Annotated in this window: 97 protein-coding genes and 1 pseudogene (1 of these 98 only partly in view); 52 read left to right on the top strand and 46 right to left on the bottom strand. The window is 65.6% G+C overall.

Features of this window, described 5'->3' with window-relative positions; genetic code table 11:
* Positions 1 to 566: the 3' portion of a glycosyltransferase family 4 protein gene (locus P2869_RS08345; protein ID WP_176048979.1), read on the top strand. The gene continues 613 nt to the left of window position 1, outside the view; 566 of the gene's 1,179 nt are visible here — the last part of the coding sequence; the start codon falls outside the window, past its left edge; its stop codon occupies positions 564 to 566.
* An 87-nt stretch (positions 567 to 653) separates the two neighbouring features.
* Positions 654 to 1,817, top strand: a complete 1,164-nt coding sequence (locus P2869_RS08340) for a glycosyltransferase family 4 protein (protein ID WP_126877287.1) — start codon at positions 654 to 656, stop codon at positions 1,815 to 1,817.
* A 191-nt stretch (positions 1,818 to 2,008) separates the two neighbouring features.
* Here P2869_RS08340 and gmd read toward each other — a convergent pair whose 3' ends face one another.
* From gmd to P2869_RS08325, 3 genes are all read right to left on the bottom strand, one after another.
* Positions 2,009 to 3,052, bottom strand: coding sequence for a GDP-mannose 4,6-dehydratase (gene gmd / locus P2869_RS08335; RefSeq protein WP_277597996.1), 1,044 nt, complete (start codon positions 3,050 to 3,052; stop codon positions 2,009 to 2,011).
* Positions 3,053 to 3,126: 74 nt separating this feature from the next.
* Complete coding sequence (locus tag P2869_RS08330; protein ID WP_277598077.1) at positions 3,127 to 3,924, bottom strand: SGNH/GDSL hydrolase family protein; 798 nt, start codon at positions 3,922 to 3,924, stop codon at positions 3,127 to 3,129.
* Between the two features lie 101 nt (positions 3,925 to 4,025).
* On the bottom strand, positions 4,026 to 5,138 hold the full coding sequence (locus P2869_RS08325) for an acyltransferase (RefSeq protein WP_277597995.1): 1,113 nt from the start codon (positions 5,136 to 5,138) through the stop codon (positions 4,026 to 4,028).
* A 574-nt stretch (positions 5,139 to 5,712) separates the two neighbouring features.
* On the opposite strand from P2869_RS08325, the gene P2869_RS08320 reads away from it, so the two are divergent.
* The 4 genes from P2869_RS08320 to P2869_RS08305 all read left to right on the top strand — a co-directional run bounded on the left by P2869_RS08320 (position 5,713) and on the right by P2869_RS08305 (position 14,218).
* Positions 5,713 to 7,974, top strand: a complete 2,262-nt coding sequence (locus P2869_RS08320; RefSeq protein WP_277598076.1) for a hypothetical protein — start codon at positions 5,713 to 5,715, stop codon at positions 7,972 to 7,974.
* A 226-nt stretch (positions 7,975 to 8,200) separates the two neighbouring features.
* On the top strand, positions 8,201 to 9,667 hold the full coding sequence (locus P2869_RS08315) for a flippase (RefSeq protein WP_277597994.1): 1,467 nt from the start codon (positions 8,201 to 8,203) through the stop codon (positions 9,665 to 9,667).
* Positions 9,664 to 12,153, top strand: a complete 2,490-nt coding sequence (locus P2869_RS08310; protein WP_277597993.1) for a glycosyltransferase family 4 protein — start codon at positions 9,664 to 9,666, stop codon at positions 12,151 to 12,153. Before P2869_RS08315 ends, P2869_RS08310 begins: the two co-directional genes overlap by 4 nt.
* Positions 12,154 to 12,343: 190 nt before the next feature.
* The gene (locus P2869_RS08305; RefSeq protein WP_277597992.1) at positions 12,344 to 14,218 is read left to right on the top strand and encodes an SMP-30/gluconolactonase/LRE family protein; all 1,875 of its coding nucleotides are present in this window, start codon (positions 12,344 to 12,346) and stop codon (positions 14,216 to 14,218) included.
* Here P2869_RS08305 and P2869_RS08300 read toward each other — a convergent pair.
* Entirely contained in the window at positions 14,200 to 15,507 is a 1,308-nt protein-coding gene (locus tag P2869_RS08300; protein ID WP_277597991.1) for an acyltransferase, read from the bottom strand. The genes P2869_RS08305 and P2869_RS08300 overlap by 19 nt on opposite strands.
* A gap of 262 nt (positions 15,508 to 15,769) precedes the next feature.
* On the opposite strand from P2869_RS08300, the gene P2869_RS08295 reads away from it, so the two are divergent.
* Positions 15,770 to 15,913 (top strand): hypothetical protein, encoded by a 144-nt coding sequence (locus P2869_RS08295; protein ID WP_017773931.1) that lies wholly within the window; start codon positions 15,770 to 15,772, stop codon positions 15,911 to 15,913.
* Between the two features lie 58 nt (positions 15,914 to 15,971).
* Here the strand turns inward: P2869_RS08295 and P2869_RS08290 are convergent, their stop codons facing one another.
* Positions 15,972 to 16,130, bottom strand: coding sequence for a hypothetical protein (locus P2869_RS08290; protein WP_277597990.1), 159 nt, complete (start codon positions 16,128 to 16,130; stop codon positions 15,972 to 15,974).
* Between the two features lie 75 nt (positions 16,131 to 16,205).
* Between P2869_RS08290 and galU the strand changes: the two genes are divergently transcribed.
* From galU to P2869_RS08230, 12 genes are all read left to right on the top strand, one after another.
* On the top strand, positions 16,206 to 17,099 hold the full coding sequence (gene galU, locus P2869_RS08285) for a UTP--glucose-1-phosphate uridylyltransferase GalU (RefSeq protein ID WP_026121272.1): 894 nt from the start codon (positions 16,206 to 16,208) through the stop codon (positions 17,097 to 17,099).
* Between the two features lie 631 nt (positions 17,100 to 17,730).
* Positions 17,731 to 17,910: a Flp family type IVb pilin gene (locus P2869_RS08280; RefSeq protein WP_199540037.1), complete on the top strand. Its 180-nt coding sequence runs from the start codon at positions 17,731 to 17,733 to the stop codon at positions 17,908 to 17,910.
* 49 nt (positions 17,911 to 17,959) lie between these two features.
* Complete coding sequence (locus tag P2869_RS08275) at positions 17,960 to 18,469, top strand: prepilin peptidase (RefSeq protein WP_277597989.1); 510 nt, start codon at positions 17,960 to 17,962, stop codon at positions 18,467 to 18,469.
* Positions 18,470 to 18,481: 12 nt separating this feature from the next.
* Positions 18,482 to 19,510, top strand: coding sequence for a Flp pilus assembly protein CpaB (cpaB, locus tag P2869_RS08270; protein WP_277597988.1), 1,029 nt, complete (start codon positions 18,482 to 18,484; stop codon positions 19,508 to 19,510).
* A gap of 32 nt (positions 19,511 to 19,542) precedes the next feature.
* The gene (locus P2869_RS08265; RefSeq protein WP_277597987.1) at positions 19,543 to 21,132 is read left to right on the top strand and encodes a type II and III secretion system protein family protein; all 1,590 of its coding nucleotides are present in this window, start codon (positions 19,543 to 19,545) and stop codon (positions 21,130 to 21,132) included.
* Positions 21,133 to 21,142: 10 nt separating this feature from the next.
* Positions 21,143 to 21,529: a CpaD family pilus assembly lipoprotein gene (locus P2869_RS08260; protein ID WP_277597986.1), complete on the top strand. Its 387-nt coding sequence runs from the start codon at positions 21,143 to 21,145 to the stop codon at positions 21,527 to 21,529.
* Between the two features lie 23 nt (positions 21,530 to 21,552).
* Positions 21,553 to 22,776, top strand: a complete 1,224-nt coding sequence (locus P2869_RS08255) for an AAA family ATPase (protein WP_126877279.1) — start codon at positions 21,553 to 21,555, stop codon at positions 22,774 to 22,776.
* On the top strand, positions 22,776 to 24,182 hold the full coding sequence (locus tag P2869_RS08250; protein WP_277597985.1) for a CpaF family protein: 1,407 nt from the start codon (positions 22,776 to 22,778) through the stop codon (positions 24,180 to 24,182). The genes P2869_RS08255 and P2869_RS08250 overlap by 1 nt, the downstream gene beginning before the upstream one ends.
* Positions 24,179 to 25,162: a type II secretion system F family protein gene (locus P2869_RS08245; protein ID WP_199540043.1), complete on the top strand. Its 984-nt coding sequence runs from the start codon at positions 24,179 to 24,181 to the stop codon at positions 25,160 to 25,162. The genes P2869_RS08250 and P2869_RS08245 overlap by 4 nt, the downstream gene beginning before the upstream one ends.
* Positions 25,159 to 26,121, top strand: a complete 963-nt coding sequence (locus P2869_RS08240; RefSeq protein WP_017773940.1) for a type II secretion system F family protein — start codon at positions 25,159 to 25,161, stop codon at positions 26,119 to 26,121. The genes P2869_RS08245 and P2869_RS08240 overlap by 4 nt, the downstream gene beginning before the upstream one ends.
* Positions 26,118 to 27,035 carry a tetratricopeptide repeat protein gene (locus tag P2869_RS08235; RefSeq protein ID WP_277597984.1) on the top strand — a complete coding sequence of 306 codons (918 nt, stop codon included), beginning with the start codon at positions 26,118 to 26,120 and terminating at the stop codon, positions 27,033 to 27,035. Before P2869_RS08240 ends, P2869_RS08235 begins: the two co-directional genes overlap by 4 nt.
* Before the next feature lie 39 nt (positions 27,036 to 27,074).
* On the top strand, positions 27,075 to 27,842 hold the full coding sequence (locus P2869_RS08230) for an isoprenylcysteine carboxylmethyltransferase family protein (protein WP_277597983.1): 768 nt from the start codon (positions 27,075 to 27,077) through the stop codon (positions 27,840 to 27,842).
* Positions 27,843 to 27,865: 23 nt separating this feature from the next.
* Here P2869_RS08230 and P2869_RS08225 read toward each other — a convergent pair whose 3' ends face one another.
* From P2869_RS08225 to P2869_RS08210, 4 genes are all read right to left on the bottom strand, one after another.
* Positions 27,866 to 29,371 carry a TadE/TadG family type IV pilus assembly protein gene (locus tag P2869_RS08225; RefSeq protein ID WP_277597982.1) on the bottom strand — a complete coding sequence of 502 codons (1,506 nt, stop codon included), beginning with the start codon at positions 29,369 to 29,371 and terminating at the stop codon, positions 27,866 to 27,868.
* Between the two features lie 91 nt (positions 29,372 to 29,462).
* Positions 29,463 to 30,083, bottom strand: a complete 621-nt coding sequence (locus tag P2869_RS08220) for a TadE/TadG family type IV pilus assembly protein (protein ID WP_017773943.1) — start codon at positions 30,081 to 30,083, stop codon at positions 29,463 to 29,465.
* Positions 30,083 to 30,697, bottom strand: coding sequence for a TadE/TadG family type IV pilus assembly protein (locus P2869_RS08215; RefSeq protein ID WP_017773944.1), 615 nt, complete (start codon positions 30,695 to 30,697; stop codon positions 30,083 to 30,085). Before P2869_RS08215 ends, P2869_RS08220 begins: the two co-directional genes overlap by 1 nt.
* Before the next feature lie 336 nt (positions 30,698 to 31,033).
* Entirely contained in the window at positions 31,034 to 32,026 is a 993-nt protein-coding gene (locus tag P2869_RS08210) for a LysR family transcriptional regulator (protein ID WP_277597981.1), read from the bottom strand.
* 111 nt (positions 32,027 to 32,137) lie between these two features.
* On the opposite strand from P2869_RS08210, the gene P2869_RS08205 reads away from it, so the two are divergent.
* From P2869_RS08205 to P2869_RS08180, 6 genes are all read left to right on the top strand, one after another.
* The gene (locus P2869_RS08205) at positions 32,138 to 33,649 is read left to right on the top strand and encodes a CoA-acylating methylmalonate-semialdehyde dehydrogenase (protein ID WP_017773946.1); all 1,512 of its coding nucleotides are present in this window, start codon (positions 32,138 to 32,140) and stop codon (positions 33,647 to 33,649) included.
* Between the two features lie 174 nt (positions 33,650 to 33,823).
* The gene (locus P2869_RS08200) at positions 33,824 to 34,921 is read left to right on the top strand and encodes a nitronate monooxygenase (RefSeq protein WP_277597980.1); all 1,098 of its coding nucleotides are present in this window, start codon (positions 33,824 to 33,826) and stop codon (positions 34,919 to 34,921) included.
* Positions 34,922 to 35,093: 172 nt separating this feature from the next.
* Positions 35,094 to 35,366: a hypothetical protein gene (locus P2869_RS08195; protein ID WP_277597979.1), complete on the top strand. Its 273-nt coding sequence runs from the start codon at positions 35,094 to 35,096 to the stop codon at positions 35,364 to 35,366.
* A 4-nt stretch (positions 35,367 to 35,370) separates the two neighbouring features.
* Positions 35,371 to 35,511 carry a hypothetical protein gene (locus P2869_RS08190; RefSeq protein WP_017773949.1) on the top strand — a complete coding sequence of 47 codons (141 nt, stop codon included), beginning with the start codon at positions 35,371 to 35,373 and terminating at the stop codon, positions 35,509 to 35,511.
* A gap of 92 nt (positions 35,512 to 35,603) precedes the next feature.
* Positions 35,604 to 36,143, top strand: coding sequence for a hypothetical protein (locus P2869_RS08185; RefSeq protein WP_277597978.1), 540 nt, complete (start codon positions 35,604 to 35,606; stop codon positions 36,141 to 36,143).
* 227 nt (positions 36,144 to 36,370) lie between these two features.
* Positions 36,371 to 37,936: a methyl-accepting chemotaxis protein gene (locus P2869_RS08180; protein ID WP_017773951.1), complete on the top strand. Its 1,566-nt coding sequence runs from the start codon at positions 36,371 to 36,373 to the stop codon at positions 37,934 to 37,936.
* 143 nt (positions 37,937 to 38,079) lie between these two features.
* On the opposite strand, the gene P2869_RS08175 is transcribed toward P2869_RS08180, so the two are convergent.
* From P2869_RS08175 to P2869_RS08165, 3 genes are all read right to left on the bottom strand, one after another.
* Positions 38,080 to 38,727: an HD-GYP domain-containing protein gene (locus P2869_RS08175; protein WP_277597977.1), complete on the bottom strand. Its 648-nt coding sequence runs from the start codon at positions 38,725 to 38,727 to the stop codon at positions 38,080 to 38,082.
* Between the two features lie 401 nt (positions 38,728 to 39,128).
* A complete protein-coding gene (locus P2869_RS08170; RefSeq protein ID WP_277597976.1) occupies positions 39,129 to 40,556 on the bottom strand; it encodes an ISNCY family transposase in 1,428 nt (475 codons plus the stop codon).
* Positions 40,557 to 40,947: 391 nt separating this feature from the next.
* Entirely contained in the window at positions 40,948 to 41,589 is a 642-nt protein-coding gene (locus P2869_RS08165; protein ID WP_126879402.1) for a LysE family transporter, read from the bottom strand.
* Between the two features lie 115 nt (positions 41,590 to 41,704).
* Between P2869_RS08165 and P2869_RS08160 the strand changes: the two genes are divergently transcribed.
* The 6 genes and pseudogenes from P2869_RS08160 to P2869_RS08135 all read left to right on the top strand — a co-directional run bounded on the left by P2869_RS08160 (position 41,705) and on the right by P2869_RS08135 (position 47,218).
* Positions 41,705 to 42,172, top strand: coding sequence for an Lrp/AsnC family transcriptional regulator (locus P2869_RS08160; protein WP_126879401.1), 468 nt, complete (start codon positions 41,705 to 41,707; stop codon positions 42,170 to 42,172).
* A gap of 14 nt (positions 42,173 to 42,186) precedes the next feature.
* A pseudogene (locus P2869_RS08155) lies at positions 42,187 to 42,352 on the top strand (arylsulfatase); the annotation flags it as partial.
* Between the two features lie 424 nt (positions 42,353 to 42,776).
* The gene (locus tag P2869_RS08150) at positions 42,777 to 43,970 is read left to right on the top strand and encodes a GGDEF domain-containing protein (RefSeq protein WP_277597975.1); all 1,194 of its coding nucleotides are present in this window, start codon (positions 42,777 to 42,779) and stop codon (positions 43,968 to 43,970) included.
* Between the two features lie 377 nt (positions 43,971 to 44,347).
* The gene (locus P2869_RS08145) at positions 44,348 to 45,049 is read left to right on the top strand and encodes a hypothetical protein (protein WP_017775897.1); all 702 of its coding nucleotides are present in this window, start codon (positions 44,348 to 44,350) and stop codon (positions 45,047 to 45,049) included.
* 239 nt (positions 45,050 to 45,288) lie between these two features.
* Positions 45,289 to 46,308 (top strand): transporter, encoded by a 1,020-nt coding sequence (locus tag P2869_RS08140; protein WP_026121681.1) that lies wholly within the window; start codon positions 45,289 to 45,291, stop codon positions 46,306 to 46,308.
* Between the two features lie 148 nt (positions 46,309 to 46,456).
* The gene (locus P2869_RS08135) at positions 46,457 to 47,218 is read left to right on the top strand and encodes a YoaK family protein (protein WP_277597974.1); all 762 of its coding nucleotides are present in this window, start codon (positions 46,457 to 46,459) and stop codon (positions 47,216 to 47,218) included.
* A 26-nt stretch (positions 47,219 to 47,244) separates the two neighbouring features.
* Here the strand turns inward: P2869_RS08135 and P2869_RS08130 are convergent, their stop codons facing one another.
* Positions 47,245 to 48,105 carry a fused MFS/spermidine synthase gene (locus P2869_RS08130; RefSeq protein ID WP_277597973.1) on the bottom strand — a complete coding sequence of 287 codons (861 nt, stop codon included), beginning with the start codon at positions 48,103 to 48,105 and terminating at the stop codon, positions 47,245 to 47,247.
* 283 nt (positions 48,106 to 48,388) lie between these two features.
* On the opposite strand from P2869_RS08130, the gene P2869_RS08125 reads away from it, so the two are divergent.
* Positions 48,389 to 49,924, top strand: a complete 1,536-nt coding sequence (locus P2869_RS08125) for a methyl-accepting chemotaxis protein (protein ID WP_277597972.1) — start codon at positions 48,389 to 48,391, stop codon at positions 49,922 to 49,924.
* A 121-nt stretch (positions 49,925 to 50,045) separates the two neighbouring features.
* On the opposite strand, the gene P2869_RS08120 is transcribed toward P2869_RS08125, so the two are convergent.
* A complete protein-coding gene (locus P2869_RS08120; RefSeq protein ID WP_277597971.1) occupies positions 50,046 to 50,531 on the bottom strand; it encodes a YbaK/EbsC family protein in 486 nt (161 codons plus the stop codon).
* A gap of 367 nt (positions 50,532 to 50,898) precedes the next feature.
* On the opposite strand from P2869_RS08120, the gene P2869_RS08115 reads away from it, so the two are divergent.
* Positions 50,899 to 51,900: a glycosyltransferase family A protein gene (locus tag P2869_RS08115; protein WP_277597970.1), complete on the top strand. Its 1,002-nt coding sequence runs from the start codon at positions 50,899 to 50,901 to the stop codon at positions 51,898 to 51,900.
* Positions 51,901 to 51,961: 61 nt separating this feature from the next.
* Here P2869_RS08115 and P2869_RS08110 read toward each other — a convergent pair whose 3' ends face one another.
* The 12 genes from P2869_RS08110 to P2869_RS08055 form a co-directional block, all read right to left on the bottom strand.
* Positions 51,962 to 53,266 (bottom strand): MFS family transporter, encoded by a 1,305-nt coding sequence (locus P2869_RS08110; protein ID WP_017775904.1) that lies wholly within the window; start codon positions 53,264 to 53,266, stop codon positions 51,962 to 51,964.
* 373 nt (positions 53,267 to 53,639) lie between these two features.
* The gene (locus P2869_RS08105) at positions 53,640 to 55,343 is read right to left on the bottom strand and encodes a SpoVR family protein (protein WP_126879393.1); all 1,704 of its coding nucleotides are present in this window, start codon (positions 55,341 to 55,343) and stop codon (positions 53,640 to 53,642) included.
* On the bottom strand, positions 55,340 to 56,611 hold the full coding sequence (locus P2869_RS08100) for a YeaH/YhbH family protein (protein ID WP_017775906.1): 1,272 nt from the start codon (positions 56,609 to 56,611) through the stop codon (positions 55,340 to 55,342). The genes P2869_RS08105 and P2869_RS08100 overlap by 4 nt, the downstream gene beginning before the upstream one ends.
* 160 nt (positions 56,612 to 56,771) lie before the next feature.
* Positions 56,772 to 58,694 carry a PrkA family serine protein kinase gene (locus P2869_RS08095; RefSeq protein WP_017775907.1) on the bottom strand — a complete coding sequence of 641 codons (1,923 nt, stop codon included), beginning with the start codon at positions 58,692 to 58,694 and terminating at the stop codon, positions 56,772 to 56,774.
* 824 nt (positions 58,695 to 59,518) lie between these two features.
* Positions 59,519 to 60,280: a hydratase gene (locus tag P2869_RS08090; RefSeq protein ID WP_277597969.1), complete on the bottom strand. Its 762-nt coding sequence runs from the start codon at positions 60,278 to 60,280 to the stop codon at positions 59,519 to 59,521.
* A 382-nt stretch (positions 60,281 to 60,662) separates the two neighbouring features.
* Positions 60,663 to 62,471 carry a methyl-accepting chemotaxis protein gene (locus P2869_RS08085; protein ID WP_277597968.1) on the bottom strand — a complete coding sequence of 603 codons (1,809 nt, stop codon included), beginning with the start codon at positions 62,469 to 62,471 and terminating at the stop codon, positions 60,663 to 60,665.
* A gap of 458 nt (positions 62,472 to 62,929) precedes the next feature.
* On the bottom strand, positions 62,930 to 63,832 hold the full coding sequence (gene rbsK / locus P2869_RS08080) for a ribokinase (RefSeq protein WP_277598075.1): 903 nt from the start codon (positions 63,830 to 63,832) through the stop codon (positions 62,930 to 62,932).
* Positions 63,833 to 64,076: 244 nt separating this feature from the next.
* Entirely contained in the window at positions 64,077 to 65,114 is a 1,038-nt protein-coding gene (locus P2869_RS08075; RefSeq protein ID WP_017775912.1) for a LacI family DNA-binding transcriptional regulator, read from the bottom strand.
* Between the two features lie 59 nt (positions 65,115 to 65,173).
* Positions 65,174 to 66,217 (bottom strand): ABC transporter permease, encoded by a 1,044-nt coding sequence (locus tag P2869_RS08070; protein WP_277597967.1) that lies wholly within the window; start codon positions 66,215 to 66,217, stop codon positions 65,174 to 65,176.
* Positions 66,214 to 67,881: a sugar ABC transporter ATP-binding protein gene (locus P2869_RS08065; protein ID WP_277597966.1), complete on the bottom strand. Its 1,668-nt coding sequence runs from the start codon at positions 67,879 to 67,881 to the stop codon at positions 66,214 to 66,216. The genes P2869_RS08070 and P2869_RS08065 overlap by 4 nt, the downstream gene beginning before the upstream one ends.
* A gap of 417 nt (positions 67,882 to 68,298) precedes the next feature.
* On the bottom strand, positions 68,299 to 69,255 hold the full coding sequence (locus tag P2869_RS08060) for a sugar ABC transporter substrate-binding protein (protein ID WP_017775915.1): 957 nt from the start codon (positions 69,253 to 69,255) through the stop codon (positions 68,299 to 68,301).
* Positions 69,256 to 69,515: 260 nt separating this feature from the next.
* Positions 69,516 to 70,058 (bottom strand): hypothetical protein, encoded by a 543-nt coding sequence (locus P2869_RS08055; RefSeq protein ID WP_277597965.1) that lies wholly within the window; start codon positions 70,056 to 70,058, stop codon positions 69,516 to 69,518.
* A gap of 366 nt (positions 70,059 to 70,424) precedes the next feature.
* Here P2869_RS08055 and P2869_RS08050 point away from each other — a divergent pair, with 366 nt between their 5' ends.
* Positions 70,425 to 71,006: an AAA family ATPase gene (locus tag P2869_RS08050; protein WP_017775917.1), complete on the top strand. Its 582-nt coding sequence runs from the start codon at positions 70,425 to 70,427 to the stop codon at positions 71,004 to 71,006.
* A 94-nt stretch (positions 71,007 to 71,100) separates the two neighbouring features.
* On the opposite strand, the gene P2869_RS08045 is transcribed toward P2869_RS08050, so the two are convergent.
* On the bottom strand, positions 71,101 to 72,198 hold the full coding sequence (locus tag P2869_RS08045; protein WP_277597964.1) for a saccharopine dehydrogenase NADP-binding domain-containing protein: 1,098 nt from the start codon (positions 72,196 to 72,198) through the stop codon (positions 71,101 to 71,103).
* A gap of 245 nt (positions 72,199 to 72,443) precedes the next feature.
* Positions 72,444 to 72,908: an Lrp/AsnC family transcriptional regulator gene (locus P2869_RS08040; RefSeq protein WP_042298754.1), complete on the bottom strand. Its 465-nt coding sequence runs from the start codon at positions 72,906 to 72,908 to the stop codon at positions 72,444 to 72,446.
* 271 nt (positions 72,909 to 73,179) lie between these two features.
* Here P2869_RS08040 and P2869_RS08035 point away from each other — a divergent pair, with 271 nt between their 5' ends.
* Positions 73,180 to 73,665 carry a Spy/CpxP family protein refolding chaperone gene (locus P2869_RS08035; RefSeq protein ID WP_042298753.1) on the top strand — a complete coding sequence of 162 codons (486 nt, stop codon included), beginning with the start codon at positions 73,180 to 73,182 and terminating at the stop codon, positions 73,663 to 73,665.
* Between the two features lie 5 nt (positions 73,666 to 73,670).
* Positions 73,671 to 74,108, top strand: a complete 438-nt coding sequence (locus P2869_RS08030; protein WP_017775921.1) for a PGDYG domain-containing protein — start codon at positions 73,671 to 73,673, stop codon at positions 74,106 to 74,108.
* Positions 74,109 to 74,215: 107 nt separating this feature from the next.
* On the opposite strand, the gene P2869_RS08025 is transcribed toward P2869_RS08030, so the two are convergent.
* From P2869_RS08025 to P2869_RS07990, 8 genes are all read right to left on the bottom strand, one after another.
* Positions 74,216 to 74,581: a DUF3022 domain-containing protein gene (locus P2869_RS08025; protein ID WP_026121683.1), complete on the bottom strand. Its 366-nt coding sequence runs from the start codon at positions 74,579 to 74,581 to the stop codon at positions 74,216 to 74,218.
* 130 nt (positions 74,582 to 74,711) lie between these two features.
* Complete coding sequence (locus tag P2869_RS08020; protein WP_017775923.1) at positions 74,712 to 75,539, bottom strand: YhfC family intramembrane metalloprotease; 828 nt, start codon at positions 75,537 to 75,539, stop codon at positions 74,712 to 74,714.
* Positions 75,540 to 75,683: 144 nt separating this feature from the next.
* A complete protein-coding gene (locus tag P2869_RS08015; RefSeq protein ID WP_277597963.1) occupies positions 75,684 to 76,769 on the bottom strand; it encodes a LacI family DNA-binding transcriptional regulator in 1,086 nt (361 codons plus the stop codon).
* Entirely contained in the window at positions 76,766 to 77,734 is a 969-nt protein-coding gene (locus P2869_RS08010) for a D-glycerate dehydrogenase (RefSeq protein WP_126879383.1), read from the bottom strand. The genes P2869_RS08015 and P2869_RS08010 overlap by 4 nt, the downstream gene beginning before the upstream one ends.
* Positions 77,735 to 77,738: 4 nt before the next feature.
* Positions 77,739 to 79,064, bottom strand: coding sequence for an MFS transporter (locus tag P2869_RS08005; RefSeq protein WP_033351294.1), 1,326 nt, complete (start codon positions 79,062 to 79,064; stop codon positions 77,739 to 77,741).
* Positions 79,065 to 79,141: 77 nt separating this feature from the next.
* Positions 79,142 to 80,185, bottom strand: coding sequence for a sugar kinase (locus tag P2869_RS08000; protein ID WP_277597962.1), 1,044 nt, complete (start codon positions 80,183 to 80,185; stop codon positions 79,142 to 79,144).
* Between the two features lie 64 nt (positions 80,186 to 80,249).
* Positions 80,250 to 81,086, bottom strand: a complete 837-nt coding sequence (locus tag P2869_RS07995) for a sugar phosphate isomerase/epimerase (RefSeq protein WP_277597961.1) — start codon at positions 81,084 to 81,086, stop codon at positions 80,250 to 80,252.
* A gap of 200 nt (positions 81,087 to 81,286) precedes the next feature.
* Positions 81,287 to 82,204 (bottom strand): LysR substrate-binding domain-containing protein, encoded by a 918-nt coding sequence (locus P2869_RS07990; protein ID WP_277597960.1) that lies wholly within the window; start codon positions 82,202 to 82,204, stop codon positions 81,287 to 81,289.
* A 154-nt stretch (positions 82,205 to 82,358) separates the two neighbouring features.
* Between P2869_RS07990 and P2869_RS07985 the strand changes: the two genes are divergently transcribed.
* The 6 genes from P2869_RS07985 to P2869_RS07960 all read left to right on the top strand — a co-directional run bounded on the left by P2869_RS07985 (position 82,359) and on the right by P2869_RS07960 (position 89,093).
* The gene (locus P2869_RS07985; protein WP_017775930.1) at positions 82,359 to 83,507 is read left to right on the top strand and encodes a YeiH family protein; all 1,149 of its coding nucleotides are present in this window, start codon (positions 82,359 to 82,361) and stop codon (positions 83,505 to 83,507) included.
* A 253-nt stretch (positions 83,508 to 83,760) separates the two neighbouring features.
* On the top strand, positions 83,761 to 84,498 hold the full coding sequence (locus tag P2869_RS07980) for a glutathione S-transferase (RefSeq protein ID WP_017775931.1): 738 nt from the start codon (positions 83,761 to 83,763) through the stop codon (positions 84,496 to 84,498).
* A gap of 238 nt (positions 84,499 to 84,736) precedes the next feature.
* Positions 84,737 to 86,470, top strand: a complete 1,734-nt coding sequence (locus tag P2869_RS07975) for a ClcB-like voltage-gated chloride channel protein (protein ID WP_277597959.1) — start codon at positions 84,737 to 84,739, stop codon at positions 86,468 to 86,470.
* Between the two features lie 269 nt (positions 86,471 to 86,739).
* Positions 86,740 to 88,077, top strand: a complete 1,338-nt coding sequence (locus P2869_RS07970) for a C45 family peptidase (RefSeq protein ID WP_126879376.1) — start codon at positions 86,740 to 86,742, stop codon at positions 88,075 to 88,077.
* 402 nt (positions 88,078 to 88,479) lie between these two features.
* Entirely contained in the window at positions 88,480 to 88,755 is a 276-nt protein-coding gene (locus tag P2869_RS07965) for a hypothetical protein (protein ID WP_277597958.1), read from the top strand.
* A gap of 107 nt (positions 88,756 to 88,862) precedes the next feature.
* On the top strand, positions 88,863 to 89,093 hold the full coding sequence (locus P2869_RS07960; RefSeq protein ID WP_042298739.1) for a DUF2795 domain-containing protein: 231 nt from the start codon (positions 88,863 to 88,865) through the stop codon (positions 89,091 to 89,093).
* Between the two features lie 34 nt (positions 89,094 to 89,127).
* On the opposite strand, the gene P2869_RS07955 is transcribed toward P2869_RS07960, so the two are convergent.
* The gene (locus P2869_RS07955) at positions 89,128 to 89,769 is read right to left on the bottom strand and encodes a TetR/AcrR family transcriptional regulator (RefSeq protein ID WP_017775936.1); all 642 of its coding nucleotides are present in this window, start codon (positions 89,767 to 89,769) and stop codon (positions 89,128 to 89,130) included.
* 345 nt (positions 89,770 to 90,114) lie between these two features.
* On the opposite strand from P2869_RS07955, the gene P2869_RS07950 reads away from it, so the two are divergent.
* From P2869_RS07950 to P2869_RS07935, 4 genes are all read left to right on the top strand, one after another.
* Entirely contained in the window at positions 90,115 to 91,365 is a 1,251-nt protein-coding gene (locus tag P2869_RS07950; RefSeq protein WP_277598074.1) for an efflux RND transporter periplasmic adaptor subunit, read from the top strand.
* Complete coding sequence (locus tag P2869_RS07945; RefSeq protein ID WP_277597957.1) at positions 91,362 to 94,583, top strand: efflux RND transporter permease subunit; 3,222 nt, start codon at positions 91,362 to 91,364, stop codon at positions 94,581 to 94,583. The genes P2869_RS07950 and P2869_RS07945 overlap by 4 nt, the downstream gene beginning before the upstream one ends.
* A gap of 2 nt (positions 94,584 to 94,585) precedes the next feature.
* Positions 94,586 to 96,097: an efflux transporter outer membrane subunit gene (locus tag P2869_RS07940; RefSeq protein ID WP_277597956.1), complete on the top strand. Its 1,512-nt coding sequence runs from the start codon at positions 94,586 to 94,588 to the stop codon at positions 96,095 to 96,097.
* Positions 96,098 to 96,159: 62 nt separating this feature from the next.
* Positions 96,160 to 96,804, top strand: coding sequence for a 2-hydroxychromene-2-carboxylate isomerase (locus tag P2869_RS07935; RefSeq protein WP_277597955.1), 645 nt, complete (start codon positions 96,160 to 96,162; stop codon positions 96,802 to 96,804).
* Between the two features lie 214 nt (positions 96,805 to 97,018).
* On the opposite strand, the gene P2869_RS07930 is transcribed toward P2869_RS07935, so the two are convergent.
* Positions 97,019 to 99,526 (bottom strand): penicillin-binding protein 1A, encoded by a 2,508-nt coding sequence (locus P2869_RS07930; RefSeq protein WP_277597954.1) that lies wholly within the window; start codon positions 99,524 to 99,526, stop codon positions 97,019 to 97,021.
* A gap of 651 nt (positions 99,527 to 100,177) precedes the next feature.
* On the opposite strand from P2869_RS07930, the gene P2869_RS07925 reads away from it, so the two are divergent.
* The 3 genes from P2869_RS07925 (at position 100,178) to P2869_RS07915 (ending at position 103,320) form a co-directional block, all read left to right on the top strand.
* The gene (locus P2869_RS07925) at positions 100,178 to 100,906 is read left to right on the top strand and encodes a hypothetical protein (RefSeq protein ID WP_277597953.1); all 729 of its coding nucleotides are present in this window, start codon (positions 100,178 to 100,180) and stop codon (positions 100,904 to 100,906) included.
* Between the two features lie 382 nt (positions 100,907 to 101,288).
* The gene (locus P2869_RS07920; protein ID WP_277597952.1) at positions 101,289 to 101,969 is read left to right on the top strand and encodes a PspA/IM30 family protein; all 681 of its coding nucleotides are present in this window, start codon (positions 101,289 to 101,291) and stop codon (positions 101,967 to 101,969) included.
* Positions 101,970 to 102,105: 136 nt separating this feature from the next.
* Positions 102,106 to 103,320: a tetratricopeptide repeat protein gene (locus tag P2869_RS07915; RefSeq protein WP_277597951.1), complete on the top strand. Its 1,215-nt coding sequence runs from the start codon at positions 102,106 to 102,108 to the stop codon at positions 103,318 to 103,320.
* Positions 103,321 to 103,425: 105 nt separating this feature from the next.
* On the opposite strand, the gene P2869_RS07910 is transcribed toward P2869_RS07915, so the two are convergent.
* Entirely contained in the window at positions 103,426 to 104,055 is a 630-nt protein-coding gene (locus tag P2869_RS07910) for a TetR family transcriptional regulator (protein WP_277597950.1), read from the bottom strand.
* A 290-nt stretch (positions 104,056 to 104,345) separates the two neighbouring features.
* Between P2869_RS07910 and P2869_RS07905 the strand changes: the two genes are divergently transcribed.
* Both P2869_RS07905 and P2869_RS07900 read left to right on the top strand, forming a co-directional pair.
* Positions 104,346 to 105,890 carry an NAD(P)/FAD-dependent oxidoreductase gene (locus P2869_RS07905; RefSeq protein WP_277597949.1) on the top strand — a complete coding sequence of 515 codons (1,545 nt, stop codon included), beginning with the start codon at positions 104,346 to 104,348 and terminating at the stop codon, positions 105,888 to 105,890.
* A gap of 134 nt (positions 105,891 to 106,024) precedes the next feature.
* Complete coding sequence (locus P2869_RS07900; protein WP_277597948.1) at positions 106,025 to 107,008, top strand: alpha/beta hydrolase; 984 nt, start codon at positions 106,025 to 106,027, stop codon at positions 107,006 to 107,008.
* A gap of 39 nt (positions 107,009 to 107,047) precedes the next feature.
* Here P2869_RS07900 and P2869_RS07895 read toward each other — a convergent pair whose 3' ends face one another.
* The 3 genes from P2869_RS07895 to P2869_RS07885 form a co-directional block, all read right to left on the bottom strand.
* Entirely contained in the window at positions 107,048 to 107,827 is a 780-nt protein-coding gene (locus P2869_RS07895; RefSeq protein WP_126879368.1) for a class I SAM-dependent methyltransferase, read from the bottom strand.
* A 72-nt stretch (positions 107,828 to 107,899) separates the two neighbouring features.
* Entirely contained in the window at positions 107,900 to 108,055 is a 156-nt protein-coding gene (locus P2869_RS07890; protein WP_017775951.1) for a hypothetical protein, read from the bottom strand.
* A 415-nt stretch (positions 108,056 to 108,470) separates the two neighbouring features.
* Positions 108,471 to 108,839: an RcnB family protein gene (locus tag P2869_RS07885; RefSeq protein ID WP_277597947.1), complete on the bottom strand. Its 369-nt coding sequence runs from the start codon at positions 108,837 to 108,839 to the stop codon at positions 108,471 to 108,473.
* Positions 108,840 to 109,122: 283 nt separating this feature from the next.
* On the opposite strand from P2869_RS07885, the gene P2869_RS07880 reads away from it, so the two are divergent.
* Positions 109,123 to 110,526, top strand: a complete 1,404-nt coding sequence (locus P2869_RS07880; protein WP_017775953.1) for a methyl-accepting chemotaxis protein — start codon at positions 109,123 to 109,125, stop codon at positions 110,524 to 110,526.
* Positions 110,527 to 110,686: 160 nt separating this feature from the next.
* On the opposite strand, the gene P2869_RS07875 is transcribed toward P2869_RS07880, so the two are convergent.
* The 4 genes from P2869_RS07875 to P2869_RS07860 form a co-directional block, all read right to left on the bottom strand.
* Positions 110,687 to 111,505 carry an ABC transporter permease subunit gene (locus tag P2869_RS07875; protein WP_017775954.1) on the bottom strand — a complete coding sequence of 273 codons (819 nt, stop codon included), beginning with the start codon at positions 111,503 to 111,505 and terminating at the stop codon, positions 110,687 to 110,689.
* On the bottom strand, positions 111,502 to 112,434 hold the full coding sequence (locus P2869_RS07870) for an ABC transporter permease subunit (protein WP_277597946.1): 933 nt from the start codon (positions 112,432 to 112,434) through the stop codon (positions 111,502 to 111,504). The genes P2869_RS07875 and P2869_RS07870 overlap by 4 nt, the downstream gene beginning before the upstream one ends.
* On the bottom strand, positions 112,431 to 113,594 hold the full coding sequence (potA, locus tag P2869_RS07865; RefSeq protein ID WP_017775956.1) for a polyamine ABC transporter ATP-binding protein: 1,164 nt from the start codon (positions 113,592 to 113,594) through the stop codon (positions 112,431 to 112,433). The genes P2869_RS07870 and potA overlap by 4 nt, the downstream gene beginning before the upstream one ends.
* Before the next feature lie 129 nt (positions 113,595 to 113,723).
* Complete coding sequence (locus P2869_RS07860) at positions 113,724 to 114,824, bottom strand: polyamine ABC transporter substrate-binding protein (protein WP_277597945.1); 1,101 nt, start codon at positions 114,822 to 114,824, stop codon at positions 113,724 to 113,726.
* Positions 114,825 to 115,343 lie beyond the last annotated feature (519 nt).

Raw genomic sequence — 115,343 nt, 5'->3', positions numbered from 1 at the left:
TGCTGCTTTTCGTGGGCGACCTGCGCACGCCGCGCAAGAACCTCGGCACCGTGCTCGAGGCACTGCGTGTGTTACCGCCGCGCGTACAGATTGCCGTGGCCGGCTACCTGCCGGGCAGCCCGTACCCCGAGATGGCCCGCAAGCTCGGCATTGCGGACCGCGTGCATTTTCTCGGTCTCGTGAAAGACATGCCGGCGCTCATGCATTCCGTGAACGCCTTCGTGTTTCCTTCGCGCTACGAGGCGATGAGCCTTTCGCTGCTCGAAGCGATGGCGGCGGGCTTGCCTGTCGTGACCGCGCGCACCGCGGGCGGCGCCGAGATCATCACGCCCGAATGCGGAATCGTGCTGGAAGACCCCGACGATCCGCACGCGCTGGCCGAAGCCGTGGCGCGCCTTGCCGATTCATCGGACCGCTGCGAGGCCATGGGGCGTGCCGCGAGCGAACTGGCCACGCAGTTCGGCTGGACCCGCATGGCGCAGCAGTATCTCGCGCTCTACCGGCAACTCGCGGACGGCGAAGCGGGCCGCCGCGCCGAAGCGCCCGATGCAGCCTACGCGCAATAGCGTGAAGCACTTAAGACGTGGCGAACGGGCGCCTGCGCCCAGGTACACGTCAGCAAGCAACCCATGCAAAACGACAAAGGAACTGCCATGACCACCCGTTCAATCAAGTCGCTACAGATCGGCATGCACTGGTTTCCCGAGCGTGCCGGCGGGCTCGACCGCATGTACTACTCGCTCGTCGGCGCGCTGCCCGGCGCGGGCGTGGAAGTGCGCGGCGTCGTGGCGGGCTCGCCGCGCGTGGCGGCCGATACGGGCGGCGCCATCAACGGCTTCGGCTCCGCGTCGCAGTCGCTGCCGCTGCGCCTCATGGCCGCGCGCCGCGCGCTGCGCCGCGAAATTCGCCGGCATCGGCCCGACGTGATCTCGTCGCACTTCGCGCTCTATACATTTCCCGGCCTCGACGTCACGCGCGGCATTCCGCAGGTCTCGCACTTTCAGGGACCGTGGGCCGACGAGAGCCAGGTGGAAGGCGCCGACTCGCTCGGCCAGCGCATGAAGCGCTACCTCGAGCAGTCGGTCTACGAACGTTCGTCGCGGCTCATCGTGCTTTCCAATGCGTTCGGCCAGATCCTCACGTCGCGCTACGGCATTCCGCCGGAACGCGTGCGTGTGGTGCCGGGCTGCGTCAACGTCGAGCAGTTCAATCTGCCGATGTCGCCGGCCGATGCACGGCTCAAGCTGCAACTGCCGCAAGGCCGGCCCATCGTGCTCGCGGTGCGGCGGCTGGTGCGCCGCATGGGGCTCGAAGATCTGATCGACGCCGTCGCTCTGCTCAAGAAGCGCGTGCCCGATGTGTTGCTGCTGATCGCAGGCAAGGGGCGTCTCGAAGGCGAGCTGCAACGGCGCATCGACGAAGCGGGGCTCAGCGACAACGTGAAGCTGCTCGGCTTCGTGCCCGATGCGCATCTCGCCGCGCTTTATCGCGCCGCTACGATCAGCGTGGTGCCCACGGTGGCGCTGGAGGGCTTCGGGCTCATCACGGTGGAGTCGCTCGCGTCGGGCACGCCGGTGCTCGTTACGCCGGTGGGCGGGCTGCCTGAAGCCGTGGCGGGCCTGTCACAGGATCTGGTGTTGCCGTCGACGGGGGCATCCGCGATTGCCGATGGCCTTGCTGCCGCGCTGCGTGGCGCGCTCCGTTTGCCGGACGCCGAGGCCTGCTACGCCTATGCGCGCGACAACTTCGATAACGCGGTGATCGCGAGGCGTGTGGCGCAGGTGTACGAGGAGGCGATCGCCGAACGCGTGCATTGAGGTGGAGCGGGACGCGGGCCGTGCGGCATGGCCTGCGGTCTGCAATGCGACGTGGCGACGTGGCGACGTGGAGCGACGTGGTTTTTTTCGCTGCGCTATCGGGCGAAGACATCGAGATAGCAGGCAAGGGTGGGTGAGGGCGCCGCTACCCAGCACCTCTACCCGGCACCCTTGCCCACCGCCTCTTCCGATCAGAACGTTTCGTGGATTTGATTACGCGCGAGATCGGCCTGAACCATCATCTGACACAACTGCTCCAGCGAGGTCTTCGGTTCCCAGCCGAGCACGGCCTTGGCCTTGTCCGCGCAGCCGATCAGCAGGTCCACCTCCGCAGGCCGATAAAAGCGCGGGTTCACGCGCACGAGCACCTTGCCCGTGGCCACGTCGATACCCGTTTCGCGTTCGTCCTTGCCCGACCATTCGAGCTGATAGCCGGCCGCGGCGAACGCCATGCGCACGAAGTCGCGCACGGTTTCCGTGCGGTTCGTGGCCAGCACGAAGGTGTCCGGCTCCACGGCCTGCAACATGCGCCACATGCCTTCGACGTATTCGAGCGCGAAGCCCCAGTCGCGCTTGGCGTCGAGGTTGCCCAGTTCGAGCACGTCGCGCTGGCCGAGCTTGATCTTCGCGACGGTATCCGTGATCTTGCGCGTGACGAACTCGCGGCCGCGCAGCGGCGACTCGTGATTGAACAGAATGCCGCTCGACGCGAAGATGCCGTACGACTCGCGGTAATTGATCGTGCTCCAGTGCGCGAACAGCTTCGCGACGCCATAAGGGCTGCGCGGGTAAAACGACGTGTCCTCGCGCTGCGGCACGGCCTGCACCTTGCCGAACATTTCGGAGGTCGAAGCCTGGTAGTAGCGCGTGGCGGGATTCACGATGCGAATGCCTTCCAGCAGATTCAGCGCACCCACGCCCGTGACTTCCGCCGTCGTGACGGGCTGGTCGAACGACACGCCCACGAAGCTCTGCGCCGCGAGGTTGTAGAGTTCATGCGCCTCGGCGCGTTCAAGCAGCCGCAGCGTGGAGCCGAGATCCGTAAGGTCGTGCTCCACGAGTTCCAGATGCGGATGATCGAGCACGCCCAATTCTTCCATGCGCCAGAAGTTCACGGAACTCGTGCGCCGGTAGGTGCCGGTCACGTGATAGCCCTTGCTGAGCAGCAGCTTCGTGAGATACGCGCCGTCCTGCCCGGACACGCCGGTGATGATCGCTTTGCGTTGATTGCTCATGGAATGTGCCTTCCCTATGTCGGAGAAAAAGTGTGCGCCCGAATGCCCGGGCCGTGCGTGTCAGGACTCAGGACTCAGGACTGGCCGCCGGGAACGTGCCCATGCGAGGCCGCGCGTTCGCCGCTGGTTTCGACAACGTCTCGCGCGTGGCGTGCCGCGCTGTTCGCCGTCCGTCCGTCACCCAGAAGTTTCTGCACGAGCGGATCGATCACTTCGAAGTCGTGTCCGGCCTTCAGCCGGTACAGCTCGGGCTTCGGATGCGCGCCGTCGGACATCATGAGTTTCCAGTCGGCAAGCGTCTGGATCGACGCGTAGTGATCGACGAGCGGCACGTGCTGCTCCTGGGCGACGCGCCGTGTCATCGCGACCATGGCGCCCAGCTTCGCGTTGAGGCGGCCATCGGGCATCGGGTTCGACGTTTGCAGCACGGGCAGCTTGCCTGCGGCGAGCGCGTCTTTCACGAGTGCGGTTTCGGCGGCATAGAACTGCTCGGGCGTCTGGTTGCGCATCACTTCGTTGATGCCGTAGTTGAGGGTCACGATCTGAGCCGGGGAGGACGCAAGGCGTTCCTTCCAGGGCGGATTGCGGCTGCTGCCGTCCAGCAGCTGGCTCGCCATCGTGCCGCCAATGCCGTAGTTCGCGACGCTCACGCGCTCGCCGTGTGCGGCGCGCAGGTCGTCCTGCAGGTAGGTCACGGCGTTTTGAGGACGCGGGCCGCAGCGGCCGTCCGCGCACGAAATGCCGAGCGTGGTGGAGTCGCCGTAGGCTTCTATCACGACGGTGCCGTTGCTCTTCGTGACGTCGTTCGCTGTAGCGGCGAGCACAGGCGAAGGGGCAGCGCCTGTGCTCAATGCCGAGACGCATGCGGCCATGGCTATCGCGGTGCGGCGAAGATCGCGCGTTGCCGCTTCACGCCGCACGCACGAGCCGGCACGCTTCATCAGGCGCTGGGTCAGACGCTTCATCGGACGCTTCATGCGCGCGTCCTCGCGGCGGCTTGTGCAGTTGATGAGGCTTGCACTGCCGACGTAGACCGCTCATGCGCTGACGTTGCCACTGGCGTACGCCCTGTGCCGAAGATGAGACGACGCTCGAACGCGAACCAGCTCAGGCTCGCATAGACGAGCGTGATGGCAAGCGCAATGCCCGCGCTCGCCAGGCGGCTGTGACCGAGCGGCCACACCGCGTAGAGCACGGTGAGGTGGATCAGGTAAATCGTGTAGCTCACCGTACCGATGTAGACCAGTACCGGATGGCACAGCACGCGCTTCACGATGCCTTTCGATTCCAGCGCGATCACAACGATCGACGTGCAGAGCACGAGCGAAATGCTGTAGAGCGCCGCGTTGGAAAGCGGCGTATTGGCCGCCCGAAAGCGCGGAAAGTGCAGATGCAGCCATGCGAGCACCGCGAGCGCCGCAACGAAGCCGAAGACCGCGAGCGGCTTGAAGCGGCCAATCGCCTGCGAATCGCGTCGCGACACCACCGCGAGCAGCGCGCCCGCGGCAAGCAGATCCATGCGGAACGGCGTGAGGTAATAGATGGGCCAGAACGTATCGAACCATGGGGTGGCCAGCGCACGCAGCAACGGCACCACGACGATCAGCGCCGCCGCAACGAAACCTAGCGCACGTTCGGAAACGAGCAGGACCACGAACGGCCAGACGATGTAGAACTGCTCCTCCACAGCGAGCGACCACAGCACGTTGAGACTGTCGTGCCCGCTCTGGCCCAGTGCGTCGCCGATATTGGTCGCAAAGAACGTGTACCACGGCCAGTACCTGGCCCAGCCGAGCCCGAACAGCAGCGACGACACCACCATGAGCAGCACGTACGGCGGCAGGATGCGCCGCGCGCGGCGCGCATAGAAGTAGCCGAAATAGGACACCTGGCGCGCCTTGCGGTCGAGCAGGATGCCGGTGATCAGAAAGCCGCTCAGCACGAAGAAGAGATCCACGCCCATCCAGAGCGGCGCCTTCAGCGCATGCTGCGCAAACACGGCGAGCACGGCGATGGCGCGCAGCCCGTCGAGCTGCACGATGCGCCGGCTGTGGGAGGGCGGGGCAGGCAAGGTACTCGCTGTCATGAACCGTCCACGAAAGTCGAAAGAAGCACGCGCAGAAGCAGCGGAAGGCCTCAAGGGCGCAACCGTCTTTGCGTGCAATTCGATTCTAGGGAAAAGAAAATGACGAAAAAACGGAAATGAAACAGCGTGAAACAACGATTGAATCCGATGAATGGCGAAAACCTTTCCGGTAATTCATTACCCATTTAGCCGAAAAGATGTAAAACCGCCCGGGATAGCGCTGGCGCGGGAATGGAATATGTCATACCCACGTCATTTCACCGTGCGTCGATGATCTTCGGGTTTTAACGAAATGACCTTTCAATCCTCTTCGCTGAAACGAATATTTTTGAATTATTTTCGATTTTCGTCGCGGAGATTTTTCCGCTTACTGTGATGCCTGTCCACGCGGACCGCCAGCCGGCCCGACGACCTCGGCGGTCCTCGTCGCCTCATCGCACGCTTTACTGACTGGAGGATGTGCTTGCCGCCGTTCGTCTTGCCATTGCGTTCGCCGCTTCGTTTGCAGTTGCGTTCGCGTTCGCGTCCCGACGCGTCGATCAGGCCGCTCGCGGCCACGCTCGTCTGCGCATTCATGGCGGCATGCGCCGCCATCGCGCCGCACTCTGCACACGCACAAGCAGCCCACGCACAAGCCGAAGCGAAAGCGCTCGACGTGAAGACCTCGTGGATCGGCAACACATTCGGTTACGGCGATGGCACGTGGGTTCAGATCAACATTACGGCGATCGCTGTTGCGCCGGACGGCAAGGTGTACACCAATGCGCCGTGGGACGAGAGCGGCGCCGAAATCAGCGTGTATCAGAACGGCAGGGCGCTCGGCTTCGCGGGCGGCACGCACGGCTGGGGCAACAGCGGCGGCAACGCAATTGCGGTGAACCGGCGCTATGTCTTTGCGGCCGTGGCGGTGGGCAACGAACGTGGGCGCCTGAAGGGCGCCGGCATCTGGCCGGACAAAGGACACCAGTGGTACGGCATCACGCGCCGCGAGATTGCAGACCCGAAGCAGGCGGCGCCTTTTCAGCCGCAGGCACAGCAGCAGGCAAAAGCCGCTGATCCGCATGCAAGGCTCGCCGCGAGCTTCCTGATGGTGAACGACGTGCCCACGCCGGGCACGAGCCCGGCAAACGCAGCGAGCGACGACAGCGCGAACCGCACCGGCACGACCAGCGAAATAGGCGGGCTTGCTGCCAACGACACGACGCTTTACGCGGCCAACACGGCGCGCAATCGCATCGAGGTCTACGACGCCGAGTCGATGATGCTGAAGACGAAGTGGGACGTGCCCGAACCGGGCCGCATGGCGCTCGCGGCCGACGGCACGCTCTGGGTGCTGACCGGTACACACAGCGGGCGCGCGCCGCACGTGGCGCACTACGCGGCCTCGGGCCGGGCCATCGACGACACGTTCGCCCTGCCCGCCGACACCGTGCCCGTCGATATCGCCGCGGATTCGCAAGGCCGCGTGCTGATTGCCGACAACGGTCCGCGCCAGCAGGTATTGATCTACAGCCGCAGCGCCGGACGTTATACGCAAACGGCGACGCTCGGCGAGCGCGGCGGCATCTTCGCGGGCATAGCAGGCCGCCCGGGGCCGCAGCGCTTCAACGGGCTCACCGGCGTGGGCGTGGATGCGCGCGGCAACATCTACGTGTCCACCAACGGCATCGGGCCGCCCGATAGCGCGAGCGGTCACAACGGTCCAATCGGCGCGGGTCTGGGCGCCACGCTCGAAAGCTATGCGCCCGACGGTCAGCGGTTGTGGCAATTGCAGGGGCTGCTGTTCGTGGATGGCGCGTGGGTGGATCCGTCGCGGCCGGACAGCGTCTACACGGGCAACAAGCGCTTCGTGCTCGACTTCTCGAAACCGGTGGGCGAGGAGTGGAGCTACGCGGGCTTCCTCTCGAACCGCTTCCGCTATCCCGAAGACCCGGTCTTCAACACGGACCAATGGCCAGGGCTGCCCACGGTGCGCAGGCTCAACGGCCACACGTTCCTCTACCTCACCGACATGTATGCGGACCACCTGAAGATCTATCGCTTCGACCCGCAACGTGAAGGCGAGACCGCGATTCCCTCGGGTTTCATCGCGGGCCGCGCGAAGGCCGTGGCGCGCGTGCCGAATGCGCCGCCCGGCGGCGACTGGATCTGGCGTGACGGGAACGGCAACGGCCGCTTCGACGCCGACGAATTCGACCTCAACACGAGCGGCACGAAGCTCGCGGGCGGCTGGGGCTGGTGGATCGACACGGCCGGCGACATCTGGCGCACGCGCGACGCGAAGGGCATTTTTCGCTTCCGCTTCGGCGGGCTCGATGCGAAGGGGAATCCTAAGTATTCGTACACGGACCTCACCGCGTATGCGGTGCCCGCGCCGTTCACCGAATTGCGCCGCGCGATCTACGAGCCCGAGACCGACACGCTCTATGCCACCGGCTACACGCAGGAGGCGCCGCCGGACCGTGCGTTCTGGAAGGAAGCGGGCCGCGTGCTGGTGCGCTACGACCACTGGTCGAGCGGCAAGCCCGAGGCGCGCTACACGGTCACGCTGCCGTGGAACACGCAGTCGAAGCCCATTGCCACGGCCATCGGCGTGACAGTGGAAGGGCAGTACCTGTTCGTGGTCGAGCCCGTGGGCGTGGTGCACGTCTACGACAAGGCGAGCGGCAAGGAAGTGGGCATGATCCGGCCGGGCCCCGAGGTGGGGCACGCATCGGGCTGGGTCGACGTGCCGTTCGGCGTGAGCGCCTACCGGCGCAGCAACGGCGAGTACCTCGTGTTCGTGGAGGAAGACGCGCGAGGCAAGGTGATGATGTATCGCTGGAAACCGGCTTGATGGGTCGTTGAAGCCGATGCGGGCACGCAGGCCCGCACGTTCGCAAGCAATGGTCACGACTCGCCGCGACCCACCGCGACCCAGCGCGAATATTTTTCTGTACGGGAAAACCCGGCTGCGCCGATTTTTTACGTGCTTTACTGCAGCGCGGCCTGCACGGCAGGCCGCCCGTTTCGGGCGAAGCCCGCCCTGGGCGCATGCACTTTCCACGCAAAGGCTTCATCTGATGGACAAAGGCATCCTCAAAAACGTCGCAATCAATTTCTTCGGGCTCGTGCTGCCGACCTTCGTGTCGCTCGTCACGGTGCCGTCGTACATCCATCTGCTCGGCGTGGAACGCTATGGCGTGATCGCGCTCGTGTGGACGCTGATCGGTTACTTCAGCGTGCTCGACCTCGGCATGAGCATGGCGGCGCAAAACCATATTTCGAAGGCGCGTGCCTCCAACGATGAAGGCGAATGCGCCGACGTGTTCTGGAGCGCCTTCTGGCTCAATCTGGGCACCGGCGTGATTGGCGGGCTTCTCATCTACTTCGGCGCGTTCATCTATACGGCGTACTTCACGAAGGTGCCGCCCGCGCTTCAACACGAGGTCTACATGGCGCTGCCGTGGCTCGCCGTGGCCATTCCGGTGGCGAACGTTTCGTGGGTGTTCGCGGGCGCGATCAACGGCGCGGAACGCTTCGGCATCTACAACGCGAACCAGACCATCGGCACCTTTCTGTTCCAGCTGCTGCCGCTCGGCGCCGCCTGGCTCATCGCGCCGAACCTGCAAAACGTGATTGCGGCGGCCGTCGTGGCGCGCCTCATTGCGGCCTGGCTGCTCGGACGTTCGGCGCTGCGCGTGCTGGGTCTCACGCGCATACGCGGGCCACGGCTCGGTACGTCGAAGGCGCTTTTCAGCTTCGGCGGATGGATGCTCGTGGCGAGCGTGACCAACATGGTGGCCGAATCGCTGGACCGCGTGCTGCTGGGCACCGGTCTGGGCGCGCGCTTCGTTACGTATTACACGGTGCCGCAGAACCTCGTGACGCGCCTCAACATCGTGCCCAACGCGCTCGTGCGCACCCTGTTTCCGCGCTTGTCCGCCGTGCGCCGCGACCATGCCGACGAGATCGCGCGCCAGTCCCTGGAATTCCTGAATGGTGTGTTCACGCCGGTCGCGCTCGTAGCCACCATTGTGCTGGAGCCGTTTCTGCGGCTGTGGGTGGGCAACGTCATCGCAAACGAAGCGGCACCCGTGGGCCGCATTCTCATCATCGGCGTGTGGCTCGTGGGGCAGGCCAGCGTTACGCGCATTCTCATCCAGTCGCAGAACAACCCCGCTGCGGCCGCGCGCGTGGGGCTCATCGAACTGCCCATCTTCGCGGGGCTGCTGTGGTTCGGCATCTCGCATTTCGGGCTCGCGGGCGCGGCGGTCGCGGTCGTGACGCGTGCGCTGTTCGACTACGTGGTGCTGCTGTACCTGAGCCGCATTCACATGCGGCCCATTCTGCTCGACATGCTGCCGCATCTCGCGTTTCTCGCGGGCAGCCTGTATCTCGCGAGCCTCGTGCCTACGCTCGCCATGGCCATTGCCGCCTGCGCGGCGGTGGTGGCCGCCAACGTCGTGTGGTCGGTCACGACGACACCCGCACTGCGCGAACTGGCCCGTTCGCTGCTGGTGCGGCTGAATCCGAGGAAAAGCGCATGAATCCCGAACTGCTCGAACCCGCCGCTCTGCAACCGGTGCCGCTCGCGCGCACCGAGGTTTCCGATGCCGCCGTGACACCGGCCGTGGCGCGCCGGTCCATACCGGCACGCCGCACGCCCGCGGGCAATCGGCCCGTGCGCATCGCGATCGTGCATGACTGGCTCGTCACCTATGCGGGCGCCGAGCGCGTGCTCGAGCAGATCGTGGCGTGCTTTCCCGAGGCGGACCTCTTCGCGCTGGTCGATTTTCTCGACGACCGCACGTTCCTGCGCGGCAAGCCCGTGACGACCTCGTTCATCCAGAACCTGCCGTTCGCGCGCGCGAAGTACCGCTCGTACCTGCCGCTCATGCCGCTTGCCATCGAGCAACTCGACGTTTCAGGCTACGACGTCGTCATCTCGAGCAGCCACGCGGTCGCCAAGGGGGTGCTGACGGGACCGGACCAGATCCACATTAGCTACGTGCATTCGCCGATCCGCTATGCGTGGGACCTGCAGCATCAATACCTGCAGGAATCGAAGCTCACGAACGGGCCCAAGTCCGCCGCCGCGCGTTTGATCCTGCATTACATCCGCACGTGGGACATCCGCACGGCGAACGCCGTGGACCACTTCGTCGCCAACTCGGAGTTCATTGCGCGGCGCATTCACAAGGTCTACCAGCGCGACGCGCAGGTCGTGTTTCCGCCCGTGGACATCGAGGCATTCACGCTCAACACGCAGAAGGACGACTTCTATCTCACCGCCTCGCGCATGGTGCCGTACAAGAAGATCGACCTCATCGTGGAGGCCTTCGCGCAGATGCCCGAGCGCAAGCTCGTGGTGATCGGCGACGGCCCCGACATGCAGAAGATTCGCGCGAAGGCGGCACCCAACGTCGAGATTATGGGCTATCAGCCGTTCGCTGTTCTGCAGGATCGCATGCGTCGCGCGAAGGCATTCGTGTTCGCGGCCGAAGAGGACTTCGGCATTTCGGTGGTCGAAGCGCAGGCTAGCGGCACGCCCGTGATCGCGTTCGGCAAGGGCGGGGCGCTGGAGACCGTGCGCGATCTTTCGGAGCCGAAACCCACGGGCCTCTTCTTCGACGAGCAACGCGCCGATTCCATCGTGGCCGCCGTCGAGGCATTCGAGTCCAACGCGCGCGCGTTCTCGCCGATGGACTGCCGGGCGAATGCCGAGCGCTTTTCCATCACGCATTTTCGCGAACGCTTCTTCTCGCTCGTGCGCTCCGCCGTGCCTGCACTCGAAGGCGCGACGCTGCCCGCGCTGGGGCAGCCGCCCGGCCTCGATGAATCGAAGCCTTCGGCCGCGGCTCGCGCGCTGCGTGTTCTCGCGGTGGACCAGAGCGGCGTGCTGGGCGGCGCCGAACTTTCGCTGCTCGAAATCGTGAAGGCACTGCGCGAGCGTATCGAAGTGGTGCTGTTCGAAGACGGACCGTTTCGCACGGCGCTCGATGCCGCGGGCGTTACGGTCAACGTGCTGGAGGCGGGCGCATTGCGTGCCGTGCGAAAGCAGGGCCGTGCGTTGCCCAAGGGCAAGGTGCTGGCGAGCGTCGTAGGCCTTGTGCGCAAGACTGCGCGACGCGCGCAGAGCGCCGATGTGATCTATGCCAACACGCAGCGCGCCATGGTGATCGGCGCGCTGGCGGGCCGGCTCGCGAAGCGGCCCGTGGTCTGGCATCTGCGCGACATCGTGAGCCCCGCGCATTTCGGCGCGGCGCAGCGCACCATCATCAAGTGGTGCGCGAAGCTCGGCATTGCGCACGTCATCGCGAATTCGCATGCCTCGGCGAAGGCGTTCGCCGCGCTCACGCAGTTCGACGAATCGCGCATCGACGTGGTGTTCAACGGCATCGACGAAGCGCCGTTCGAGGCCCTGCGCGAGGTGCCGCCGGCGCGCTTGCGGGCACGCCTGGGGTTGCCGCAGGACGCGTATCTGGTCGGCTCGTTCAGCCGCCTTGCGCGCTGGAAAGGGCAGCATGTGCTGCTCGAAGCGATGGTGCTCAACCCGCAGATGCATGCGGTGCTGGTGGGCGCGCCGCTGTTCGGCGAAGACGCTTACGAAGCAGAACTACGTGCCTATGTGCTCGCGAAGGGCCTCGGCGAGCGTGTGCATTTTCTCGGCTTTCAACGCGACGTCGCGGCCTGCATGTGCGCCGTGGATGTCGTCGTGCATACCTCGATCACGCCCGAGCCCTTCGGGCGTGTGGTGGTGGAAGGCATGCTCGCCGCGCGCCCGGTCGTAGCCGCGCGCGACGGCGGCGTGCTGGAGATCGTGGAAGACGGCGTGAACGGCCTCTTGTGTGCGCCCGGCGATGCGCACGCGCTGGCCGATACGCTCGCCGAACTGCGCGCGGACACCGGGTTGCGCGAGAGGCTGGTCGCCAACGGCTTGCAAACCGCGCGGCGGCGCTTCGGCACGAAGACTTATGTGGACGGCGTGGAACGCATTTTGCGAAAGGTCGCTGCCCCGCAGGCGATGGGGTAGCTTCAATCACGGAGCATCGGTCATGGTGGCGGAACAGAAGAAACAGAACAAAACAGGGACGCGCCAGCGCGCCGGCGAATCTGCCGAACAGCGGGTCGCGAAAGACGTTCATGAACGGGTTCGTACAGCGGGTCTCACGCGTATTGCTCGCGCTGTGATGGTTGTGGCGATGGCGGCCACGGTCGGCACCATGGCAACCATGGCACCCGATGCTCACGCGCAATACACCACCGACTGGCTCGCGAACACCTACGGCACAATCGCCGCGCACGTGGGCAACGGCGCGCGTTCCATGTGGGTCTCGCCCGAAGGCGTGATCTACACCTCGTCGTTGTGGGACGAGAACGAAGGCGGCGTCGCGATCTACCAGAACGGTCAGAGCGCAGGCTCGATCGGCATTCACAGCGAGTTTCAGGGCAGCGCGATCACGGGCAACGTCACGTCGATCTTCGCGGCGCTCCAGTACAGCACGACCTACGGCAGCGGCGCAGTGGGCCGCTATAACCGCACCACAGGCACGCGCGATCTGCTGATCCAGGTGAGCGCGTGGAACGCGGTGACGCGCGGCGACGTCATCACGGGGCTCGCCACGGCGGGCTCGCTGCTGTACGCCAGCGATTTCCCAGGCAACCGCGTGCGCGTGTACACCACCGACGGTACCTGGCAGCGCGACATCAATATCACGGGCCCCGGCGCACTCGCCGTGGACAGCACCGGCAACCTCTGGGTCGCGCAGCAGAGCGCGGGCACCGTGACCGAATTCAGCCCGACCGGCCAGTTGCTCAACACGATCCAGATGGCGACGAACGCACGCCCGTCTGCGCTGTACTTCGACGCATCGTCAGGTCAACTGATGGTGGGCGACGAAGGGCCGGACATGAACATCAAGCTTTACAACGTCGCCGCTACGCCGACGCTCGTGGGCACCTTCGGCGTGACGGGCGGCTACCTGGACAGCACGACCGGCGTGAAAGGGCAGGTGGGCCCTAAACGCTTCACGCGCGTGGTGGGCATCAGCAAGGACGGCGCGGGCAATCTCTACGTGCTCAACAATCCCTGGGGCGGCGGCTGGGACCTGGGCCGCAACGGCGCCACCGACATTCACTCGTACGATCCGGCCGGCAATCTGCGCTGGAAGCTGCAGGCGCTCAATTTCGAGGCCGCCGCTGCGCCCGATCCGGTCACTGACGGCGCGTTCTTCTACAGCGGCAACGAGGTCTACACGGGAACGGCGGGCGGCACCTATGTGGCGAACACCATCGATCCGTTCACCTATCCCACGGATCCGCGGCTCGACATGAACGACACGCAGCGCGGCCAGCACTTCGGCCAGCTCGTCGCCGTGAACGGCAACCGCATTCTGGTCGCGTCGGGCCAGAATCCGGGTGCCTTCAACTTCTATCACTTCAACCCGGCAAGCGGTTACGTCGCGATACCGGACGGGTCGCTGCCGGGCACCGCGTTCAATACGACGCGACAGGTCACAGGCGGCTTCTGTATCGACAGCCGTGGCGATATCTGGGCGGGACTCGACCGCACGAACCACATCTATCACTATCCGCTTACCGGTTTCGATGCGAGCGGCAGGCCCACATGGGGCACGCCCGTTACGATCCGTATTCCGACGAGCGTCCGCCCGCTCACGCGCATCATCTACCTGCCCGAGAGCGACACGATGATCCTCGCGCAGGGCATTGCGGGCAGTTGGGACTGGACGGCGATGAGCACGCGCATCGAGGTGTATCACGGGTGGAATGCAGGCAACACGACCACGCCGAATCCCGTCATCACGCTTACGAGCGCCAATGCGAAGTCGATGGCCGCGGCGGGCCATTATCTCTTCCTCGGCTACGTTCATACCGTGCCGAACATCGACGTGTTCGACCTCAACACCGGCGCGCTCACCACTACGCTCGTGAATAACAACACGAGCGCGATGGATGTGGGCAACGACGTGGACTCGATGTATGGCGTGCGCGCCTACCTGAGCTCGACCGGTCAATACGTGATTACGAAGGACAACTACAACGGGTCGAGCCTCGTGGTTTATCGCTGGACGCCTTGAGGCGTTGCCAGCGGTTTGGCCGCGCGCGGCTTGAGGCTCGCGGACCAGCGCATGGCAGGCAGTTCGACGATGCGATAGAAGAGCCAGGCCACGGGCAGCACGGCGAGCATGAAAGCGAACGACGGCCAGATCGCAAGCTGCAGTTCGGAGCGGAAGAACAGCGAGCCGAGCAGCACGAAGATGGGCAGATGGATCAGATAGAGCGAGTAGCTGAAGTCGCCGAAGCGTGACAGCACGCTGAGCGCGACCCCCGGTGCACCGTCGCCTGTGCGTGCCGCCGCGCCGCGCGAGGCCGCTTGTGCCGCTTGTGCCGCTTGCCGGCCAAGCGCCGCGTAGAGCCAGCACGCGAAGCCCGTGGCCCAAAGCTGGAATGCACCGTACTGGCCGAAGTGGAATGCGCCGCAGCCCAGCACGATGAGCGCGGCCGCAGCGGCATACCAGAGGCGCGACGGCTGCCGACGCGGCGTAGCGGCGCCCGATGCGACCGGTACAAAGGCCGCTGCAGGCCGCATGGCACCCGCGTCGGCAATCCACGCGCCCAGCATCCACGAGAGCCAGTACGACGTGAAGAACTGCAGATCGTGCCGCTCGAGCAGCCAGGCCGAGGCCGCGTTGACGAGTGCGACGAGCGCCACGAGCGCAGGCATGCCAATCCGCTTTCTGAGCGCGAACACGAGCGGATAGACCGCGTAGAACTGGATTTCGAGCGAGAGCGTCCAGAGCGCGCCGTTCGAACCATAGGTCTTGCCGGCTACGCCTTGCAGCGAGAACAGATTGACGAGGAACGCCTGCAGCCCGATGTCGCGAATCTTGTGGCTCACGGGCGGCAGGTGCAGGCTGATGGAGTCGAGTACGAACGTGAGAATCAGGGCGGCCAGCAGCACCGGATAGATGCGCGCGAAGCGGCGCGCCCAGAAATTGAGGGTAGGGAGCCGGTAGCCTGGTTGTGCCGCGAGCCGCTGGGCGCCGCCGCGGTGAATGCAATAACCGCTGATCACGAAGAAGATCGGCACGCCGGCAGAACCCCAGGCAACCGGCAGCGTAAGCCACGCGGCAATTGCGTCCGGCGTGAGCGCGTGTCCCATTGTCTGATGGAAGCTCTGCATGCCGACCCACACCACCTGGCGGCAGTGGAAATAGGCGACGAGCAGCGCGGCGAAGCCGCGCATGGCGTCGATGAGGTGTTCCTTGCCGGCTGCCGCGTCGACATGGAGCGTGTCGCGAAGCGTTTCGCGGACGGCGGCGACGCGCAGGGACGAACCGGCGGCATCGAGTGCGGGATCGCTCATTCGGGTCCTCGTGACGGATAACGGGTGATGACAGGCGCGTCGATGCGCCTGCCCCAATCGTAGTGCAGCGGGATGGCCAAAAATGCAGCGAAAAAATGGATAAAAAATCGCGTTGTAACCTGACGCAAAGATGTTGCCCGGAAATAAAGCCATTCACAGGAAGCGGGCTTTCGGCGGGATTTCGTCCTGAATTATTTGCCGTTTTTTTCGTGATAACTTGAATCTTGGTGAATCTCGCATTCTTCTGTTCAAGGGTAGAGCCATGAATCTGCATCTACTGGCGGGCATTGCCGTCATCCTGATTCTCGTGGCCGCTTCGGCCTACCGGGAAGCCTTGCGCAACGAGCCGATCCGGCGCTTTACGACGTCTTCCGGCAAGTTGCCGGACGCCGACGAAACCGAGTAGACTGGCGTTCTGCTCGGGTATGCGTGGCATGTCGTGTGCGCTATGTCGGCGAGGCCATTCAGGCCGGAAAATCATGCTGCACCGCAATTTTGCTGGCTGCAAATCTTTCCGGCGGCGGTATCCACATGAGTTCGGTTCCGCGCATACCACCTGTTTTTTTCCTGCTAGCGTATTCAAAGAGGCAATGAATACGCCATGTCACAAAAATAATTTCCACCAGACTTTTCGGGGATGCCGGCTCGCCGCTGCACGGGCGTGCCATATATCGGCAATCGATGGGGGAATACCTGCAATGCTAAAAGTTACCAAAGCTGTCTTTCCTGTGGCTGGTCTCGGGACACGCTTTTTGCCCGCTACCAAGGCAAGCCCGAAGGAAATGCTGCCCATCGTGGACAAACCGCTGATCCAGTACGCGGTAGAAGAGGCGATCGCGGCGGGCATCACGGAGATGATCTTCGTAACGGGCCGCAGCAAACGCGCCATTGAAGACCATTTCGACAAGTCGTACGAGATCGAGGCGGAACTCGAAGCACGCCGCAAGGACAAGCTGCTCGAACTCGTGCGCAGCATCAAGCCGAGTCACGTGGATTGTTTCTACGTGCGCCAGCCCGAAGCGCTGGGCCTGGGGCACGCGGTGCTGTGCGCCGAAAAGCTCGTGGGTGACAGCCCGTTCGCCGTGATTCTCGCAGACGACCTGCTGCACAGCACGACGCCGGTCATGAAGCAGCTCGTCAACGTCTTCAACCACTATCACAGCTCCGTGGTGGGCGTGGAGACGATCGCGCGCGAGCACAGCCGCTCGTACGGCGTGGTGGACGGCCGTGAATGGGAAGAGGATGTCATCAAGCTTTCGGGCATCGTCGAAAAGCCGGCTCCGGAAGTGGCGCCGTCGAACCTCGGCGTGGTGGGGCGCTACGTGTTGATGCCGACCATCTTCAAGCACATTCGCGCACTGAATCCAGGCACCGGCGGTGAGCTTCAGCTGACCGACGCGCTGCAATCGCTGCTCGCCGAGGAACAGGTACTGGCGTACCGCTATCACGGCACGCGCTTCGACTGCGGCAGCAAGATCGGCTACCTCAAGGCGACGGTGGAGTTCGCGCTGCGCCACCCCGAAGTCAAGGACGAGTTCGAGGAATATCTGCAGGCGTATCTGCCTACCCTGATCACGGCGGCGGCCGCCTGATTCCGGGGCCGGCTCCGGCTACCGGGGCCGCCACAGCACAAGTCATTCTCGAGTTCAAACGGGCGACCGGTCAGCAACCGGTCGCCCGTTGTCATTTCGTCTTCCCGATCAACACGAACACGTGCCCGGACGGTGCGGCGCTTCGTAGCACGGCAGTTTTTCCGCGTCATGAAGGTGTGGCCAGGGAAAGCACCAGGCATCGCGCGAAATTCGTGTTTCATGCACGGTTCGCATCTTTCGAAGTCCAGAACAATGGGTCGTAAAATCGTGCCGTCCAGCGCGCGCGCATTCATCAGACCATAGCGCTTCGCGCTTGAACTAAAAGAACAATCTAAAGAGGTTCAGAACGTCTGACGCTCACCGTACCTAACGCCTGACGGCACGGGCGCGCACGCACGACCTTGCACACAACGACAATTGCGCGAGGCGAACATTGAGCTAAATCAAATGAACGACCCCGCGTTTCGTCTCGCATCGGCACCAGGGAAAGCGCGCAGGAATCTCGTATTCCTAAAGATAAAAAACGGCTCGCCGTTAACTTGCCTAGCCATCCTGGGTCCGTATATCGCCATCGTTTTACGGATGTCCGGAAGGCCGCCCTTGTTCAACTCCTTGGGAAAAGGAATCTCAAATGCGCAAACTTCTGAAGGCATTTGTCCGCGACGAACGTGGCGTGAGCGCCATGGAGTACGCCATCATGGCCGGCATCGTTGCTGTTGCACTGACCGCTGTGGGAACGGCATTCAACAACAACATCACGGCGCTCTTCGCGAACCTCTACACGAAGATCACCAACGCTTCGGCGAGCTGATTCGTCTGGCGAGGGGAGTCTGCCGCGTGCCGGTTCCCCTGCTTGCATCATGCCGTTACTTTCTCTCGCCCTTCGGGCCGTGGCGCTGGCCGTGCTGTTCTCGCTCGCCGTCATCGACGTGCGTGCGCGACGCTTGCCTACGCGATCCGTGCTCGCACTCGGGCTGCTTTTCTTCGCGGATGCGCTCGTGGTTCACCGCAGCGCGTCCGATGTGCTCTCTCACGTGGTGCTGGCCGGCGTGGTCTTCGCGGTCTGTGCCGTGCTGTTCGCGCTCGGCTGGATGGGCGGCGGCGACGCCAAGCTGGCCGCGGCGATCTTTCTGTGGGCGGGCCTGCCGCTCTCGTGGCCCGCACTCGTGCTGATATCGGTGAGCGGCACGGTAGTCGCGCTCGTCAGCCTCGCGACGCAGCGTCTTGACCCGCAGCATCGGGCGCGAGCGGTGCGGGCGCTGGCGATGTTTTCGGGCACGCGCGGCGTGCCCTATGGCGTTGCGCTCGCTGCGGGCGGCACGGCCGTGATCGGTCTGCCCGCGTGGTTCTCGCTGGTGGCTGTGCGATAGAAGGGGCCCGCCATGTCGAACATCATCAAGATTCTGCTGCTGCTCGTGGGCGCCGTGCTGATCGCGTTGATCGTGCGAACGGTCGTGGCGAGCATTTCGCATCCCGCGGCTCAGGCCGTGTCCACCGTGAAGATCCGCGTGAGCGCGGCAGATTTGCCGCAAGGTCTGCTGCTGCGCGACGACGACCTCGCCTGGAAAGACGTGCCCGCAGGCAACGTGCCGGCCGCCGCCATCGTCGCCAACGCGCCGAACGCCATCGAATTGAAGGGCGCGCTGCTGCGTCACGCAGCAGCGGCGGGCACCGTGCTCGGCCCCGACGACGTGATTCTGCCGAGCGCGCCGGGTTTCCTCGCCGCGACACTCAAGCCCGACATGCGCGCCGTCTCGGTCGCGATCGACGATGTTTCCGGCAACGCCGGTCTGATCCAGCCGGGTGATTACGTGGACTTGCTGCTCACCCAGCAGATGGACCACCGCACAGATTCCCCGGACCTCGCCGTATCGAGCGAAACCGTCGTGGAGCGCGTGCGCGTGCTGGCGGTGGGTTCGGAACTGAGCCGCCCGAAAACGAGCGACGCCCCCGACGCCAACAACCGCGCGCGCACCGTGACGCTGGAAGTCACACCGCACATGGCCGAAGTGGTGTCGGTCGCAGCGCGCCTCGGCAGCCTGTCGTTCGCGCTGCGCAGCTTCGCGAAGGCGAGCCGCGAGGCCGACGCTGCCGCCGCTGTACCTGCCTCGGGACCGCTGCAGGCGCACCCCGTCTGGGCGGGCGACATATCGAGCGCAGTACGCGAATTGCCGGCCCCGCACGTGGCGCGCGCCGCGCAAGGCGCACCTGTTGCCGTCGCGCCCACGCCGAAGTCCGTTGTCATCTATCGCGGTTCGGAACGCTCGGACAACCTGGGTGGCGGCAGTGCCGGCACGCCGCCGCTGCCCTCGACCATGGCGGCTGCTGCGGCGGCCCTGTCGGGCAACGCCGGCATGCCGGCGGGCGGCCCGCCGCCGGCGCCGGGCGCACCCGAGCAACCCACGCGTTGACGCGCATGGTGCCTTTTTCAGGAACCCGAAGCATGAGCCAGCCCTATAGTCCGATTCGCAGCGCCGCGCCGTACGCCGGAACTCGACGCGCGGCGTGCCGGGCGCGCGTCTGGGCACGCGTCTGGGCGTTCATCCGGGCGGCCGGGCTCGCGTCGGCCGCGCTCACGTGGATCGTGCCCGCGCAAGCGGCTGCGCCGCAGGGCGAAGCAACGGTGGCCGGTCGTCAGGCGATCGGCGCAAACAGGAAGGAAGCCGCCGCATCGCGCAGTTCACACGACGCGCGCGAAACCAACGCGGCGCGCGCCGAACTCCCCGCATACGGAAACGGACCACTCGCCGTCACCGCGGGCAAGGGCACCTTGCTGCGGCTCAACGAGGACGCCACCTCGGTTTTCGTGGCCGACCCCAATGTGGCCGACGTCCATGTGCCGTCGCCGCGCGCGGTGTTCGTGCTCGGCAAGAAGAGCGGCACCACGACGCTCTATGTGCTCGGCCCCAACAACCGCACGCTGCTGCAACGCGCGATCACGGTTTCGCGCGACACCGACGCGCTGCGTGCCGCACTCGCCGCGCGCTTTCCGAACCTGAAGCTCTCCGTGACGGAAGGGGTGGGCTCGTTGCAGATTGCGGGGGACGTCGCCAACGCCGCCGATGCCGACGCCGTCGTCCAGGCCGTCACGCCCTGGCTCGACGACAAGGAGGTGCTGATCAACCGCATGACGGTGGCCCGGCCGCTCCAGGTGCAGTTGCTCGTGCGCATCACGGAAGTGGACCGCAACGTCACGCAGCAACTGGGCATCAACTGGCAGTCTATCGGCAATGCTACGGGCAACTGGTTCGGCGGCGTTTTCAGCGGCCGCCCGATCTTCACGACGACCAATGGCGTGACCGCGGCCAACCTGCCGACGAACAACGCATTCTCGCTGTTCGGCGCGTTTTCGACCGCCCACAGCAACCTCCAGGTGCTGATCGACGCGCTCAACGAGGAAGGGCTCCTCACCGTGCTCGCCGAACCGAACCTGGTCGCGCTCTCGGGGCAGACGGCGAGTTTCATTGCGGGGGGCGAATTTCCGATTCCGGTCTCGCAGGTGAACGGCGCCATCACCGTGGATTTCAAGCAGTTCGGCGTGAAGCTCGACTTCACGCCCACCGTGCTCGCCGACAACCGCATCAGCCTCAAGGTGCGCCCGGAGGTGAGCCAGATCGACACCTCGGTCAGCGTGACCACGGGCGGCATCACGGTGCCGGGTCTCTCGGTGCGCCGCGCGGATACCACGGTGGAACTGGGCAGCGGCCAGAGCTTCGCGATTGCGGGCCTGCTGCAAAGCGTGACGAAAGACACGGTGTCGCAGTTGCCTGGCCTCGGCTCGATTCCGATTCTCGGCAAGCTGTTCTCCTCCACGAACTACCTGAACAACAAGACCGAACTCGTCATCATGGTGACGCCGTACATCGTGCAGCCCACCCAGGCCGCGCGCCTGCGCTCGCCGCTCGAATCGCTGCAGTCGCCGGCCAACGACATCGAATACAGCTTCGGCCGGCGCTTCGGGCATGCCCCGGGCGACGGCACGGCGAGCAGCGCCGAACCCCGCCTCGTGGGCGCGGCCGGCTACGTCTACTGAGAGGCCCGCCATGACACGCGCATCGTTTCCGTTCGAACCCGTTCGCTGGCTCGTCATGTGCGCCTGCGCCGCGAGCCTCACGGGGTGCTTTCATCCGCCGCGCGACATGCCCGACACCTCGGTGCTCACGCTGCGCGGCGACACCGTGATGCCGCCCGACTGCGAGCGCCTCTCGCGCGCCTCGGTGGCGATCGATGCGGGGCACGTGCGGCCGCGCATGGAATGGGGCTGCGCCACGTACACGAATCTCGCCGCGCAGATCGCCAATCCGCGCGACCTCGTGGCGCCGCAGCCGCTCGGCCCCGCGGATGCGGCGATGGCGGCCTCCGCTGTGCGCCGCTACGAAACCGGCAAGCTGACGCCGCTCGACCCGACCACGTCGCGCGACGCGAAATAACGCACGCCAAACCAGAGCCGACCATGAGCACGATGCCGTCCATTCTCCCGAAGCCCCGCAGCGCCGCGCGCGCGGCCGACTTCGTGGCGTTCGTCGCAGACAAGGCCACGGAGCAGGTGCTGAAGAACTACGTGCTCGAACAGGCGATGCCGCACACGTACATCGCGGTAGGCACGATCGACGACGCGATCGCCCATCTGGCGAAGCTCGACCGCTCGCCGCAGTTCCTGCTGGTCGATCTGCAAGGCTGCGTGATGCCGCTCTCGGATCTGGGGCGGCTTGCCGAAGTGTGCGAGCCCTCGGTGCAGGTGATAACGCTCGGCGAGCGCAACGACGTAGGCCTTTTCCGCAGCCTGCTCAAGATCGGCGTGCGGGACTATCTGGTCAAGCCGCTCACGGTGGAGCTCATCAAGCGCACGGTGAACGTGACCGACGGCGTGGTGAATCAGGTCATGCTGGCGCGTGCCGGCAAGGCCATCGCGTTCGCGGGCACCCGCGGCGGCGTCGGCGTCACCACCGTTGCGCTCAACGTGGCGCGGCATCTTGCCGAAGAGACGCACCGGCGCATTGCCTATGTCGATCTCGACCTCTACAGCGGCGCGGCGAACTGCATGCTGGGCGCGCAGAGCAACAACGGTCTCTTCGACGTACTCCAGAACGTGCACCGCATCGATCCGCAATACGTGGAACGCACGCTGGTCCCGCACGGCACACGGCTCTTCATGCTGTCGGCGGAACTGGACTACGGCGCGCCGCATCCTTACGAGCCCGGCGCGCTCGCGCGTCTGCTCGCATTGCTGTGCGACAGCTTCCACTACGTGATTCTCGACGTGGCGGCCCCGGCGGATGCGCTCGGCAACGAGGCCTTCGATCACGCCTCGCGCGTGTATCTGGTCGCCGACCGCTCGGTGCACTCCACGCGCGAGGCCGTGCGCCTGCTGCGCTTCGTGGAAGACCGCGACAACAATCCCATCACATCGCTGCTCGTCAACAACGTTTCGCCGGCGGGCGCCGGCAAGGTGGAACTCGCTGACTTCACGGCCGCCGTGGGCCGTTCGGTGCTGCACGAGATTCCGTATGAGGCGAAGGCGGTGGCCGTGGCCGAAAACCTGGGCGAGTCGCCGCGCGAGCGCGCGCCCAACGGCTTCAACCAGACGGTGCGGCGCATCGCAAGCGACCTCACGGGCCAGCGTCCCGCCGAAGCACCGAAGCGCGTGCCGCGCTTCCGCCTCTTGAGGAAACGCTGATGTTCGGCCAGAAGAAGCGCGTACCGGAGTTCGAAGAGAGCGGGGCGGGCGGAGCGAGCGCCGCGTCGGCGCCGCCGCTCGCGGAACTGCTCGCCGTTCGCGAGATGCAGCCGGTGCGTTCGGCGCAGGCCGAAAACGCCGAATCGCTGGTGCGTTCCGATCTCTTTCGCGTGATCCGCAACGGCGTGTTCTCGTCGATGAACGCATCGGCCGCCGTCGGCAAGACGCGCGAGCAGATGAAGCCCGGCGTCGAGCAACTGGTGCTCGAAATTGCGGAGCGCGAGCATCTGAACATGACGATGGCCGAGCAGACGCAGATTGTCGACGAACTGCTCAACGACATGTTCGGCCTTGGCCCCATCGAGCCGCTGCTTGCCGACGAAAGCGTGACCGACATACTCGTGAACGGCCCCGACCAGGTCTACGTGGAGCGGCATGGGCGGCTCGAACTCACGACATGCAAGTTCCGCGACAACGCGCACGTGATCAACGTGGCACAGCGCATTGCCGCGGGCGTGGGCCGCCGTGTGGACGAGAGCAGCCCGATGGTGGATGCGCGCCTCGCCGACGGCAGCCGCGTGAACGTGGTGCTCCCGCCGCTGGCCATTCGTGGCGCCTCCATCTCCATCCGCAAATTTTCGAAGCGCAACATCACGCTGCACCGCATGACGCAGCAGGGCAATCTTTCCGCCGCCATGGCGACGGTGCTCAAGATCGCGAGCACGTGCCGCCTCAACGTGCTCGTGTCGGGCGGCACGGGCTCGGGCAAGACGACGCTGCTCAATGCGCTCTCGCACTTCATCGATGCGGGCGAGCGCGTGGTCACCATCGAAGACGCCGCCGAACTCCAGCTCGTGCAGCCGCACGTGGTGAGTCTCGAAACGCGGCCCGAAAATACCGAGGGTCTCGGCGCCGTGGCGCAGCGCGATCTCGTGCGCAACGCGCTGCGGATGCGCCCGGACCGCATCATCCTTGGCGAAACGCGCGGCCCCGAAGCGTTCGACGTGCTGCAGGCCATGAACACGGGCCACGACGGCTCCATGACGACGATCCACGCGAACTCGCCGCGCGATGGCATAACGCGTCTGGAAAGCATGGTGATGATGGCCAACGGCAACCTGCCGCTCTTCTCCATTCGCCGCCAGATTGCGAGCGCGGTGCACATGATCGTGCAGATCGAGCGCATGCGCGACGGCATGCGGCGCGTCACGCGCATCACGGAACTGGTCGGCATGGAGGGCGACGTCATCATCACGCAGGACCTGTTCACGTTCCGCTACGACGCGAGCGCCTACAGCGAGGAAGTGAAGGGCGAGTTCGAGTGCGCGCCGGTACGCCCGGCCTTTGCGCCGCGCGCCGCGTACTACGGGCTCGAAGAGCAGTTGCTGGAAGCCATGAAGCCATGAATACCATCGACCTCGTCACCGTTGCGACGTTCGGCATCGCCATCGTGAGCGGGGTGATGTGGCTGATCGTGCAGGACATGCGTCGCAAGCTGCCCGCCGCGCGCATTCACGCCCGCATGGAAACGGCCTTCGACCTCGCGCAGCGCGCGAAGAAGGCCGACGGCAAGGCGCGCCGGCAGCATGCGGATCTCTTCAAGGTGGAACGCTACGAGAGCGCATGGGCGCGCTGGACGGCGCCGAAGCTGGCGCGTCTGCGCACCGTGGCGGGCAAGCGCGGTCTCAAGATCGTGGTGGGTGTGGCGTTCGCGGCCGAGATGGTGGCCGTGGTGATGCTCGCATTCATGCCGCTGCCGGGCTTCGTCGCGACAATCCTGCCTGTCGCGCTGCCCGTGTTCGCCGCAATGAAGACCTACAGCTGGCTCGTGAACCGTTTCCGCCAGCGCTTTCTGGACGGCTTTCCCGACGTGATCGACCTGCTCGTGCGGGCGGTGCGCGCGGGCGTGCCCGTCACGCACGTAATCAGCACGGCGGCCGACGAAGTGGAAGAGCCGCTGCGCCAGGAGTTCAGGCTGATGGGCGACGCGCTGCAGGTGGGCCTCGACCTCGACGAAGTGCTGACCACGGCGGCGAGGCGTATCGCTGTCGCGGATTTCTCGTTCTTCTGCGTGTGCCTGAAGCTGCAACGCGAAACGGGCGGGCAACTGGGCGAAACGCTGGAGAACCTCGCGGGCATCGTGCGCAGCCGTCGCGAGATTCGCCAGAAGACGCGTGCGCTCACGGGCGAGGCGCGTATCACGACGCGCATTCTCACGGTGATTCCGCCGCTCATCCTGCTCTCGATGTTCCTCATCAACCGCAGCTACGTGATGGTGCTGTTCGAAACGCCGACCGGGACGAACATCCTCACCTATGCCGTGGTGTCGGTGGTGGTGGGCGTCGCGCTGATCACGAAGATGTCGAAGCTGAACACGATGCGATGAGCCCGAACCACACCGAAACGCTCGTCAACCTGCTCATGCTGCTGGCGCTCTTCGGCGCGCTCGCGCTGTGGTGGGTGCGCAAGCATGGCGGACTGCGCGGGCGTATCGCGGAGCGCGTACGTCAGGCCGCGCTCTCGCAGCGCGCGCAGCGCGTGCACACCGACGAGACCGACGACGAAGCCAGCTGGCGCACGCGGCTCGCGCACCGGCTGGCCCGCATCGGCGACCGCCTGCCGTTCTTCGACGTGGCGTACCGCGCGAAACTGCAGAAGGAAATGCTGCGCGGCGGGTATCGCAGCCGTCACGCGGTGTCCGTGCTGCTTGCACTGAAGTTCGTCATGGCGCTTTCGTGCGCGACGCTTGCCGTGATGCTCGGCTCGCATGTGCCGAACGTGGGCCACTATCCCGCGGTGCGTGGGTCGATGATGCTGATCGCGTTCGTGGTCGGACAGGTGTTGCCCGAATACGTGCTCGCGTTCACCACCTCGCGGCGCCGCCGGCTCATGGCGACCTACCTGCCCGACGCGCTCGATCTGCTCGTGATCTGCACGAACGCGGGCAACAGTCTGGCCGTGAGCATCCGGCGCGTGGCGGACGAACTCGCTGACATCTGCGCGCCGCTTTCCGACGAGTTCTCGCTCACGGCGGACGAACTGCAACTCTCCGGCGACAACACCCGCGCATTGCAGGGGCTTGCCGACCGCATCGATCTGCCCTCCATTCGCGCGCTGATCTCCACGCTGATCCAGGCCATGCGCTACGGCACGCCCATTACGCACGCGCTGCGCACGCTGTCGCGCGCCGAGCGGCTCACGCATCTCGTCACGCTCGAAGAAAAGGCCGCCAAACTCGCGCCGAAGATGGTGGTGCCGATGATGATCTTCATTCTGCCGGCCGTCGTGGTCATTGCGGCGGGGCCGTCCGTCATTCAACTCATCGCGCTCATGGCATCGCAATGAAAACTGATCTCTTTTTCCGCGTAACGGTGCTCGTCTGCGTGCTGACCACCGCAGCCTGCACGACCACCGTGACGCAGCACGCCACCGACATCCGTCCGCTCGAACCGCGCGGCACGCCTTCCACGGCGAGCGAGTTGCGCATTGCCGAGACGGCGCTCGAATCGGGCAACCTCGATATGGCCACGACGATCTACAGCCGCATCGTGAAGGCCGACGAGAATTCGGTGTCGGGCCTCACGGGCCTCGGCAACACGCTCTATGCCGTGGGCGACTTCACGCGCGCGGGCGTGTATTTTCAGAAGGCGAGCCAGATCGAGCCGGACAATACGGCGCCGCTCATCGGCATGGCGCGCGTGGCGATGCATCAGCGGCGTCTTGCCGATGCCGCGGCGACATACCATCGCGTGCTCGCGCTCAAGCCGAACGATGCGCTCGCGAGTGCGGGACTCGGGGCCGCGCTCGACCTGGCCGGCGATCACGCGGGCGCGCAAGACGTGCTGCGCGCCGCGCTCAAGGCGAACCCGGGCGACCCGATGCTGGCCGTGAATCTGGGGCTCTCGCTCGTGCTGAGCGGGCACCCGCGCGAAGGTGCCAACGTGCTGCTCGACGTGACGCGGTTTCCTTCGGCGCCGCCGCAGGCCCGCGAAGACCTCGCGCTGGCCTACGGCCTGCTCGGCAACACCGAGGCCGCCGCCGAACTGCTCGGCCAGGACCTGCCCAAGGCCTCCGTGGACGATAATCTGCGCTATTACGCGCTGCAGCGGGCGCGGCTCATGGGGGCTTCGGCGCCATCGTCCATGTCTGCACCCATGTCTGCGCCAACGGCCACGAAGGTAGGAATGGCAAAGGAATCGGCGGTGAGTGCGCTTCCGGCGGCCGTGACGCAGGCGGCCAACGGCCCGCTTGCGCAATGACGCCACACGCGACGAGTCACAGGGCAGGGTGAAGCGATCATGAAAACGACGACGTCAATGCCGCTGCCGACGGTAGCCGAGGCCGGGCAGGGTGGCGCGCCAGAGGCGCCGGCAACGGGCCTGGACCTCCTGAACCCGGAGCACGCGGGCGAGGCCATTGCAGCGACGGCGGCGGATCTCAAGCCGTCCCTCACACCGGGCCGGTTCGCTACCGAAATCGCGGTGCGGCTCGGCGCCGTGCTGATGTTCTCGATGTTCGTTTCCTCGGCGCTGCATCAGTTCTATCGCGACCCCACGCGGCTCACGCTGATGCTGCTCGTCGTGTCTGAGGCGATCACGCTCGCGCTCGCCGTCTGCACGCGCGTGCCGCGCGAGCGCGACTGGCATCCGCTCACCGTGGTGATCTCGACCTGCGCGAGCTTCTACTTCGTGGCGTTCCAGTTGGCACCGGGCTCGCGCGTGCTGCCTGAAACCGTCGCGGCGGGCCTGCAGATCGCCGGCATGGCCCTGCAGATCAGTGCGAAGCTCACGCTGCGCCGCTCGTACGGCATCCTGCCCGCCAACCGCGGCGTCGTGGTGCGCGGGCCGTACCGCGTGCTGCGTCACCCCATTTATGTGGGGTACTTCATCACCAACGTGGGTTTTCTTGCGGCGAACTTCGGCGTGCGCAACCTGCTCATCCTCGTTTCGCTGTGGGCGTTGCAGGGGTATCGCGTACTGCGCGAGGAAAAGATGCTGCTCAAGGACCCGGCCTATCGCGACTACGCGCGGCGCGTGCGGTATCGCGTGATGCCGGGCCTGTTCTGAGACGCAGCGGTCTACCCGAACGTCTACTGACTCAGCACCACCTCGGTAAAACCGCTTCCGCTGCCGCCGGTCGTCTGGCACTGCATGGCGAAGAAGTTGTTCTTGTACTGGCAGTCTTCGCCATAACCCGGCCCGTTCGAACTGGTCGCGGAGCAGTGGCTGGAGGGGCCGTAATACTGTTCGCCCGGGCCCACGCCGCCTGCATCGTCCCACCAGTACACCGCCGCAGGCGCGATGTTCGAGCCGCCGCTCTGAAGGGCCGAGAGTTGCGCGCAGGTGGGCGCCGAGTAGCTGCCGCCGCCCGTGGTCGGCGCGAAGCATTTAGTGAGCGCCGCGGCGGGCGCTGAACTCGAATTCGAGAGCCCGCCGAGGTAGCTCGGCGTGACACCCGTCTGCACGTAGAGCACGCAGTTGGGGGTGGACGATGAACTCGACGTGAAATATTGGGTGCGGCAGTTGTAGGCCGTCGTGGTCGTGGCGCTCCAGCCGGAGCCCGACGTCGTGGACGACGACGTGCAGTTCGACTTGCCGGTGCTGGGCGCATTGATGCCGAGATAGGTGGAGAGGTTGTTGTACGACGACGAGGCGACCGGCACCGACCACGTCTGGCTGCCCACCGTCGCCGTGACGCCCGTGATGGTTCCGCCCGAGTTCTGCGTGACCGTGACGGTGTAGTTGTAGTTGGAGTTCTGCGTGGGCGGCTGCCCGTTCAGCAGCAGCGACGAATAGAACGTCTGCGTGCTCTTGTGCGGCGCGCCGTAGGAATTCGCACCCGTCACCGTCACGCCGCAGCCCGAGTTGCCCGTGTTGCCGTTGGTCTGGTTCACCATCGCCACGCCGAGCGGCTGGTTCGCGCTGATGGTGGGCAGTGCCTGACCCGAGGGCAGGGAGCCGCCGGTGCTGTTGCCGATCTCGTAGTAATTGCCGCTGGAACCCGTGGACCACGTGGGCACGGAGCCGAAGTCATAGCCGGAGCCGCTCGCGTTCTTCGGCACCTGGTACAGGTAGACGGCGTTGCCGTCGCAGGCCACGGAATTGACGTTGGTGAAACCGAGCTTCGCGGACACCACCGGATCGCTCGCGGTGCCGGTGGCCGTCATCGAGACCGAGGGCAGCAGCATCGAAAGCAGCGTGGTGGAGACGGTCGCGTTGGCCGAAACCGTGACGGTGTAGGCGACGGCCGTGCCGAGCGCCGGGTTGATGGTGCCGTTTGCGTTGGTGGTGACGGTGGGCGCGCCGGCCTTCATGGTGGCGGGCAGAATCGCGCGATTGAAGTAGTTGGTCGCGACGGTGGCGGCATTCGCGCCCTGGTCCGAGGTCGTGAAGACGCTCGCGCCCGCGAGCGCGGCTTCGTCCACGGCGTTCTGCAGGATCGCGCGGCACTGCACCATGCGCGCGTAATCCACCACGAGGCCGAAGATCAGCATCATGGGGATCAGCAGCAGCGCGAACGTGACGGCGATGGAGCCCGAGTCGTCCGCGGCGGCGCCGAAGGGGTTGCGCGCCGTGCGCGGCAAGCGAGTGCGCACGGGGTTTCTGGCGGCCCACAGTCTGCCCGAAGGGGCTGACGTGACTAATGCGGCTAACGTGGTCAACGTGGCGGACGGCATGCGGGAGTCCTCAGGAGCAGGGCGCCGCGCACGCGATCGTGCCCGTGATGCGCGGCCGGGCGAAGGCGGTTTGCGTGAGCGTGAACGCAGACGGAATCAGGTATTGGATCGGCGAGCTGTACTGATACGTCACCTGCACGACGATCACGCTGTCGCCGGGCGTACCCGCGTTAGGCACCAGATTCGTGGGCGATGCGACCAGCGTTTTCGCCGTGGCACCGAGCGCCGTGGCCGTCACGGTGCAGGCGTGGTCGCTTTCCCAGTCCACCGTGACACCCGTGGCGGTATAGTTCGTCACGCTCGCAATGGCCGCTGAAAACGAGCCTGCGCCCGATGTCGCACTGGCGGGGAACGGGTTCATCATCAGGCGCCCCGCTGCGCAGAAGTTGCCGAGGCTGCCCGTGGTGCCGCCTGAAACACCTGCGGCCTGCTGTGAGACGAGATCGGCCATCGACGTCGCCGCATTCGCAAGCTGCATGTTCACGCGCGCGTATTGCCCGATTTCGTAGATGCCGAACAGCACGCCTGTCATGAGCGGCAGGATGAAGACGAACTCGAGCGCCGCCACCCCGCGCGTGTTGTGGAGCAGACCCTGCACGAAGCCGCCTGCGCGGCGCAGAACCGTGCGCATCAGTAGGGCTCCGTCTGGAAGGCGAGGGTGGAGGTGAGCATCGCGTTGCCCGAAAAGAACGCAGCGACCCACGGCATCTGATAACCGACTTCGAGAATCACGTCGTACTTCGGCGAGAGCGCCGCCTTGGTCTGCGTCATCACGCCGTTGGTGATGGTGGCGGGCACGAGTGTCTTGAAGCCGCTGCCCGCCGGTGTGCTCGAGGCGGCGGAGGCCACATAGATCTGGATATTCGACGAGCACGACGGTACAAGATTGAAGCCGCTCACGGTGAGGTCATTGCAGACGGCGGTGGTCAGCGCGCTCGAATAACCGCCGGAACTGCCGGTGAACGTGCCGATGCGGATCAGCCGGGCGGCGTCGCGCGCGGCGTTGTCCATTAGCGACTGCGTCGTGAAGATCACACCGAACTGGAACATGCCGATCACGACCGCGAGAAAGAGCGGGAGCACGATGGCGTACTCGATGGCGAAGTTGCCGCGGTCCTCCGAAGGCGCGGCGGCACGCGCGACGCTTGCGAGCAGCCGCACCGGCCGGGCATCGATGCGCGGCGAGCCAACAGCCGGCGCGGCAGCACGTCTGCGCGCGAGCGGTTGGGGATCGGGTCTCCTCATGAGCGACAAGCCTCGTGTCGGTGAGTCGGTGAATCGGTGAATCGGTAAGTCTCTGCCGGGAAGCACCGCGGGCGCCACGGATGCTTCGCGCGGAGGCGATGCGGGCTTTTCCGGGTTTTATTTAGAAAAGCTAAAAGTCGGACGAATGCCGCACGCCGTATTTGCCACTTCGCTGCTTTGACGGTTTGCCGCTTCGGCGAATACGGCGGCTACGTTACGAATATCGGCACGCAAGAGCAGAGACTTGAGAGTGACTTGAGCCTGGCCACACCGTGAATTTGATCGGCGTCGAATTGCACTACGGCCTGTTTCCAATGTGAACAGGCGCAAGGCCGGCTACGCGAGCGGGAAGCCTTCGGCAAAACTCTCGCGCAGATAGTTCACGAAAAGGCTCACCGCGCGCGGCACGTGCGAGGTGTAGGGTCGCAGCACATAAAGCTGGTCGGCGAACGTGCCCGTAATACGCCACTCGGGCAGCACTTCCACGAGTTTGCCCGCTCGCACGGCCGCCTGGGCGGTGAAGTCGGGCAGAAGCGCGATACCCAGGTTGTCCAGCGCGGCATCGCGCAGCGTCTCGCTGTTGTTCGCGCAAAACGGGCCGCTCACGGGCAACGCGATCGTTTCGGCAACCTGCGGCACAGCGGGTCTGGACGTCCCTTTCGCCGGCGTCTTCGCGGCGGCCCGACGCGTTGCCTTGTGCTCGAACGACCACATCGCCGGACCGGTGGAGCGAGGGTAGAACAGGCAATCGTGGCCGACGAGGTCGGCCGGCACCGTCGGCGTGCCGCGGCGGCGCAGATACGCGCGGGTCGCCACGATCACCGAACGCGTATCGCACAGCTTCCACGCGACGCAGGTGTCGGGCGCGTCGGTGCTGTGACGGATGGCGAGATCGAACCCTTCGGCGGCGAGCGAAACGAGCCGGTCCGACACTTCGAGTTGAACCCGCACCTCAGGGTTTGCCCTTAGAAATGTGGGCAAACGCGGCACGAGTTGCTGCCGCGCAAACGCCACGGGTGCCGTCACGCGCAACAATCCGCGCGCGACGCCAGCCAGTTCGCGCACGCTCGCAAAGCTGGCCGCGATCTGCTCGTAGTGATGCCGCGTGTTCTCGACGAGCCGCTGCCCGGCCTCGGTGAGCCGCACGCTGCGCGTGGTGCGCTGCACGAGCGAAATGCCCGCGGCTCGCTCCAGTTCGGAAATGCGCTGGCTCATGGCCGCCTTGCTGACGCCGAGGCGCGCCGCGGCCGCCGTATAGCTGCCCTGTTCGGCCAGCATGGCGAGCCAGTGCAGATGGGTCCACAGACCTTCGATTTTTTCGATATCCATACGCTCATTGTTCACAATGGCAAACAACGCGTTCAACGATAGCACCTTTGCAGACGGCCCGGCTCTTCCTACACTGACAGGCATCCCATTCCGTATGCACAGGAGCTCCTCATGCAGGCCTACAACGACAGCGCAGACGTCGGTCACTTCATTCATGGCGAGCGTGTTGCCGGCACCGGCAGCCGCACGCAGCCCGTCTTCAACCCGGCCACGGGCGCGCGGGCCCGCAAGCTGCTGCTGGGCGAAGCCGCGGACGTGGAAGCCGCCGTCGCGAGCGCCAGGGCGGCCTTTCCGAAGTGGAGCGATACGCCGCCCATTCGCCGCGCGCGCGTCATGCTGCGCTTTCTCGAACTCATGAACCAGCATCGCGACGAACTGGCCGCCATCATCACGGCCGAGCACGGCAAGGTGTTCTCGGATGCGCAGGGCGAAGTGTCGCGCGGCATCGACGTCATCGAATTCGCATGCGGCATTCCGCAACTGCTCAAGGGCGACTACACGGAGCAGGTTTCCACCGGCATCGACAACTGGACCGTGCGCCAGCCGCTCGGCGTGGTGGCCGGCATCACGCCGTTCAACTTCCCGTGCATGGTGCCGTGCTGGATGTTCCCGGTCGCAATCGCGTCGGGCAACACGTTCGTGCTGAAGCCGAGCGAGCGCGACCCTTCGGCGTCGCTCTTCATGGCCGGCCTGCTGAAGGAGGCCGGCCTGCCCGACGGCGTGTTCAACGTCGTGCAGGGCGACAAGGTGGTGGTGGACGCGCTGCTCACGCACCGCGACGTGAAGGCGGTGAGCTTTGTCGGTTCGACGCCGATTGCGAGCTACATCTACGAAACCGGCGCACGGCTCGGCAAGCGTGTGCAGGCGCTCGGCGGGGCGAAGAACCATCTCGTGGTGATGCCGGACGCCGACATCGACCAGGCGGTGGATGCGCTGATCGGCGCCGCCTACGGTTCTGCGGGCGAACGCTGCATGGCGATCTCGGTGGCGGTGCTGGTGGGCGACGTGGCTGACAAGATCGTGCCGGCACTCGCCGAACGCGCGCGCACGCTGCGCATCGGCAACGGCATGGAGGCCGATGCGGAGATGGGCCCTGTCGTCACGCGTGAGGCGCTGCAGCGCATCGAAGGCTACATCGGGCTCGGCGTGGAAGAGGGCGCAAAACTCGTGGTGGACGGCCGCGGCCTCAAGGTACCGGGTCACGAAGACGGCTTCTTCACGGGCGGCACGCTGTTCGATCACGTCACGCCGCAGATGCGCATCTACAAGGAAGAAATCTTCGGGCCGGTGCTCGCATGCGTGCGCGTGAAGGACTTCGGTGAAGCGGTCGATCTCATCAATGCGCACGAGTTCGGCAACGGCGTGGCGTGCTTCACGCGCGACGGCAACGTGGCCCGCGAGTTCGGCCGCCGTATCGAAGTGGGCATGGTGGGCATCAACGTGCCGATTCCGGTGCCCATGGCATGGCACGGCTTCGGCGGCTGGAAGCGCAGCCTGTTCGGCGACATGCACGCATACGGCGAAGAGGGCGTGCGCTTCTACACGAAGCAGAAGTCGATCATGCAGCGCTGGCCCGAGAGCATCGCAAAGGGCGCGGAATTCGCCATGCCCACGGCGAAGTAAGGCCGCTTTCGCGGCGTCCTTCCCGACATTGCCGACAGGAACCCGCGTCTTGCCGGCGGGTGCCGTCGCCGTCGATGCCTTGCCCGCCGCGATGGCGACGGGCAAGGCATGCATGCGCTTGCCGCAGTATGCTTGCCCGCTGTACCCATCACGTTTGGTCAAAAGGAGGGCGACATGACCCAGCAAGGAGAGGCGCGCGCATTGCTGCGTCGGCTCGGCATCGACAAACCCATCGTGCTCGCGCCCATGGCCGGCGTTGGTACGCCGGCGCTTGCGGCGGCGGTATCGAACGCGGGCGGCCTCGGCTCCATCGGCGTAGGCGCGATGAACGCGCAGGCCGCACGCAAGGCGATTCGCGACACACGCGAACTCACCGCGAGGCCGTTCAACGTCAACGTGTTCTGCCATCGGCCGGCCATTGCCAACGCCGCCGTGGAGCGGCAATGGCTCGAGTGGCTCGCGCCCGTGTTCCAGCGCTACGGCGCAGAGCCGCCAGCGAACCTCAGTGAGATCTATACGAGCTTCGTCGCGGACCCCGCGATGCTTGCCGTGTTCCTCGACGAAAAGCCCGCTGTGGTGAGCTTCCACTTTGGCCTGCCGCCCGCCGACGTCATCGCGAAGCTGCGCGCGGCCGGCATCCGGCTGCTCGCGAGCGCGACCAATCTCGATGAAGCTGCCCAGGTCGCGAATGCCGGCGTGGACGCAATCGTGGCACAGGGCATCGAGGCCGGCGGCCATCGCGGTGTGTTCGATCCGGCCACACGCGACGACCAGTTCGGCACGTTCGCGCTGACCCGGTTGCTTACGTGCGAATTCGATCTGCCTGTGATCGCGGCGGGCGGCATCATGGATGGCGCCGGCATCGCCGCGGCCTTGGCGCTCGGCGCGCAGGCGGCACAACTGGGCACGGCGTTCGTTGCGTGTCCCGAAACGTCGATCGACGAAGGCTACCGTCGCGCGATTCTGGGCGACGCCGCGCGCCACACCACGCTCACGCAGGCTATCTCGGGCCGCGCGGCGCGCGCCATGCTGAACCGCTTCACGGAACTCGGCAGTGCTCCTGCGGCACCCGCCACGCCCGATTACCCGATCGCCTACGACGCCGGCAAAGCGCTGCACGCGGCGGCGAAAACAAAGGGCGAATTCGGTTATGGCGCGCAATGGGCGGGCCAGGCCGCGGCGCTCGCGCGCGAGATGCCGGCCGCCGAACTCATGGCGCAGCTCGAAGCGGAACTCAAGGAGACGATCGGGCGCTTGCAGGGACTAGCGTAGGACGAGTGGCAAGGGCGGTCCGCCGCGTGGCAGCGCACGCAATCGTCAAAGATGGTCAAGTCAGGCGAGTCACGGGCGGGCAGCGTCAACCCGAAGGATTGCAGAACGTTTTCAGTCGGCAGGCGGCGAGGGGATTCGCCTCCGTGAAAACATCTCGTCTCAGGGAAACATCATGAAGAAATCGCACCTGCTGATGCTCGCCAGCGTCGCCGCAGCCGGTTTTTCGCTCGCGGCTCATGCCGTGGAGATCGGCGTCAACGTCGGCTTGCCCGGCGCGGTGGTGACGGCGCCCGCGCCAGTCGCGGTCGTGTCGCCGGGCTGGTACGGCGATCGCTATTACGACGGCAACCGCTACTGGAGCCGCGACGACTGGAACGCGCATCAGCGCCATGGCAAGGACCATCGCCATTGCCCGCCCGGCCACGCGAAGAAGGGCGAGTGCTGAGCCCATGCCGGTGCGCAAGGCCATCGCCGCCGTGCTGCTTGCAGCCGCCTTGCTTGCGCAGGGCGGCTGCGGCATTTTCGGCTGCGGCGGCGCAGCGACCAACGGCGCCGCGTTTGGCGGCTGCCACGCCGGCACGCGCTTCTAGCGGCCGGTCTCCTCCATGTCTGGAGCGGCGCATCGATTTGCATCGATTGGCATCCATTTCGCGCCGATTCGGGCACGCCTGACAGGACCTCCATGCCTAAACGCTTCATTTGCCTGCTCGCGGCCTTTGCCGCCATGAGTCTCGTCGCCGGCTGCGACGAGCAGAAGGTGGCCGACGTGGTCAACGCCATCAAGCCCGACCCGATGGCATTCGGCCATCTCCAGCCCGGCGTGTCCACCGTCGACGACGTGCGCCGCGACGCCGGCAAACCCGAAATCGTCTGGCAAAACGACGACGGTTCGATGCGGCTCGAATATCCGCGCGGACCCAACGGCACGCACACGTACATGCTCGACTTCGATGCCAACGGCCGGCTCGTCACGATCACCCAGGCGCTGAGCGCCGCCAACATCGCGCGCGTGGTGCCGGGTATGACGAAGGACGACGTGCGGCGCCTGCTCGGCAAGCCCGCCCAGGTGGCGCAGTACGCGCTGAGCCAGGAAGAGGTGTGGAGCTGGCATTGGGACGAGGGCGGCGTGTCGCCGGATGCCATGTTCAACGCGCATTTCTCGCCCGACGGCGTAATCGTGAAGACCTCGCGCTCCGAGGCGCCGGGGCATGAAAAACCGTAAGGCATCGAGATAGCCAGTAAGGCAACGTCGAAGTTATCCCCATATAAACCCTCAATTGCAGGGAAAACCCCAGTCGTAAAGGGCACGATCCAGCCAGGATTTCTCTTCAGTCCGCGCAGCGAAAGACCGTAATACAGTGCAGCGTCTGTCGATGGTCGTTTTCTGACGCAGAAGCAGGCGCAAGTGACGGTCCATCCGTCGGTGATGCAACCTCACGTGAAACCACCATGCGCACACTCGGCTTCAAGCAGAAACTCTGGCTGCCCCTCATCGCAAGTCTCGCGGCACTGCTCGTCATTTCAGTGTCCGCTGCCTATCTCTCGTACGAGACGCGCCTTGGAGAGCGCAAGGTCGATCTCGTCAACAGCGCGCAAATCGGCCTCTCCATCGTGAAGGAGTACGCCGCGCTCGCGCACGACGGCAAGTTGAGCGAAGACGATGCGCGCAAACAGGCGCTCGAGCGACTGCGCGGCGTCCGCTACGGCAGCGACGGCTACTTCCTCGTGCTCGATGGGAACGCGCGGATGGTCATGCACCCCATGAAGCCGAAAACCGAAGGCTCCGATCTTTCCAAAGTGACAGACGCCGACGGCCGGCATCACTACGTCACGTTCGTGCAGGTCGCAACGGGGCCGCAAGGCGCGGGCTTCGTCGATTACGTGTTTCCCCGCCCGGGCGTGAAGCCGGCGAAGGCCGTGCCGAAGCTCGGCTACGTGCTGCGCTACGAACCCTGGAACTGGATTCTCTCCACGGGCGCGTACCTGGACGACATCAAGGACAGTTTCTACACCTCGCTCTATGTGACGGTCGGCCTGTTCCTCGCCGTATCCGCAGTGCTCGGACTGCTGGTTGCGCTCATCAATCGCAGCATCGAACGCACGATAGGCGGTGACCCGGTTCACGCGATGCAGGTCACGCACGAGATTGCGTCCGGCAACCTGACGGTGGCCGTCGAAACACGCAGCGGCGATACGTCGAGCCTCATGCAGGGCATTCGCGCCATGCGCGAGGCGCTGGGCGGCACGGTAAAGCACATCCGGCGCGCGGCGGAAACGATCACCGTGGCCACCGGCGAAATTGCGAGCGGCAACCTGGACCTCTCGGCGCGCACCGAAGAACAGGCGGCATCGCTCCAGGAGACCGCCGCGAGCCTCACGCAACTGACGCAGACCGTGAAGCACAACGCCGACAACGCGCGCGAGGCGAACGCGTTGGCCGCGCGCGCCACGGACATCACGGGCGCCGGCAACACCGCGGTGCACCACATGGTGGACACGATCGAGCGGATCAACAGCAGCTCCGCGAAGATTTCCGAGATCACGGGTGTGATCGAGGGCATCGCGTTTCAGACCAACATTCTTGCGCTCAACGCAGCCGTGGAAGCGGCGCGCGCCGGCGAAGACGGGCGCGGCTTCGCCGTGGTGGCGGGCGAGGTGCGCAACCTCGCGCAGCGCTCGGCATCGGCGGCCAAGGAGATCAAGGAACTGATCGGTTCCTCCGTAGCCATGATTCGCGACGGCGCGACCCAGGCCACTGAAGTGGGCACGACCATGGATCAGATCAAGCTTGCCATCAAGCAGGTGTCGGACATCGTGGGCGAGATTGCTTCGGCATCCGAAGAACAGAGCCGCGGCATCGAGCAGGTGAGCCTCGCCGTCACGCAGATGGACGAGGTCACGCAGCGCAATGCCGCGCTCGTGGAAGAGGCCGCGGCCGCGGCGCAGTCGCTCGAAGAACAGGCGACGTCGCTGAAGGATGCGGTGGCGGCGTTCAATGTAGGGGACGGGCAGTGAGCGTAGCTGACCCGCGTCGGCTTGCTGCTTCCCCGTGCCGGAGTGGCTGATTCAGTCAAACGAGGCGCGGGGGAAGGGCACCGCGAGTGCCTGATCGGCCGCGGCGAGACGCGCGGCGGGTCTTCAAAGGCGAAACGCTGCTTTTAGCCGGGCTGCAGCGCGACGAATGCACTTACGACGTCGGGGTCGAAATGCGTTCCGGAACTGGCCACAATCAGGTCGACCGCGCTGCCGGCCGACATGGCGTCGTGGTATGGGCGCGTCATGGTCAACGCATCGAAGCAATCGGCGACGGCAATGATTCTCGACCAGAACGGAATATCGGCTGCCTTCAATCCGGACGGATAGCCGGTTCCGTCGTACCGCTCATGATGATGGAGCACTGCGTCAGCAATCAGCGCGTTGGCGGCGCCTTGCGAATTCTGCGAGGACAGAATCCGCTCGCCGATGGCGCTATGGGCCTGAATCACCTGGAATTCCGTGTCGTCGAGCGCGCCGGGCTTGAACAGCACCTTGTCCGGAATGGCGATTTTCCCGATGTCGTGTGCGAATCCCGCTTCGCGCAGCATGACGAGATCGGCGTCGCGCACGCCCAATGCGTGCCCCAGCGATTCGGCGAGCAAACCCACCCGCAGGCAATGCCCGGATGTGTCGCCGTCCCGTTCGTCTAGCGCGACGAGCAGTGCCCGGTTCACATGGGAACATTCCAGATTAGCGGCAAGAGGCATGGTATTCGACATTGCAGTCCTACACTTCAGTTCATCATGATTGTTCGACCTGTCGCGGTTCAAGCTGTCGCGTCGCCGCGGCCCGGACGGCCGTCACTGAACAACAGCCCCTGGGCCGGTGGGCTTTGCAGCCGGTGGCGGCTGCGTACGGGAAGACGGATAGGTCATATATCACAGGTTGCGCGACGGAAACATCGGCGCGGCACGAAAGCAGATTTCGGTGGCCGTTAGCCGGCGGACGGGCCGCGTACGATGGGCCGAATAGCGGACGCCCAAACTGTCACCAGTGTCGCTGGATGCATTGCCGGCTTCGAGGCTCCATGGGGAACGGGTAAGCATACCGAGGTCAAAACACGACATCTGAACTTTGGACTAAACACATTATGCCGAGGCCAGATTCAAATGTCGGGACTCTGGCTAGATAGAAATGTCCGGTTTGAGCGTGGTGTTGGTCCTGTTTCTTTTTATGTTTCGGGGTTGGGGCGGCGCAGCCGCCCCCCGTCCCCCTTTTCTTTCACGCTGACTCCGAGAATGGCCTGGTTCAGGTCAGCAACCTCGATTGCACGCTGTTTCTTCAGCCCAGGCAGTGCTTTCTTCGCCCGGACTGCTTCGCCAATATGCGTTCGTGACGGCGAGCCCGCCGCGCGTCGATCGTCACGTATCTCCTGTATCGAGCGGGCCACGGCAAGCGCATGCGAGAGGCGCTTGTTGTCGATCTCGGCGCCCTGGTCGATCCGCGCAATGCGGTCGTATTCCGTGTACGGCAACACGATGCCGTCAGCCTGAATCTCGATCCTTCCGTCTGGATACTCGACGACCTCCACGTACTGGTGGATCAGGTTGCGGTTGGCTACCGTGTCCTGCAGCAGATACATCACCCGGTCATACTGCACCGTCAGCGCGTTCGTGACCTTGCGCGGCACGCGATAGGCCAGAATCTGCCGCAGGTCCTCGTCATCGCGGACCGGCCGGTGAGCGTTGTGATCGCTCGCGGCCGCCCTGGCAAAACGCCGGTTAAAGTCCGCGACGAAGGAGGGCGCATACGCATTGGCGGCCTCCCATGTGCTGATGCCGCGCAACCGCAGTTCCTTCACCAGCCGGTCCTGCAACGTCAGGTTGGCCCGCTCCACGCGCCCCTTGGCCTGGCTCGAATTCGCGCAGAAAGTCTCGATATTGAGTTCGTACAGGGCACGCCCGAACTGCGTGACGCCTTTGCCTGCCGTCGCCGAGCGGTCCTTCACGTAAAACACGCTGGCCTTGTCGCTGTAGAACGCCACCGGCTTGCCGTGCGCGCCCAGATACTTCGACAGTGCCTCGAAATAGCTGAACGTCGACTCCGTCGCCGTGAAGTGCAGCGTCATCAGCCGTCCGGTCGCATCGTCGATGAACACCAGCAGCGAGCAGGCGGGCGCCCGCTGCTCGAACCAGCGGTGATCGCTGCCGTCGATCTGGATCAGTTCGCCATAACAGGCCCGACGGTTGCGCGGCTGGAAGACCTTCGGCGGTCGCTGCGCCCGTGGCACCCACAGTCCAGCCGCGTACATCCACTGGCGCAACGTTTCTTTGGCCAGCACGATGCCGTGACACTCATGAAGCTTCTCGCGCGCCAGCGTCGGGCCGAAATCGGCATAGCGCTCCCGGATGATGGCAATCACACGCGCTCGCAGACTCACGGAAAACTGCCGGTTACCCGGCCTGCCACGTCTGGCGGAAACCAGACCGGCAGCCCCGGCGGCCTCGAAGCGGCGCCTCAGACGCGACACCTGACGCTCGCTCAGTCCCAGCTGTTCAGCCGCACGCACGCCGCTCAGACGTCCTTCAACGACCGATTCGATGATCTTGACGCGTCGTAACTCGTTCATGCTGATCGTCACCAGTCCAGGCTCGTTCATGGCAGGCTCCGCCGGATTGCGCGTCGACAGCATGCGCCTCGGGCAGGCCTGAACCGGACATTTCTAACTGGCCCAAACCGGACATTACCAAATAGCCGCTACACATTAAATGTCGATAATTTATATTATGTAAATTCACTAACGGTGCCAGGCAACGGCGGCAGTTCCTTCAGGATGCGCGCCGCGCCCAGCAGCATCACCGTGTGCCCATCGTGCCCGTACGCATGCATGACGCCATCCGCGCAAAGGCATGTCGTCGAGGCCGCAGGCGTGCCTGTCATTGCCGCAGGCAGCATCGACCGCGAAACGCGTGTGAAGACGATGATCCATGCGAACACGTGCGGCTTCCTGAGACTGCATCGATATCGCCGTCCGGATGGCGTGCGAGAACCTAAATGAAATAGCTGAGTCCGGCGACTACCTGAATCCCCCCAAATACCGCGATCACGATGGCCGACAGGCGCGCGATACCGTGCATGAAGGAGGCAGGCATCTTTCTGCGCAATGCCGCCGTCGCGCTGCTCAGGCACAGCCACCAGGCTGCGGAGCCGAAAAAGATGCCCGCAATCATAGGCCATACCGTCAGCCACCCTGCACCTTCCGGCGCTCCCTGCCTGGCCGACAGTGGCCCAAGCGCGGCAAAAACACCGATGAACGAAAGGATGGTCATTGGGTTGGACAGCGTCAGGCCAAACGTCGTCAGAAAATCGCGTGCGATCGTTGTATGCGGTGTCTCCGGTAGAGCCGACGGAGTCGTCGCCGCCTCACGTCCGATGGTCCAGGCGAGCCACACGAGAAAAACTCCACCGCCAATTTTCAGGGCGATGGTTAGTACCGGCAGGGTCGTCGCAATGGCTGCGATGCCCAGTGCGCCCAGCAGTCCATAGACCATATCTGCACATGCCGCACCGATGCCTGTAGCGAAACCGGAGCGAAAACCACGACTCAGGGTTCGCTGGATGCATAGCATGCCGATTGGGCCGACCGGGGCTGCGATGGAGAAACCCATCGCGACAGATTTGATGAACAGCATTTTTCTGCTCCTACGATATGCGTTGCTACGGAAACACATCGTAGGCACTATTTGTAGGCCGCTGAATGCAATTTTTAAGGTAAATTGGCAATTTAACCTTAAAGATATCGACGTCATGGACGACCTGGACTGGAAGGTACTTTCGCTTTTGCAGCAGCATGGCCGCATAACCTATACAGAACTTGCCCGTCAGGTCCATCTGTCGGTGCCTGCGGTGACGGAGCGCGTAAAACGTCTCGAAGAGGCCGGGGTTATCGAGGGTTACGCCGCCCGAGTCAATCCCGTTATGGCGGGCTACGCGGTGAGCGCATTGATAGGAATTACGGTCCCTCAACCTGCGAAAGCGAAGTTTCTCAATCTGCTCGACACGATCCCTGAGGTACTGGAATGCCATCACGTGACCGGGGCTGACTCGTACATCATGCGATTGGTGGCAACGAATATGACCGACCTTGAGCGGTTGATCGAGAGGATCAACCTGTATGGCGAAACCCGCACTTCGCTTGTAATGTCGACACCGCTGGCTAATCGGCCTTTGAAACGGCCGTCCGTCACGTCGCGGAAATCGAAGAACGAGCGCTAAACCAACGGCTGCTAAACGGTCCCGAATTGCGCGCGCCGTATCGGGGAACGGCTGGCCGTGGACAGGCACCTACCATATGCAATGGAAGGCAGCTTGCGCGTGCCCTTTATCGCACGCTGGCCCGGCAGGATCCCTGTTGACGTCAACAACCAGATTGTTCACGTCGTCGATCTTTTGCCGTATGGGACCCGGGCGCTGAGCAAACGTACGACCACCTTTGCCCGATGAGCGCCCTCGTCTATCGACTCTGAGCCTGACGAGGCAACCGGAGACAATTCCTCCTCGAGACCGGCTCCATTGGGGCGACGCGAACGACAAGCACTCCATCGTGAGCGGATCGGACAACCGCTCGAGCAACGGACCGGATGCCGCAAACTTATCATCCGGTAGTGCCGCTCAATAAAGACATCGTGTCCGTCGATAGCAGCAGTTTCAAGGCGGCCAACCCAAGGGCTTTCGCTCACCGGGCGTAAAATTCTCCCGTCACATCGGGTGACATATAGTTTTTGAGGAGGCGTCGTCAACGGCCCCGGACGACAACACCGTGAGAACCGCCAACCCATAGGCCCGGCAACTTCGTGCCCGTCAGTGGGGAACGAGCCATATGCCCGCTCAGATAACACCCAATCAACTCGTTCAACTGATCATCCCAGGTATCACGGCCGTCTTCTCGCTCGGTTTTGCCTGTGCATGGATCTACGATAGACGACTGCGCTACCTCCGCTTTCTTGCCGCTTCTTTTGCTGCTTTCGCCTTCGGTTCGGCAGTGCAGATCTGTCACCTGCCGGATGAATGGCGATGGAACGCGCTGATATCGGCGACGTTTTATGTCTCAAGCATTCAACTGTTAGCGGAAGGTGTTTTACGCAGGGCGGGGCTTCACTTCAGGCTGGCAACGCATGCGTCGATCTTCGCGCTGGTGATGGGCGGCATGTTTTACTTCTCCTTCGTGGCGCCGAATCTGCTCGTGCGCGTCTACATTCTGAATCTCAACGCCGGGTTGCTGATGATGATTACCGCGCTCCGCTTCAGGAAGCGCTGCAATGGGCGCATCGTTAACCACGTGCTTCTCTGGGTGCTGCTGATCTTCGGCGCAAGTTTTTTCATCAGGACGCCGCTCACGACGATCCGGCCTTTACCTCATAGCACTGCACCCTTCGGGCAAACGATTTTCTGGGTCTTGCTACAGTTGTCGCTCGCCCTGATGGGCGCTGTGTTGGGACTCGTGCTGCTGGCCGCCGCGATGTCGGACGTGATCGACCGGCTGACTCTCGAGCGCGATCTCGATCCGCTCACCGAAACGTTGAACCGGCGTGCCTTTGAACGCGTCGCGCGCCACCGCATTGCCGACAGGCAAAACTACCCGCTCGCGTTGATCGCGTTCGACATCGACAAATTCAAATCCATCAACGACCGTTACGGACATGCGGCCGGCGACACGGTGTTGCGCCGGTTCGCCGCCATCCTGCGTGCCGCGGTGCGCGAGAAAGACGTGGTAGCGCGTATCGGCGGCGAGGAGTTCGTGCTTCTGCTGCCAGGCGCTGACGAACAGTCCGCGTTTCAGATTGCAGATCGCTTGCGCACCGTCCTGGAGTCTTCACGCTTCAACGAAATCGACGCTACGATCTGCGTCACGATGAGCGCCGGCGTTGCCCCGTATCGGCCAGGCGAGGCGGTCGCGGCGTTGCTGGCGCGCGCCGATCACCTGCTCTATGCGGCGAAGCGCGCGGGAAGAAATCGGGTGATCACGGAATCGCTGGGTCAGACGCGGGATACCCCCGAGCGCGATATCGCGTGATCGCGCCGAAAGCCGGCGCGCACCCACACTGCATCGTCACGGACGTACCTGGGTTGGAAAAAGGAGACGCGCCATCGGCTGCATGCTTTGATGCCGGAACGCCGGCAAGTGCGATGCCGAAGCGCCCGATCGCGTCGAGCCAGCTGATCGGGTCAAGCAGCACATCCAGCTCAGTTCGAAATGATTTTGCGCGTTTCCATAACCAAATGCTTATGACAGGAATTTACGCTTACCTTGTCGCGCGCCCACACCGTTTCCACGATTGACCGCTCCACCTCCGCCTCCTAGATTCATTGTGTCAGCGCACAGGACTCGCGTCCGGCCCCGCGCACGCCGATTGCTCCAGGGACGCCACAAAAAGCAGACAGGGAGACACCATGTTCAGGCATCTGGTCGCCATGGCCGCCGCCGTGGCCAGCACGTTGGCGCAGGCGGCTCCCGCGCTCGATAGCCCCGCGCCCGACAGAAAGGCCGAGTGTGTCGAGACCCGGCAAAGCGAGATCGCGCGCGACACGGAGTCCGTTGCAAGGCTCGACGCCCTTGTCGAGCAGGTGCCGCCGGACGAAGACAAGTATCTCGGCGTCGAATACGGCGCGGCCGACGACGCGCAAAGCCGGGCGCGACTACAGACGCTCCGCCTGCGACCGTACTATCCGGCCTGGGCGTTGCATCGCGAACTCAAGGCGCTCGCGGACGCCCTCGCGCGCGTGGACGCGCCGCCTGTGGGCGAAAGCAAGGAGGCCTATCAGATCAAGACGGCCGCATTCGCGCTCGTCCAGGTGGCCGCCGCGTCCCGGGCGCTCTCCACTTATGTCGCGTACGACCAGCAACGGGCGTCTCACGTCCTGAGCGAGGACGACGTCAGCCAGCACACGTTCAGTCTCGGCACCATGGGCGCGGGTCTCGCGTGGTACATCGGCTGCACCGTCGACGCCATGAAGGCGCCCATCGCGCCACGCGGCCGGCCGTCGTCCATCCATCGCACCCGGGCGCACGGTGCCTATGGCGCACCGAGGCGCCGCACGACGAGCGCCGCCGTGCCGGCCGATCCCACCTTCTGGATGCGCGGCGCACGCTAAGCCCCGCGCCTCGCGCGACCGAGGACGGGCGAACGGGCCAACGCGCAGGCCGCCCGCCCGAACCCGCAACAGGGCGCCGACCGTCACCGCCCCGCCCTGCGTCACGCTTCCGGCTGCCGCTTTCGTACGGCTGTCATCCAGCTTCCGCCTGGCTGGCGTACGCTACGCATCGAGCGCGGCCCGCGTGCGACCGGCCGGTGGCCGAACGGCGCTGCGTTCGAGAACAGCGGACACAGTCGATGAAACCTGAGACGACCCTTCAAAGCTATGGCGCCGACACGGCAGGCATGATCTGCGGCTTTCGCTTCACGTCCGATGCTGCAGGCGAGGCGCTCGACGCGGACACGGCCGCAAGCCTTACCGACAGCCCCGCCCAGCCCGGCGAATTCCTGTGGCTGCATTTCAATCTGGCCCATGCGGCCAGCGAGCGCTGGATGCGCGCCCATCTGCGTCTGCCCGAGACGTTCTACGAATTCCTGCGCGAGGGTTCGCACTCCACGCGCATCGAGCAGCAGGAAGGCACCTTGCGCGCCGTCGTGAACGACGTGATGTTCACACTCGACCTGGAAGCGTCCGAGATCGCCACGATGTGGGTCTACGTCGACAGGACGATGATGGTCACGGCGCGCGCCAAGCCGCTGCGCTCCATCGACACGCTGCGTGAAAGCGTGCGGCACGGCGAGCGCTTTCGCTCCCCGGCCGAACTGCTGATTCATCTGCTGCGCGACCAGGCGGACCTGATGATGCAGATCCTGCGGCGCGCGAGCGTCGACGTCGATCGCATCGAAGACCGGTTTCTCTCCGAGCGCCCCACGGCCAACCGGACACAGCTGGGCGCGATGCGCCGCACCCTCACCCGCCTGCAGCGCATGCTCGCGCCCGAGCCGGGCTCGATCTTCCGTCTGCTCGCGAAGCCGCCCGCCTGGCTTTTGCCCGAAGACCTGCAGGAATTGCGCGAGTCGACCGAAGAGTTTTCGGTGGTGCTCTCGGACCTCGCGGGCCTCGTCGAACGCATCAGGCTGTTGCAGGAAGAAATCACCTCGAGGCTCGACGAGCAGAACAACCGCACGCTCTTCACGCTGACGCTCGTGACGGTGATTGCGCTGCCGATCAATATCGTGGCCGGCTTCTTCGGCATGAACGTGGGCGGCGTGCCTTTCTCCGAGAACAAGCACGGTTTCTGGCTCATGGTGGTGCTGGTGGCCGGCTTCACGGCGCTGGCGGGATGGTGGGCCTTCCGGCGGCGCGGCGACCGGTAACGCTCACGCAGGCAGTGTTACATGGCATGTTAATATGGTTAACATGCTATAAGCATTACCCGGTCCGCGCGTACGCCGCCGTTCGCGCCGGGCAGGCGCAACAGCGCGCCTGCCGCCTTGGACCGGGGTCCATTTCGCGAACACATTCATGCCTGCGCACTACCTTCGACGCCTCGCGGGTAAAGACCGCAAGACGAGCGCGAACCGCCAGCTCGGTTTCCAGCTCGCGTTCATCGCCGGGGCCACCAATGCCGGTGGCTTTCTGGCGGTCAAGCAATACACCTCGCACATGAGCGGCGTCGTATCGACCATCGCGGACCAGCTCGCGCTCGGCGACATCGAACTCGTGCTGGCCGGCATCGGCTCGCTCATCTCGTTCCTGATCGGCGCCGGCTGTTCTGCGGTGCTCGTGAACTGGGGGCGCCGGCGCGACCTGCACAGCCAGTACGTCTTGCCGCTGCTCATCGAAGCCACCCTGCTGCTGCTGTTCGGCCTGCTCGGCAGTCACCTGGCGTTATGGGAGGCGGCCTTCGTGCCGGTCACCGTGATTCTGCTGTGCTTCATCATGGGGTTGCAGAACGCGATGATCACGAAGCTCTCCGGCGCGGAGATCCGCACGACGCACATGACCGGCATCGTCACCGACATTGGCATCGAGCTCGGCAAGCTGTTCTACTGGAATTCGTCGCGAGTCGGCACGGACGCCCAAACAGTGATCGCGAACCGCGAAAAGCTGAAGATTCACGCCACCACGCTCGCCATGTTCTTCTCGGGCGGCCTTGCGGGTGCGGTCGGGTTCAAGCATGTCGGGTATGTTTCGACGGTGCCGCTCGCCGCGCTGCTGATCTCGCTTGCAGTCGTGCCGGTGATCGACGACATGCTCGACTGGTTTTACGGCGCCGAACGCTAGGCTGCCCGCGGCGCGATCGTTCACAGTCAGTCGGACCTCGTCCAGTCCGGCACCTTCCAGTGCGAAATGCCCGGCTCGTGCCAGACGAGCCGCTTCGGGTCGAAGCACTCGCCCTCCTTCAAACGCTGCGCGGTCGCACGCAAGCCGAGGTTGCGCGCCCAAGCCAGGGCATGCGCCCGGTCGAAAAGCACCTGTCTTGACGGCAAAGCCTGCGCCTCCTTCCAGGCGAACGCCAGGTAGTTGTCTCCCGTCGCCACCGGGAAGACGGAACGCGACGCGCCGAACGCGCTTTCAAGCCGCGCGAGCTGCTGCGGCAGCGCCGGATCGTCATTGCCGAGATTGATGGCGAGCACACCGCCGTCCGTCAGGCGTTCGCGGCACGCCGCGAAGAACTCGACACTCGTGCATCGTTCGGGCATGCCGTCGGCGCCGAATGCATCGAGCAGGATCACGTCGAGCAATGGCCCGGCGCTCCCGACCTGGCCGATGTAGTCTGCGCCGTCCGCGCAGAGCACTTCGAAGCGCGCGTCGTCGGGCGGAATGCGGAACGTGTCGCGCAGCGCGATGACTTCCGGATTGATTTCGATCGCGGTGACCTTCGCCTGCGGCAGATGGCGATAGCAGTACTTCGCAAGCGACCCGCCCCCGAGCCCGATCATCGCGATATGCCGTGGCGCGGGCTGCAGCAGCAGGAATCCCATCATGGCCCGCGTATAAGGCAGCACGAGCCGGTCTGGCTGGCGCAGCGACATGAAGCTCTGCGTCGCGAGGTGATCGAAATGCAGCGACACCGCCTGCCCGGTCTCCAGAACGAATGGACGCGCTTCGTCCACGGGCGTCGACAGGAACGCCAGATACGCTTTCCACGACGTCTGATCGCCGCTCATTGTTGTTTCTCCCCTTCTCTACTGTTGTCGGCGCCGGCTCACGGCGCTGTCGTCACTGGGCCGGCCTGCATTGGCCAGACAAGCCATTCGCGCATGAAGTTTCCTGCGCGGATTGATCCTTCACAAAAGCATTCATCGGTGCGTGCGATCACCGCACGAATCGCGGGTTACCCCGTAGCCGCCGTGGCTCAAGCATTGAAGGGCCACGCCGATATATGTACCAGATAGTTAATAAAGTCTCCCGACCTTGTACCCACGCCGCTACATCACCCACATGACCCACATGAAACTGTCCACGAAACTGCTGTTGCTCGTCGGCGCCGCCCTGCTCGGCGTCGTGCTGCTTGCCGCCATGGCGTTGCAGACGCTGCGGGGCGCGCTCATCGAGAGCCGCCGCGAAGAGATCGTCATTCTCCTGGCGAAGGCCGAGCATCTCGTGAACGCGTACCGCGCGTTGCAGGCGCGCGGCACGCTCACGCGCGACGAGGCCCAGCAGCAGGCGAAAGTCGCGCTTTCGCAGCTCAACGCGAACACGAAGAGCTACTACTGGGTCACGACCTCGGACGGCATCAACCTCGTGCACCCAAACGCGAAGTTCATCGGCACCCGGGCCAAAGGCAACCGCACGACAGAGGGCCTCACGGACAGCGAAGCCTACCGCGCCGGCATGGCACAGTCGCACTTCGCGCTCGTCGACGTGCTGATCAGGCGCAGCCCCGACGCGGACGTCGAGCCGAAGCTCCAGGGCGTGGTGTCCATTCCCGACTGGGACTGGTGGATCGGCACGGGCTTCTTCTACGACGACATCAACGCCGCCTTCAACCGGCTCGCCATCGTACTCGGGAGCATCGCGCTCGTCATCGCGGTGGCCCTTGCGGGCATCGCGTGGGCGGTGCTGCGCAGCGTGCGACGCACGCTCGGCGGCGAGCCGGCCCACGCCGCGCAGGTGGCCACGCAGATCGCCAACGGCAACCTCGGCATCGCGTTCGATGCCACGCGTGCCGGCAAAGGCAGCTTGCTGGCCGCGCTCGGCGAAATGAAGACGCGGCTTGCCGCCACGATTGCCGAAATCCAGTCTGCGACCCACGCGATCGCCGTGGGCACCGGCGAGATCGCGCAAGGCAACCTCGACCTCTCGCAACGCACCGAACAGCAGGCGGCATCGCTCGAAGAAACGGCCGCGAGCATGGAGCAGATCACGGCGACGGTCAAGCAGAACGCCGACAACGCCCGCGAGGCCAACGGTATCGTAAGCGCCGCGCGGCTCGCCACGGAACGCGGCGGCGCTGCCGTGCGCGAGGTGGTCGACACCATGCAGCAGATCTCGCAGCAGTCCGGGCGGATTGCCGACATCACGACGGTGATCGAGAGCATCGCGTTTCAGACCAACATCCTTGCGCTCAACGCCGCCGTCGAAGCGGCGCGAGCCGGCGAAGAAGGACGCGGATTCGCCGTCGTGGCCGCCGAGGTCCGCTCGCTCGCCCAACGCAGCGCGGCAGCCGCGAAGGACATCAAGGAACTGATCGAGGTGTCGGCCGGCAAGGTGGACAGCGGCAGCCGGCTCGTGGAAGTGGCGGGCGAGCGCATGAACGACATCGTGCGCGCCATCGGCCAGGTGGCGCACATCATGGGCGAGATCTCGGCCGCTTCCGAAGAACAGAGCACCGGCATCGAGCAGGTTGGCAAGGCCGTTGCGCAAATGGATGACGTCACGCAGCAGAACGCGGCCCTCGTGGAACAGGCCGCGGCGGCCGCATCGTCGCTCGACGGGCAGGCGGGGCGGCTCAGGTCGGCGGTCTCCGTGTTCCGGCTGGGCTGATGCCGGCGCGATGGGCAAGCAGGCGTCGAGCAAGCGTGACTACGGCGCGCGAAGGCCGGCGCCAAAGATCGCCGGTCCGCGCGCTGCACGGCGCCGACGCCAGCCGGACGGCCGGCAGCGTTCAGATCGCGAGCCGCTGGATGCGATGCGCGAACCGCGCGCGTTCGGCGTCGCCCATGAGCGAAAGGAACTGCTCGGCGCCCATGTGGACGAGTTCTTCGTGATCGCCGGCCTCGAAGTAAATGTCCGGCTGCTGCGCGAGGCTTTCGTCGAGATACGTCTTCATCCCGTAGGCGGCGCAAACGGGCGGCAGCGCGCCCACGTCGCAATCCTTGAAGAGCTCGCGCAGGTCCATCTCCCGCGCAAGCGTCAGGCGGCGGCCCGTTTTCGCCCATAGCTCGGAGAGCCGCACAGCGTAGGTGGAGGGCAACACCGCGGCCACGTAGCCCTGCTCGTCTTCGAGCAGCACCGTCTTGGCCAGCCGGTCGCCGGGCACGTGCGCCGCGACCGCGGTCTCAACACTCGAATGACTGTAGGGGTGATGCACGATCTCGTAGCGGGAGCCCTTGCTGCGCAGGCACTCCTCAAGGGTGGCTGACATCGGCATGACGCACCTCCATGAAAAGAGCGGTCGACGAAAACAGCGCGTGTGCCATCCAGCATAGGTCGCTTTGCGGCGGCCTGCCGGCTCGGTCAGCGTGTCTCGCATGGCGGTTTCGCCAAAGCGCTTCGGCAAAATCCTCACCTCGCCTTACTGCGCCGCAACATTCATTCCTCAGACGGTTTCGAGATAAATTCGCGCTTCTCTCGCCTTTCGTCTGGTTTTTTCGCGCTACGCACGCGCTTTTCGTATCGGCCACGCGCGACGAATAATTTCCGATTTCTTTCGAGTTTTTTTCAACTACCGTCATGCCACCCGGCAAAAGTTCGCATTGCGAATACCGCCGCGGCGCCTTCCACGACCGGAGCGTGTCATGACGACAAGTACCAAAGTCTCCATTTGCCTGCCGACGTGCGACCGTCCGCACCTGATCGTGCGATGCATCGACTCGTGTCTCGGACAGACCCACGCCGACCTCGAGATCCTGATCGGCGACGACTCGCGCGACGACCGCACTGAGCGGCTCATCGCCACGCGCTACCGGCACGAGCCGCGCGTGGTCTACCAGCGCAATACGCCGCCGCTGGGCCAGGCACGCAACGTCGAGAGCCTCTTTGCCCGCGCGAGCGGCGACAAGATTCTCCTGATCCACGACGACGACTCCCTCATCACGAACGGCGTGGAGCGGCTCCTTGCGCAATGGGAGCGGCATCCGGGGCTCGAGGTGGCGTTCGGCAATCAATACGAGGTAGACCAGCACGGGCGCGTCGATCTCACGGCGAGTCGCAAGCTCAACGCGGCGTTCCATCGAACGCCGCGCGCAGCGGGACTGCAGCCGCAGCCGGGCCGCGTGGGTCTCGTGCAGATGTTTCCCAACAATGGGTGGATGGCCAATGCGGCGCTCGTGAAGCGCATCGGCTACGACGGACACTACGGCACGTGCTGCGATTTCGTGTTCGGCACGCGCCTGTGCCTCGCGGCGCAGCAGATCTGCTATGTGGACGAATACGTGTCGTGCTACCGCAAGACCGACGTCTCCGTTTCGCAGTCCACGCGCCATACGACGAGCGCGGCGTCGATGGCCGCGTGGCAGTTCGTAAAGGGGCTCGCGCTGCCTGCGGCACTCGAGCCGGCCCGCAAGGTAGCGCTGCGCCGCCTCGTGCCCATCGTGGTCTCGCTCTACGCGCGCAACGGACAGGCCCGCGCGGGGCTCAATCTCGCACTCCACCATCTGCACGCCTACCGCTACGGACTGAGCCCTCGCCTCTACTATCACCTGCTCATGATCGGCAAGGCAGCGCGGCATGCGCACGAGGAACCGGCGCCCCTGGCGGGCGAGCAGGTGGTGGACACGACCAGGGTGCGGCTGCCCTGAGTGCGTCGCTGAAGCGTTCGCAAGGGCGCGCGGCGCGCGCCCTGCCCTTCAGCTTCCGACATCAGGGTTCGTGCCGCAGATAACCTTCCGCGGACGGATCGCGCATGCGCAGCGACACGATGCCGGCCAGCGCGCACATGGCCGTGACGTACCAGTAGAACATCGACTCGCTGCCCGCCTGCTTGAGCCAGAGCGCGACGTACTCGGCCGAGCCGCCGAAGATCGCGTTGCCCACCGCATACGAGAGACCGACGCCGATCGCGCGCACTTCAGGCGGAAACATCTCGGCTTTGATGAGGCCGCTGATCGACGTATAGAAACTCACGATGGCAAGCGCGATCGTAACGAGCACGAAGGCTGCGACCGGGCTCGTTACGCTCGCGAGCGCATGCAGCAGCGGCACGGTGCCGAGCACGGCAAAGAAGGCGAACAGCAGCATGGACTTGCGCCGGCCAATACGGTCCGACAATGCGCCGAACAGCGGCTGCATGACCATGTAGGCGAAGAGCGCGCCCGTCATCACATTGCTCGCGGTCTTCGCGTGCATGCCGGCCGTGTTGACGAGGTACTTCTGCATGTAGGTCGTGAACGTATAGAAAATCAGCGAGCCGCCCGCCGTGAAGCCCACCACCGTCAGGAATGCGCCGCGATGCTGCCAGAGGCCGCGCAGCGTGCCGGCTTCGCGGCGTCGGCGGGTTTCCTCCGTCGTGGTTTCATCGAGCGATTTGCGCAGATAGAGCGACACGAGGGCCGCGAGTGCGCCTACGACGAACGGCACGCGCCAGCCCCACGCCTTGAGTTCTTCGCTGCTGAGCGCCTGTTGCAGGATCACGAGCACGAGCAGCGCGCAGAGTTGTCCGCCAATCAGCGTCACGTACTGGAACGATGCGAAAAAGCCGCGCCGGCCGCGCAGCGCCACCTCGCTCATGTAGGTGGCGCTGGTGCCGTATTCGCCGCCCACGGAAAGACCCTGAAACAGCCGGGCGACGAGCAGCAGCGCCGGCGCGAGTGCGCCGATCTGCGCGTAGGTGGGCAGCACGGCAATGACGAGCGAGCCGCCGCACATCATGAAGACCGAGATCATCATCGCGGTGCGCCGGCCATGCCGGTCCGCGAGCCGGCCGAAGAACCAGCCGCCGATAGGACGCATCAGGAAGCCCGCGGCGAACACGCCCGCGGTGTTGAGCAACTGCGTCGTCGTGTTGCCGCTAGGGAAGAACGCCGGGGCGAAATACAGCGCGCAGAACGAGTAGACGTAGAAGTCGAACCACTCGACGAGATTGCCCGACGATGCCCCGACAATGGCGAAAATGCGGCGGCGCACGTCTGCGGCATCGGGCGCGGCGATAGCGGTCTGGTCTGTCATGCTGGGTGGGTCCTCTGGCTGGATAGAGACGGCGGTCGTGATGCCGCCTTGCCGGCCCCGCCTCTTGCTGGGCGGGCGCGCGCCGGAGTCGGCAGATCGTAAGATTCGGCGCCGGCGTATCTTAGCGGATATCCCAGAAAGCTGACTGAATAGTTTTAGAAAGGAATGCGCGGCGGGTGAATGCCGATGTGCGCTCCGGCTAATGACGCCGGGGGATTGTCCGCGCGTGCTATGGAGGCCGTCGCTTAAGACCGGCGGCAACAAAAAAAAGCCAGCCCGGAGGCTGGCCTTGCATGGCATGTTGCTGTGGCGCTGTGGTCGCTATAACCGCTGAGCAGGAAGCCCGCCATGCCCGTACCCGTTTTGCGCGAATCTAGAGCCTCAGCGCCGGCGGCACGTACCGGCACTCGTAGCGCTTCCTGACCGTACCGTTCTCGTCCACGCTCTCCAGGTACACGTCGAATTGCCAGAGCCGCGCCATGTGCTTGAGCACCTCGTCGCTATCGCTCGAGAGATGCCGGTTGTCGCTCATGAAGTGGCGCAGTGTGAGACTCCGGTCGCCACGCGTGTTGACCGACCACACCTGGATGTTCGGCTCGCGGTGATGGATGTCGTACTGCCGCGAAAGCGCCTGACGCACGTACTGATAGCCGCTGTCGTCGTGGATGGCCGAGACTTCGAGTGCATCGCGCATGTCGTCGTCGAGCACCGAGAAGAGCCGCATTTCGCGGATCAGGTGCGGCGACAGATATTGCGCCACGAAGCTCTCGTCCTTGAAGTTGCGCATCGCGTAGTGCAGCGCCGGCAGCCAGGGGCTGCCCGCCAGTTCCGGGAACCACTGCCGGTCTTCTTCCGTAGGTGACTCGCAGATGCGGCGAATGTCGCTCATCATCGAAAAACCAAGCGCATACGGATTGATGCCGCTGTAGTAGGGCTTGGTGACGGGCGGCTGGTAGATCACATTGCTGTGCGAATGGAGAAACTCCATCATGAAGCTATCTTCCAGCTTGCCCTGGTTGTAGAGCGTATTGAGCAGGGTGTAATGCCAGAAGGTAGCCCAGCCTTCGTTCATGACCTGGGTCTGCCGCTGCGGATAGAAGTACTGGCCGATCTTGCGCACGATGCGGATGACTTCGCGCTCCCACGGCTGCAGCAGCGGCGCGTTTTTCTCCGCGAAATACAGCAGGTTTTCCTGTGGCTCGGGCGGAAAACGTTCCTCGACTTCTTCGGCCATCTGCAACGGCCGTGTGGGCAAGGTGCGCCACAGGTCGTTCACCTGCGACTGCAGATACGCCTCGCGTTCGCGGCGCATCGCTGCCTCGCGCTCCAGTGAGAGCTTTTGCGGTCGCTTGTAGCGGTCCACGCCATAGTTCATGAGCGCGTGGCACGAGTCGAGCAACTCTTCGACGCGGTCGAGCCCATAGCGCTCCTCGCACTCGGCGATGTAGTTCTTCGCGTAGACGAGGTAGTCGATGATGGCGTGCGCGTCGGTCCAGAGGCGAAACAGGTAGTTGCCCTTGAAGAACGAGTTGTGCCCGTACGCCGCGTGCGCGATCACGAGCGCCTGCATCGTCATCGTGTTCTCTTCCATGAGATACGCGATGCAGGGGTTCGAGTTGATGACGATCTCGTAGGCGAGGCCCATCTGGCCCCGGCGATAGCTCTTTTCGGTGGAGAGGAAATGTTTGCCGAACGACCAGTGCCGGTAATTGACCGGCATGCCGACGGACGCGTAGGCGTCCATCATCTGTTCGGCGCTGATGACTTCGAGCTGGATCGGGTAGACGTCGAGTTCGTATTGCTCCGCAACACGGGCGATATGCGTGTCGTACTCTTCGATCAGCTCAAAGGTCCAGTCTGACGGGCACGGCAACGGCCTTCTGTCGGCTACGTTCATACGGACTTCCCTTTGCCCGGCGACGGGCATTTCGGTGCGCCCCCGCGCTTCACCCTGCTCGGTTGCGCTCTGCGCGGCTTCCTTCTGAACGCGCGGCTCGTCGTGCTTCTGCGAGCCCGCGTCTTTGCCGCGCTCCGGCTGGTAACCGCGCGCTTCGTTATCCAGATGCCGGGTCGTCATGATGCGGCCGCCTGCTTTTCAAACAGCTCCCGGAACACCGGATAGATATCGGCGGCCGTTTCCACCTTCTTCATCGCAAGGTGCGGGACGGTTTCCGCCAACTGGGCGTACTCGAGCCAGAGGTTCTGCTCTTCGGGGGTCACCTGGATATAGGCAAAATACCGCACCTTATCGAGGATGTCATCCGAAAGGATCTTGCGGCACTTTGGCGAGTCGTCGGTCCAGTTATCGCCGTCCGACGCCTGCGCCCCGTAAATATTCCATTCAGTCGGCGAGTAGCGCTCTTCGATGATCTTGCGCATGAGTTCGAGCGCGCTCGACACCACCGTGCCGCCGCTTTCGGTCGAATGGAAGAACGTGTCCTCGTCGACCTCTTCGGCACGCGTGTGGTGACGGATGAACACCACCTCGATGCGCTCGTAATTGCGCTTGAGGAACAGGTACAGCAGGATGAAGAAGCGCTTGGCCAGATCTTTGCGCTGCTCGTCCATCGAACCCGAAACGTCCATCAAACAGAACATCACCGCCTGGCTGGACGGTTGCGGCTGCTTGACGCGGTTCACGTAGCGCAGATCGAACGGGTCGATGAACGGAATACGCCAGATGCGCCCGCGCAGATGATGGATCTCGTCTTCGAGCAGCTTGATCTCTTCGCGCCGGTCCGCCGGGTCGGCCTTGAGCTCTTCGAGCTGCCGTTCGAGTTCGTGCAGCTCGTTGACGAGCGGCGCACCCAGCGCGATGCGCCGGCCCAGTGCGCTGCGCAGCGAGCGCACCACGTCGATGTTGTTCGGCGTGCCTTCAGCGGCCCAGCCTGCGCGCACGCTCTTCCACGTGGGCACGGCAAGCAGGTGCGTTTTGACGAGCCGCGGCAACTCCAGGTCGTCGAAGAAGTACTGCATGAACTCTTCGCGCGAGAGTTCGAAGACGAAGTCGTCCTGCCCCTCGCCTTCGTTGCTCGCCTGGCTGCCGCCTCCGCCCGAGCCGCCGCCCGGGGGCCGCGGAATGCGGTCGCCGCGGATGTAGTCGGCATTGCCGGGATGCACCATTTCACGCCGACCGCCCGGGCCATGCCGGAACGACGGTTCGGCGATGTCCTTGCGGGGAATGGTGATGCTCTGGGTGTTCTGAATGTCCTTGATGCTGCGGTCACGCACCGCTTCCGAAACGGCGTGACGAATGTAGTTCTTTACGCGACGCAGGAAGCGCTCGCGATTTGCAATGCTCTTGTTCTTGCCGGCCAGTCTGCGGTCGATGATCTGGTGAAGCACATCCGGTCTCCCGCTCCAGTTTTAGAGAGGCGAAGCGCGGGTTGCGGATGCGACGTACGTGTACGTCATCCCGCAACCGGCGGCCATGCGGCCCGCGTCTCGCACGGTGCCCGCGCGGTCCCCGTCAAGCAGGCTCGCGCGGGCTGTACGCCCGCCGTTTTCATGACGACTTGCGCACACGCAGGTACCAGTCGCACAGGAGCCGGACCTGCTTCGGCGTGTAGCCTTTGGCGACCATCCGGTTGACGAAGTCTTCGTGCTTGCGCTGTTCCTCCGCCGACCCCTTCGCGTTGAACGAAATGACCGGTAAAAGTTCTTCCGTGTTCGAGAACATCTTCTTTTCGATCACGACGCGCAGTTTCTCGTAGCTGATCCAGGCGGGGTTCTTGCCCGCGTTGGCCGCCCGTGCGCGCAGCACGAAATTGACGATCTCGTTGCGGAAGTCCTTGGGGTTGCTGATGCCCGCGGGCTTCTCGATCTTCTCCAGTTCGGCGTTGAGGGCCGCGCGGTCGAAGCTCTCGCCCGTGTCGTGGTCGCGGAACTCCTGATCCTGAATCCAGAAGTCGGCGTACGTCACGTAGCGGTCGAAGATGTTCTGCCCGTACTCGGAGTACGACTCCAGATAGGCTGTCTGGATCTCCTTGCCGATGAACTCGGCGTAGCGCGAGGCAAGTACATCCTTGATGAACGAGAGGTACTTCTGTTCCGTTTCCGGTGGGAACTGTTCGCGCTCGATCTGCTGTTCGAGCACATACATCAGGTGCACCGGGTTGGCCGCAACCTCGGTCGAATCGAAGTTGAACACGCGCGACATGATCTTGAACGCGAAGCGCGTGGACACGCCGGTCATGCCCTCGTCCACGCCGGCAAAGTCGCGATACTCCTGGTACGACTTCGCTTTTGGATCGGTGTCCTTGAGGTTCTCGCCGTCGTACACCTGCATCTTCGAGAAGAGACTGGAGTTCTCCGGTTCCTGCAAACGCGTGAGCACCGAGAACTGCGCCATCATCTTGAGCGTGCCTGGCGCACACACCGCACTCGCAAGCGACGAATTGCGCAGCAGCTTCTCGTAGATCTTCATCTCTTCCGAGTAGCGCAGGCAGTACGGCACCTTCACGACGAAGATCCGGTCGAGCAGTGCTTCGTTGTTGCGATTGTTGCGAAATGCCTTCCACTCGGACTCGTTCGAGTGAGCGAGGATCACGCCGTCAAACGGGATCGCACCGAAGCCTTCCGTGCCCTTGAAGTTGCCTTCCTGAGTCGCGGTGAGCAGCGGGTGCAGCACCTTGATCGGCGCCTTGAACATTTCCACGAATTCGAGCAGGCCCTGATTCGCGAGGCACAGGCCACCCGAGTAACTGTAGGCGTCGGCGTCGTCCTGCGCATACTGTTCGAGCTTGCGGATATCGACCTTGCCGACAAGCGAAGAGATGTCCTGATTGTTCTCGTCGCCGGGCTCGGTCTTCGCAATGCCGATCTGCCGCAGTATGGAAGGATAGCGGCGCACCACGCGGAACTTGCGGATGTCGCCGTTGTACTCGTGAAGCCGCTTCACGGCCCACGGGCTCAGAATGCTCTTGAGGTAGCGTCGCGGAATTCCGTATTGCTCTTCGAGGATCGGACCGTCCTCGTCGTAATCGAACAGGCCGAGCGGCGACTCGTTCACGGGCGACCCTTTGATCGCGTAGAACGGCACGCGCTCCATCAACTGCTTGAGACGCTCCGCAATCGACGACTTGCCGCCTCCTACCGGTCCAAGCAGATAGAGAATCTGCTTCTTCTCTTCCAGCCCCTGTGCCGAATGGCGGAAGTACGACACCACCTGTTCGATCACATCTTCCATTCCGTAGAACTCACGGAACGCGGGGTAAACCTTGATCACCTTGTTCGCGAAGATCCGCGAGAGCCGCGGGTCGTTGCGAGTGTCGATCTGTTCAGGCTCGCCAATGGCCATCAACATGCGCTCGCCGGCGGTGGCGTACGCGGCGGGATTGTCTTTGCAGAGCGCGAGATACTCCTCGAGCGAGAGTTCCTCCTCTCGCGTTTTCTCGAAGCGGGTCGCGAAACTGCTGTAGATATCCATGCTACCTCCTCGCCGAAGTCTGCGACCGATGTCGTGCGCGGCGCGCTAATCGGAAACGACATCGCTCGAATTCATCCTAAACCCTTTTAAATTTTTTTTCACGGGCTCGTTGCTAAAAAAGCGCCGTACTGCGTTCGCGCAAAACGCGCTGGAAAGCGCGTACAGCGTCACCTACAATCTTCGTCCCTGCTGCGTCATTCCTGCGGTACATCTGCTTCGTCAAGCAAACCTCGATGGGCAACATCAAGACGTCTTGCCCCAACCCCTTCACGCTCTGTCACGCTACGCGACGCACTGTCACGTTCATGGCACATCAGCCCATGCCCGTTAGCACCTTTCCATGGTTGCTGCTCACGGCTCAGCAACGCACAGGCTCTGGTGGTTCCACCCGGTTCGTCTCACCATGTCTGTCGAAGCCATACGTTCATGCCTGGGTAGCGCCGGGGATATAGCTGCCGTTTTCCGTTTCAACGCGCCGACCTCATTGTGCGATTACAGCCTTGGTAGCGTGTTACAACTTCTTCCTGCGCTTCGATGTCACGCCCACCGTGCAAGGGGGATGCCTGCTGTTTCGCAGGCTGCAGCCCGATCGAAGTTGCGTGTTCCGTATGTGTGAAACCTGTGGCGCTTCACCTGTAATAACGGCGGGCGAAACGTTGTCAGCGAGAGGGGTTATCCACGAGAGGGTCTACCCGGACCCGAAGGAAGACGGCACGACCGCAGCGAATGCGGCATGCGCACGCCGGAGGCGGACAGCATGTCGCGGCGCTTGCGCGTCAGCCGGCGACAGGGAAACAGCAGTGAGCGGAAGAAAGCGGCGAGCGTTAAAGAAGCGAAACCTCGACCTCGCCGAGGCCGTCGATATGCGCATGAACCGCCCCCGGCCCTTCGATGCGATGGGCCCCCACATATGAGCCCGTGGTAACCGTCCAGCCCGGCTCGATCGTGATGCCCATGGCGGCGCAGTGATTGACGAACCAGACCAGCAGTTCGCGGGGATCGCCCGCCGGATTGCCCGGCGCTTCGGGCACGAGCGAACGGCCGTCAAACGACAGTTCGAGTTCTGGAGCGACAAAGTCGAACGTGCGCGCGAAACCGCTATAGGACACGGGGTGGCCGATGACGAGCGCCCCGTTGTTCTGGGCGTCGGCGAGTTGCGCAAGCGGCGCGACGTTGGGCCAGCCGCCAAAGCGGCTATCGACGATCTCGATAGCCGGCAGCACGGAACCGACCAGCGAGAGCACCTCGTCGCGCGCATACGCCTCGCTGCGAGGCGCAATGGTGTGGCCGAAGCGAAACGCGATTTCGAGTTCGATCAGCACACGAAAAAACAGGCCGCGCTCGAGCCGCGCAGGAGATTCGTACACAGCCGTGGCGGGAATGGGGGCGCCGGCCGCCTCCCCACCGGGCGAGCGGGCGCCGATCTTCCAGCCGCCCGTCGTCGTGCCGAGCCCCGCAATCACCTTCTGCTGGATGGCGTAGGCGGTGGCCGCGTCCGGCGGCAGCGCATCGGCAGACAGCGTCTCGATGAGGCGATGCTCGCGGCGCGCATCGATGAGGTATTGCGCAAGGTCGTTACGCGTCATGTGGGATTCCTCCTCGCTCGCTCCGTTGGTTTGCTGCCGCCCCTGCACCGGCGTCTGGCGGCGAAGCGGTGCCGCCCGCATGGCTGCTGCGGCAGATACCGGCGACGCCATCGCGTCAGCGTGCTGCGGCTTTGGCCGCCGCATCCGTGCAGGCGGCGTGCCAGGCAGACGCATGGCTACCGCGCACGACAATGTACCGGAACCCGGGCTGCGTCGCGACCGTTCATTTATGAAGAATGAAAAAAAGACCGCCATTGCATGTCATGGCGGTCTTTTCTGGACATTCGCATGCCGCGAATGAAAAGGAATGCGGCTTGCCGGACGCTCTCGCGCGACGCCGATGCGCAGCGCAATCGGCGTCGCGACCGGCGTCGTTTGCAGGTCAGAACGTCTCCCAGTCCTTGTCCGACCCAGCGCTGAGGGGCGCAGCTCTCGCTGCCGAAGCGCCTAGCACCGATGCGGCGGGAGCAGAGGGCGGCACCGCAGCGACCGCAACCGTCGAGCCCTTCGCCGCAGCAGACACTGCGCGAGCCGGGGCGCTCGCCCGTGCACGCGCAACCGGCGTCGCTACGGCGCTGTGCCCTGCCGCCGCCGGCTTCGCCGCCTTCGTGGCCGCCCGAACCGGCTGCGCGAACGTCATCGCCGCGCCGCCTTCGTCCACCTGGAACACCGCCACCGCCTGGCGCAGCTTCGCCGCCTGGTCTTCCAGCGATTGCGCAGCAGCAGCCGCTTCCTCCACCAGCGCCGCGTTCTGCTGGGTCACTTCGTCCATCTGCGTGACCGCGCGCGCCACCTGGTCGATGCCGCTGCTCTGCTCCTCGGATGCCGCGGCGATCTCGCCCATGATGTCCGTCACGCGCTGGACGGCGCCGATGATCTCGCCCATCGTGCGCCCCGCTTCGTCGACCAGCGCCGAGCCCGACTGCACGCGCTCCACGGAGGTGTCGATGAGTTCCTTGATCTCCTTGGCCGCCGCCGACGAGCGCTGCGCGAGGCTGCGCACCTCGCCCGCCACCACGGCGAAGCCGCGTCCGTCCTCGCCCGCGCGGGCCGCTTCCACGGCGGCGTTGAGCGCGAGGATATTGGTCTGGAACGCAATGCCTTCGATGATCGCGATGATGTCCGCGATCTTCGCCGAGCTCTGGTTGATGTCGCCCATCGTGCCCACCACCTGGCTCACCACCGCGTTGCCCTTGTTCGCGATCTCCGATGCATTTGCGGCGAGCGCGCTGGCCTGCCGCGCATTGTCCGCATTCTGGCGCACGGTGCCCGTGAGTTCGTCCATGCTCGACGCCGTTTCCTGGAGCGCCGAGGCCTGCTCCTCGGTACGCGACGAGAGGTCGACGTTGCCCGCGGCGATCTGCCGCGTGGCCGTCGCGATCGATTCGCTGCCGGCGCGCACCGTGCGGACCGTGTCGATCAGGCTCTTTTGCATCTTCGCGACGCCTTCCATCAACTGGCCCATTTCGTCGCGCGAGCGCACCACCACGGCGCGCCGCAGGTCGCCGGCTGCGATCGCGTCGAAGTGTCCGAGCGCTTCCGCGAGCGGTCGCGCAATGGCGCCGCGCAGCGTGAAGAAGGAGAAGAGCGCGGCGCCAAGGCCGACCACGAGTGCGCCGATGCTCGTCATGCGAAAGAAGCCGACCATGGACTGCGTGCTGTCGTAGCCCTCCTTCGCCTGCTGGAACTGCAGTTGCACGAGATCGCTGTCGGCGTTGACGAGGTCGTTGTAGACCTTTTGCAGCCGCTTGGCCGAGTCCGGAATTTTGGACTGGTCGCCGGCGTTGACCGTGGCGGCGAAGGCATCGGCTTCGGTGTGCAGCGCCTCGCGCCTGCCCGCCACCACTTGCGCGAGCCGGTCTTCCTCCGCGCCGCGCGGCAAGGCCAGATACTTCTTCCACCAGTTGTCGGATTCGGAGCGCATGAGCTTCGCGCGTTCCACCGTCGCGGCCACCTCCGAGGTGCCGATCAGGAACGCCGCGCGGTCCAGCGCGAGGCGTTCGCGCGCTGCATAGACTTCCGAGTTCGCGATCGACACGGCGCTCGGCATCTGATTGGTGAAGGTGTTTTTCAGCGCATCGTTGGCCCGCGTGAGCCCGATGAGCCCCAGCACGCTGATGGCCGCGAGCAGCGCCGCGAGAAAAGTCATGGTCAGCCCGATGCGGGCTTTGATGGTGATGCCTTTGTTCATGTTCTTCCTGTGTGCAAAAGCGGGAGGCCGGTTCCGGATGGCCTTGCCAGGGTCTCACTGGCGGCGCTCGATGCACCATCTTCTGTGCGGTGCTATGACGGCGTTTACGGCAAGAAAGCCTGATGCTTGAATCTTTTATATGGTCTGATCATATTCACCATGAAATCAGGTAAAAATTGCAAGACTGAGGAATGATGCGGAATGGCGCGTTCGAATGGGGCGTTCATTGGCGCCCGGACATCGCGCACGGCGCACATGGAAGGACAAGCGGGTACGAGAGGGAGAACCGGCGACGCGCTGTGTCGCGGCGGAAGAAGAAAGAAAGCCGGGCCGCCGCGTGCTGCACAGGCAGCATGAACTTCAGGTGATGATCTTCGGAAAACCGGGCGCAGCACACCACGCCGGCTCCGGCAACGCGACGACCGCTATGAAGGAGGCACGCGCGACTGACGAAACGCTCAAGAAGCGCGGACCTCAGCGAGGCGCGGAATGGAAGGCTGGGCGCCTTCACGCGTGACGGAAATAGCCGCCGCACGCTGGGCGAAGCGAATGGCTTCGTCGACGCTCGCGCCTGCCGCGAGTTGCGCCGCAAAGCCGCCAATGAAGGTGTCGCCAGCCGCAGTCGTATCGATGGCGGTCACACGCGGCGCCGGATAGTGCACGGGCTCCATTCCACCAAGCGCGGCGCAGACGCCCTGCGCGCCCAGCGTCACCAGCACATTGCGCGCGCCGGCTGCGCACAGCGCCGCAGCGGCGCGCGCCGCGTCTTCGGGCGTGCTTGCCGGCAGGCCGGTCAGCGTCGCGGCCTCCAGTTCGTTCGGAATCAGATAGTCGATGAGCGGCAGCCACGCCGCAGGCAGCGGCCCTGTGGCCGGCGCGGGATTGAGGATCACGGTCTTGCCGAGCCGGTTCGCCGCCGCCAGCGCGCCATGCACGGCGTCGACCGGCGTCTCCAGCTGGCAGACCACGACATCGGCGGCGGCCAGCACGGCCTCATGTCGCGCGACGGTAGCAGGCGCGAGCTCGCCGTTGCTGCCGGCCACGATGACGATCGCGTTCTGGCTGCTGTCGTCCACGACGATCAGCGCAACGCCGGTCGGGGCGTTTGCGCTCGATTCAAGTGCGGTGCAATCGATGCCTTCGGCAAGCAGGCCCGCGCGCAGCTGCTCGCCGTTCGCGTCGGCGCCCACGCAGCCCACCATCGCCACCCGGGCGCCCAGCCGCGCGGCGGCCACGGCCTGGTTGCCGCCCTTGCCGCCCGCCACCTGGGCGAATGCGTGGCCGGCCAGCGTCTCGCCCGGCTTCGGCATGCGCGGCGCGCGGGCAACCAGATCCATGTTGAGGCTGCCGACCACGGCCACGCGGCCGTGTCTTTTCCCTTGCCTTTGCTCTTGCCCCTGCCCCTGCTCTGCCTTACCCGGGATGCCTGTCATTGCTGCGCTTCCTGCGTTCACTGCGTTCACTGTCGTTGCCGCTGTTTCGTCCGCCACGCTCTTCTCCGCCTTGCCGTCTTTGCGTTGCATCGAGCCGCGCAGGTCTTCGTCGGTCGTCGTCGCGCTTCACTGCGTTGCCTGACCCGAGCGCGCTCGCCCGTCGCCGCGCCTGTCAGGCCACGAACCCCTGCGCATGGTCGCCCGACCACTGCGCCGTCGATTCGCGCACGATCAGCTGCGGCGCCACCACGCGCCGCCGCGGCGGTGCACCGTCGGTCTGCCCCGTGCCCGTAATGCGCTCGATCAGCGTCTGCGCCGCCGTTTCGCCCAGCGCGCGCACCGACTGGCCCACCGTCGAGAGCGCCGGGTAGGTGAAGCGGCCCAGTTCGATGTCGTCGAAGCCGATCACCGAGCAGTCCTGCGGCACGCGCAGGCCGCGTTCGGCGGCGGCGCGCAGCGCGCCGATGCCCATCATGTCGTTGCCGGCGAAGATAGCACTCGGCCGTACCGAATCGAACAGCTGGCTCGCCGCGCGGTAGCCGCCCGTGCCGGAAAAGTCACTTTCGACGATGGCGCCCGCGGGAATCTCGATGCCCCGTTCGGCCATGGCGCGCAGAAAGCCGTGCACGCGCATCGCGCTCACCGCCGTGGACACCGGCCCCGTGATGCAGCCGATCTTCGAATGGCCCAGTTCCAGCAGATGCCGCGTGGCGAGCCAGGCGCCCTTCTCGTGGTCGATCTGCACGAGGTCGGCGGCGAGGCCTTCGATGTTGCGGTCCACGATCACGAGCGGCTCGCGCGAGCCAGAGAGCGTCTGCGCGAGCACGGCGTCGTCGCCGGCCGATGCGACGATCAGTCCGTCGATGCGCTTTTCCTGCAGGACGCGCAGGTAGCTGCGCTGCTTGGCCGGGTCGTCGTCGGAGTTGCAGAAGAACACGCAGTAGCCTTTGCGCGCGCAACCGTCCTCGACCCCGCGCGCGAGTTCGGCAAAGTACGGATTCGTGCCGTTCGGTACGACGAGCCCCACCGTGGCCGTGGAACGCGCCTTGAGCGAGCGCGCGACGGCCGACGGCACGTAATTGAGCTGGTGGATGGCCCGCTCGACCTTCGCGCGAACATCCGCGGACACCGGGCGCGAGTTGTTGACGACGTGCGATACCGTCGTAAACGACACGCCTGCCACGGCCGCTACATCCTTGATCGTCGCCATAAGCTGTTGCTCTCCTGCTTCGCTGTCTGCTGCTGTGTTCTGCTCTGTGCCCTCGCGCCCTACGCGCGCCGGCGCCGGCTGCGATACGTGTCGAGCACGACGGCCACCACGATCACCGCGCCCGTGATGATGCGCTTGGTCGGCTCGTTCGCGCCGATCTGCGCGAGCCCGGCCGCCAGCACCGAAATGATCAACACGCCAAAAAACGTGCTGATGACCGAGCCGCGCCCGCCCATCAGACTCGTGCCGCCGATCACCACCGCAGCGATCACCTGGAGTTCGAGCCCCGCGCCGGCGTTCGGGTCCGCGGCTTCGAGGCGCGAGATCTGGAACAGCGCGGCGAGACCCGACAGCGCGCCCATCAACGCGAATACGATCACTTTGTAGGGCCGCGGGTTCACGCCCGCGAGCCGCACGGCTTCCTCATTGGTCCCGATGCCCACCAGATAGCGCCCGAACACCGTGCGCGTGAGCACGAGCTGCGCGACCACCATCACGACGACCGCGATCAGGAACGCCGGCGAAATGCCGACCGCGATGGGATTCGAAAGGAAGTCGAACGCATCGCCGATATAGGCCGTGCGCGAGTTCGTCATCTGGTAGGCGAGCCCGCGCGCCGCTTCCAGCACGCCGAGCGAAACGATGAACGACGGAATGCGCCAGCCCACCGTCACGGCGCCCGTCAACGTGCCGGTGAGTGCTGCGGCGGCAAGCCCGATCAGCGCGGCAGGCCATGCGCCCCAGCCCCACTTGAGCGCGGCAACGCTCACCACCGAGGCGCCGAGCGCGAGCACCGAGCCCACCGAAAGATCGATGCCGGCAATGATGAGCACGAACGTCATGCCCACCGACATCACCACGAGATCGGGAATCTGGTTGGCGATGGTGCTGAACGTGTCGTAAGTGAGGAAGTGCGAGCTCAGCACCGAGAAGAGCGCGATCATCGCGACGAGCGCGCCCGCGAGGCCCAGATAGTTTGAGAAGCCGAGGCGCGTGCCGGCCGGCTTCGCGCTCGCCCCGCTCGCCACACTGGCCGCATTCCCGCCGGCCGCGCTCTCCTGCGTGCCCGGGGCATGGCCCTGCGGCAGCGGTTGGTTGTTCATGACAGACTCCGTGCATTCGGTTGAGCGTCCTCGCGGCGTGGGCCGCCGGGGACGTCGTTGGCGTCGTTGGCATCGTCGTGGGGGCTGTGCAGCAGCGCCTCGCGGCTGCGGTAACCGGCAAAGGCCGCCGCCAGCAGCGCGTCCTGCGACCACGTATCGCGGCTGAAGATGCCGGTCATGCGTCCCGCCGACATCACACCGATGCGGTCGCAGATCAGCATCAGCTCGCGCAGATCGCTCGAGACCACCACGAGTGCGCGCCCCTCGCGCGCCAGTGCGCCCATGAGGCCATAGATATCGAACTTCGCGCCGACGTCGATGCCGCGCGTCGGTTCGTCGAACAGCAGGACCTTGCGCTCGCGCGCGAGCCAGCGGCCGATCACGACCTTCTGCTGGTTGCCACCCGACAGCTCGCCCACCGGCTGGCCCGGCCCCGAGGTGCGGATGCGCAGCGCCTCGATCTGACGTGCCGCAAGCGCGTTCTCGCGCGTGGCGTTGACCACGCCGTGACGCGACACGCTGCCGAGATTGCCGAGCGACACGTTGGCCGCGATCGGTTGCGGCAGCAGCAGCCCTTCGCCCTTGCGATCTTCGGTGATGAGCGCGATGCCGGCGCGCACCGCATCCACCGGCGAGGCGATTTTCACGGGGACAGGCGTGGCGCCCGGCGATGGCGCTAGCGCCACCGTGCCGCCGTCTTTGTCGTCCGCGCCGTAGATGAGGCGCAGCAGCTCCGTGCGGCCCGCGCCGATCAGGCCGGAGATGCCGAATATCTCGCCCGCGCGCACCTCGAACGACACGTCGCGCACCGCTTCGCTGCGCGTGAGGCGCTCCACGCGCAAGAGCGGCGCGCCAATGCGCCGCTCGCCCAGGTCGATGCGCTCGCCCAGCTCGCGCCCCACCATCAGCGCGACGATGCGATCCGGTGTGAGGTTCGCCATCGCGTCCACGTGCACGAGACGCCCGTCGCGCAGCACGGCCACGCGCTCGGCCACGCGCGCCAGTTCTTCGAGTCGATGCGAGATGTAGACGAGCGCCACGCCGCGCGCCTTGAGCCGCGCGATCTGCTCGAACAGCAGTTCGACCTCGCGCGCGGTCAGCATGGCGGTGGGCTCGTCGAGAATCAGCACGCGCGCGTCGCCGATCAGGTTGCGCGCAATCTCCACCATCTGCTGGTGGCCGATGCCGAGTTCGCCCACGAGCGTATCCGGGTCGATCGCGTCGAGCCCCACCTGGGCCATCGCCTCACGCGCGTCCTCGCGCAGCCGCTTGCGGTCGATCCAGCCGAACGCGGCGGGACCGAAGTGCGGCAGCCGGTTGAGAAAGAGGTTCTCGGCCACGGAAAGCGTGGGCAGCAGGTTCAGCTCCTGCATCACCATGCGCACGCCGAGCCCTTCGGCCTCGGTGCGGCTGGCGGGCCGGTACGGCGCGCCGGCCAGCTGCATCGAGCCCGTCGTCGGGTCCACGAGACCGCCTACGATCTTCGAAAGCGTGCTCTTGCCCGCGCCGTTTTCGCCCGTGAGCGCGAGCACTTCGCCTGCGCGCAGCTCGAGGCTCACGTCGGCAAGCACAGGCGACGCCCAGGTCTTGCCGATGCCCGTGACCGAAAGCACGGCAGGCAAGCCGGACGGCGCGCGCGGCACGTCGGAGTCCGTTGAATCCATTTCCATCCTGTTGTCGAAAGCCGCTCTCGCCGGCCTGGTCACCGCACTGTGGCGGCGGAAAGCCCGACTGCCGCTTCGTGTGTCATGTTGGCTGAAGGCCGATGCCGCGGGGCTCGACAGCATCTGCTGCTGTATGGCTCCCGCTCCATCGTGACCTGCTGCGTGGCCGCGTCGGCAAGCGGGCCCGCCCGCGCCTGCCGCGTTGCCCACGCCGCGCCTGTTCGCCTGCCGACCGGCCATTCATGCGAATCGAATGGCCGCGTCTGCCGCCATGACGCTATACCGGTGAATAACGGCGACGCCAAGCTTTTCTTGAGCGCCGGACGGCGCGCCCGAACCACCCACGCACGGACGCGACGCCGGCTTCGTTGATGCGCGACTTGCCTTGCGGGTTCCCGGCCGGCCGCGCCCGGTCGATTACTTCGTGATGAGATCGACCGGCGTTTCGACCACGCCCGAAAGCTCGGACTGCTTCTTGTGGTCGGCAATCGCCTTGAGCGCCGTGTCGATGCCGAACACGGCCTGCTTGGCCGCGTACTGGTCGGCCGTGGCAAGCACGCGGCCATCCTTCAGCATGGGCTTGATGGCGTTGATGTTGTCGTAGCCGACCACGTACACCTTGCCCTGGCGACCCGCGGCGCGCACCGCCGACACGGCGCCGATCGCCATGTTGTCGTTGCCGCACAGCAGCGCCTTGATGTTGGGGTACTCGTTGAGCATGGCCGAGGCCACCGCGTTGCCCTTGTCGATTTCCCACTCGCCCGACTGCACCGAATCGATCTTCGCGCCCACCGCCTGCATCGCGTCCTTGAAGCCGGCCGTGCGCTGCTGCGCGTTGGTGGTGGTCGACACGCCTTCGAGAATGCCGACTTCGTCGCCCGCCTTCAGCTTCTTCGCGAGGTAGTCGCCCACCTTCTTCGCGCCCTTGCGGTTGTCCGGGCCCACGAACGGTACGTTCAGGTCTTTCGACTTGAGCACGTCCGGGTCGAGCCGGTTGTCGATGTTCACCACGATGATGCCGGCATCCACCGCCTTCTTGACCACCGGCACGAGCGCCTTGGAATCGGCGGGCGCCAGCACGATCGCGTCGACCTTCGAGACGATCATCTGCTCGACGATGCGGATCTGCGCCGCGGTGTCGGTTTCATCCTTGATGCCGTTGGTGATCAGGTCGAACTGACCCGGGTTGTGTTTCTGGTAGTCCTTTGCGCCGGTCTCCATGGTGAGAAAGAACTCGTTGGCGAGCGACTTCATGACGAGCGCGACTTTCGGCTTCCTGGCAGCTTCGGCGTGAGCGGTGGAAAACGGCAACGCAGCCGCAGCGGTGAGGGCCACGGCGGCCGCAAGGACGCGGCGGCGAATGCGGGAATTCATTCTGGTTATCTCCTTGTTGTCAGGCTCGGATGAGCCGTATTTTTAGCGCGCAAACGTTTGCGAGCGCCTATTCTGGGCATTGCCAAAACGCCGTGTCAACGGCGGGCGCTGCTGCGTCGCACACGGGGGCCTGCCACGCCGCATCCGCCGTTCGGGCGGAAAGCGAGGCGCGGCAAGGCAGCGGCCGGCGCATGATGCGTACGGCCGATGCAGGGTCGTACGGGTAATCCCTGGCGGATGGGCGCAGCGGGCGCCCTGCATTACTGCGCCACCCGCCGGACTCCGACACGGTGGTCGGCGTTGAAGCTGACGCTCGCCCGGTTCGTGAACCGGGCATCGACCTGAAAGGGAATCTCGACGACAGGATCGAACTGCGTGGACACCGCGATGCGGTGCAGGCCCGGCGTGAGCCAGAAGGTGACGTGTTCGCCCTGCATGAGGTCGGTGACGCGCTCGCCGTCCACGTAGACGAGCACGTCGCGCAGGCGCACCAGCACGTTGGTCGCTGGCTCGCGGCGCACGTCGACGGCGACCTTGCCTTCGGCTTGCATGGTGTAGCCGGGCTTCACGATGCGCTCTGCGGGCACGGGCCGAAGCGGCAGCGGCGTGCCGGGTGTTTCGGCGCAGCCGGCAAGACCGGCGGTAAGGGCAATCGTGGTGACGGCGGTCAGGGTTGCGGTGGTCGCCAGGGTTGCGAGGCAGGCGCGCGACGCGTTCCACGCGCAGTGCATGGCACGCACGCCGGCCCCGCCTGTTTCGCCTTGCCCCGTGTGTGCGATCTCGGTGATCCTTCTGGTCTGCATGCGCCGTAACAGCATGTTCCGGCCTCCCTCGCGTCACCCGGCTCGGGCGACCATGCCTGATGTTCTGTTTGTCTGGTTGCCGCCTGTGCGCCGTCTGCCGGCCCGCCATGCGTTGCCCGCGCACGGCACGAATCACAGCGCGGACGGCACGCGCGCCCATGATACCCGCGCCGGTCTATCGATCGCAGCGTGCGCGTGCCCAGGCATGGGCGCCGATGTGCGGCCGCGCACACAACGCCACGCACACCCGCGCACTACGCACGCACCACCCGCTCGCCTCGCGCGCTTGCGCGGCGCTCCCTTCGCCGTCATGATCGGCCAACGCTACCGTTCGACTTTGAAGCCAATGGATGTAATGGAGTATTCGTGGCCCGACTGATCTTCATCTGCGGTCATGCCGGCACCGGCAAGTCCACGCTGGCAAAGCGCCTGATCGCACCGCTCATGCGCGCGACGGGCGAGGCCTTCTGCCTGCTCGACAAGGACACGCTCTATGGGCGTTACAGCGCCGCGGCCATCGGCGCCCTCACGGGCGATCCGAACGATCGCGACAGCCCCCTTTACCTTCAGCATCTGCGCGACCCCGAATACCTGGGGCTGATCGACACGGCGCGCGAGAATCTCGAACTCGGTATCAGCGTGATCGTGATCGGACCGCTCTCGCGCGAGGTGCGCGACCGGCGTCTGTTCGATCGCGCGTGGCTGGGGGTGGGCGCGGATGTCGCCATCCGCATCGTGTGGGTTCATGCGTCCGAGGAGACGGCGCACCGGCGCATCGTCGCGCGCGGTAATCCCAACGATGCCTACAAGCTCGCGCATTGGGACGAGTATCGCCAGCGGCGTTTCGTGCCCTCAGGTACCGCATGCGAAGGGCTTTTGATGTTCGACAGCACGGCGCCCTCGGATGCCGACTACGACGCCCTGCTCGCGCAACTCGCGGCGCCGTAGTCGAGGCTTGCTTTCCGGTTCCTGTTGCTCGCCTGCCGGGGCCCCGCTTTCACCCCGATTTCGCCCCGGCGTTGGCTGCTGCGCTGCTACCCGATCAGACCGTGGCCATCGCGTCTAGCGTCGCGCCTTCGTACAGCTGGCCGAAGCGGTTGCCGAGGAACTCGCGCAGCGACACCTGCTCCTGGCGCACGAATCCGCTTTGCGGCAGGCGCTTTTCGCGGAACAGGTCGAGCACGGCGCACATGGCACCGGCCGTTGTGATCTGGATGGCGCTCATCGGCACGCCGCAAACGGTCTTCGCGAAAATCTTGCGCGTGAAGACGTCCTGTACGAGCTGGCCATCGCGCATGCCCGTCACCGTGATGAAAACGAGCACAACGTCCTGAGCCGTGGATGGCACCGAGCGGCGCAACACCGACTTCAGCGTGTCGCGGTCGCCCGCGAGCCGCAGGTCTTCGAGCAGGAAGTGCATGAGCGCGCGGTGGCCCGGATAACGAACCGACTTGTAATCGAGCGATTCGACGCGGCCCGCCAGCGTTTCACACAACGTGCCGAGGCCGCCCGAGGTATTGAACGCTTCGTACTCGATGCCGTCGAGCGAGAAGTGTTCGAGGCCTTCCAGCGGCTGCACCCATTGCGTACGGCTGTCGCGGATCGCCTCGCACGGCTGGCAGTATTCGTTGATGAGGCCGTCCACGCTCCAGGTCAGGTTGTATTTGAGCGCATTGGTCGGAAACTCGGGCAGCGCGCCCACGCGCATCTTGACCTCGCGAATCTCGCTGAAGCGGTTCGCGAGTTCGTGCGCCGCAAGGCCAATGAAGCCCGGCGCGAGACCGCATTGCGGCATGAAGACGTGCTCGGCGTCTTCGGCAAGGCTGCGGATGGCGTGCGTGGCCCGCACGTCCTCGGTCAGATCGAAATAGTGGACACCCGCGCCTTTCGCCGCGGCCGCGACGCTCACGGCGAGGTAGTAAGGCAGCGCGTTGACGAGCGCATCGAACCCCTGGATGGCGTTGCGCAGCGCGGCGGGGTCGGCGGAATCGACGCGCTTCGTGGGGATGCCTTGGGCCGCGAGCTTGTCGAGCGCGGGCTGGTCGCGGTCGAACGCGGTGACTTCGTAGTCGCCGGTTTCGCGCAGCAAATGGGCAATGGTGTGTCCGATCAGACCGGCACCGACGATCGCGACTTTCATGGGCTTCTCCTTGTGTTTTGTGTCGTATGGCGAACCTGCGCGACACAGTGTAGAGACGGCCCGGTACGGATCATAGGCGCAAAATGCTGCGCTTCGACCATGGCTTTCGCCGTTTAGACGAAGCTTCTCGCCGGTCTGACGAAAACGTATAAAAAGCGTGTCAACGGCGGCCTGCCGTGGCGCGCTTAAGCCCATGTTGTCAGCCGACGTTGTCAGCCTGCTGTCAGCACACCGCCAGCCCACCGTCAGCCCGTGACGGTGCCGCGATCGATCTTGCGCGCGAGCACGATGGACGTCGTGGTGCGCTCCACGCCCGCGAGCCCGCCGATCTGGTCCAGCAGGTCGTTGAGCCGTTCCGGCGAGTCGGCACGCAGCCAGGCCACGTAGTCGTATTCGCCGCTCACGGCGCACAGCAGTTGCACCTCCGGCATCCTGCCGAGGCGCTTCTGCACGTCCGGCCCGTGCTTGGGCGCAATGATGAGGCCCACCCAGGCCTGGATGCTGGCATCGAGCACGTCCTGCCCGAGCCGCGCGCTGTAACCCGCAATCACCTGCGAGCGTTCGAGCCGCGCGATGCGCGCAATGACCGTCGTGCGCGCCACGCCGAGCTGGCGCGCGAGATTCGCCACGCTTTCGCGGGCGTTCTGCTGGAGCAGCGCAACGAGGTTGCGGTCGAGTTCGTCGAGCTGGTCGAGGCGCGGAGGTCTCATCGGAGGGCGAACGGAGTCGGTTGAAAGACGCGATTATCGCCCGCGCGGGGACGTGCCGGCGAACCACCTCGCGTGTGCCTCACGGACGCGCTATCTGCGCATTTTTGCCGATCGTTTCGTTTGTAAGGAGTTGTGGCGGGTCACACGGAGCGCCGTGATATCGTGATACTAATAGCGCCCAAGGCGCAGCGGACTTTCCACGCGGGTCTTCGCAGTGGATCTCTTTCAGCAATGCGCCCTGCCTCGCTACGCAACATTCCAAGGAGCAACAATGAAAAAAACCCTCGTGGTTTTCGCCGCCGTTCTCTCGATGACGAGCGCCTTCGCGCAGAGCACCGCACCGGCCTCGGCGCCGGCCGCCGCCAGCGCGCCCATGCGTGAACAGCACGTCGAGCAGCGCATCACGTATCTGCATTCGGCGCTCAAGATCACGCCGCAGCAGGAAAGCCAATGGAACGCCTTTGCCGACGTCATGCGCAGCAACGGTCAGACCATGGCGCAGCTCTATGAGCAGCGCAAGGCGGATACGAACCGCACCGCGCTCGACGACATGAAGCAGTACGCGCAGATCACGCAGGCGCACGCGGAGGGCATGAAGAAGCTCGTCGATGCTTTCGAGCCGCTCTACAACAGCTTCTCGCCGGATCAGAAGAAGCTTGCGGACCAGACCTTCCACGAGCGGCAGGCATCGCGCCGTCACCGTTCGGGCAAGGCGCCGCAATCACAGCAATCGCCGCAGCCGTCCAAGGCGCAGTGAGCACGATGATCGCACTCGAACATCTCGACCTTCGCGCGGACCCGGCCGCACAGCGCGTCGTCAAGGACGAAACCGTCACGGTCGAATTCGCCACGCAGGAAGGCGAGCTGATGAGCCTTGAAGGCCCGAACCGCTATGTGCGCGGCGACGCGCTCATCACGAGTTCAGGCGGCGAGCGCTGGGTGGTGTCGCGTGAACGCTTCGACGCGAAGTATCTGCCGGCCGCCCCGGCACTGCCGCATGGCGAGCCGGGGTCGTATCGTAATCGCCCGGTCGTGGTGCTCGCCAGACAGATGGACGAAGCATTCTCGATTGCGCGTTCGGCCGCCGGCGGCGACGTGCTGCACGGCACGGCCGGCGACTGGGTCATGCAGTACGCGCCCGGCGACTATGGCGTGGTGAAGGCGGAACGTTTCGCGAAGGTCTATCGCCGCGCGGATTGAGCGCCCGGCCGCTTTTCGCAGGCGCCTCGCGTACTGCTCGCACGACTCCCTTCGGCCCTCGCGCTTCCTTTTAGCAGCATGCTTGCGCAGACACGCGACGGCTTCGTTCAGGCGAAGTCGTCGCCGGGTGCCACGGTTACCTCGCGCGGCACCGCCTCGCCCTTCGCATACTGTTCTTCGAGCGAACCCAGCTCGGCTTCCACATAGGCTCTCAGCACGGCATAGCTGCGTCCGCGCAGCCGCGCCGGCAACGCCCGGTAGCGCGCCAGTGCCGCCGGCGTGATCGCGATCGTCAGCGCGATGCGCCGGGCCGTGGCGCCGAACCGCATTGCGACCCAGTGCACCGTGAGTTGCGGCGTGCCGTCGTCGGCGGGGTGCTCGACAAAGCGTGTCTGCTCCGGAAAGAGATCGGTGATGACGCGCGCAAGCTCCTCGAACTCCGGGCTCGCGCATTCGTACTGGTAGCCTTCCATCTTCTGCCCATCAAGTTGTCGTGTCGGGCGGCGCCAGAGATCGTGCCGTCCTTCGTGGGGCTTCATGCCCTTTCGTGCCGCTTAGTGCCACGTCCAGGCGCGGCGTCAAACCGTCTGTCCAGGCGAGCCGTCAAACCGTCTGTCCAGGCCGCGTGGCGCGCGTCTTTCGTGCATCGCTCACCCGCTTCGCCAGCACGCCTGCAACCGCCACGCCCGCCAGCGCGTAGCCGCCGTCCACCACGGCAAGCGGCAGCACGTGGGCCTGAAACAGCGCAGCGGGCACGTCGATCAATGCATGGACTGCGATGGCCAGCGGCAGGATGCCACGCCAGCCGGCCCGCACGCCTTGCCACATCAGCACGGAAAGTCCGATCTGAAAAGCGAGTGCCGCGAGCCGCTCCAGCGCGAAAATGCCCGCCGTGGCCGGCGAGAGACTGGCAAGAATCAGGTGGATACGCATCATCGCCGGTTCGGACACGTTGGGCAGATAGCCGTCGAGCTGGCCGCGATTCTCGAGCACGGCGAACACGATCCACTGCACCTGCACGAGCACGCCGATCATCCACGCTTCGGCGCCCCCGTGACCGATGCCGTAAGCGAAGCCCATGCCGTCGCCCTCCCCAGCGGGCCGGCCGCGGCCGAAGCGGTTCAGCAGCATGCGCATCGCGATGAACCGGCCCATCTCCTCGCAGATGCCGGCTGCGAGCGCGCCGTACACGACGAACGCCGCAGGCCGCATGAGCCAGGCCGACGTGATCGGGTTCTGCCTCAGCAGGTAGTCGTTGAGCGCGCGCTCGATCACCATGGCAAAGAGCGCGAAGACGGCAATGCCGGCGATGGCGGGCCGCCGGTCGAAACCGAGCGGCGAGCGCAGGCGCCGGTACAGCAGAACGGGAACAGCGGCGACGGCGAGCGTCGCGAGCGAGAGACAGGTAAGCGTGAAAGGCGATACGGTCATGAGGGTCCTTGAGACAGCCGGCACGCCATGCAGGAAGTGTCCCGCCTGCGCGCCGCAGACCGAATGATCGCAGATTATCGATTCAGGCCAAGCGGCTACCCGCGACGATACGCGGCCTGATGGACGTCACCACGCCGCGTCGGCTCAACCGCCGGTCGAGGCGCGCACGATCAGTTCGCCCGGCAACACGCATTCGCGCGCGACGTCGGCGAGGCCCTCGATGCGCTGATGCAGGAACTCCACGGCGCGATAGCCGATGGCGCGCGTGGGTTGGCGGATCGTCGTGATGCCGGCCAGTTCGGCCCAATCGGGATCGTCGAACGCGATCAGCCCGACGCGCCGCTGCCATTGCACACCGTAGCGCGCATTCAGATGCAGCGCGATGCGCAGCGCTACCGGGGCATTGCCCGCGAAGAGCGCAATGCGTGGCCGTGCATCGTGCTGCCGTTCGTCCGCGCCCTTACCGATGCGCTCGTCCAGCGCCGCGAGCGCAGCGCGCGCCGCTTCGTCGTTCTGCAGATCGAGCACCACCGTGTCGGCACGAACCTGCGGCGTCGCCCGCATGGCGTCCTCAAACGCCGTCACGCGACGCCGCCGCGAACTCACGTGCTCGTACGGCTGCACGACGAACACGATCTCCTCGTAGCCGCGCTCCAGCAAATGCGCCGTGCCAAGTCGCACGGCGGCTTCGTTGTCGAGCCCGACCATGTCGGCGTCGAGCCCTTCCACGGTACGGTCCACCAGCACCGACGGAATCCCGCCGCTGCCCACGGGCTTCAACATCGCCTCGCGCACGCCGAGTGCATTGACGATCACGCCTTCCACGCGATACGTCGTGAGCAGTTGCAGGTAGCGGCCTTCCATCTCGACCTCGTTGGCCGCGTGGCAGATGAGCGGCATGTAGCCGAGCGCCTGGCACGCCGCCTCCACGCCTTGCAGCACTTCGACGGAGTACGGATTCGAGAGGTCCGCGAGCAGCATGCCGATCAGCCGGTTGCGGCCGCGCTTCAAGCCGCGCGCCATCTGGTTCGGCCGGTAGTCCAGACGTTCGATGGCCGCCTCGATGCGCGCGCGCAGCTCCGCAGAGAGCACGTTGAACTCGCCGTTCAGGTAGCGCGAAATGCTGGTCTTGCCGGTGCCGGCTTCGCGCGCGACGTCGCTGATCGTCGCGCGGCGGGGCGACATCGGCGTTGCCGACGCCGCCGAGGGTTGGGCAGGCGTGCGGCTCATCGTGCCAGCACTTCGCGGTTGACGACGTTGACGGCCAGCGTGCCGGCCAGCGCCGCAACGAGATTTTCCGCCGCACAGCGCGCCATCGCGTGACGCGTCTCGTGCGTGGCCGACCCGATGTGCGGCAGCGCGACCACGTTGGGCAGGGCGAGCAGCGGCGACGTGGCCGGCAGCGGCTCTTCTTCGAACACGTCGAGCCCCGCGCCGTGAATGGTGCCGGCGCGCAGGGCGTCGATCAGCGCCGCTTCGTCGACCGTCGCGCCGCGCGATGCGTTGATGAAGATGGCACTGCGCTTCATCTGCCGGAATTCGGCCGCGCCGATCAGATGCCGGGTCTCGGGCGTGAGCGGCACCTGCAGGCAGACGAAGTCCGACGCGGCAAGCAGTTCCGCCAGTTCCACGCGCCGCGCGCCGTAATCGCGCTCCGCCTGCCCGTTCGCGCTGCGGTTTGTGTAGAGCACGCGCATGTTGAAGCCGAGCGCCGCGCGGCGCGCCACGGCGCCGCCAATGCGTCCCAGCCCGACGATGCCGAGCGTCTTGCCCTGCACGTCCGTGCCGTAGTGCGTGGGCCCGATGCTGCCCGTCCAGTGCCCCGCCTTGACCCACTGCGCCAGCTCCACGACGCGCCGCGCGGTGGCGAGAATCAGCGAGAACACGGTGTCCGCCGTCGATTCGGTCAGCACGTCAGGCGTATGCGCGAGCACGATGCCGCGCCGCGTGAGGTCCGGCACGTCGAAGTTGTCGTAGCCGACGGAGATCGTCGAAAGCGCCTTGAGCCGCTGTGCACCGTCCAGCATGGCGGGCGTGATCTTCACGCTCGCGCCGATGGCACCGTCCGCCTCCCGCAGTGCGGCGACGAGCGCATCGTGCCGGGCGGCGTCCACTTCGATCACGTCGGCGTGCTCGCGTAAAAAGGCGAGCACGTCGGCGGGCAACGGCTTGTAGGCGACGATCCTGTTCTTCATCCGGTCATTTTCCTTGCATGGGCGTGGCAAGCCTGCGCCCGTCGATTTCCTCGTGCGACTGTGGCTGCGGCGGCTGCGGCTTCACCGCGAGCGTGAACAGCACCGCGGCCACCAGCGCCGCACTCATGAACGCATAGGATGCCGCAGGCGAGCCCGTCGCGCCATTCAGATAGCCCACGACATACGAGCCCACGAACGAGCCGAGCGCACCCATGCTGTTGATAAGCGCCATCGCGCCGCCGGCCACGTTCTTCGGCAGCAGTTCGGGGACGATCGCGAAGAACGGTCCGTAAGGCGCGTACATGGCGGCGCCCGCGATCACGAGCAGCGCATACGAGAACCAGAAGTGCGTGCCCGTGCCCGTGCCGATCACGTACGAAGCCGCAAACGCGGCAGCCCCGATCAGCAGGAACGGCCAGACGAACACCTTGCGGCGATTGAGCCGGTCCGAGGCCCACGACGCCGCGAGCATCGCGATCGTCGCGGCAAGGTACGGCAGCGCGGAGAGCCAGCCCGTCTCCACCATGCCGAGCGTCGAGCCGCCTTTCAGGATGGACGGCAGCCACAGCACGAAGCCATAGACGCCGATGCTCCAGCAGAAATACTGCGCGCAGAGCTTGATCACCGCGGGCGAGCGGAACGCCTCGCCGTAGTTGCGCACCGGGCGGATGGCGGCCTGTTCGGCACGCAGCGCGGCGTCGAGCGCCTGCTTGTCTTCGGTGGAGAGCCACGCCACCTGCTCGGGCCGGTCGCGCACCATGAACCACCAGGCCACGGCCCACACGACGGCGGGCAGGCCCTCGGCGATGAACATGTGGCGCCAGCCGAACGAATGCACGAGGTAGCCGGAGACGATCGACATCCACAGCACCGTGACGGGGTTGCCGAGAATCAGGAACGTGTTGGCACGCGAGCGCTCGCGCTTCGTGAACCAGTTGCTGATGAAGATGAGCATGGCCGGCATCACGGCTGCCTCCACCACGCCGAGCGCGAAGCGGATCGCAATGAGCGCCGGGATGTTGCGCACGATGCCCGTGAGCGCCGCGCACCCGCCCCACAGCACGAGGCTCACGAACACGAGCTTGCGCACGCTGCGGCGCTCGGCGTAGATGGCCCCCGGAATCTGGAAGAAGAAGTAGCCGAGAAAGAACAGCGCGCCGATCAGCGACGAGAGGCCCTTGCTCACGCCCAGATCCTGATTGATGCCCGCCGCGGCGGCGAAGCCGTAATTCGCGCGGTCGAGATAGGCGAGGCTGTACGTGATGAACACGATCGGCATGATCGCCCACCAGCGGCGTGGCGCGAGAGTGGCGAGTGTGGACGAACCCATGAGTGTCTCCTTCATGCAGTGAATGAAAGCATCGTTCAGCGGATGCGGACGCGCGGGCACGCGAAGTGCGCCCTGCGTCAGTGCGCCGTTGCCGACATCTTGTTGTGGTTGTCCAATGAAGCGGTGGCGTCGGTCTGGTTGGCGCCGGCCCCTTCAGCGCCTTCAGCCCCTTCAGCCGCTTCGAGCGCATCGAGTTGCGCGCGCGTGGGCAGCCCTTCCGAGTCGCCGATCACCTGGATCGCGAGCGCGCCGATGCGGTTGCCGCGCGCCACCGCCTGGGGCAGCGGGCGGCCTTCCAGCAGCGCGCTCACCACGCCCACGGCAAAGCCGTCGCCGGCGCCCACGGTGTCCACGACGTTGTCGACGCGTTGCGCCGCGATCGTGCCCTCGCTGTCCGCCGTGCGGTAGTAGGCGCCCTGCGGACCGAGTTTCACGATCACGGCGCGCGCACCGGCCTCCAGATAGAAGCGCGCGATGTCTTCGGGCCGGTCGTAGCCCGTCAGCACCTTGCCCTCGCCGATGCCGGGCAGCACCCAGTCGGCGTACGCGGCAAGCGCGTTCAACGTCTCGATCATCGCCTCGCGCGACGGCCACAGCGTGGGGCGCAGGTTCGGGTCGAATGAGAGGGTCCTGCCCGCGGCGCGCATTTCGCGTACCAGGCGGAACGCGAGGTCGCGCGAGCTTGCCGAGAGTGCGGGCGCGACGCCCGTTAGGTGCAGATGACGCGCGCCAAGCACGTAGTCGGCGTCGTAGTCGTCGGGCGAAAGATGGCTCGCGGCCGAACCCTTGCGGAAGTATTCGACCACCGGGTCGGTGCCGTCGTCGGTCTTCGATTTCAACTGGAAGCCGGTTGGGTAGCGTTCGTCGGTGAGCACGCGGCGCTGGTCGATGCGCTCCTTTTCCAGCGTGTCGCGCACGTAGTCGCCGAAGGAGTCGCGCCCCACCCGGCTCATCCAGCCCACCTTGAAGCCGAGCCGCGAAAGACCGATCGCGACGTTCAGGTCCGCGCCCGCCACGCGTTTCGTGAAATGGCCGACGCGCGCGAGCGCTCCGGCCTCGGCGGCAACGAACATGGCCATCGCTTCGCCATAGGTAACGACATCGAGTGGGGTGTCTGTCATGGGTTTGCTTTCCTGCTTCACGTCGTGCTTTATGCCGTGCTTCGCGTCGCGCTGCACGCCCTGCTCAAGCGGCGGCGAGCCATTCGACGTAGCGCACGGCGTCTTCGGCCACGCGCCCGGCGTGGAACGGAAACTCGATGCCGCGAGGCGCGTGCCTCGGCAGCAACGGCAGGACAGCCGCGAGCACGGGGTCGTCCGCGGCGGGCGCCACGGCGAAACGCCGCGCGCCCTCGCCCGCTACCGCCTTGCAATGGATGTACTCCACATGGGGCGAGAGTTTCTGCGCCGCGGCCGCGGGCGCCACGCCCGTCCACTGCCAGTTGCCGATATCGAAGGTCATGCCGGCGAGGCGCCCGTGCCCTTGCGCTTCGAGCGCCTCGAAGAACGCGACGAACTGGGCCGCCATGCCCCCTTCCTTCAACTGCCCGTTTTCGACGACCAGCCGCGTATCCCGACCACGCAGACACGCTGCGATGCTTGCCGCGTGCGTCTCGCCGGCGAAGGCGCCGAGTTGGAGCTTCACGAAACGCGCACCGAGCGCCGCGGCTTCGTCGAGCGCGCGGCTCAGTGCGGTGGCGTCGAGCGTGCCGGCGGGTGCGCTGTTGATCGTGCTTTTGGTCGTGCTGTCTGTCGCGCCGTTGGCCACGTCGTGAGCCGCGCCATTGGCCCTGTAAAGCGCAGCAGGCGTCGACCAGACCGGCCACATGCCCGCTTCCCGAATAGCCGCACCGAGTTCACGCAGCGCGGCGGGCTGCACGCCGGCCTCGCCCACAATCAGTTCGCGGCGCACCTCGAAGCCCGAGGCCCCGGCCGCAGCGGCCGTCGCAATCCACGCCCGGTGGCCGTCGCGCCGTATGGCCTCGGCGCCGAACGCGCTTGCCACAATTACCACTTCGGTCATGGGACAGCCCTCCTTTCTTTCGCTATTTCCGGCTTCCCGCAGCGTCCCAGCATGACAGCGGCAGGATCGTTTGATCAATCTTGGAACCGGTTCCAAAACTGGTTCCGATAGTGCGCCGGGCATAGTGACAAGGCCATAGTGGAAATCCCTGGCGCGTTAGTCCAGCGTCTGCGCTCAGCCCAACCCGCGGCAAGCCGTGATCAGCCGGCCACCTCGCCGGCAAGACACAGCTCCAGAAATCGCCGCGCTACCCGCGAGGCCGCCGCGGCGTGCGGCACGAGAATCGAAAAGCGCCGCGTGAGCGGCTCCGGCGCGAGCGACAACTGGGCGAGCGCACCGTCCTCGTGCCGCATCGACATCGCCGAGACGAAACCGACGCCCATGCCGGCGCGCACGGCCTCCTTCACGCCCTCCACGCCGGCCACTTCCAGCGCCACACGCATAGGCACGCCGGCTCGCGCGAACGCGCGCTCCACCGTCTGCCGCACGCCGGAGCCCGCCTCGCGCAGCACCAGCGGACATGCCCCCAGCGCAGCGAGCGTGATTCGGGCATCGCCCGCGGCAGTGGACGACTGCCCGTCGCCCGAGACCAGTGCGTGCCCGCGCGGCGCGATGGCCACCACCTCGTCCTGGTTCCACTCGTGGGCGGTGGTGTCCACGGGCAAATCCATGCCGACCGGTCCTTCGATCAGCGCGATATCCAGCGTGCCGAGCAACGCGACTACGTCGCCGGTATTACCGCTCATGGTTTCGAGCGAGACGTCCGGATAGCGCCGGTGGAAATCCGCGAGCAGGTACGGCAGCAGATAACTCGCGGGCGTCGTGCTCGCGCCAATGCGCAGCGTGCCGCGTTCGAGTCCGCGCAGCGCGTCGCGGAAAGCCTGCGCCTCGCGCCAGGTGTCGCGCAGGCGCACCGCATGGGCCGCCAGTTGCTGCCCTGCCGGCGTGAGGCGCACGCCACGGCCGTCGCGCTGGTACAGCGGCTCGCCGATCTCCTCCTGCAAGAGCTTCAACTGGCCCGAAACGGCCGGCTGCGAGAGGTGCAGGGCGTCGGCGGCCCGGCTCACGTTGAGGTGCTCGGCTACGGCAGCGAAGGTTATAAGCTGATCTGGCGTCATCGTCACTCGACTATCGGATTTCCCGATATCGTACGTCACAAATGACGATTTCTCATATCGATATATTCAATTTAGGATTAGGCCGTTCGCTGCCCTGCGCCCCTTTTTCACCGGGGACCCGTCAGCTTTGCGTCATCCACCAAGGCCGATCATCATGTCCACCGCCTCTACCCCTGCGCTCGCGTCCGGCTCGTCGACGCGCGGTCAACTTAACGGCATCCTGTTCGTCGCGCTCTTCGCGGCGGCCGTGACGAGCCTCGCTTCGCTGCCGGCTATTGCAGGGCTCGGCATGAGCCCGCTCATCGTCGGGATCGTCGCGGGCGCCGTGTACGGCAATGCGCTGCGCGACGGCATGCCCGAAAGCTGGAACGCCGGCATCAACTTCTCCGCGCGCAAGCTGCTGCGCATTGCCGTCGCGTTCTTCGGGCTGCGCGTGAGCCTGCAGGAAATCGCCCAGGTGGGACTGCCGGGGCTCACGGTGTCGGTACTCGTCGTGGTCAGCACGCTCGCCATCGGCACCTGGGTCGGCATGAAGCTGATGAAGCTGGACCGCGACACGGCGATCCTCACGGCGGCCGGCAGCGCCATCTGCGGCGCGGCTGCGGTGCTCGCGTTTGAATCGACGCTGCAATCGAAGCCGCACAAGAGCGCGATGGCCGTGGGCAGCGTGGTGCTGTTCGGCACGCTTTCGATGTTCCTCTACCCCGTGCTCTACCACGCCGGCTGGCTGCCGCTCGACACCGAAGGCGTGGGGCTCTTCTTCGGCGGCACGATTCACGAGGTGGCCCAGGTGGTGGGCGCCGCGAGCAACGTGAGCCCGGAAGCCACGCATATCGCCACCATCGTCAAGATGACGCGCGTGATGCTGCTCGTACCGGTGCTCCTGCTGCTCGGCGTGTGGCTCAACCGCACGGCACGCGGCACGGTGAGCGGCGCAGCACACGAAGCCGCCGACGCCGCTCGTTCGCATCAGCACGGGCATGAGCACACGCATGGACACACATCGGGCCATGCCGCCCACCCCAAGGCGCGCAAGATCGCCGTGCCGTGGTTCGCGCTCGGTTTCCTCGCATTCGTCGTGGTGAACTCGATGCACGTGCTGCCGGCCGCGGCCACGCAGACGCTCGATACGCTCGACACCTTCGCCCTCACCATGGCCATGACGGCGCTCGGCATCGAAACCCGCGTGTCGCAGATCCGCGAGGCCGGTCCGCGTGCGCTGACGGCGGGGCTCATTGTCTACGCCTGGCTCATATTCGGCGGCTTCGCGATTACGTGGGGCGTGCTGCGCATCTTCCACTGACGCCCTCGTTGAATGGAACGACCGCCCCGGCGCCCCTCGTCGGTCTTGCCTCTGAGCGCCCCGCCGTGTGCGGGGCGTTCGTCGTCGGGGCGTTCGTCGTCAGGGGGGGCGTCGTTTTTCGCGCGCGGCACGCCGCATCTGGAGATGTTCGCCGACACGTTCGGCGCATCCGGCATATTCAGCACGCCGGGCGACGCCGCGCGATACTGTCGGCTCGCATCCCTTCCTGTGCGGCAACACCGGAGAACGATCGATGGCCTACGAACTGTATTACTGGGACGGCCTGCAAGGCCGTGGCGAATTCGTGCGGCTTGCGCTCGAAGAAGCGCGCGCCGACTACGTGGAGATTGCGCGGGGCCCCGAGGACGAAGGGCTCGGCACGAGCGCCATGATGGCGGTGCTCGGCAGCCGCTCGGAGCCGCATCCGCCTTTCGCGCCGCCCTTTCTGAAAGACGGCGACCTGATCGTTCCGCAAACCGCGAATATCCTGCTGTACCTCGGCCCGAAGCTCGGCCTCCTGCCGCGCGACGAGGGGCTGCGCTACGTGGCGAACGGCCTGCAGCTCACCATCGCCGACATGGTGACGGAGGCCCACGACACGCATCACCCGCTCGCGAGCAGCCTCTATTACGAAGACCAGAAGGAAGCCGCGAAGACGCGCGCCTCGGACTTCATCGACCATCGCATCCCGAAGTTCATGCGCTACTTCGAACGCGTGCTGCGGCAGAACCCCGAGGGCGACCAGCACCTCGTGGGCAGCGCGCTCACTTACGTGGACCTCTCGATGTTCCAGCTGATCGACGGCCTGCGCTACGCGTTCCCGAAGGCAACGAAGCGCTTCGACGAGCAGTACCCGCGGCTTGCCGCGCTCTATCAGGCCGTCATGACGCGCCCGAACATCGCGGCCTACCTCGCCTCGGATCGTCGTCTGCCGCACAACGAGCAGTGCATCTTCCGGCACTACCCGGAGCTCGACAAAGCTTCGCGCTGAAGGGCGCGCCGCGGATTGCACCGAGCCGCGCAAGGCATCGCATTGCGCGACGGCGATGCTATTCTTGCGCTCGGCTCGTTGCGCCGGGTTCGTTGTGCCCGGTTCGTTGCGCAGGATTCATCGCACCCGACTCATTGCGCGAGACTCGTCGCCCAGAACTCATTGCGCCAGATCCCATGGCCCCTGAAACGCCCGCCCGCGCGGCCCTCCTCCAACCTTTCCCGACCGACCGCCGCCCGTGCTGTCCTTCCTGCTGAAACTGCGCACCCGCGCTCAAACCCTGTTCCGCCTCTCGGACGCGCACACCATGCTCGTCTGGTCCGTGATCGTCGGCATGGCGGGGGCGTTCGCGACCATCGCCTTTCGCGAGGCGATCGCGCTGCTGCAATTGGTGTTCTCGGGTACCGAAGGCAGCTTCGTCGCGATCGCGCGCGGATTGCCGCCCGCGGTGCGCATCGTGCTGCCCGCCCTGGGCGGTCTCGTGGCGGGCCTGTTGCTCCTCGTGGCACGCCGCGGTTCGGAGCGCGGCAACCATATCGACTACATGGAAGCGGTGGCCATCGGCGATGGCGTCGTGCCGGTCTGGAAAAGCCTGTGGCGCAGCGCGTCGTCGCTCTTCACGATCGCGAGCGGCGGCTCGATCGGCCGCGAAGGCCCCATGGTGCAGCTCGCCGCGCTCGCCGGTTCGCTGATCGGACGCTGGGTCCACTTCGACCCGCCGCGTTTACGCCTGCTCGTTGCGTGCGGCGCGGCGGCCGGTATCACGTCGGCGTACAGCGCGCCGATTGCGGGCGCGTTCTTCGTCACCGAAATCGTGCTCGGCTCCATCGCGATGGAAAGCTTCGGGCCGGTGGTGGTGTCGTCGGTGGTGGCGAACATCACGATGCGCGAGTTCACACGCTACAGCCCGCCCTATCAGATGCCGGTGTTCCCGCCTATCGCGGGCCTCGAAGTGCTGCTGTTCGTTGCGCTCGGCGTTCTGTGCGGCGCGATGGCGCCGCAGTTCCTGCGGCTGCTCGACGGCGCCAAGGCAGGCTTCGCGCGGCTCGCGCTGCCGCTGCCCGTGAAACTCGCGCTCGGCGGGCTCGTGGTCGGGGTGCTCTCGGTCTGGGTGCCCGAGGTGTGGGGCAACGGCTATAGCGTCGTGAACTCCATCCTGCATTCGCCGTGGACGTGGACGGCGCTCGCCACCGTGGTGATTTTCAAGCTGGTTGCCACGGCGGCGACGGTGGGCTCGGGCGCCGTGGGCGGCGTGTTCACGCCGACGCTTTTCGTGGGCGCAGTGCTCGGCTCGCTGTTCGGCGAGGGCATGCATGCGCTCTGGCCGCATGCGACCTCGGCGCCGTTCGCCTACGCGATGGTCGGCATGGGCGCCTTCCTCGCGGGCGCGACGCAAGCGCCATTGATGGCGATCCTCATGATTTTCGAGATGACGCTCAGCTACCAGGTGGTCCTGCCGCTCATGCTCTCGTGCGTGGTCGCGTACTTCGTGGCGCGCGCGATCGGCAAGACCTCGATGTACGACATCACGCTGCATCGCAATCGCGAGCAGCAGGAGCGCATGCGACTGCGCGCAACGCAGATGCGCGAACTGATCCGCCCGGCGGCCACCGTCGTGCCGCCCAGCGCGACCGTGCAGGACATGACGCGCGTGTTCCTCGAATACCCCGTGAAGTACCTCTACGTGACCGATCGCGAGAACCGGTTTCTGGGCGTCGTCGCGCTCAAGGACATCACCTCCGACCTGCTCGAAAAGCGCGAGACGTCCACCAAAACCGCCGCGGACTACCTTCAGTCGCAATTCGACGTGCTCACGCCCGACATGCCGATCGGCGTCGCGCTCCAGCACTTCATGGCGTTCCAGGGCGAGCGGCTGCCCGTGGTGGAAAGCCTGCAGTGTCCGACGCTGGCGGGCGTGGTCTACAAGACGTCGCTGCTCGATGCGTACTGCCGCATGAACCCGGTGCGCTGAGCGCCGGCGACGCTTTTCGCTGGCGACCTGTTTCGCACACACACTGCGGCCTTGCCCGCAACCCACTCGGCATTTTCCCTGGCGCCATCCGGCATGTGCGCGCAGAAGCCCGTGCGGCGCGGCAAGCGCCCGATGGCGCGCGGCCGCGAGGGCTGGCATCGGCGGACAGATTCTCTACAATGAACGAACCAAGCGAACCAGAAGCCGCATGCCGCGCGGATTGCCGGGCGCGCCGTGCAGGCCGGAGACAGCGCAGTCCCGGAGCGAAGATGAGCGAACCGTCCATCGATGCCGTACGCCGCGATCACGCCGGCTGGATCTTCCTGCATATCGAAGGCGAGCCGTACGACCGCGGCGAGCAGCATGGCCAGTTGCTCGCGGCCGAAATCCAGAACGCCATCCGCACCGCGCGCTATCTCGCGAAATGGGACACGGGCGAAGACTTCGACACCTTCGTCAACGCGGCCGTCTCGCAGTTCGCGCCGAGACTCGACACCGAATACGCCGACGAAATCCAGGGCATCGCCGACGGCGCGAAGCTGCCGTTCTCCGAAGTGCTCGCGTGGAACGGCTACATGGATCTGCTGCAAAGCTGGTGGCCCACGCATGTGGCGGCGCAGCAGCCCCATCTGGCCGCGAAGCCCTGGCGCGGCCGGCGCGGCCATCATTGCAGCGCCTTCATCGCCACAGGCAGCGCCACGCGCGACGGCCGCATCGTCATGGCGCACAACTCGTGGGACCGCTACGCGGCGGGCGACGCGTTCAACGTTGTGTTCGATATCGTGCCGGACAGCGGCCATCGCATCCTCATGCAGGGGCTGCCCGGCTGCATTTCCAGCCTCACCGATTTCTGGGTTACCTCCGCGGGCCTCATGGTGACCGAGACCACCATCTCCAACTTCGTGGGCTACAACCCGGCCGGCGCACCCGAGTTCTATCGATCGCGGCGCGCCACGCAATACGCGAACAGCATCGGCGAATGGTGCGAGATGTTCGCGGTGGCGAACAACGGCGGCTACGCCAACAGCTGGCTTTTGGGCGACACGAAGACGGGCGAGATTGCGCGCTACGAACTGGGGCTGCACTACTCGGGCTTCGAGAGCACGAAAGACGGCTTCTACAGCGGCTACAACACGGCCACCGACCTCAAGATCCGCAACCAGGAATGCACCGGCGAGGGCGAGGACTACACCGACGTGCGCAAGAACGGCGCGCGCCGAACGCGTTTCATGCAGCTGGAGGAACTGCATCGCGGCAAGATCGATATCGAAGTCGCCAAGCAGATGATCGCTGACCATCACGACGTCTATCTCGACCGCAGCGACAACCCGTGCTCGCGCACCATCTGCGGTCACCTGGAACTCGACGACGCGCGCTTCGGCGGTACCGATCACGGCCCGTTCAACCCATGGGGCGCCAACGACGGCAAGGTGGTAGACAGCGAGATGGCCCGCGACCTTGCCTTCTGGGCGCGCTGGGGACATCCGTGCGGACGGCCGTTCGACGCCCAGTCGTTCATGAAGCGGCATCCGCAGTGGAACTGGCTGAACGGCTACATGCGCGACCGGCCATCGTGGCCGTGGACGCGCTTCGACGTGCTGCGCTGAAAGCAGCTCACGGCGCGCGCGGCGAGGCCTGCAGGAACCGGGGGAAGCTTCGTCGGTGCCCACCAAAGAGCCCACAAAACTACGACGAAACGATGACTAACCGGCGCTGAACCTGCATCGAACGACCGCCTTCGTGCCGGTGGCCGGAATATCGAACGCTCGTTCGCGACGCGTTTTTGGCATCCTGCCATGATGAGGTATCCCGTACGTTTTCCAGGCTGTTGCGGCGCGCTTTGTGCCGTGCGAAAGGCTTGGGCCAGGCGTACGTGCGCCGGCCGCCCTGTATGGGGTGCCGGCACGGCGCCGCTGCCGTGCAACGGCGCGAAGCGCGGCGAGCGCGGATGAAATGGCACGGCACTTGCTGCAGCTCCCACGGAGCTGCATGAGAAAGGAGGTCGAGCGATGAAAACCTCGACGCTGATGACCGCCGTGTTGCTGTCGGCTTCGTGTTTCGCCGCGCCGGTTCACACCGCGCGCGAAAATCTCGCCGATCTTGCCCGGCCCCCTGCCTTCGCCGCCGACGCCGCGGCGCTCGCGAATGCGGCTCCCGTCGCCCCGCCCGCGCCCGACGTTCCCGTCGACGCCAACGTGGGCCCGCAACGCTGGCAGCACATTACGTTACCGCCGTCGCGGCATCTCGGGCACTTCGCGGCGCCCCACGAGCATCTGCGGACGTGAACGGCGTGCGAGGCCTGTCCGGCCGCAGCCAAGACACCAAGCCGCATCGCCCCGCTGCCGACGCAGCCTTACTATGCCGTTCAGGATCGCCAACAAGGAACGCGAGCATGCCCTCTTCGAACATTCCCGACGAATCCATCGACCTGCAAATCGCCGATGTGCTGCGCGCAGTGGCGTGGCCGGCGAACAAGGACGCGCTTGTGGACACGGCCCGCGCCGCGGGCGCGAGCAATGAAGTGCTGACGATGCTGGACGGGCTGCCGGAGCAGGATTACGCGGATATTGCGGCCGTCACGCGGCTGATCGGCAGCAATTACGGGCCGGGGTTGTCGGTCTGACCGCGGGCAGCGCAGGCGAGCGCAATCGCGAGTGTCACGCCTGGGGTTCACCGCCGGCAGACGGGATGCGCCCGAACACCACGCGGCTGAAGAAACCGGCCAGCACGTTCTCCACGAACGGCTCCGAGACGTTCTGCGGGTCTGCCGTGGCGAGAAACTGCACGCCGTCGCACAGCCCGATCAGTCCCAGCGCCAGCACGTCCGCCGGCAACGGCAGTGGTGTGCCCACGCGGCGCGCGAACTCGTTGATATAGGCCGCCAGGTGCTCGCGCTTTTCCTTCATGAATTCGTTGAAGCGCACGCGAAACCGCGCTTCGCGCGCCGCGAGCAGCTTCGCTTCTACCCATAGCAGGAAGCACTTGTTGTCCTGCGGCAGACGGCTGTAGTAGGTCTGCACCTTCGCTTCCATCTGCTCGCGCGTGAGTGCCGGGTCGAAGATCGCGTTGAGCCCGGCTTCCATTTCCTCGTGGTCGCGCCGCAGCAGCTCGATCAGAAGCTCCGGCTTGCTGCGGAAATTCGAGTAGAACGCCCCGCGCGTGTAGCCGGCGGCAAGCGCGATGTCTTCCACGCTTGCGCCAACGAATCCCTTTTTCATGAACATCGCCTGCGCAGCGTCGAGCAGACGCTGGCGCGTCTGGTCACGGCTTTGCTCGCGAGTGAGTCGTTTGCGTTTCATGTGCGCAGTCTAGCACCGGGACAAAAAATCGGATGCATCCTCACACTCAGATACAACACTGTATTAGAATCCAGCGCTGTAGTCGGAATGCGCGCAGCGTTGCCGTCGCTCCACTTCTTTGTTCGAGATCGGATCGCGATCGACGTGGCCTGCCGCTATGCCCTGCTTTCTGCTCTGCCTTTGCCTCGTCTTTTGCCGCGTCCGGCCCCGCGCCGCTCGCGTCGGCGCGGGGCCGTTTCTCCAGTCGAGGTCGATGTGAATCATCCCGGTTGTGACGTATGGCCCTTCGCAACAAGACACTCCCGCCGCGCCGGGGCTGCGGTACCCACGCGCGACACCGCGCGGCTGCTGCGCCGCGGCACCCGGACGCTTTTCCTCGCCCTCGTCGCCCCCCTCGCCCTCCTCTCCGCCTGCCACAAGCCGGCCGACATCGCGCCCGCGGCGCGGCCCGTCGTCGCCGTCGCGGTGCAACCGGATGGCGCGCCGGTCATGGCGTCGCTGCCCGGCGAGGTGCAGTCGCGCTATTCGACGCCGCTGTCGTTTCGCATCGGCGGCAAGATCGTCGAGCGGCGCGTACGCCTCGGCGATACCGTGAAGGCCGGGCAGACCGTCGCGCAGCTCGACCCCGCCGACGTGCAGAAGAACGCCGCGAGCGCCGCGGCGCAGCTGGAGGCGGCACAGCATCGGCTCGTGTATGCGAAGCAGCAGCTCGATCGTGACCGCGCCCAGGCGCGCGAGCAACTGATCGCGCCCGCTCAGCTCGAACAGACCGAAGACGCTTACACATCCGCCGCCGCCCAGCGCGACCAGGCCGCGCAGCAAGCCGCGCTCGCTCGCGACCAGCTTCGCTACGCCACCTTGCACGCCGACCATGACGGCGTGATCACCGCCGAGCAGGCGGATACGGGGCAGAACGTCGCGGCGGGCCAGGCGGTCTACACGCTGGCCTGGACCGGCGACATCGACGTGGTCTGCGATGTGCCCGAAAACGCCGTGGGCGGCCTTGCGGCCGGACGCGCGGCGCAGGTGACGCTGCCGGCTCTGCCGGGCCGCGTTTTCGCTGCGCGCGTGCGCGAAGTCTCGCCTGCGGCCGATCCGCAGAGCCGCACGTATCGCGTGAAGCTCACGCTCGATCATGCGGGCGCCGACGTTCGGCTCGGCATGACGGCGAACGTCGTTTTCGCGAGTGCGAATGGCATGACGGGCGCTGAAGCTTCCCAGTCGCCCCAAGCCAGCCAGGCCGGCCAATCCACCCCATTCGTGCAGTCGAGCGGCCCGACCTTCACGCTGCCCGCCACGGCCCTCTTTCACGACGGCAACGCGCCGGCCGTGTGGGTTGTGCGGATGAACAGCCCTGCCGGCCAGGCGGCCAGCGCTGCAAAGACGGCGAACGCGGCCAATGCAGGCGCCGCAGCCGACACGGGCACACTCGAACTGCGCCGCGTCACCGTGGCGCGCTACGGCGAGCGCACCATCGCCGTCACGCAGGGGCTCGCGAGCGGCGAGCGTGTCGTGCTGCAAGGCGTGCATACGGTAGCGGCCGGCGAGCAGGTCCGGCCCGTGGCGCCACTGCATCCTGAGGACTTCGCGTCATGACGGCCGCACGCGAGGAAGGGACCCATTCAGGCGTGGGCGTGGGCACAGCCGCCGAAGCCGGCCCCACCCAACGCTTCAACCTCTCGGCATGGGCGCTGCGCCACCAGGCGCTCGTCGTGTTCGTGATCGTGCTTGCCACGTTGTTCGGCGTGCTGGCCTACACGCGGCTCGCGCAGTCCGAAGACCCGCCCTTCACGTTCCGCGTGATGGTGATCCAGACCTTCTGGCCCGGCGCCACCGCGCGTCAGGTCCAGGAACAGGTCACCGACCGCATCGGCCGCAAGCTCCAGGAAACGCCTTATATCGACTTCCTGCGCAGCTACTCGCGCCCCGGCGAATCGCTGATCTTCTTCACGATGAAAGACTCCGCGCCCGTGAAGGAGGTGCCGCAGACCTGGTACCAGGTGCGCAAGAAGGTGGGCGACATGGCGGCGACGCTGCCGCCCGGCGTGCAAGGCCCGTTCTTCAACGACGAGTTCGGCGACGTCTACACCAACATCTACACGCTCGAAGGCGACGGCTTTTCACCGGCGCAGCTGCACGACTACGCGGACCAGCTGCGCACCGTGCTGCTGCGCGTGCCCGGCGTCGCGAAAGTGGACTACTTCGGCGACCCGAACCAGCACATCTACATCGAGATATCGAACACGCAGCTGACGCGCCTCGGCATCACGCCGCAGCAGCTCGCGCAGGCCATCAATTCGCAGAACGCCGTCGCGGCTGCGGGCACGCTAACCACCGCCGACGACCGTGTGTTCGTGCGCCCGAGCGGCCAGTTCAAGGACGTCAAAGCGCTCGCCGATCTGCTCGTGCGCATCAACAACCGCTCGTTTCGCCTCGGCGACATCGCCGTGATCCGGCGCGGCTACGACGACCCGCCCGTCACGCAGATGCGCTCCGGGGGCAAAGCCGTACTCGGCATCGGCATCACGATGCAGCCGGGCGGCGACGTGATCCGCCTCGGCAAGGCGCTCGACGCGCAGACCTCGGAATTGCAGGCGCGGCTACCGGCGGGACTCAAGCTCGTGCAGGTGTCGAGCATGCCGCATGCGGTTTCGCGCTCGGTCGACGACTTTCTCGAAGCCGTGGCCGAAGCCGTTGCCATCGTGCTGATCGTGAGCCTTGTCTCACTCGGCGTGCGCACGGGCATGGTGGTGGTGATCTCGATTCCGGTCGTGCTCGCCGTCACGGCGCTCTGCATGTACCTCTTCGACATCGGTCTGCACAAGGTGTCGCTCGGCACGCTCGTGCTGGCGCTCGGCCTGCTCGTGGACGACGCGATCATCGCCGTCGAAATGATGGCCGTGAAGCTCGAACAAGGCTGGAATCGCACGCGCGCGGCGGCCTACGCCTACACGAGCACCGCGTTTCCGATGCTCACGGGCACGCTCGTCACCGTGTCGGGCTTTTTGCCCATCGCGCTCGCGAAGTCGAGCACCGGCGAATACACGCGCTCCATTTTCGAGGTCTCCGCCATCGCGCTGATCGCGTCGTGGCTCGCGGCCGTCGTGCTGATTCCGCTGCTGGGCTATCACCTGCTGTCTGAACGCAAACGGCCGGCGCACGCGGCCAACGATCCCGCCAGACACGACGACGACCACGAGCACACCGACATCTACGACACACGCTTCTACGACCGCCTGCGCGGCTGGGTCAGTTGGTGCATCGAGCGACGCTTCGTGGTGCTGGCCATCACCGTCGCGCTCTTTATCGTGTCGCTCGCGGGCTTCACGCAGGTCGCGCAGCAGTTCTTCCCAAGCTCCGACCGTCCCGAATTGCTCGTCGATCTGCGGCTACCCGAAGGTGCGTCGTTCGAGGCGACGCTGCGCGAGGCCAGGCGTTTCGAACAAGCAATTGCAGGTCGGCCCGAGATCGATCACAGCATCGACTTCGTCGGCACCGGCGCGCCGCGTTTTTATCTGCCGCTCGACCAGCAGTTGCAGTTGCCCAACTTCGCGCAGTTCGTGATTACGGCGAAGTCGGTGGAAGAGCGCGAGAAGCTTGCGCGCTGGCTCGAACCCATGCTGCGCGACAGGTTCCCTGCGTTGCGCACGCGGCTCTCGCGGCTCGAGAACGGACCGCCTGTCGGTTATCCCGTGCAGTTCCGCGTGAGCGGCGACGACATCGCGACGGTGCGTTCCATCGCCGAACGTGTGGCCTCGAAGATGCGCGACGACGCGCGCACGGTCAACGTGCAGTTCGACTGGGACGAACCGGCCGAACGTTCGATGCGCTTCGAGATCGACCAGAAGAAAGCACGCGAACTGGGCGTGAGTTCGGAAGACATCGCCAGCTTTCTCGCCATGACGCTCTCGGGCTACACCGTGACGCAGTATCGCGAGGCGGACAAGCTGATCAGCGTCGATCTGCGCGCCCCGCAGCGCGAACGCGTGGACCCCGAGCGCCTGACGACGCTCGCCATGCCCACGCCGAACGGTCCGGTGCCGCTCGGCGCGCTCGGCAGCATGAAGCCCGACCTCGAATACGGCGTGATCTGGGAACGCGACCGGCAGCCCACGCTCACCGTGCAGTCGGACGTGACGGGCAACGCCCAGGGCATCGACGTGACGAAAAGCATCGACCAGTCGCTCGCACCCATTCGCGCCACGCTGCCGGTGGGCTATCGCATCGAGGTGGGCGGCTCGGTGGAGGAAAGCGCGAAGGGCCAGGCGTCGATTAACGCGCAGATGCCGATCATGATCATCGCCGTGCTCACGCTGCTCATGATCCAGCTGCAGAGCTTCGCGCGCGTGCTGATGGTCGTGCTGACGGCGCCGCTCGGCCTGATCGGCGTGGTGGCCACGCTGCTGCTCTTCGGCAAGCCCTTCGGCTTCGTCGCGATGCTCGGCGTGATCGCGATGTTCGGCATCATCATGCGCAACTCGGTGATCCTCGTCGATCAGATCGAACAGGACATCGCGGCGGGCCACCGGCGCTTCGATGCGATCGTGGGCGCCACCGTACGGCGTTTCCGGCCCATCACGCTGACCGCGGCAGCTGCCGTGCTCGCGCTCATACCGCTGTTGCGCTCGAACTTCTTCGGGCCGATGGCGACGGCGTTGATGGGCGGCATCACGAGCGCCACGGTGCTCACGCTCTTCTATTTGCCCGCGCTCTATGCGGCGTCGTTCCGCGTGCGCAATGACGAAACTGAGGGCGAGCGTGAGAACGAACGCGAGCGCCGCCCGCGTGCGTCCGACGAACATACGGGGAACTGATCATGAAGACGCTTGTGGTCCCGTTCGCCATCGCGACAGCGGCAAGTCTCAGTGCCTGTTCCTTCGGTCCGAACGGCAATCCGCCGGCCATGCCGCAGCCCGAACACTACGGCGCGGCGGCGCAGCCTGCGCAGACCGTGTCCGCGCAAGGCGTCGCGCAGACCTTCGTGGTGGGCGCGACGCCCGTGCCCGAATGGTGGAAGCTGTACCGTTCCGATGCACTCGATGCGCTCGTCGACGAGGGCTTGCGCAACAGCCCCACGCTCGCCGCCGCGGACCACAACCTCGCGGCGGCCCGCGAGCAACTGCGCGCGCAGATCGGCAAGTCGCTGCTGCCTTCCATCGACGCAGGCGGCCAGGCCACGCGCGAGCGCGCGCTCGGCATTCCGGAAGCAGGACCAAACACGGTGCTCTACAACGTGTTCGTCGGCCAGTTGCAGGCGAGCTACACGTTCGACCTGTTCGGCGCGGCGCGGCTCGAAAACGCGGCGCTCGCGGCACGCGTCGGCATGCAGGCGTTCCAGTTCGATGCGGCGCGACGGGCGCTGGCGGCCAACATCGTGTCCGCGGCGATCTCGGCGGCGGCGCTGCACGCGCAGATCGATGCCACCGAGCGGCTCGTCGCACTCGCCAACGACGAAGCACGCGACCGCCAGAAGCGCTACGCGCTTGGTGCCGTCGCGCACGCGGATGTGCTGGCTGCACAGCAGAACGCCGCGTCGCTCGCGGCTGGCCTGCCCGGCCTTCGCCAGCAGTGGCTCACCACGCGCCACGCGCTTGCGGTGCTCATGGGCCGCACGCCCGACGCCGCCCCGCCCGACCTCGATCTCGCGAGCCTCGACGTGCCGCGCGACGTGCCTGTCGTCGTGCCCTCGGACCTGCTGCAGTCGCGTCCCGACATCCTCGCCGCGAGTGCCGCGCTGAAGGCCGCGGCAGCCGACGTCGGCGTGGCCACGGCACAGATGTTTCCGAGCCTTTCGCTCACGGCGTCGATGGGCAAAGGCGGCTTTAGCTGGCCCGCGATGCTCTCCGGCGCGGGCGCGCTGTGGAGCGTGGGCGCGTCGCTCTCGCAGCCGGTGTTTCATGGTGGAGCGCTCCTCGCGCAACGGCGCGCCGCGGTCGCATCGTACGACGCGGCCGTCGCGCAATACCGGCAAACCGTGCTTGCCGCATTCGAGAACGTGGCCAATACGCTCGCCGCGCTCGAACACGACGCCGAGGCGCTCGCGGCGGCGGGCACCGCGGCACGCGCGGCGCAAGGCGCATTCCGCGAGACCGCTGCGCGCGAGCGTCTTGGCGCGCTGCCGCCGTCGGCTGCGCGCTCCGCGGAGCAGCAGTGGCACAACGCGCAGCTCGATGAGATCCGCTATACGGGCGCGCGTCTCTCGGACACGGCGGCACTGTTCCAGGCCATGGGTGATCCGCCCGCGCCTCGCGCAGAGGCGGCACCCGCCGCGTCTGCGCAGCGAGCGAGCGGCGATACAGGCAATAGCGAGAGCACGGCAGCGCGCTGACCGTCGGCTCGGGTGCCCCGACAGCGCTATGCTTGCGGCGTAGCGAACCCGGAGACGTCGCCATGTCCGAACGACCCGCCTCAACGCCCACCGCGCCCACCGCGCCGCGCGAAATCGACTTCTGGTTCGACTTCGCCAGCAACTACAGCTACCTGAGCGTCATGCGCATCGAACAGGCGGCTGCCGAAGCCGGCGTCCCGGTGCGATGGCAACCGTTCCTGCTCGGGCCCGTGTTCGAGCGGCTCGGCTGGTCGGGACCGCCGTTCGTCGTGCAGAAGGAAAAAGGCGCCTACGTGAAACGCGACATGGAGCGCCTGTGCGCCAGATACGGTCTGCCGTGGACGTGGCCGTCCGCCTTTCCGCGCCGCGCGCTCTTGCCCATGCGGGTGGCCGCCTTCGCCGCGAGCGAGCCGTGGATCGGTGCCTGGTGCCGCGAGATCATGCAGATGAACTTCGCCGAGGACCGCGAGATCGACACGCCCGAAGCCGTACACGAAGCGCTCAACCGCCTGGGCTTGCCTGCCGACGAGATCGTTGCCGCGGCGCAGAGCGACGAGCACCGCTCGAAGCTGCGCACGCAAACGGCGACCGCAATCGAACGCGGCATTTTTGGCGCGCCGACGTTCTTCGTGGGCGACGAGATGTTCTGGGGAAACGACCGGCTTGAAGATGTGATCGCGTGGGCGGCGGGCCGGACCAGCGCGTGAGCGCCTGGAGCGTCTAAGCGGAGAGACAAGTGCGGGCCACCTGCGTCAGGCGTCCGCGCGGATGGTGACGCACTGCCGGACAGTTATCCCCAGATTGTGTTGAAGAGCCTGTTGAAAACTCGCCGACAAATGCCCTAACCCGTTGAGCCGCCGACGCTTTCGGCATGCGATGCGAAATGCGCCGGGGCAGGTTCAACGAGTGTTGCTACAGCGTTTAAGGCTTGTTGGATTCGAACAGATCGATGATCTGCTTCTTCTCGGTGGAGCTGACGGCGGGCGGCGACATTCCGGCCGGCCCCACGTTGCCTGTCGCGTCGCTCGCGCCGGCCAATGCCGCGCCCGAGTCCATGCCGATGCTCGCAACGAAACCGTTGCCGGGCGTCATGTCGGCGAAATACAGCTCGCCGTTCACCACCGTCACGCCATCGGGTTGCGGCGGCTCTTCCTGCGGCACGCCGCGCAACGCGCGCTGCATGTACTCCACCCAGATCGGCAACGCGAGCTGTGCGCCGAACTCTCGGCTGCCAAGGCTCTTCGGCTGGTCGTAGCCCATCCAGGCCACCGCGACGAGCGTCTTCTGGTAGCCCGCGAACCAGCCGTCCTTGGCGTCGTTGGTGGTACCCGTCTTGCCCTGCAGATCGGAACGATGCAGCACGTTGGTGCCCGCGCCCGTGCCCGAGGTCGCTACCGTGTGCAGCAGGCTGTTCATGACGAACGCGTTGCGCGGCGAGAGCGTCTGCGGCGCGTTCTGTCCGGCCACGAGCGGCTGCGCCTTCGAAAGCGGCTGGCCGTGCGCGTCGTCCACCTCGCTGATCAGATACGGGTTGATCCGGTAGCCGCCGTTCGCAAAGACCGAATACGCGCCCGCCGACTGCAACGGCGTGACGAGCCCCGCGCCGAGCGCCATCGGCAGATACGGCGGCGTCTTGTCCGCGTCGAAACCGAAGCGCTGCGTCACGTAGTCCTGCGCGTACTTCGTGCCGATGTACGAGAGGATGCGGATCGAGACGAGGTTCTTCGACTTCGCGAGCGCAAGACGCATCGGCATCGGACCGTCGGGCTGGTCGTCGTCCTTCGGCTCCCAGGCATCGCCGCCCGGTGTGGTGGGCGGGAAGTACAGCGGCGCGTCGTTGATGATGGTGGCTGGCCCCAGGCCCTTTTCGAGCGAGGCCGAATAGATGAACGGCTTGAAGCTGGAACCCGGCTGACGCCACGCCTGGGTCACGTGGTTGAACTTGTTCTTGTTGAAGTCGAAGCCGCCCACGAGCGCGCGGATCGCACCGTCCTGCGGTGTGAGCGAGACGAGCGCGCCCTCCACCTGCGGCAGCTGCGTGATCTGCCAGTTGCCGTTCGCGTCGGCCACGAGCCGGATGATGGAGCCGGGCCGAATGCGCAGTGCCTGGCCCGCGCGCGGCGACAGCGCCGCGCCGACGAATCGCAGCCCCTCGCCCGTCACCGTGACGCCCGTGCCGTCGAGCATCTGCGCCTTCACGGTCTTCGGGTTCGCTTCGGTCACCACAGCGGCGACGATCTCGCCGTTATCGGGGTGATCCGTGAGCGCATCTTCGATCGCCTGCTCGCGATCGTCGCCCGCCGCCGGCAATTCGACGAAGCCCTCCGGTCCGCGATAGCCGTGGCGTCGCTCGTAGTCCATTACGCCCTTGCGCACGGCGCGATAGGCGGCTTCCTGGTCCGCGGAGTCGATGGTCGTGGTCACCGTGAGCCCACGCGTGTAGGTTTCGTCCCGGTATTGCGAGTACATCATCTGCCGGACCATTTCGGCGACGTACTCGGCATGCACGCTGTACTCGTTGCCCGCGGCCTTCGTGTGGATCTCTTCCTTCACCGCGGCTTCGTATTGCGGCTGCGTGATGTAGCCGAGGTCGAGCATGCGCTTGAGGATGTATTCCTGACGCACCTTCGCGCGGTGCGGGTTCACCACCGGGTTGTAGGCCGAAGGCGCCTTCGGCAGGCCCGCGAGCATGGCGGCCTCGGCGAGCGTGATGTCCTTGAGATCCTTGCCGAAGTACACGCGCGCAGCGGCCGAAAAGCCGTAGGCGCGCTGGCCCAGATAGATCTGGTTCATGTACAGCTCGAGAATCTGGTCCTTCGTGAGTGCGCGCTCGATCTTGTAGGCGAGCAGCATTTCGTAGATCTTGCGCGTGTAGGTCTTCTCGCTCGACAGGAAGAAGTTGCGCGCCACCTGCATCGTGATCGTGCTCGCGCCCTGCGAGGCGCCGCCGTGCAGCAGGTCCGTGAAACCCGCGCGCAGAATGCCCACGAAGTCGACGCCGCCGTGCTCGTAGAAGCGATAGTCCTCGATGGCGAGCACCGCCTTCTTCATGACGTCCGGAATGTCCTGGAAGCGCACGAGTTGCCGGCGCTCTTCGCCGAACTCGCCGATCAGCACGTGGTCCGCGGTGTAGACGCGCAGCGGCACCTTCGGCCGGTAGTCGGTGAGCGCATCGAGCGAGGGCAATTGCGGGGCCATCACCACGAGCCCGTAGCCCACGATCAACGCGCCGACGACGGCGAGCGTGGCGATCAACCCGACGAACCACAACGCGATTGAGCGGCCGATGGAGCGCCCACGGTCGACACCATCGCGCGACGTGGTGTGTCGCTGCGGTTCGCGGCCCTGCGGCTGGCGGCTGGAGTGGAAGGAAGGTTCCCGATCGTCGGACGGGTAGCGCGGGGAAGACGGTCGTTTGATGATAGGCATGACTGGAATGGTTCGGAGGTGTCTCTTGCACCCCTGCTGCGTGCGGCCGCACGCGTGTGGATCGTGGTCATGGCGTGTGACGCGGACTGCGCCTCACCTTGCCTGGCGCGTCTCGTACGCGGTACGGCGCGCGAAGAGGCGAAAGCGCAACGAACACGAAACTAAGGCGCATGGCCGGCTACGCCCCCGTCCGGCCACGCCGCGCTGGAATGCGGTATCCCGGCGCAGTGCAACAGCGCATTTTAAAGAATTCGCGCGGGCTGCTACGCGCTTTTTTTGTAAGAATTTCCTTGCGAAAGTTCCCGGGCTTACCTTCGCGCTGTCGTAGCCCGCCGCCGCTTTGCCACTTCGCCTCGGCACAAGCCCGGCCGACACGGCTTTGCCAAAGTGTCGGGTTATCAACAGAAATTGTTGAAAAGCCTGGGGACAATGCCTCTGCAAACCTGGCAAGCCTTTGATGGCACGATATTTTCTTGGCATGCCCGTTTCGGGTCGTCTTCAAGGGGCCTTCGAGCCCTATGCCAGTCGGGCCCCATCTGCGACAGCGCACGAGAGCCCGCGTCGCCGTATGATGGACGCGCAATGTCTAGCGCGTCCGCCGTTTTTCCATCGAGGCCTTATTCCCGCGAGCCGATCGCAAACGAGCCGACCATGAACAAGCCCAGCGAACGTATCGTCGTCTTCGTCACGCCTGCGCAGAAGCGCGCCATAGCCGCAAGCGCAGAACAGCTCGGCATCAGCGTGAGCGAGCTGATGCGGCGGGCGGTGCTCGCCTATGGCGGCACGGCCGACCAGGTGAAGGCGGCAAGCATCGTGGATCGACTCCATGCGCCGCGTGAGCCGGATGCGCTTGCCGAAGCGCTGCGCAAGGTCACGGCACACACGCGGACTGCGCAAGGCGGCGCTGGCGCACTCAACGGGGCACTTAACGGCTCACTCAACGGGGAACGAGGTGCTGCCAAAGATCCGGCAAGAGCCGGGGCGCGCGCAACAACGCACTCAGCGGAAAGAAGTCCGGGCGACGCTGCGGCGAGTTCCTTGCCGCCCCCTGCTTCACCCGTCGCTGCCGTCTTGCCGCCCTTGCCCGAACCGCCTGCGCTTCCGCCGCTGCCGGACCTGTCGGTTCCGCCCGATCCGGACGAAGCATTGCTGCGTGACGTCGAAAACGCGGTGGCGCGCGTGGCCGCGGCAGAAGCCGCATCGAGCGGGTCGCATGCTGTTGCTCCGCAGGTGGCGGATGCGCTCGCGGGCGAAGCGCCCGGGCGCGGGGCGCCAGCGGCAGCCGCGGCAAAGCGGGCCGCAACGGCCACGCGCAGGGAAGCCGACAGCGACGATCTACCCTTCTCCGGCACAGCGCCCGAAGGCGGACATTTCGCGTGAGACGCCTGCGCGGCCTCGTGCAATTGGGCTTGCCGCGCGCTTGCGCGCCGCTGCCCGTGTGGCACGCCAGACCGCTTCCCGATTTCCCCCTTTAAGGCCGGTTTATCGTTCCCCTTTAAGACCTGTTTAAGCGACCCGGTGGTGTAATATCCGCGAGCAGTTCGGGCCTTGCCGACAGCGCAACTCCCCACGCGTTTCGTGTCCGCGCGTCGCGCTGTACCGCAAGCTGCGATGGCACTCATCGCTATTGCAATCTCGCAAGGCGCCCCGATCTGCGCGCTGCATGCGCGGTCCGTTCCAGACAGCGTAAGCTGAAGGGCCCCGCATGCACGGCGCGCCGCCTCACCGCGATGCGCGCCGCTTTCAATCCACGGAGGAATTCATGTCGCTTTTTGATTCTGTCTCGCGCACGCTGAAGGGTCTGCTCAACGATGCTGCCGAATCGGTCCAGGATCCGTCGCGCGACGCGCGCCAGATCGTGCGCGAGCTCGACGACAGCATTGGGAAAGCGGAAAACTCGCTGATCGAGATCCAGGCCCAGGTCGCCACGCAACAAAGCAAGCGCGACGTGGCCGCCGACAAGGCGAAGAAGTACGAAGACGGCGCCAAGCGCGCGCTGCAATCCGGCGACGAAGCGCTCGCGCGCGAGGCGCTTGCCGCGCAGTCCAATGCCGAGGCAGAGCGCGACGCGCTCACGGCCGAACTCGCGAAGCTCGAACCCTCGGTCGATCATCTGAAGCAGCAGATCGACGAGATGCGTCAGCGCCGCAACGACCTCAACGCGCGCTCCAACATCCTGCAGGCGAAGCAGCAGATCGCCGAAGCGAAAGACGTGGCAGCCACGGCGCTCGGCGGCATCGGCGGCAAGAACCTCTCGCAGGACTTCCAGAAGCTCGAAGACAAGGTCGCGCTCTCGAACGCACGCTCGGACGCGCGTCTGAACTCCGCCGACGAGACAAGCGGCAAGGCGCTCGACGACAAGCTCGCGGCGCTTACCAAGGGGCCGTCCGTCGACGATCGGCTCGAGGCGCTGAAGAAGCAGTTGAATACGCCGGCGCAATAAGCCCCAGTAAGCGGCCGTGCGAGTGGAAGGCGCCGCGCTCATGCATCACACGGCGCGCTTGCGGGTCCGCACCTTGCGCGCCGCCTTCCTGTCCCGACTGTCATGGAGACGGGCGTCAAACCGCCCGGCCCACATCATGAAAAAGTTTCTAGTCGCTGCATTTGCATCGCTCGCGATGATCTGCGGCGGCGCGTTCGCGGTGCCGAGCGTCCAGCAGATCGAATCGACCATGTCGCAAGGCAACTGGCAGCAAGCCGACGCGGGCCTCACGCAAGTGCTCGAAGCGCATCCGAACAACGCCCACGCGCACTACCTCTATGGCCAGGTGCTCGAACGCGAAGGCCGCTACGGCGACGCGCTCGCGCAGGTCGAACAGGCGAAGTCGCTCGATCCGCAAATCCGCTTTACGACGCCATCGCGCTTCGCGCAGGTCGAAGCGCGCATTCGCGCAAGCGCGCAGCGGGCCGGCAGCGTGACCACGCGCCGCGCCGACAACCCGTTCGTCCAGCAGGCCGCGCCCGCGCAGACGCCGCCGCCCGGCACGTTCTCCGCAGTGCCGGTGAAGCACGGTCCTTCGATGGGCATGTGGATCGGCATTGCCGTGCTGCTGGTCGCCATTGCGCTCGTGCTGCGCTGGACCGTGCGCCGCGCGAAGTCGAGCGAAGACACGCGCGCCAACGACGATCGCCGCGTGCAGCTCAAGCGCGCCACCGACCTGCTCAACGAAGTGCGTTCGCTGAAGCTCGACGTGCGCCTTTCCACGGCGCCGGGTCACGAGGCGCTCGAAAAGGACGTTGAAGCCACCGAAGCTCAGTTGCGCGAGCGGGTGGAGGCGCTCTCGAATGCGAGCAACCCCGTGCCGCCCTACGAGATCGAAGCGCTCGAGCGCCAGGTGGCAAGCCTCAAGGCACGCGCCGAGGGCCGGCCCGATCCGAACGCGCAGACCGCGCAGACCGCAGCGTCCGGTGACCGCACAGGCGAATCCGTGTTCGCGCGCGAAGCGGACGAACGCTTCGGCCGCGGCCAACAGCCCGGCTATGGTCAGCAAGGCCCCTGGCCCGCGCCCCCACCCCAACAACAGCCGCCTGTGATCATCCAGCAAGGCGGTGGCGGTTTCGGCGGCGGCATGGGCGGGCTGCTCACCGGCGTGCTGCTCGGCGAGGCGCTCAACAGCGGGCGCGACCGCGTGGTGGAACGCGACGTGATCGTCGACGACGAACGGCGCCGCCGCGAAGCCGACAACGGCGGAGGCGTCGATTTCGGTCAGGGCTCGAACGACTGGAACGACGACAGCTCGGGCGGCAACGTCGATCTCGGCAACGACGACTCGGGCGGTTGGAACGATACCTGAGCAGCCCGTCCGCCACCGACAGCGCCACTCAGACACAGGCTCCGCGGCCCACGCCACGGAGCCTGTTTCTTTTTGCACGCCGGACGCGACTCGATGCGGCAGCGCTCAGCTCATATCGTGCTGCGCGAGCATCGCCGCCCCCGCAAAGAGCCGCATGATGAAGCGCTCGGCGTACCCCACGAGCGCTTCACGCTGCGTCGCGTGATGGATGTATTCGTGCGAGAGATGGAAGAGTTGGAGCACGATCTGCGCGCAGATTTCATCGACGGCCGTGCGTGGCAGACCGGGCACGAGGTTCAGTTGCACGACGTCGTCGGCCATTTCCTGCGAGACCTCGTTGAGATTGCTGCGCACCGCGTCGCGCAACGCGGCCGACGTACCGTGGTACTCGGCGAGCGCGCAGAGAAACGCGTCGCGATGGTCGAGCACGAAACCGAAGAATGCTGCACACGCGCGACGCGGCACGCTGAACGGTTCGTCGTGCGCGGCGAGCCAGCGCTCGCGGCGCAGCATCGGACGCAGCCGCGCGCTGATCCACTCGAGCGCCTCGCGCGCGAGATCGTCGAGCGTATCGAAGTGGCGGTAGAACGTGTTGGGGTTGAGACCCGCCTCGCGCGCGAGTTCGCGGATACCGAGCGTCGCGAGACTGCGCCCGCCCGCGGCCAGACGCAGCGCGGCTTCGATGAGGCGCCGCTTGCCGGGCGCGAGTTCGGGTTCCTCTGGAGCAGTTTGCATGCGGTTTGAAGGACAGGCTCGGAAACGCGGCGCGGGACCGGTATGCCACGCGCGCGTGCCGTCTCGTCAGTTGAACGCTGTTTGAATGCAGCCGTTATGTCGTTCCGGCGCGCCGCCTGAACCACGGGCCGCCTTGACGCGAAGTGTACACTTGTCTACCCTGCGCCGTGAACGCCGGCCTTCGTGCAATTGCATGTGATGGCACCTGAAATCAAGCCTCGCATTGCGCCTGAAACCTGAAGCTTGAAGACACCGGCGCATCCGTCCCTTCGTCCGCTGGAGCCCATCGCATGCCGCTCACCTCGCCTGGCTCGCCAGGTTCGTCCGCCATGCCGCGCATCGCCATCGTGGGCAGCGGCTTTGCCGGCATCGGCATGGCGATCCGTCTGCTGCGCATGGGCATTACGCCGCTCGCGCTCTACGAAGCCGCGGACGACATCGGCGGCACCTGGCGCGACAACACTTACCCCGGCGCGGCGTGCGACGTCCCCTCGCATCTGTATTCGTTTTCTTTCGAGCCGAATCCCGCGTGGACGCGCGCCTATGGACAGCAGGCCGAGATTCTCGAGTATCTGCGGCATTGCGCGCGCAAGTACGGCGTCGAACCGCTTGTCCGGCTGCGCACGCGCGTCGCCGCGGCGCGCTATGACGAAACGCGCAGCGTCTGGAATCTGCAGCTTCAGACGCATGACCCACAGCACGGTACGCATTCGCAGGAGACAACGGAAACAACAGAAACAACGGAAACAGTCGAGGCCGACGTCGTGATCTGCGCCGCCGGGCCGCTCTCGCGCCCGGCGCTTCCCCAGATAGCAGGACTGGAGCGCTTCGAGGGCAAACTCTTTCACTCCGCGCGCTGGGACCACGCGTGGCCGCTCGAGGGCAAACGCGTGGCCGTGATCGGCACCGGTGCGAGCGCCATCCAGTTCGTCCCGCAGATCCAGCCGCGCGTGAGTCATCTCGCCCTCTTCCAGCGCACGCCGCCCTGGATCCTGCCAAAGCCCGACCATCCCGTGAGCCGCCGCGCGCAATGGCTGTTCCGGCATCTGCCGTTCACGCAGCGCCTCGTGCGCAGCACGATCTACTGGCGGCTCGAATCGCGGGCGATCGCCTTCGTCGTGAGCCCCGGGCTCATGAAGTATCCGCGCCAGTTCGGGCTCAGCTACCTCGCGCGCAAGGTGAAAGACCCGCAGTTGCGCGCGAAGCTCACGCCCGACTATCTGCCCGGCTGCAAGCGGATTCTGCTGTCGAGCGACTTCTACCCTGCCGTCACGCAACCGAACGTCGACGTGATCACCACCGGCATTCGCGAGGTGGTGGCCGACGGCGTGGTGACCTTGGACGGCACGCATCATCGCGCGGACGCGATCATCTGCGGCACCGGCTTTCACGTCAACGACGTGGGCGCCCCGTTCGAGGTAACCGGTGTGGGCGGTGCCGATCTCAGCGGCGCGTGGCTGCGCGATGGCCCGCAGGCGTATCTGGGCACGAGCATCGCGGGGTTCCCGAATTTCTTCATGATGGTGGGTCCGAACACGGGGCTCGGCCATAACTCGATGATCTATATGATCGAGTCGCAGGTCCGCTATATCGCAGACTGCATTCGCGCGCTCGAACGCCGCGGTGCCCGCACGATGGACGTGCTCCCCGACGTGCAGCACGACTTCAACGCGCGGCTCCAGGCAACGCTCGCGCGCACCGTCTGGCAGACCGGCTGTCACAGCTGGTATCAGACGCGCAGCGGCAAGAACACGTCGATCTGGCCGGGCTTCACGTTCAGCTTCCGGCGCCGCACGCGGCGCGTGCGCGAAAGCGAATACCGCTTTACGGCGTAGCGTTCGCGTAGGACGGGCTGCTGCTCGCTGCGCGTGCATGTCGTTATGCACGTGCTGAAGCTGTACTGAGCTTGTGCCTGTCCAGCCGCATCAGAAACACCGCAGCCTCCACCAACAAGAACAGGGAGACATGAATGGCAAGCCTCGATTCCACGCATCCCGATGCATCGGCCGGCGCACGCGCGCTGCCGCCCCGCTCGTTCGCGCAGCGCCTTGGCCTTGTGAGCGTGCCCCGCGACGTGGTCGCGCAGCGCTACACGCAAACCGGCTCGAAATTTATCGACGTCATGGGCGCGAAAGTGCATTACGTTGATGAAGGAAGCAGTGAAGGCAGCGCAGGCGACGGTGAGCCTATCGTGATGATTCACGGCTTCGCGTCGTCGCTGCATACCTGGGACGTCGTGGCGGCGGGGCTCGCGCGCGAGCATCGCGTGATCCGGCTCGACCTGCCGCCGTTCGGCGTGACGGGGCCGCTGCGCTCGGCGCGCGGCGCGATCGAAACGATGAACCTGCCGATGTACCGGCGCTTCATCGATACCTTCATGAGCGCACTCGGCATCGGGCAAGCCACACTCGTGGGCAACTCGTTAGGTGGACTGATCTCGTGGGATTACGCCGTGCGGCATCGCGGCGCCGTGAAGCGGCTCGTGCTCGTGGACGCCGCCGGTTTTCCGATGAAGCTGCCCGTCTACATTGCGCTCTTCAACCATGCGCTCGTGCGTCTCAGCGCGCCATGGATGCTGCCCGAAGCCATCGTGAAAAGCGCCGTGCGCAACGTCTACGGCGACCCGCGCAAGATTGATGCCGTCACGCTGCGCCGCTACGTCGACTTCTTTCACGGCGAAGGCACGCGCGAGGCCATCGGCAAGATGGTGCCCACGCTCGACTTCGCGGACCTCGACACGGACGTGTTGAAGACACTCGACGTGCCCACGCTCGTGCTGTGGGGCGAAAAGGACCGCTGGATTCCGCCCGCGCACGCAGCCGACTTCGCGGCACGCATTCCGGGCGCAAAACGCGTGATGTACCCCGGGCTCGGCCACATTCCGATGGAAGAAGCGCCGCTCCAGGTGCTGGCCGATCTGCGGGCATTTTTCGCCGTGAGCATGAAGGCATAGGGCCGGCCAGCAGGGCGACAGACCGGCCGCCCTCGTCCCTCAGCGCGCCGGGGTGGCCGCCACGCGGCCCGCGTACACGCGCGTGTCGTAGGCGAATTCCACGGTGCCGTCCTGCGCGGTCGCGTCGAACAGTTCGCGCAGGGCCGCGAGCATCGGCTCATGGTTCGGATGCCCGGGTTTGGGCGCGTACGACGACGACATCAGCCGGCCCTTCAGTGCGTCGAAATCGAGTCGCTGCGCGTTGGGGAACACCGCCTTGTGCTCGAAGCCGTCGCCGAACCAGCGCGCCATCGCAGCGTCGTCTCCGTAGCGCTCGGCCACCTCCTGGTAGTCGACGCCATAACGCTGCAGCAGCGCCTCGTAGCCTTCGAGGAACGGCGTGCCTGCAACGAGCCGGCTGTTCCAGAACAGCATGACGACGCCGCGCGGCTTGAGAATGCGCGCGAACTCGCGTTTCGCGCCTTCTTCGTCGAACCAGTGAAACGCCTGGGCCGCGATGACGAGATCCACGCTGGCGTCGCCGAGCGTGGTGGCCTCCGCGGTGCCAGCGGCGCTGCGATAACCCGGATAACCGCCGAGCCACTGGTCCGCCGCGTGGCGCATGGCCGTGTTCGGCTCCACCGCCACCACGGGGTGTCCCGCCTCGAGAAAGAGCCGCGCCGAAATGCCCGTCCCCGCGCCGATGTCCGCCACGCGCGCATGAGGCGCCACACCACAGTCGATATGCGCGAACGCGACGACCTCGCGCGGGTACGACGGCCGGTATTTCACGTAGTCGGCCACGCGGTCGGTGAAACGCTGGGTGGAATCGTGCAGCATCGGGCATCCTCGGTCGCGTCAAAGACGCACCACGTTACCCGAGATCGGTACGCCTCGCATGACGCCCGGCTTTCAGCCGCCGCCCAGAAACCGCAGCAGGCCCCACAGGAAGCGCACGACGAGCACGATGAGTTCCCAGAGCCGCACGAGCTGGTCCCAGCCGGCGGCAAAGCCGGGCGCCGTCTGGCCGGCAAACCGGTCCGCCAGCGCGGCTACTGTGTCGATCATCGCGATTGTCCTTATGCGCATCGGAGCGCGGGCGCTGCGCGCCCGCTCGCCCTCATTTTCGCCCGTGTGCGGCAAGCCGAGGGCGGTTACGCGAGCCATGGCGCACGTGCTGGAGGGCGCTGCCCAGATGCCCCGGGCAACGCTCGCATGGCGGACAACAAGCGCAGAAGGTTGGCCTCAAGCGACGCGGGTCGCATGCGGCACCGTGACGTCGCCCCTCGGACCGCCACCCGATCCCGGACCGCCCTGGCCTCCCGGGCCACCGCCGGGCCCACCGCCCGGGCCGCCACCGGGGCCGCCGGGTCCGCCACAGAATGGCCAACCCCAGCAGCAGCCGTTGAGCGTCGACGTCAACGCGACCAGCACAGCGACGGCAAAGACCCTTTTCAGTTTCGTCATGACGTACTCCCCGGTTTCAACGGTGCGGGGCCAGCAGGATCGTCGCGATCACACCGGTCGTGATTGCGACCAGCACGAACTCGCCATTGACCTGCAGCCATTGATAGCCGGCGGGCGGCGGCGCCAGATCGCGCGCGCGCCAGTCGTTCACGACATAGCGCGGATCGCGATAGTCGGGCGGCACAGGGTCGCCGCGGTGCCAGTCGCTGTGGGGCACGGGACGCCGCGCATCATGCCCCATCGGGCCGTCGCCGTGCGGGCCGGGCCGCTCCTGTGGCGCAGGGCCCCCGGGAGGCGGGTCGCCGGGGACCGGTTGCGCAAAGACCGACAGCGTCGTGCCGAGCATGCAGGCCGCCACGGCAAGCGAAAGGGGGCGTTTTTTCATGTGTGGGTTCTCCCTGGGTAAAACCTCGAAAACGGGACCTCGAAAACGGGACCTGGAAAATGAAGCGTCGAAAGCGGTGACGATGCTCCCAAAAGTCCTGCCCGCGAGGGTTACGCCCCCTTACCGAACCTCACCCGCTGCGACAGACTGCCCCAGTCCGCGCCAACTCAAGTCACCCGCCAGCCCGCCGTAAACACGTGAAGAAGACGCGGCCTGCGCACGCTGACGACCGCGCCGTTTCGCGCTGTTTCGCACCATTGCGCACCATGAAGGAGACTCCCCGATGACGCGTTTTCGCTTTCGTCGCACCACGCGCGCGCGGTCGATCGTCGACGATATTGCGGCCCAGGCGGGCAGGCTCGGCATCGAGATCTGCGACGTCTCTGGCCACGTCGACGAGGTCGCGGCACGCGTGGAGCGGCAGGCCGAAGTCTGTCACGCGCTGCGCGAGTCGGCGGCGCAGACCCTGAGCGGCAACCATCGCATTGCCGAAGCGGCGCGCGCCATGCGCACCGTCACGGCCGGCACCGCGGAGAACGTGCAGCAGTCGCAGCAAACCATCGAATCGTCGCTCGCCGACATCCACGGCCTCGTGGAAGGCGTCACCGTGATCGAGACCCAGATCGCGGCACTGCGCACGGCGCTGGAACACGTGAGCCGCGTGTCCGAGGAAATCTCGCTGATCGCCCGCCAGACCAATCTGCTCGCGCTCAACGCGGCGATCGAAGCGGCGCGCGCCGGCGAGTCCGGCAAGAGCTTCGCCGTGGTGGCCGCCGAAGTGAAGAATCTCGCGGCGAAAACGGCGCAGGCCACGAGCCAGATCGAAACCACCCTCACCCAGCTCACACGCCAGACCGACGAACTGATGACCGAAGGCGCCGCGAACACCGCGCGCGCCCACCGCGTGCGCACCGGCACGGCCATGATCGGCGAGGTCGTGCATTCGACGGGCCACGCCATCGCCCAACTCAACGACGAGGCCGCGCAGATCGCCGAACTCACGGGCCAGATCGAGGTGCAATGCGACGGCCTCGAGGCGCAGGTGCTGGAGATGGCGAGCGACGTGGAGGATTCGGGCCGCAACTTCGTCCACGCGAAGGATCAGTTGGGCAAGCTGCTGGGCGTGTCGGAGTCGCTAATCGAGCTGACTGCGGCGACCGGCGTGGAAACGGCCGACACGCCGTTCATCGAGGCGGTGCAGCAAGCCGCGGCGAAGATCGGCAAGCTGTTCGAGGCGGCAGTGGCGCGCGGCGATATCACGACGGACGATCTCTTCGACGGCCATTACGTGCCCATCGCCGGCACGGACCCGCAGCAGTTCATGACGCGCTTCACCACGTTCACGGACCGCGTGCTGCCCGCTGTCCAGGAGCCGCTTCTCAAGCTCGACGAGCGCGTGGCGTTCTGCGCCGCCGTGGACACGCGCGGCTACCTGCCCACGCACAACCTCAAGTTCTCGCAGCCGCAACGCGAAGACCCTGTCTGGAACTCGGCCAATTGCCGCAACCGGCGCCTCTTCAACGACCGCACAGGTCTCGCGGCGGGCTCGCACACCAAGCCTTTCCTGCTGCAGACGTATCGCCGCGACATGGGCGGCGGCGCGTTCGTGCTGATGAAAGATGCGTCGGCGCCCATCTTCGTCAATGGGCGCCACTGGGGCGGGTTCCGGATGGGCTATCGGGTTTAAGCGGCGGCTCGGGGCAGCGCGGAGCGGCTCGCTTGCCAAGCGGGCCGCCTGCCAGGCGGATGAGTGAAGCGGGGTGCGTGAAGCGGGGTCGGTCAAGCGGGCTCGGCTCGGCGGCGGCCAGGCGAAGTCCGCGAAGTGCCGCCGGCGAGCCGTCCTGAACCTAAACCGCCTCCGCAAGGCGCCGGCGCTCGGCGCGCTGCATGAAGTGATTCGCCACGATCACGCCGACCGTCACGACGGCGATGAAGAGCGTGGCGAGCGCGTTCATCTCCGGGTTCAGGCCGAGACGCACGCGTGAGAACACCACGAGCGGCAACGTCGTGGAGCCCGGACCCGAGAGGAACGCCGAGAGCACGAGGTCGTCGATGGAGAGCGTGAACGAGAGCAGCCAGCCCGCCACCAGCGCCTGGGAGATGAGCGGCAGCGTGATCGCGAAGAACACCTTGACGGGCGTGGCGCCCAGATCGAGCGCCGCTTCTTCCAGCGACGGATTCAGTTCGCGCACACGCGACTGCACGATGATCGCGACGTACGAAATGCACAGCATCACGTGGCCGATCCAGATCGTGAAGACGCCGCGCCCCGCGGGCCAGCCGATCAGCTTGCCCATTTCCACGAAGAGCAGCAGCAGCGAAATGCCCTGGATCACCTCGGGAATTACGAGCGGCGCGTTGATCATGCCCGTGTAGAGCGTGAAGCCGCGAAAGCGGCCCATACGCGCGAGCACGAAGCCCGCCCATGTGCCGATCACGACGGAAGCGAACGCCGTCATCAGCGCGATGCGCAACGAAAGCCAGGCGGCGGCGATCAGTTCGTCGTCGCGCACGAGCGCCGCGTACCACTTCGTCGAAAAATGCGTCCATACCGTCACGAGCTGCGAGTCGTTGAACGAATAGACGACGAGGCTCACGATGGGGATGTAGAGAAACGCGAAGCCTATGCCAAGCGCGACGATCTGCAGGATGCGATTCGGCTTCATCGGCTGCGCCCCTCCAGGTCTTTCGCCTGGTAATGCTGGAACAGCGCCATCGGTACGAGCAGCAGCAGCACCATCGCACAGGTCACCGCGGATGCCATCGGCCAGTCTGCGTTGTCGAAGAACTCGTTCCACATGACGCGGCCGATCATGAGCGTGTTGGCGCCGCCCAGCAGTTCCGGAATCACGTACTCGCCCACTGCGGGAATGAACACCAGCAGGCAGCCCGCGATGATGCCGTTGCGCGAGAGCGGCAGCGTGATCTGCAGGAAGGCCTTCCACGGCTTCGCGCCCAGGTCGTAGGCCGCTTCGAGCAGCGTGAGGTCCATCTTGACGAGGTGCGCGTAGAGCGGCATCACGAGGAACGGCAGGTACGAATAGACCATGCCGATATAGACGGCCGTGTTCGTGTGATAAAGCTCGAGCGGCGCGTGAATGATGCCGATCGACATCAGGAAGTTATTGAGCAGCCCGTTGTTCTTGAGAATGCCGATCCACGCGTAGACGCGAATCAGGAAAGACGTCCAGAACGGCAGCATCACACCCATCATCAGGATGTTGCGCGTGGCCGGGTTCGAGCGCGCGATGTAGTACGCCATCGGGTAGCCGAGCAGCAGGCACAGCAGCGTGGAAATTGCCGCGACCATCACGGAGTTCACGTAGGTCGCGAAATACAGGCTGTCTTGCAGCAGGAACGCGTAGTGCGAGAGGTCGAGCGCGACGTGGACGATGCCGTCCGCGTACGAGGTGAGTTCCGTGTACGGCGGAATGCCGAGCTGCTGGTCCGCGAAGCTGATCTTCACGACCAGGATGAACGGCACGAGGAAAAACAGCAGCAGCCAGACGAACGGCCCTGCCACCACGGCCGTGCGACCGGTCAGGTTGAATCGCCGCACCGGCCACTGGGCCAGCGCCGTCAGCTTGCTCTTCATGACGTCAGCACCACCCCGGCGGAGGCGCTCCAGCGCACGTAGACCTCGTCGTCCCAGGTGGGCGAATCGATCTCGGAAAGCGCGAGGCTCGACACGTTCGCGATCACGGTTTTGCCCGAGTCGAGCTTCACGTGATAGAGCGAGTAGCCGCCCATGTACGCGATGTTCTTCACGACGCCGTGGCCCCAGTTGAACGCGCCCTCGGGCGGCTTGCGCGTGAGCGCGATGCGCTCGGGCCGCACCGAGATCGTCACGGGCATGCCGAGCGGGCCCGTAATGCCGTGGTTCACGTAGAGGCGCACCGGCAGTTCGGCGCATTCCACGAACACGTGGTCGGGTTCGTCTTCCACCACGTTGCCGTCGAAGAGATTGGTGGAGCCGATGAATTCGGCCGAAAAACGCGTGTTCGGGTATTCGTAGACTTCGCTCGGCGTGCCGAGCTGGACGATCTCGCCTTCGCTCATCACGGCGAGGCGGTTCGCCATCGTCATGGCCTCTTCCTGGTCGTGCGTAACCATGATGCAGGTGACGCCCACCTTGTCGAGGATGTTGACGAGCTCGATCTGCGTGCGCTGGCGGATCTGCTTGTCGAGCGCGGACATCGGCTCGTCGAGCAGCAGGAGCTTCGGCCGTTTCACGAGCGAGCGCGCAAGCGCCACGCGCTGCTGCTGGCCGCCCGACAGCTGGTGCGGCTTGCGCTTCGCGAAGCGGCTCATCTGCACGAGGTCGAGCACGGCCTGCACGCGCTCCTTGATCTCCGCCTTCGGCACGCCTTCCTGCTTGAGGCCGAAGGCGACGTTGGCCTCCACCGTCATGTGCGGAAAGAGCGCGTACGACTGGAACATCATGTTCACGGGCCGCCGGTATGGCGGCAACTGCGCGAGGTCTTCGCCGTCGATCAGGATCTTGCCCGACGTGACGGGCTCGAAGCCCGCCAGCATGCGCAGCAGCGTGGACTTGCCGCAACCCGAGCTGCCGAGCAGCGCGAACAGTTCGCCCTTTCTCACCGACAGGCTCACGTTCTTCACCGCCACCGTCTCGCCGAACTTCTTGACGACGTCGATGACCTGAACGAAATCTTCCGTTGCACGGTCTGCAACGGGCGCATTGCCTCGGGGCGCTGCACCGGCCGCTGCCGGCGCGCTCGACTGCTCACTCATGATCTGCTGCCCTGCTCCAGCACGGTTGATACACGGGGTTTGACGAACAAAGCCCCCGGCGGACACCGGGGGCCTCGTGGTTGCATGGCGGCTAGCGCCTCTCGCGCGGCCGCTGCCATGACCGCCACATCAGCGGCCGGACTTGAATTCCGTCCACAGTCGCGTTTGCAGCCGCTGGATTTCAGGCGGCAGCGGCTTCAACAGGAACAGCGTCTTCACGACGTCCGCGGGCGGGTAGATGGCCGGGTCGTTAGCGATGTCCTTGTCCACGTACTTACGCGCCTCGGCGTTGGCGCTCGGATAGTAGACGGCATTTGTGATGGCGGCGTGGACCTGCGGCGTTTCGATGTAGTTGATCCACTCGAGCGCGGCTTCCTTGTGGGCCGCGTCCTTCGGAATGGTCATCACGTCAAACCAGATCGGCGCGCCGCCCTTCGGAATGAAGTACTCGATCTTGTAAGGTTTCTTCGCGTCGATCGCGCGGTGCTTGGCGATCACCACGTCGCCCGACCAGCCGTAGGTGAAGCAGACGTCGCCGCCCACCATGTCGTTGATGTAGCCCGACGAGTTGAACTGCGTGATGTACGGCCGGATTTTCTTGAGCATCGCGAGCGCGGCGCGATAGTCGTCCGGGTTGCGGCTCATCGGGTCTTTGCCGATGTAATGGAGCGCCGCGGCGAACATCTGGTCGGGGGCATCGAGCACCGAGACGCCACAGGCCTTCAGCTTCGAAATGTTCTCGGGCTTGAAAAGGATGTCCCAGTTATCGAGCGGAACGTTCTTGCCGAGAATCTGCTGCACCTTCGTCACGTTGTAGCCGAGGCCCGTCGTGCCCCATGCCCAGGGCACGGCGTACTTGTTGCCCGGGTCCGCGCCCGCCACGAGATTCATCAGTTGGGGATCGAGGTACTTGAGGTTCGGCAGCTTCGACTTGTCGAGCGGCGCGAAGATGCCGGCGGCGATCTGCTTGCCCGCGTAGTTGCTGGTCGGCACGACGATGTCGTAGCCGGAATTGCCGGTGAGGAGCTTGGCCTGCAGCGTGTCGTCGCTGTCGTAGTTGTCGTAGCGGACCTTCACGCCGGTCTGTTTCTCGAAGTTCGGGATCGTGTCCTTGGCGATGTAATCGGACCAGTTGTACACGTTGAGTTGCGTATCCTTCGCCATCGCCGTCGCAAAGGGCACCGCGCACAGCACGAGCGCCGCCAGCTGGCCCACCACCTGTTTCTTCATCCCGTTCTCCATGTGACCGGCATCGTGCCGGTGCTTGATCCCGCTCGATGCCGCTTGATCCTGTTTAACCCCGCCTGACGCCGCGCCGTAACCGGTGCGGCTCCTCCGAAAAACCCGAAACGTACCACTAATCGTTGTCCGCGACAAAAAAAATGCCCGGGTGTCGCGGATACGGCACAGCCTTTGCCCAAGCCGCTCCTCGGGCTGCCCTGCCCCCGAGGGTGAGGTGACGGGCGCCTGCTTGCCGGCCGGCAGCGCCTCGTCCGGCAACCGGTGAAGCAAGCCGGAGAGACGCGCAAATCGGGCGCAATTTTATCGGGTTATGCGACGGTGTCTACTGCGAAAAAAGCCTGGCAGGTGGTGGCAAATGCGGTGGCAAAAGCAGTGGCAAATGCAGTGGCAAAAGCGGTGGCAAATGCAAGGCCGGCAATGAGGCCGGCTGCGAGGCCTGACTGCGGGCCGAACGGGGGCACAGAGCGGGCCCAAACGCGGAAGCGGATTGCACCACTGCGGTGCGGT

This window comes from Paraburkholderia sp. SUR17 (assembly GCF_029536165.1).
GTDB classification, from domain to species: Bacteria; Pseudomonadota; Gammaproteobacteria; order Burkholderiales; family Burkholderiaceae; genus Paraburkholderia; species Paraburkholderia kururiensis.
This window is presented reverse-complemented; position numbering and strand designations above follow the sequence as displayed.

Coding starts and splice junctions, on each gene's coding strand:
- P2869_RS08340 (WP_126877287.1), top strand. CDS start 654: ATGACCACCCGTTCAATCAAGTCGCTACAGATCGGCATGCACTGGTTT.
- gmd (WP_277597996.1), bottom strand. CDS start 3,052: ATGAGCAATCAACGCAAAGCGATCATCACCGGCGTGTCCGGGCAGGAC.
- P2869_RS08330 (WP_277598077.1), bottom strand. CDS start 3,924: ATGGCCGCATGCGTCTCGGCATTGAGCACAGGCGCTGCCCCTTCGCCT.
- P2869_RS08325 (WP_277597995.1), bottom strand. CDS start 5,138: ATGACAGCGAGTACCTTGCCTGCCCCGCCCTCCCACAGCCGGCGCATC.
- P2869_RS08320 (WP_277598076.1), top strand. CDS start 5,713: ATGGCGGCATGCGCCGCCATCGCGCCGCACTCTGCACACGCACAAGCA.
- P2869_RS08315 (WP_277597994.1), top strand. CDS start 8,201: ATGGACAAAGGCATCCTCAAAAACGTCGCAATCAATTTCTTCGGGCTC.
- P2869_RS08310 (WP_277597993.1), top strand. CDS start 9,664: ATGAATCCCGAACTGCTCGAACCCGCCGCTCTGCAACCGGTGCCGCTC.
- P2869_RS08305 (WP_277597992.1), top strand. CDS start 12,344: ATGGCAACCATGGCACCCGATGCTCACGCGCAATACACCACCGACTGG.
- P2869_RS08300 (WP_277597991.1), bottom strand. CDS start 15,507: ATGAGCGATCCCGCACTCGATGCCGCCGGTTCGTCCCTGCGCGTCGCC.
- P2869_RS08295 (WP_017773931.1), top strand. CDS start 15,770: ATGAATCTGCATCTACTGGCGGGCATTGCCGTCATCCTGATTCTCGTG.
- galU (WP_026121272.1), top strand. CDS start 16,206: ATGCTAAAAGTTACCAAAGCTGTCTTTCCTGTGGCTGGTCTCGGGACA.
- P2869_RS08280 (WP_199540037.1), top strand. CDS start 17,731: ATGCGCAAACTTCTGAAGGCATTTGTCCGCGACGAACGTGGCGTGAGC.
- P2869_RS08275 (WP_277597989.1), top strand. CDS start 17,960: ATGCCGTTACTTTCTCTCGCCCTTCGGGCCGTGGCGCTGGCCGTGCTG.
- cpaB (WP_277597988.1), top strand. CDS start 18,482: ATGTCGAACATCATCAAGATTCTGCTGCTGCTCGTGGGCGCCGTGCTG.
- P2869_RS08265 (WP_277597987.1), top strand. CDS start 19,543: ATGAGCCAGCCCTATAGTCCGATTCGCAGCGCCGCGCCGTACGCCGGA.
- P2869_RS08260 (WP_277597986.1), top strand. CDS start 21,143: ATGACACGCGCATCGTTTCCGTTCGAACCCGTTCGCTGGCTCGTCATG.
- P2869_RS08255 (WP_126877279.1), top strand. CDS start 21,553: ATGAGCACGATGCCGTCCATTCTCCCGAAGCCCCGCAGCGCCGCGCGC.
- P2869_RS08250 (WP_277597985.1), top strand. CDS start 22,776: ATGTTCGGCCAGAAGAAGCGCGTACCGGAGTTCGAAGAGAGCGGGGCG.
- P2869_RS08245 (WP_199540043.1), top strand. CDS start 24,179: ATGAATACCATCGACCTCGTCACCGTTGCGACGTTCGGCATCGCCATC.
- P2869_RS08240 (WP_017773940.1), top strand. CDS start 25,159: ATGAGCCCGAACCACACCGAAACGCTCGTCAACCTGCTCATGCTGCTG.
- P2869_RS08235 (WP_277597984.1), top strand. CDS start 26,118: ATGAAAACTGATCTCTTTTTCCGCGTAACGGTGCTCGTCTGCGTGCTG.
- P2869_RS08230 (WP_277597983.1), top strand. CDS start 27,075: ATGAAAACGACGACGTCAATGCCGCTGCCGACGGTAGCCGAGGCCGGG.
- P2869_RS08220 (WP_017773943.1), bottom strand. CDS start 30,083: ATGCGCACGGTTCTGCGCCGCGCAGGCGGCTTCGTGCAGGGTCTGCTC.
- P2869_RS08215 (WP_017773944.1), bottom strand. CDS start 30,697: ATGAGGAGACCCGATCCCCAACCGCTCGCGCGCAGACGTGCTGCCGCG.
- P2869_RS08210 (WP_277597981.1), bottom strand. CDS start 32,026: ATGGATATCGAAAAAATCGAAGGTCTGTGGACCCATCTGCACTGGCTC.
- P2869_RS08205 (WP_017773946.1), top strand. CDS start 32,138: ATGCAGGCCTACAACGACAGCGCAGACGTCGGTCACTTCATTCATGGC.
- P2869_RS08200 (WP_277597980.1), top strand. CDS start 33,824: ATGACCCAGCAAGGAGAGGCGCGCGCATTGCTGCGTCGGCTCGGCATC.
- P2869_RS08195 (WP_277597979.1), top strand. CDS start 35,094: ATGAAGAAATCGCACCTGCTGATGCTCGCCAGCGTCGCCGCAGCCGGT.
- P2869_RS08190 (WP_017773949.1), top strand. CDS start 35,371: ATGCCGGTGCGCAAGGCCATCGCCGCCGTGCTGCTTGCAGCCGCCTTG.
- P2869_RS08185 (WP_277597978.1), top strand. CDS start 35,604: ATGCCTAAACGCTTCATTTGCCTGCTCGCGGCCTTTGCCGCCATGAGT.
- P2869_RS08180 (WP_017773951.1), top strand. CDS start 36,371: ATGCGCACACTCGGCTTCAAGCAGAAACTCTGGCTGCCCCTCATCGCA.
- P2869_RS08170 (WP_277597976.1), bottom strand. CDS start 40,556: ATGAACGAGCCTGGACTGGTGACGATCAGCATGAACGAGTTACGACGC.
- P2869_RS08165 (WP_126879402.1), bottom strand. CDS start 41,589: ATGCTGTTCATCAAATCTGTCGCGATGGGTTTCTCCATCGCAGCCCCG.
- P2869_RS08160 (WP_126879401.1), top strand. CDS start 41,705: ATGGACGACCTGGACTGGAAGGTACTTTCGCTTTTGCAGCAGCATGGC.
- P2869_RS08150 (WP_277597975.1), top strand. CDS start 42,777: ATGCCCGCTCAGATAACACCCAATCAACTCGTTCAACTGATCATCCCA.
- P2869_RS08145 (WP_017775897.1), top strand. CDS start 44,348: ATGTTCAGGCATCTGGTCGCCATGGCCGCCGCCGTGGCCAGCACGTTG.
- P2869_RS08140 (WP_026121681.1), top strand. CDS start 45,289: ATGAAACCTGAGACGACCCTTCAAAGCTATGGCGCCGACACGGCAGGC.
- P2869_RS08135 (WP_277597974.1), top strand. CDS start 46,457: ATGCCTGCGCACTACCTTCGACGCCTCGCGGGTAAAGACCGCAAGACG.
- P2869_RS08130 (WP_277597973.1), bottom strand. CDS start 48,105: ATGAGCGGCGATCAGACGTCGTGGAAAGCGTATCTGGCGTTCCTGTCG.
- P2869_RS08125 (WP_277597972.1), top strand. CDS start 48,389: ATGAAACTGTCCACGAAACTGCTGTTGCTCGTCGGCGCCGCCCTGCTC.
- P2869_RS08120 (WP_277597971.1), bottom strand. CDS start 50,531: ATGCCGATGTCAGCCACCCTTGAGGAGTGCCTGCGCAGCAAGGGCTCC.
- P2869_RS08115 (WP_277597970.1), top strand. CDS start 50,899: ATGACGACAAGTACCAAAGTCTCCATTTGCCTGCCGACGTGCGACCGT.
- P2869_RS08110 (WP_017775904.1), bottom strand. CDS start 53,266: ATGACAGACCAGACCGCTATCGCCGCGCCCGATGCCGCAGACGTGCGC.
- P2869_RS08105 (WP_126879393.1), bottom strand. CDS start 55,343: ATGACGACCCGGCATCTGGATAACGAAGCGCGCGGTTACCAGCCGGAG.
- P2869_RS08095 (WP_017775907.1), bottom strand. CDS start 58,694: ATGGATATCTACAGCAGTTTCGCGACCCGCTTCGAGAAAACGCGAGAG.
- P2869_RS08090 (WP_277597969.1), bottom strand. CDS start 60,280: ATGACGCGTAACGACCTTGCGCAATACCTCATCGATGCGCGCCGCGAG.
- P2869_RS08085 (WP_277597968.1), bottom strand. CDS start 62,471: ATGAACAAAGGCATCACCATCAAAGCCCGCATCGGGCTGACCATGACT.
- P2869_RS08075 (WP_017775912.1), bottom strand. CDS start 65,114: ATGGCGACGATCAAGGATGTAGCGGCCGTGGCAGGCGTGTCGTTTACG.
- P2869_RS08070 (WP_277597967.1), bottom strand. CDS start 66,217: ATGAACAACCAACCGCTGCCGCAGGGCCATGCCCCGGGCACGCAGGAG.
- P2869_RS08065 (WP_277597966.1), bottom strand. CDS start 67,881: ATGGATTCAACGGACTCCGACGTGCCGCGCGCGCCGTCCGGCTTGCCT.
- P2869_RS08060 (WP_017775915.1), bottom strand. CDS start 69,255: ATGAATTCCCGCATTCGCCGCCGCGTCCTTGCGGCCGCCGTGGCCCTC.
- P2869_RS08055 (WP_277597965.1), bottom strand. CDS start 70,058: ATGCAGACCAGAAGGATCACCGAGATCGCACACACGGGGCAAGGCGAA.
- P2869_RS08045 (WP_277597964.1), bottom strand. CDS start 72,198: ATGAAAGTCGCGATCGTCGGTGCCGGTCTGATCGGACACACCATTGCC.
- P2869_RS08040 (WP_042298754.1), bottom strand. CDS start 72,908: ATGAGACCTCCGCGCCTCGACCAGCTCGACGAACTCGACCGCAACCTC.
- P2869_RS08035 (WP_042298753.1), top strand. CDS start 73,180: ATGAAAAAAACCCTCGTGGTTTTCGCCGCCGTTCTCTCGATGACGAGC.
- P2869_RS08030 (WP_017775921.1), top strand. CDS start 73,671: ATGATCGCACTCGAACATCTCGACCTTCGCGCGGACCCGGCCGCACAG.
- P2869_RS08025 (WP_026121683.1), bottom strand. CDS start 74,581: ATGGAAGGCTACCAGTACGAATGCGCGAGCCCGGAGTTCGAGGAGCTT.
- P2869_RS08020 (WP_017775923.1), bottom strand. CDS start 75,539: ATGACCGTATCGCCTTTCACGCTTACCTGTCTCTCGCTCGCGACGCTC.
- P2869_RS08015 (WP_277597963.1), bottom strand. CDS start 76,769: ATGAGCCGCACGCCTGCCCAACCCTCGGCGGCGTCGGCAACGCCGATG.
- P2869_RS08010 (WP_126879383.1), bottom strand. CDS start 77,734: ATGAAGAACAGGATCGTCGCCTACAAGCCGTTGCCCGCCGACGTGCTC.
- P2869_RS08005 (WP_033351294.1), bottom strand. CDS start 79,064: ATGGGTTCGTCCACACTCGCCACTCTCGCGCCACGCCGCTGGTGGGCG.
- P2869_RS08000 (WP_277597962.1), bottom strand. CDS start 80,185: ATGACAGACACCCCACTCGATGTCGTTACCTATGGCGAAGCGATGGCC.
- P2869_RS07995 (WP_277597961.1), bottom strand. CDS start 81,086: ATGACCGAAGTGGTAATTGTGGCAAGCGCGTTCGGCGCCGAGGCCATA.
- P2869_RS07990 (WP_277597960.1), bottom strand. CDS start 82,204: ATGACGCCAGATCAGCTTATAACCTTCGCTGCCGTAGCCGAGCACCTC.
- P2869_RS07985 (WP_017775930.1), top strand. CDS start 82,359: ATGTCCACCGCCTCTACCCCTGCGCTCGCGTCCGGCTCGTCGACGCGC.
- P2869_RS07980 (WP_017775931.1), top strand. CDS start 83,761: ATGGCCTACGAACTGTATTACTGGGACGGCCTGCAAGGCCGTGGCGAA.
- P2869_RS07970 (WP_126879376.1), top strand. CDS start 86,740: ATGAGCGAACCGTCCATCGATGCCGTACGCCGCGATCACGCCGGCTGG.
- P2869_RS07965 (WP_277597958.1), top strand. CDS start 88,480: ATGAAAACCTCGACGCTGATGACCGCCGTGTTGCTGTCGGCTTCGTGT.
- P2869_RS07960 (WP_042298739.1), top strand. CDS start 88,863: ATGCCCTCTTCGAACATTCCCGACGAATCCATCGACCTGCAAATCGCC.
- P2869_RS07955 (WP_017775936.1), bottom strand. CDS start 89,769: ATGAAACGCAAACGACTCACTCGCGAGCAAAGCCGTGACCAGACGCGC.
- P2869_RS07945 (WP_277597957.1), top strand. CDS start 91,362: ATGACGGCCGCACGCGAGGAAGGGACCCATTCAGGCGTGGGCGTGGGC.
- P2869_RS07940 (WP_277597956.1), top strand. CDS start 94,586: ATGAAGACGCTTGTGGTCCCGTTCGCCATCGCGACAGCGGCAAGTCTC.
- P2869_RS07935 (WP_277597955.1), top strand. CDS start 96,160: ATGTCCGAACGACCCGCCTCAACGCCCACCGCGCCCACCGCGCCGCGC.
- P2869_RS07930 (WP_277597954.1), bottom strand. CDS start 99,526: ATGCCTATCATCAAACGACCGTCTTCCCCGCGCTACCCGTCCGACGAT.
- P2869_RS07925 (WP_277597953.1), top strand. CDS start 100,178: ATGAACAAGCCCAGCGAACGTATCGTCGTCTTCGTCACGCCTGCGCAG.
- P2869_RS07920 (WP_277597952.1), top strand. CDS start 101,289: ATGTCGCTTTTTGATTCTGTCTCGCGCACGCTGAAGGGTCTGCTCAAC.
- P2869_RS07915 (WP_277597951.1), top strand. CDS start 102,106: ATGAAAAAGTTTCTAGTCGCTGCATTTGCATCGCTCGCGATGATCTGC.
- P2869_RS07910 (WP_277597950.1), bottom strand. CDS start 104,055: ATGCAAACTGCTCCAGAGGAACCCGAACTCGCGCCCGGCAAGCGGCGC.
- P2869_RS07905 (WP_277597949.1), top strand. CDS start 104,346: ATGCCGCTCACCTCGCCTGGCTCGCCAGGTTCGTCCGCCATGCCGCGC.
- P2869_RS07900 (WP_277597948.1), top strand. CDS start 106,025: ATGGCAAGCCTCGATTCCACGCATCCCGATGCATCGGCCGGCGCACGC.
- P2869_RS07895 (WP_126879368.1), bottom strand. CDS start 107,827: ATGCTGCACGATTCCACCCAGCGTTTCACCGACCGCGTGGCCGACTAC.
- P2869_RS07890 (WP_017775951.1), bottom strand. CDS start 108,055: ATGATCGACACAGTAGCCGCGCTGGCGGACCGGTTTGCCGGCCAGACG.
- P2869_RS07885 (WP_277597947.1), bottom strand. CDS start 108,839: ATGAAAAAACGCCCCCTTTCGCTTGCCGTGGCGGCCTGCATGCTCGGC.
- P2869_RS07880 (WP_017775953.1), top strand. CDS start 109,123: ATGACGCGTTTTCGCTTTCGTCGCACCACGCGCGCGCGGTCGATCGTC.
- P2869_RS07875 (WP_017775954.1), bottom strand. CDS start 111,505: ATGAAGCCGAATCGCATCCTGCAGATCGTCGCGCTTGGCATAGGCTTC.
- P2869_RS07870 (WP_277597946.1), bottom strand. CDS start 112,434: ATGAAGAGCAAGCTGACGGCGCTGGCCCAGTGGCCGGTGCGGCGATTC.
- potA (WP_017775956.1), bottom strand. CDS start 113,594: ATGAGTGAGCAGTCGAGCGCGCCGGCAGCGGCCGGTGCAGCGCCCCGA.
- P2869_RS07860 (WP_277597945.1), bottom strand. CDS start 114,824: ATGAAGAAACAGGTGGTGGGCCAGCTGGCGGCGCTCGTGCTGTGCGCG.